The following is a 109,963-nucleotide window of genomic DNA, read 5'->3' on the forward strand; positions in this document are numbered from 1 at the left end:
GGGCGACGACGCGGTCGCCGTCGGCCCGCAGGAGGTTGTAGTCCAGCGCCACCTGCTTGGCGCCGATGCCCAGCACGCCGCCGCGATTCAGGATCACCTGGGTGGCCTTGCCGGTCTGGGAGTCGAGGATGATGTCGGCGACGTCGCCCAGCTTCTTGCCGTTCTCGCCGTAGACGTCCTTGCCCATCATCTTCTCGATGCTGGCTCCCTGCTGGGTGGCGGCACCGGCCGCACCGGCTGAGGCGACGGCCGGGCGATGGTCGCTGGCGTGACGCAGATGCTGTTCCAGCGTCGGCAGGGTCTGCTCGGCGAAGCGCTTCAGGTCGGCGTCCTTGCCGTTCTTCGCCTCGTCACGGAACAGGGCAACGGCGGTCTTGTGGGCATCGACCTGGCCCTGCATATAGGCGGAATCGAACTGCTCGCCCTTCACGCCGCGCAGCTTGTCCAGCTTCTGCTGGTGTTCGGAATCGAGCTTGGTCGGCAGCGTCATCGACTTCTTCTGCGCCATCTCCTTCATGGCGTCGGAGGTCTTGGTGTGGTCGGACACCATCTGGCTGCCGAACTGCTTGACGCTCTGGTCCTTCGCTTGGTCCTGCGCCAGCTTGCCCGCCTGGATTTCGAACATGTCGCTCATCGCCGCCTTGTTGGCGAAGGTCATGTCCTGCTGCGCCACCTGCCCCTTCTCGGTCACCTTGGCGGTCGGCGTCGGCGTCTGGGCCAGGGACAGGGCGGGGGCCGCGAACAGGACCAGGGCGGCGGTCGCGAGAAGATGATGGCGTTTCATGGAGGCGGCTCCTGCAATTTCATGGTTTTCCGGTCGCCGACAGTCCGACCTCGCGGCCGGGCCGAAGCGCCCTTCTTCGCCACCTCAACCGTCGAGCGCGGCGGTCGTTCCCTTCCACCCCGTAGACTGGTCGGCCGCCCACCCGCCCATCCCCCATCCATCCGGACCACCCCGTCCGGTTCGTCCGGGGTGCCGCGCCTGTGCACCGATTCGGCCAAGGGGGACGCGCCGGGGGTATAGCCGAATGAGCACTCGGCCTAGGCCGCGCGTCCGGGGCAAGAAGGGTGGTCTATTACCCCGGTATGGAGGCCTGCTTGCTTCGTGACGCCCGCCATGTCCTGAACGGCACGCACATCGACTGCGATCTGTGCGTGATCGGTGGCGGTGCCGCCGGCCTGACCATCGCGCGCGAACTGGCGGGCGGCAGCTTGAGCGTCGTTCTGCTGGAAGGCGGCGGGCTGGAGGTCGACGGCATCTCCCAGGCGCTGTATGCCGGCCGCAATGTCGGACTGCCCTATGAACGGCTGACCACCGCGCGCAGCCGCTATCTGGGCGGCAGCACCAATTGCTGGGGCGGCTTCTCCCGTCCGCTGGAGCCGGGCGATTTCGCCGAGCGCCCCTGGATGCCCGGCAGCGGTTGGCCGATCCCGCGCGACACGCTGATGCCCTATTACGAGCGCTCCCACGACGTGCTCGGCCTCGGCCCCTTCCAGTACGACAACGACTTCTGGATGGAACGGGTCGGCGGACCGAAAACGGCGCTGATCCCGGTGGAAAACGACGAAGGCGGCGGCGATTTCGAGAACCGCGTCGCCCAGCTCAGCCCGCCGATCCGCATGGGCGAGGCCTATCGCGCCGAGATCGGGCGGGCGGCCAACATCACCGCCTTCCTCAACGCCAACGTCACCGGCCTGGACACCAACCCGACCGCCACGGCGGTGGAACGGGTGCAGGTCCGAACGCTGGCCGGCCCCAGCTTCACCGTCGGCGCCCGGCTGTTCGTGCTGGGTTGCGGCGGGATCGAGAATGCGCGCATCCTGCTGCTGTCCAACAAGGTGCAGGCTGCGGGCCTGGGCAACGGCAACGATCTGGTCGGCCGCTATTTCGCCGACCATCCGCGCTTCAAGACCTCGCCGATCCGCCTGACCCGGCAAGGGCAGCACCGCACGCTCTACGACGTCAGCCTGTGCCTCGCCCGGCGGCGGCTGCGCCGGCCGCATCCGTCGATCGCGCTGGCCCTGTCGCCGACGGCGGAGCTTCAGGAACGGCACGGGCTGCCCAACTCCCGCACTTATCTGGTCGCCTCCTACCATTCCGGGGCGCTGGACGCCTTCAAGGCGATGCGCGACCTGCGGCTCCTGCCCTCGCGCCACAGCTGCCGCCGCTTCGGCGTGTCGGAGGACGAGGCGGCGAGCCTGCTGCGCAATGCCGGCCCCCGCATCCTGCGCAGCCTGCCGCAGCTCGCCCATGCGCTGTTCGACAGCACCATCGATCCCGGATGGCTTCCCCGCCGCTTCACCCTCGAAACGGTGCTGGAGCCGGTGCCCAACCCCGACAGCCGGGTGACGCTGGACCACGCCACCGACCCGTTCGGCTGCAACCTGCCGAAGGTGGACTGGCGCCTGACCGATCAGGACCGGCGGAGCGCCACCGAGACCCAGCGGCTGCTGCGCGACGACCTGCTGCGGCGCGGTTTGATCTCCGTCGACACGGATGCTGCGCACGAGGCGACCCATGAGGCGACGATGGCCGATGTTGGCTGGTGCTGGCACCATATGGGCACCACCCGCATGCATGAGTCGCCGCGTCACGGCGTGGTCGATCCCGATGGCCGCGTCCATGGGGTGGGCAATCTCTATGTCGCCGGCAGTTCCGTCTTCCCGACCATGGGGGCGGACCACCCGACCATGACCATCGTCGCGCTCGCCCTCAGGATGACCGACCGCGTCCTCGCCCTGCTGCAGGACGAACGGAACAGCCCGCCCGCTCCCGCGGTCGCCGCCTCGCTTTGAGCGGGGCGGCGGCATCCTATATTCCTCTCCTTCGCGGAGAGGATTTCACCATGGACCTGTTCGACGATGTTCCGGGCGCGCCGCCGGCCCCGCTTGCTGAAGGCTTGCCGCATCCCGCCGGGCCGCTGCCGGACATCGTGGCGCCGGGGCTGGACTGCCTGTTCGTCGGGTTCAATCCCGGCCTGCGGTCTGGGGCGCTCGGCCATCATTATGCCGGGCGCGGCAACCAGTTCTGGCGCCTGCTGTTCGAGGCCGGCCTGACCCCGCGCCTCTACCGGCCGGAGGAGGATGTCACCCTGCCGGCCATCGGTCTCGGCTCCACCAACCTCGTTGCCCGCGCCACCGCCAGCGCAGCGGAGCTGTCACGGGCGGAGCTGCGCGGCGGTGTGCCACGGCTGGCGCGGATCGTCGCCTTCGTCCGGCCGCGGGTGCTGGCCTATACCGGCAAGGGCGTCTATCTGGCGGCGACCGGCCTGCCCGACGCCCCCTGGGGCGTGCAGGACCGCCGCCTGTTCGACGGCGTCGCCGACGTGGTGGTGCCCTCGCCGAGCGGCCTCGCCCGCCTGCCCTTCGAGGAAAAGCTGCGCTGGTTCCGCGAGGTCCGGGTCGAGATCGGGCGGCGGCAGGGAGCGGGTCCGTAGCCTCCGCAATTCCTGGCTAGTCGGTAGAGATAACTGTCCGGACGGAGAGTCCCGGCCGGGAGCGGGGGGCCGCGGGGGGCAATCCCCCTGCCCCGGCGAATCTCCGGGAAAGGCGAGGATGCGGAATCGGCCTTGAGCCATGCTGTGCGCCGCATGACCGCCACCGACCGCCACGGCCCCCCTCACGACCCACTGCCCGCACCGGAGACCGATATGGTCGCCCGGCGGCTGCGCCGCCGCCATTGGATGGTGCTGGGGCTGGCCGTCCTGCTGCTGGCCGGGGTGCTGGGCGCCGCCTGCTACCTGACTGCGCTGACGCCCGCCCTGACGACCACCACGACGGCGACCGACACGGCCACCGAAGCAGCGGACCCCTGGGGACCGCAACTGCCCCGGCCGTCCCTCCCGGTCGTCCAGTCCCTGCGGCTCGCCCGGCTTCTGCGCCTTGAGCCGCCACGCAAAAAAGAACCGGCGGAGACTTCCGTCCCCGCCGGTCCGATGCGGGTCGATCCCGCGGTCAGGCTGCTGGTCGACCAGGGCTGGCCCGACCGCCGGCCGGCGGCGATTCCCGCAACTGACCTCGGCCCAACCGGTCCCCGCCAACTGACGGCGGAGACCAAGTCGGCCTCGCCTTAGATCGGATCGCGTAAAATCGGAATCGATTTGGAGCGTGAATCCGATCGCCAAACATAAAGCTACAGCGTCGTACGTTTCATATTAAACGCACGACGCTGTAGCCGCCCCGTCTCAGCTGACGATGCCGCCGCGGCTGAAGGGCAGGGTCTGGAGGGGCTGTCCGGTCACCGAGAAGACGGCGTTCGCCACCGCCGGTGCCACGGTCGGGACGCCGGGTTCGCCGGCGCCGGTCGGCCGTTCGTGCGACGGCACGATGTGGACCTCCACCGCCGGCATGTCCGACATCCGCATCGGCAGATAGCTGTCGAAGTTGGCCTGATCCACCTTGCCGTCGGTCATGGTGATCTCGTCGCGCAGCGCATGGCCGATGCCCCAGCCGGCGCCGCCCTCCATCTGCGCCTTGACGATGTCGGGGTTGACGACCTCGCCGCAATCGACGGCGACGACGACGCGGTCCACCTTGATCTGCCCCTTGGCGTCGACCGACACGTCGGCGACATGGGCGACATAGGTGTTGAAGCTTTCATGCACGGCGACGCCGCGGCCCTTGCCCTGCGGCAGGGGCTGGCCCCAGCCGGCCTTCTCCGCCGCCAGCTTCAGCACGCCGGCCAGACGCGGATGATCCCTCAGCATCTCCATGCGGAAGGCCACCGGGTCCTTGCCGGCCGCCTTGGCGAGGCGGTCGATCATCACCTCCTTGGCATAAGCCGTGTGGGTGTGCCCGACCGAGCGCCACCACAGCGTCGTGACCGGCGAGGCGACGGTGTGCGCGTCGACCGCGAGGTTCGCCACCGGATAGGCCATGTCCGACGCGCCCTCGACCATCGTCGCGTCGACGCCGTTCTTGACCATCACCGCCTCGAACGGCGTGCCGGCCATGAAGCTCTGGCCGACGATGCGTTGCTTCCAGCCGACCAGATCGCCCTTGGCATCGACCGCCGCCGTGATCTTGTGCAGGACCAGCGGGCGGTAACGGCCGCCCTTGATGTCGTCCTCGCGCGTCCAGACCAGATGCACCGGGGCCTTGGGATAGGCCTTGGCGATCATCACCGCCTCGGCGATGTAATCGGCGCTGGGGGTGGCGCGCCGGCCGAAGCTGCCGCCGGCCCACTGGGTCTCGATCTTCACCTGCTCCGGCTTGCAGCCCAGGATGTGGGCGGCGACCATCTGCTCGACCGTCTGGAACTGCGACCCGGCCCAGATGGTGCAGCCACCCTCCGGGTTCAGCGCCACCACGGCGTTCAGCGGCTCCATCGGCGCATGGGCGAGGTAGGGGAAGACGAACTCGCCCTCCACCACATGGCCGCCCTTGGCCTTGGCGTCGGCGATGGCCTTCTCCGCATCGCCCTTGGCGGCGGCCACGTCACCCGGCTTTTCCGCCGCCTTGCGGTAGTCGGCCAGCATGGCGTCGGTGCCGCGGGTCTCGGCCTTGGCGTCGTCCCAGGTGACCGTCAGCGCCTCGCGGCCCTTGATGGCGGCCCAGGTGTTCTTCGCGATCACCGCGACGCCGACCGGCAGGCTGACCACGTCGATGACGCCCGGCACCTTGCGGGCGGCGGCGTCATCGACGCTCTTCACCGTGCCGCCGAAGCGCGGGCTGCGGGCCAGCACCGCCGTCACCTGACCGGGGCGTCGGATGTCCATGGCGAAGATGGCGGTGCCGTTGGTCTTGCTGACATGGTCCAGACGGTGCAGGTCCGGCTTGCCGATCAGCACATAGTCCTTCTTGTCCTTCAGCTTGACCTGCTGCGGCACCGGCAGCTTCGCCGCCTCCTCCGCCAACTCGCCGAAGGTCAGGCTGCGGTTGCTGGCGGCATGGCGAACGACACCCTTCGACACCGTCACCTCGCCGGCCGGCACCTTCCAGCGGGCAGCGGCGGCGGCGACCAGCATGGCGCGGGCGGCGGCGCCGGCCATGCGCAGCTCGTCCCAGCTGTTGGCGACGGCGGTGGAGCCGCCGGTGCCCTGGACGCCGAAGAAGTGGTTGGCGTACAGCTTCTGGTCGGCCGGGGCGAAGGCGCCGCGCACCTGGGACCAGTCGGCGTCAAGCTCCTCCGCCGCGATGGTGGCAAGGCCGGTGACGATGCCCTGGCCCTTGTCCAGATGCTTGGCCAGCACGGTGACCGTGTTGTCCGGCGCGACGATGATGAAGGCGTGCGGGCGCGGGTCGGCCGGGCCGACGATCTTGGGTGCCGCTTCCGCGGCCAGCGCCGGCATCGGCAGATGCGCGCCGATGACCAGCGCGCCGGCCCCGACGCCGATGGCCTTCAGGAAGCCGCGGCGCGAAGGGGCCGACAGCGGACCGGGAGCGAAACCGGACTCCGGAAACCCGTGTTCGCCAAAACCATTTTGTGCGGCGTGGCGGATCAAATGATGCAGCATGGATCAGGCCCTCATCGTCTGGGCGGCATCCTTGATCGCCGCGCGGATGCGGACATAGGTGGCGCAGCGGCAGACATTGCCGTCCATCGCCGCGTCGATGTCCTGGTCGGTCGGGTTCTGGTTGTCGGTCAGCAGCGCGATGGCGCTCATGATCTGGCCCGACTGGCAATAGCCGCACTGGACGACGTCCAGCTTCTGCCACGCCGCCTGGACGGCCTGGGCGGCCTTGCCCTTCACACCCTCGATGGTGGTGATCTTGCTGTCCGGCGTCAGCATGCTGACCGGGGTCTGGCAGGCGCGGGTCGGCGTGCCGTCGACATGGACGGTGCAGGCGCCGCACTGGGCGATGCCGCAACCGAACTTGGTGCCGGTCATGTTCAGCTCGTCCCGCAGAACCCACAGGAGCGGCATGTCCTCCGGAACGTCGACCTGACGCTCCTCGCCGTTGACGTTGATGCGAACCATGGCTCTTGCCTCTTTCTCCCTGAACGGAACCGCCGGCTTTTTCATGACGGCGACGGGTCCCGCTGCCCGGTTGCGGGCCTTGGCTACGGATTGGGACTACGGATTGTTTTTTTGATTGTCGGCTGCTGGGTCAGCTCTGCCTCGACAGAATACACCGTCCAGTGCACAATGAAGTAGGAGGCTTTGGTTCATATCGTCATGAAAGCTATTCATAACCCTGCGCTCGACCTCAACCTCATCAAGGTGTTCGACGCGCTGCTGGAGACCCGCAACGTCTCCCGTGCGGCCGAGGCGCTGGGCGTCAGCCAGTCGGCGGTCAGCCACGCGCTGGCCCGGCTGCGCACGCTGGTCGGGGATCCGCTGTTCGTGCGCACCGGCAACAGGATGGAGCCGACGCCACGCGCCCAGCGTCTGGCGGAACCGCTGCGCGACCTGCTGGTCGGCGCCACCCGCGCCCTGTCGGCGGAGGAGGATTTCGATCCCCAGCGGGAGGAGCGGAACTTCACCATCTCCACCCCCGATTCGATGCAGGCGGTGCTGCTGACCGGCATCCTGCGCGACGCGGCGGAGGGCGATCTGCGGGTGTCGGTCTCGCTGCTCAGCCTCGATCCGGATGCCATGCTGAACGCGCTGGACGACGGCACGCTGGACCTCGCCATCGGCTATCTGCCGGAGGTGCGGCGCTGGCACGACCGGCAGGTGCTGTACCGGGAAACCCATGTCTGCCTGTTCAACCCGGCGCTGGTCCCGGTCATCCCGCCCATCGGGCTGGAGGATTACACCCGCTATCCGCACCTGATGCCGTCGCTGCGGGGCGGACTGACCAGCTTCATCGACGACGAGTTGGCGGCGCTTGGCACAAGGCGGCGCGTCGCCGCCTCCACCACCCAGTTCCTGGCGATCCCGATGATCCTGACCCAGGCGCCGATGCTGACCTCGCTGCCCGCCCGGCTGGCCCAATTGTGCGCCGATGCGCTGGGACTAGCCATCAGCCCGCTGCCCTTCGACATCGGCGACTACGAGGTGTCAATGATCTGGCACCGCCGCAACACCGGCTCCCCCTCCCATGGATGGTTGCGGCAACGAATGGCCGAGGAAGCGGCGAAACTGTAGGGCGATCGCGCGCCAGTCCAACCCCGCATACACGGAAATGCACGCAAAAAAAGAGTTTCCTGAGTGAATTTCCATTGAGCGCGCAAGGTTATCAACGCTAGATCATCATCCATACCAATAATTTCTTGCCACGCGGGTGGTTCCGCCATCCGTGGCCGCTTCTTTATACGCCCGATCCCGCGCGGCCGGTCCGCCACGGCTTCGTGCGCCCTCACGGAAAGGAATCGACATGAGTTTCCTGAACCCGGTGCGCCTCGTTTTTTCAGGGACTTTCCAGGCCGACGTCTCGACGGTGAACAACGACGTCCGCCATTACGACAGTGAAAGCTTCGAGTCCTCCTATCAGGAATTCCAACAAAAGCTGCCGAGCGGCGCCACCGTCGCCAACGGCTGGTGGAACCCGACCGGGTCCGGCGCCTTCCGCCTGATCGACTGCAAGGTGGTGGGGCTGGGCTTCGCCGACGGCAGCTTCGTCGATACGCCGGGCGCCGACGCCGCGCTGGGCATGCTGATCGGCGGGTCGACCGACCGCACCAGCGGCAAGCTTGTCGATCTCGACCCGCAGTGGCAGATGGCCTCCGCCCCCTGGGGGCTGGACGTGCGGCTGACCGACGGCAGGACGCCGGCCTTCTTCGGCGGACGCTATCAGCCGAACCCTTTCCGCGACCTGTGGTTCAACCGGAACATCAACGCCCAGTCCGACAGCGCCGCCTCCTCCACCTTCCAGTCGGTGCTGGAGAATGTTGAATGGGCCGACGAGGCGATGCTCAGCCCCTTCCTGCGGCAGCTGCGCGACGCCACCACCGGCAACATGCTGTCGATCCGGCTGGCGACCTTCGGCTACAACGGCAACGTCAAGGATCCGCGCTTCACGCTGGGCACCGTGGTGGGCACCATCGGCCCGCAGCTGGACGGCGAGCCGACCTCCTTCATCCGTGGCCGCCGCTTCATCCCCGCCAACAACATCCCCAACAGCTGGGCCGGCATCACCTATTTCTCCGGCCAGATCGACGGGCCGTCGCAGACCGCCTTCCTCGACCTTTCGAACGCCCTGCAGATCGTCGATTCCAAGGGCACGCCCAACCCCATCGGCGCCCTGACGCTGGGCATCCTGCGTGACGCCTCGATGGCGGAGAACACGCCGGTCACGCCGGACAGCTTCCTGCCCATCGCCCGCATCCCCTATGGCGATCCGGACTGGCTGGCGAAGACCGCCGGCGTCTTCGCCGCCAAGCTGACCGACGAGCAGTTCGCCCTGTCCAAGACCAACCCGCTGGCCCTGGTGACGGTGTCGGAGACCAATCCGGGCAGCACCGACCTCGACCTCGGCTATGGCATCGTCGCCATCCGCGAAGCGCAGGACGGTCTCTATGTCTGCGCCGAGCCGCTGGTCCACCGCATCGACGGCGCCGGCCGGGCGGAATCGCTGGTCTATGCCACCCGCTACGGCCAGCCGGTGCCCGGCGCTTCCATCGCCATCACCCAGATGGGCCGCATCCCCGGCCAGGGCGGCGGTTTCGGCGTCGACCAGCCGAGCGCGCCGATCCCCGACATGGGCGTGCCCGAATCGGCGGTGACCTTCACCGTCGGCGGCGCTCAGGCCACCGGCGGCACCATCACTGCCGACGAGGACGGCGTCGCCCGGATGGAGATCTCCACCCAATCGCCGGGCAACCCGCGCGGCTACATCGACGGGCAGGTCTATCTGATCGACTACCGCATTCCGGGCCAGAGCAACACGGCGCGCTCGACCTTCGATTACGTCGTCCTGCATGTCCGCGACGATTTCGACGTGCCGACCGAACCGACCTGGGACGACATCGCGCCGATCATGACGCAGTACGGCAACCTGTACCCGATCATGAGCAAGCATCTGGTCGATCTCAGCAGCGAAGCCTCCTGCGCCCGCCACGCCGACATCCTGCATCTGGCCTTCTCCCTGCCGGAGACCGACCCGAACTACATGCCGGTCACCCGCGACCTGTCAGTCTACAAGCGCGAGACCATCCTCGCCTGGCTGGCGAAGGTCCAGCGTGGCGAGACGGCGGTGCAGGCCAAGGCGCATCAGGCTTTTACCGCGGCTTCCGGCGGCGGCGCATCCGCCCCCGGCCTGCGCACCGGCCCGTCGGGCGCCGCTCCGGCCAAGGCTGCCACCGCGACGCCGGACCAGCCGACGGCGGCCGACGGCAAGACCCGCTTCGCCAAGAACTTCGCCCGCGTCTCCACGCCGTCGCGCTCCTGACACCCGATCCTAAGGGAAGGAATCAGCCATGCTGAAGCTTCAGCCGCACTTCGCCCAGGGCATCGACACCGTCCAGGTCCTGCGCAACGCCCTGCAATCCGCGGTGGAGTTCGAGCACGCCACGCTCCCCGCCTATCTGACCGCCCTCTATTCGATCAAGCCCGGCACCAACCGGGAAGCGGCGGCCATCATCGGTTCGGTTTCGGTGCAGGAAATGCTGCACATGACCATCGCCGCCAACGTCCTGAACGCGGTCGGCGGCCATCCGGTGATCGACAAGCCGGGCTTCATCCCGGTCTATCCCGGCCCGCTGCCGATGGGCATCCATGAAGGGCTGACCGTCTCGCTGGGCAAGCTGACCCGCGGCCTCGTCTACGACGTCTTCATGACCATCGAGGAGCCGGAGGTGCCGCAGGCCTTTCCGGTGAAGCAGCCGGCGCTCGCCATGTTCCAGATGAAGGCGGCGGCGGCGCGGGAGCCGGGCTTCGCCACCATCGGCGAATTCTACGCGGCGATTTCCAAGGCCATCGGCGAGTTGGGGGAGGAGATCTTCACCGGCAATCCGTCCTATCAGGTGGTGGACAACACCTGGTTCCCGCCCGACCAGCTGTTCCCGGTCACCGACGTGGCGAGCGCCCAGCGCGCCATCGAGGTGATCGTCGAACAGGGGGAGGGCACCCCCCAATCACCGCGCGAGGCGGACAACGAGGCGGCGCTGGCCCATTACTACCGTCTGGCGCAGATCGTCTACGCCCGCCGGCTGGTGAAGGACCGGGACGAGCCGCTGGGCTGGTCCTATTCCGGTGCCCCCGTCGGCCTCGACCCGGCCGGGATCTGGAACCTCTATCCCAACGCCAAGACGGTGGACTATCCGGAGGGCAGCCGCGCCCGTACGGTGTCGCAGCAGTTCAACACCACCTACACGGCGCTGCTGACCTCGCTGCACATCACCTTCAACGGCCAGCCGGAACGGCTGCGCGCCGCCATCGGCCTGATGTACGAACTGAAGCTGACCGCCGACCAGCTGGTGGCGATCCCGCTTCCCGGCACCGATTACACCGCGGCGCCGACCTTCGAGTATTCGCCGGTGAATGTGTAATCCGACGCGGAAGAAGTCCCCTCTCCCCCCTGGGGAGAGGGTTAGGGTGAGGGGGTCGCATGGCGTGGATCTCTTCGGCCGCGCCGAACCCCCTCATCCCGACCTTCTCCCCAGCGGGGAGAAGGGGTTGGGTTGCGATCCCCCCTCAATCAGCAGTCACCGACCGGATTTCGTCCTGGCTGAAGCGCTGCTGTTCCTCCATCACCATTTGGGACAGCTCGCGCTTCAGGCGGTTGAATTCCGGGGCGGAGCCGTCGCGGGGGCGCGGCATGTCGACGGCGACGTCGCGCTTGATGGTGCCCGGCCGGTAGGTCATCACGATGATGCGGTCGGCCAGATAGATGCTCTCCTCGATGGAGTGGGTGACGAACAGGATGGTCTTGCCGACCTCCTCCCAGATGCGCAGCAGCTCGTCCTGAAGCGTGCGGCGGGTCAGGGCGTCGAGCGCGCCGAACGGCTCGTCCATCAGCAGGATCGGGCTGTCGAGCGCCAGGACGCGGGCGATGGCGACGCGCTGGCGCATGCCGCCCGACAGGTCCTTGGGGAAGCGGTTGCGGAAATCCTGCAGATGCAGCTTCTGCAGCAGCCACTCCACCCGCTCGGCGATCTCGGCCTTGGACATCCCCTTGATCTCCAGGCCGAAGGCGACGTTCTGCGCCACCGTCATCCAGGGGAACAGGGCATATTCCTGGAACACCATGCCGCGGTCGGGACCGGGTTCGGTGATGGTGCGGCCATCGACGGTGACGGTGCCCTTCGTCGGCGGCTGGAACCCGGCGACGGCGTTCAGCAGCGTGGACTTGCCGCAACCCGACGGACCCAGCAGGCAGACGAACTCGCCCTTGCGGATGTCGAGGTCGATGTTCTGCAGGGCGACGATCTTCTGCGCACCCACGGCGAAGGTCTTCTCCACCCCGCGCACCTGGATCTGCACGGGCGCGGCGGCGGGAACGGGCGCGGTGTCGGCAACGGTCTTCAGCATGGACATCATCTCCAGTTCCTCCCCATCAATTCTCAAGCCCGCGGTGCCAGCGCAGCAGGTGGTTGTTCAGGCGGTTCATGCCGATGTCGATGGCGAGACCCAGCAGGCCGATGGTGAACATCCCGGCGATGATCTTGTCCGACCACATGAACTCGCGCGCTTCCAGGATGCGGAAGCCGAGGCCGGAGTTGACGGCGATCATCTCCGACACGATGACGACGATGAAGGCGGTGCCGATGCCGATCCGGGCGCCGGCCAGGATGTAGGGGGTGGCGGCCGGCAGGATGACGCGGACGAACATGGTCAACCGGCCGGCGCCCAAATTGCGGGCGGCGCGCAGATAGATGCCGTCGACATGGCGCACCCCGGCGATGGTGTTCATCAGCACCGGGAAGAAGGCGCCGATGGCGATCAGAAAGATTGCCGGCGGGTTGCCCAGCCCGAACCACAGGATCGACAGCGGGATGTAGGCGATGGGCGGGATCGGCCGCAGCACCTGCATCAGCGGATCGAACAGCGCGTAGATGCGCGGGTTGCCGCCCATGGCGAGACCCAGCGGAAGGGCCAGCCCGGCGCCGACGGCGAAGCCCAACACCACGCGGTACAGGCTGGACCAGGCGTCGAACAGCATCTCGCCCGACAGCGCCCACAGGATCCAGCTGGATTGCGCGGGATCATAGGGCTCGGTCGGCAGCAGATAGGCCCACCAGCGCTCCACCACCGCGACGGGCGACGGCAGAACCACTTGGTTGATCAGGCCGGAACTGGACAGGGCCTGCCACAGCGCGATGGCGAGGACCGGAACCAGGGCGCCGCGCGCGACGGCGGCGGGCGAGAAACGGGGCTTGGCTTGGGACATCGGGCGTCCTCCTTCCGCTGGGTGTGGCTCAGTTCGCCTTCACGGTGCCGGCATCAGCCGCCTTTGCGCCGGCCTTCGCCTTCTCCAGCAGGTCCAGCTTCACCCAATCCTCGGCCTTCGGCGGGCTGTCCATGCGGCCGACGCCGAACTTCTGCATCATGTCGGTCGTGACCTGCACGTGATGGACCGAGATGTCGTAGCTGTAGGGCGAGTTGCCGATGGCGTCCTTGAAGTCCTGGCTGCTCAGCTGGCCCTTGAACATCTTCTCGCGGACATAGCTCTCGGCCAGATCGGGGTTGGCGATGAAGGTCGCCGTCGCCTCGACGAAGCAGCGGACCAGCCGCTGGGCGACGTCCGGCTTCTTCTTGTAGAAGTCCTCGGTGACGACCAGCGAGCGCACCGGCTCGCCCAGCTCGGTGTCGTAGGGCTTGACCACCTCGACGCCGAAGCCCTTGTTGATGGCCTGGCTCGACTGCGGTTCGGACTGCGACATGGCGTCGATGCTGCCGGCGAGCAGGGCCTGATTCATGTCGGCGTAGGCCATGTAGACGATCTGCACGTCCTTGCCCGGACGGTCGGACCAGCTCAGCCCATGCTTCGCCAGCTCGGCCAGCAGGATCAGCTCCTGGGCGCCGCCGCGCGGGGTGGCGACCTTCTTGCCCTTCAGGTCGGCGATGCTCTTGATGCCGGCGTCCGGCTTGGCGACGATGCGCGCCCCGCCCTTGGCGAAGCCGGCCACCGCATAGATCGGCACGCCCGACGCGCGGCCGGCGATGGCGGCGTCGACGGCGCTGGCGGCGACGTCGATCTCGCCCGCCACGATGGCCGGCAGGATGTCGATGCCCTTGGCGAAGACCCGCTCTTCGATCTTCAGGTCGTACTTGCCGGCGATCTCCTTCATGTAGGAAACGGCACCGTAATGGGCGAATTTCAGGTTGCCGAGTCGGACCAGATCGGCGGCCGAGGCGGCCTGGGTGGCAAGCGCGGCGGCGGCGAAGGCGGTGGCGGCAAGCAGGCTCTTCCTGAGCATCTGGTCTCTCCCATGGGGCTTGGTCCGCGACCCGTCGCCGCGGTTGACCAGGGAGAGAGCAAGCGGCATGCCATAGTCAGTTCGCCGCGCAAACAGTTGAAAAGCCTGGACCCGGCCTTTCCCACCATCGGCCTTTTCGGCGGAAATCCGCCGTTCCTTCCCGCACGGTCGGCAGATTTCCGCCGATGGCGGCGCTGCGGCAGGTCGCCGCGCCGGGCGGGAGCCCCCCTTGCCGCATACGACAAGTCATCGCAGCGCAACGGAAAAGCGTGTAGAACTTGCTGCACCTGCGAACCAACGCACCGATTAACTGTAACCAGCCAATCGATAGGGACAAGAAACATGGCCGAGAGCATGGGAATCGAGACCATCGGCGTCATCGGCGCCGGACAGATGGGCAACGGCATCGCCCAGGTCTGCGCCGTCGCCGGCCTGACGGTGGTGATGACCGACATCTCCGAGGAAGCGGTGCAGCGCGGCCTGTCGACCGTCGCCGGCAGCCTCGACCGTCTGGTCAAGAAGGAGAAGATGACCGCCGCCGACCGCGAAGCGGCCCTGGCGCGCATCACCGCCACCACCGACAAGTCGAAGCTGGCGTCCTGCGATCTGGTGATCGAGGCCGCGACCGAGAACGAGGATCTGAAGGTCAAGATCCTGAAGGATCTCTGCGCGACCCTGAAGCCGGAGGCGCTGGTCGCCACCAACACCTCGTCGATCTCCATCACCAAGCTGGCGACGGCCACCGACCGTCCGGACCGCTTCATCGGCCTGCACTTCTTCAACCCGGTGCCGCTGATGGCGCTCTTGGAGATCATCCGCGGCATCCAGACCAGCGACGACACCCACGCCAAGGCGATGGCCTTCGCCAAGCGCGTCGGCAAGTCGCCGATCACCGCGAAGAACAGCCCCGGCTTCGCCGTCAACCGCATCCTCTGCCCGATGATCAACGAGGCGATCTTCGCGCTGCAGGAAGGCATCGCCACGGCCGAGGACATCGACGCCGGCATGAAGGCTGGCTGCAACCACCCGATCGGCCCGCTCGCGCTCGCCGACCTGATCGGCCTGGACACCATGCTGTCGGTGATGGAGGTCTTCTATGAAGGCTTCAACGACCCGAAGTACCGCCCGGCCCCGCTGCTGAAGGAGATGGTCGACGCCGGCTTCCTCGGCCGCAAGACCGGCCGCGGCTTCTACGACTACAGCAAGTGAGCGTTGGGGGAGGGGGGCGGCCCAGCCCCCCTCTCCAGGCCCCTTCCAAGCGCCGGCAGTGCCGCCGGCGCGTCGAAGCGGTGCGCAGAACCGTCAAAAGCGGTTCCGATGGAGCAATCACCCGGCACGTCATCTCCCTAGGATCGGTGCAGTCCAGCGCCCTTACGGAGATGCCCCATGCCGGCCCGCCTTCGCGCGGCGGCGGTCGCCCTTCTGCTGTGGATCGGTCCGGCCCATGCGGCCCAATCGACAAATCCACCGCCGCCGTTGACCAACACCCGCTTCGACGAGGATTACCGCTACCTGCTCTCGCCCCAGGCCCGCTCCGGCGCCTTCTGGGAGCGGTTCAAGGCCATCCCGGTCACCGGCGACGGCACCGGCTCGCTCTCCACCGGCCTGGAGCTTCGCCTGCGCGGCGAGGCGATCCGCAACAGCAGTTGGGGCCAGGACGAGCCGCGCAGCGATGCCTATGGCTTGTGGCGCGCCCTGCCCTACGCCGACCTGCGCGTCGGCCGGAGCCTCCGCCTGTTCGGCCAGCTCATCATGGCCGGCACGGCGGGCAAGCTGGACCCGCTCGCCCCGCCCGACGCCGACCGCATCGACCTGATGCAGGGTTTCGCCGATTTGAACGCTCCGCTGGGCGATGCCCAGGGCACGCTGCGCGTCGGCCGCCAGATGCTGGCCTATGGCTCGGAACGGCTGATCTCCATCCGCTACGGCGCCAACGTCCCGCGCGCCTTCGACGCGGTGAAGGGGATCGTCAGCGCCGGCCCCTGGCGGGTCGACGCCTTCTACGGCCGGCCGGTCCAGCCGACGCCGGAGCTGTTCGACGATGGCCGCGACGCCAAGCGCACCGCCTGGGCGCTCTACGCCACGCGGCCGCTCGACCTGGGGTGGACCGACAGCGCCGGCATCGATGCCTACTACATCGGCTACCGCAACCGCCGCGCCGGCTTCGACTCCGGGACCGGGCGCGAACTGCGTCACACCATCGGCCTGCGCAGCTTCGGCAAGGCCGCCGGCTGGGATTGGAGCTGGGAGGCGATGGGCCAGTTCGGCCGCTTCGCCAATAATTCCTCTGGGGGCGGGTCCATCCGTGCCTGGTCGCTCGCCACCGACAGCGGCTATCGCTTCACGGACCTGCCCCTGCAGCCGCGCCTCAGCCTGAAGGCCAACATCGCCAGCGGCGACGGCAATTCCCGCGACGACCGGCTGGAGACCTTCAACCCGCTGTTCCCGCGCGCAAAATATTTCGGCGAACTGACGCCGATCGGTCCCTACAACCTGATGAACCTGCACCCGTCGCTGGATTTGGCGCTGTCCGACGAGTTCAGCCTGTCCGCCTCCGCCATCGCCTATTGGCGGGAGAGCCTGGACGATGGGGTTTACGACCTGACCGGCGGGCTGCTGCGCTCCGGCGCCGCATCCCGGGCACGCTATGTCGGCACCCAGGGCGAACTGGTGCTGTCCTACAGCTCCGGCCGTTCCTTCGAGGGGCTGATCTCGTATTCGCTGTTCCGTCCCGGTCCCTTCCTGAAGGACAGCGGCCCGGCCAAGACGATCCACTTCGCCGGCATGGAAGCGGTCTTCAAATTTTAAAGACGGAGGCGCCGCGCCCGGATCGCGGTCTCGCGCGTTCAGACTATCGGGCGAACAGCGGAAACAGGACGCGGTGGAGCGGCAAATCCAGGACAGAAGACGAGGCAAGCCGTCCCTGAAGAAGGGGCGGCTGTTGCATGTCCGCTCCGGCCTGTCGCCGGAAAAGACGCTGCTGGTGCGCATCGGGATCGTCATCCTGCTGATCGCGCTGGTCATCGCGGTGTTCTGGTTCGACCGCGACGGGCTGAAGGACCAGATCGACGGCCACATCAGCTTTCCCGACATCCTCTATTTCGCCATGATCACGGTGACCACCGTCGGCTATGGCGACATCGTGCCGGTCAGCCACACCGCCCGCCTGATCGACGCCTTCGCGGTTACGCCGATCCGCATCTTCATCTGGTTCATCTTTCTCGGCACCGCCTATGAACTGGTGGTGCAGAGGATCGTGGAGGAATTCCGATTGAGCCGCATTCAGAAGCAGTTGCAAGGGCACATCGTGCTGTGCGGCTTCGGGCACAGCGGGTTCATCGCGGCGCAGGAAACGGTCGGGAAGGGCCATCCGGCCGACCACATCGTCGTCATCGACGAATCGGAGGACCGCATCCAGCTGGCGGCCGAATGCGGCTTCATCGGCCTGCTCGGCGACGCCACCAGCGAGGACACACTGACCAAGGCCTGCGTCGGCCGGGCCAAGGCGGTGATCGTCAGCACCGGGCGCGACGACACCACCATCCTGGTGGTCCTGACCGTGCGCCACCTGTCCGCCGCCACCAAGATCGTCGCCAGCATCAAGCAGGAGGAAAACATCAAGCTCGCCGACCTCAGTGGCGCCGATCTGGTGGTTTCGCCGCCGAAGATCGGCGGCTACCTGATGGCCGACGCGGTGGAGACGCGGCACGCCACCCCCTTCCTGTGCGACCTGATGTCGACCGGCGGGCAGATGGTGCTGACCGAGCGGCGGGCGGAACCGGACGAGGTCGGCCTGACCATGGCGGAGGTCACCGCCGGCATGGTGGTGCAGGTCCACAGCCACGGCCGCGACATCCCCTTCACCGAACGCAACCGCTACATCATCCAGCCCCAGGACACGCTGCTCATCATCAGCCCGCCGGGCGACAGGGGTCAGCCCTTGTAGTGCCGCCCGAAGCGGTTGTTCAGGAAGGCGTCCAACGGCACCTGTTCCTGCCGGATGAATCCCGCCTGCGGGATGGAGCCCTCGCGCAGCAGATCCAGCACGGCGCAGATGCCGGCGGCGGTGGTGACCTGGATGGCGCTCCAGGTGCGGCCGGCGATGGACTTGCTGTAGATCTTGGTGGCGAAGGTCTCCTGCCGCAATTCGCCTTCCTGCACGCCGGTGGCGGTCGCCAGCACCAGAACCACGTCCTGCAGGGTCAGCGGCACCGCGGTCTCCAGCACGTCCTTCAGCAGGTGGCGCCGCTCGCCCAGCCGCAGGTCGCGGATCAGCAGGCGGACGATGTCGCGGTGGCCCGGATAGCGAACGGTCTTGTAATCGAGGTTCCGCACCTTGCCCGCCAGCGTCTCGCACAGCGAGCCCAGGCCGCCCGAGGTGTTGAAGGCCTCGTAATCGACCCCGTCCAGCGCGAAGCGCTCGTCGCCCTCCAGCGGCATCACCTCGTGCGGACGGCCGTCGATGATGGCCTCGCACGGGTTGCAGTATTCGTTGATGAGCCCGTCGGTGCTCCAGGTCAGATTGTACTTCAGGGCGTTGGTCGGGTACTGCGGCAGGGCGCCGACCCGGAGATGCAGGTTGTGCAGTTGGTCGAAGCGGCGGGCGAGGTCATGGCCGACGATGGAGATGAAGCCCGGCGCCAGACCGCATTGCGGGATCAGCGCGGTGTTGGCGGTTTCCGCCAGCGACTTCACCTTGCGGGTGGCGGCGACATCCTCGGTCAGGTCCAGGTAATGGGCGCCGGCCGCGACGGCGGCGGTGGCGATCGCCGGGGTCAGGGTGAAGGGGCAGGCGCTCAAGACCGCATGCTGGCCGGCCATGGCGGCGCGCAGCGACTGCGGATCCTCCACATCGACGCGCATCACCCGCAGTCCGGCCCGTTCGGCGCGGTACAGCAGCGCCTCGTCCCGGTCGCCGATGGTGACGGCGAAATCGTCGGTTTCGGACAGCAGCGTGCCGATCATCGACCCGATCTTGCCGGCACCCAGAACCAGAACCTTCATCGTTGCCATTGTCTCCCGCTCCTCTGTTTCAGCCATCTGTGTTGGCGATTTGGCTCGCACACAAAAGGTGTCGGCGGATGCAGCCGGGCAGAACCGGGCAATGCGCCGGTCACGCCGGAGATTTCCGGCGAAATGACGGAGTTGCCGTTGAAATGACGGACGCGCTTTATCCCTCGCGCGGCACCGGCAGCGGCGCTAAGGTCGCAGCCGGTTTTCACGAAGCCCGGCCCGCACCCATGACCATCCGCCAACTGACCGCCCCGCACGCCGTCCTGCTGGAGGAGTCGCAGAACGGCGCTCCCCAGACCAGTGAGATGATCCGTGGCGAGCGCTTCCGCATTCTGGAGGAGCGTGACGGCTGGCTGCGGGCGGAGAACGCCTTCGACGGCCATGTCGGCTGGCTGCCGCCGGGCACCACGCATCGGGAGCCGGTGGCCCCCACCCACCGCGTGCGGGCCTTGCGCGCCGACCTGCACCCCGGACCGACGCACCGGGCGCCGCCGGTGGCGACGCTCAGCTTCGGGTCGCTGGTGACGCTGGACGGCCGGGCCGGGAATGGCTGGGTCGGCACCGACGACGGGCTTTGGCTGTTCGCAGGCTGGCTGGAGCCGCTGGACGCCGCGCCCGCGACCGACCACATCGCCACCGCCCTGCGCTTTTTGGAGACGCCCTATGTCTGGGGCGGGCGCAGCAGCTTCGGCATCGACTGTTCCGGGCTGGTGCTGACCGCCATGGCGGCGGCGGGCATCGTCTCCCACCACAGCAGCGGCATGCAGCGCAAGGACGAGCGGCTGGGAACGTGGCTCTCCGACGATGGCCGCGACGTGGAGTACCGGCGCGGCGACATCGTCTTCTTCCCCGGCCATGTCGGGCTGATGGTGGACGGGACGAACCTGCTGCACGCCACCGTCTTCACCATGTCAGTCGTGATCGAGCCGCTCGCCGAGGTCGCCAAACGCGCGGAGATCAACGGCGTCCGCCGTCCCAGCATTACGCGGGCGTAGCGCCTCTCCCACCAGCAGCAGGGTCGGCCCCTTGCCGGCGGCCACCCCCTGCTCCGCCATCTCGCCGAGCGTCGTCCAGTAGCGCTGCTCGTCGGGGCGGCAGCCGTTCTCCACCGCCAGGACCGGTGTGGTCGCGGGCAGCCCGGCCCCGGTCAGCCCTTGCCCGACGGCGCGGGCCTGCTCGCGCCCCATATAGATCGCCAGCGTGCCCTGCGGATCGGCCAACCGTGCCCAGTCGGGCTCGAACCGCTCGCCGTCGCGGCCATGGGCGGTGACGAAGGTGACGGCGCGCGACACCCCGCGCTTGGTCAGCGACAGCCCGGTCGAGGCGGCGCAACCCAGCGCCGCGGTGATGCCAGGGATGACGCGAACCGGAATGCCGAGGCTGTCGAGATGCTCGATCTCCTCGCCGGCGCGTCCGAACACCATCGGGTCGCCGCCCTTCAGCCGCACCACCCGCTTGCCGCGCCGGGCATGGAAGGCGATCAGCGCGTTGATCTCCCCCTGCGGCAGCGAATGCCGGCCGGACCGCTTGCCGACGCAGATGCGCTCGGCCTTCGGATGAGCGAGGTCGAGGATGCCGTCGCCGACCAGCGCGTCGTAGAGCACGATCTCGGCGGCGGCGAGTGCCTTGACCGCGGCGACGGTGAGCAGGTCGGGGTCGCCTGGGCCGGCGCCGACGAGGGTGACGGTGCCTCCCCCGCCATTATCGCCCTCTCCCCCCCGGGGAGAGGGTTGGGGTGAGGGGGAAAACTTTTCGGAAAGACGAGCGAACAACGAGAATGGAACGCGCAGCCAATCCCAAGAGGCTCCGCCACGCATCCCCCTCACCCCGGCCCTCTCCCCAGGGGGGGGAGGGAGGGTCTGGCCATCACGCCACTTCGCGCTGATGAGCATGACGAAGCACCTCCTTGAGTTCTGGCACGCAGGAACCACAATTCGTGCCGGCCTTCAACGCCGCACCGATCTCCGCCACGCTGGTCAGCCGCCGGTCGCGGATGGCACCGGCCAGCCGGTTGATCCCGACGCTGAAGCAGGCGCAGACGATCCGCCCTTCATCGGCCTGCGCGCCCGGCGCCCGCCCGGCGAGCAGACCGGCCCGCGCGCCGTCGTCCAGCCCGTCGGCCTCCAGCAGACCGGCCAGCCAGCCGCGCGGCGGCAGGCGCCCGTCGGCGGCAACGAACAGGCAGGCGTCCAGCCGGTCGCCAGCCATCCAGGCCATCCGCAGGCCGCCGCGCGCATGGTCGCGGAACTCCACCACCGCCTCCGCCGGGTCGAGGCCTGGCAGCCACGCCGCAAGGTCGGGAGTCGCCCCGATCCCCGCCATCTCCACCAGATGCCCGCCGGTCACAGCACGCCGCGCCCAATAGCCGCCATGGGCCGGCTCCACCGGCCGGCGGGTCAGCAGGAAGGCGGTCCAGTGCGGCCGCCAGGGTTCGACCGTCGCCGGCATCCGCTTCAGGTCCGGCTGGCCGGAGACCGGGTCCACCGCCTCGTCGTCGATCAGCCGGCCGATGACGCAGGCGCCGGTGAAGCGTTCGGTCCAGTGCATAGGCAGGAAGATGGTGCCTTCGCTTTGGGCATCGGTGACTCGGACCCGCGCCAGCGCCTCCCCCGCCGCCGTGGCGATGCGGGCCAGCCCACCATCCATCAATCCCCGCGCCGCCGCATCCGCCGGGTGGATGTCCAGCCGAGGCTCCGGCGCGTGCGCCGACAGGCGCGCCGACAGGCCGGTTCGCGTCATCGTGTGCCACTGGTCGCGCAACCGCCCGGTGTTCAGCAGCAGCGCCCCATCCGGCACGGTGCGCGGCAGCGGCTTCGCCGTGATCGGCAGCATCCGGGCGCGCCCATCCGTGGTGAAGAAGCGGCCATCGCCGAACAGCCGCGTCTGCGGCTCGCTCCCCGCACGCCAAGGCCAGGGGAAGGGCGCCAGTGCGTCGTAACCGGCATCGTCCAGCCCGCTCAAGGCCCCGATGTCGAAGGCCCGCGTCCCGCCATTCTCGAAATCCGACAGCGCCGCATGCTCGCGGAACACCGCGGCGGCGCTCTCATACGGAAAGGCCCCGGCGAAGCCCATCCGCCGCGCGACCTGCGTCACGATCCACCAGTCCGCCCGCGCCTCCCCTTCCCCATCCTTGAAGGCGCGCTGGCGCGAAATGGTGCGGTCGGAGTTGGTGACGGTGCCGTCCTTCTCGCTCCAGCCCTTGGCCGGCAGGCGGATATGGGCGAAGCGGCCGGTGTCGGTGTCGCGGATGCAGTCGGAAATCACCACCGTCTCGCATTTCGCCAGCGCACGGCGGACCCGGCCGGCGTCGGGCATGCTGACGGCGGGGTTGGTCGCCATGATCCACACCGCCTTGACCGTGCCGGCTTCGATGGCGCGGAACAGGTCGACCGCCTTCAGCCCCGGCTTGTCCGCCATCCGCGGCGCGGTCCAGAAGCGGCCGACCCGGTCCACCTCTTCCGCCGTGAAGCCCATATGCGCCGCCAGCTGGTTCGCCAGCCCGCCGACCTCGCGCCCGCCCATGGCGTTCGGCTGCCCGGTGACGGAGAAGGGACCGCAGCCCGGCCGGCCGATGCGGCCGGTCAGGAAATGCACGTTCAGGATGGTGTTGACGGTGTCGCTGCCCTGGGACGACTGGTTGACGCCTTGCGAATAGACCGTCACCACCCGGTCCGTCGCCGCGAACTCGGCATAGAAGGCGGCGACCTCCGCCTCCTCCAACCCACAGCGGCGGGCCACCGTCGCCACATCCGGCGCATCGGCGCGGGCAGCGGCCAGCGCCTCCTCCACCCCTTCGGCATGGGTGTCTACAAACCCGCCGTCGCGGTGGCCGCGGCTGTCGAGCCAGGCCAACAGCCCGTTGAACAGCACCGCGTCGGTGCCGGCCGTCAGCGCCAGATGGCGGTCGGCGGCATCGACGCAGTCGGTCCGCCGCGGATCGACCACGACGATGCGCGTGCCGCGCTCGGCCCGCGCCGCCAGCAGACGCTGGTTCAGCACCGGATGGCACCAGGCGAGGTTCGACCCCACCAGCACCACCAGATCGGCGGACTCGAAATCCTCGTAGGTCCCCGGCACCGCGTCGGCACCCAAGCCCCGTTTGTGCCCGACCACCGACGAGGCCATGCAGAGGCGCGAGTTGGTGTCGATGTTCGCCGATCCGATGAAGCCCTTCATCAGCTTGTTGGCGACGTAGTAATCCTCGGTCAGCAGCTGGCCGGAGACGTAGAAGGCGACCGAGTCCGGCCCATGCCTGGCGATGGTGTCGGAAAAGCGCCGGGCCACTTCGTCCAGCGCCTCGTCCCACGACACGCGCCGGTTCCCGATCTCGGGATGGAGCAAGCGCCCATCCGGCACCAGCGTGTCGGCCAGCGCCGATCCCTTGGAGCAGAGCCGTCCCCGGTTCGCCGGATGGTCGGCATCGCCGCGTACGGTCACGGCGCCGCCATCCACTCCGTCCGCCGCCACCCGCGCGATCACCCCACACCCGACCCCGCAATAGGGACAGGTGGTCTTCACCTCCCGTTTCGGCCCGGAGGACGGCTCCGCTCCGTCAAACATGGCCGCAAGCCTTGCGGCAGCCGCCGCGCGACAGCTTGGCCTCGCCGAGCGCGATGGCGACGCTGCGCCCCTCGACCCGAACCGGGACATGGCCGGTGCGGCCCTCGTCGGGGGCGACGGCCTCGCCGGTCGCCAGCTCGATCACCCAATTGTGCAGCGGACAGGTGACGCGGCGGCCATGGACGATGCCCTGGGACAGCGGCCCCTGCTTGTGCGGGCAGGCATCCTCCAGCGCGAAGACCTCGTCGGCAGCCGTGCGGAACAGGGCGATGTCGCCGCCGGGCGTGCGGACGACGCGCGACCCCAGCACCGGGATGTCGTCGACGCTGCCGACCTGGGTCCAGACGGTTTCCGAGATGGCGGTTTCGGGGGCGGCGTTTTCCATGATGATGCTGTCCATGATCCGTTACCCCACTTCGGCGAGCAGATTGAATTCGTGACGGTCGACGCCCTTGGCGGCGCGCTCTGCCCACGGGTCGTCCTGCGAGAAGGTCTGCGAGAACAGGAAGCGCGCGTTCAACGCCCGACGCCGCTCCGGATCATCGACCAGCGCCGCCTTGATGTGGTCCAGCCCGACCCGCTCCACCCACGGCGCGGTGCGCTCCAGATAACGGGCCTCCTCGCGGTACAGCTGCATGAAGGCGCCGGTGTATTCCAGCACCTCCTCCTCCGTCGCGACGCGGACCAGCAGGTCGCAGGCCCGGACATGCAGGCCGCCGTTGCCGCCGACATGCAGCTCGTACCCGCTGTCGATGCACACCACGCCCAGGTCCTTGATGGTCGCCTCGGCGCAGTTGCGCGGGCAACCGGAGACCGCCAGCTTGACCTTGTGCGGGGTCCAGGTGCCCCAGGTCATCCGCTCCAGCTTCACGCCCAGCCCGGTCGAGTCCTGCGTGCCGAAGCGGCACCATTCCGAGCCGACGCAGGTCTTCACCGTGCGCAGCCCCTTGGCATAGGCATGGCCCGACACCATCCCGGCGGCGTTCAGGTCTGCCCACACTGCCGGCAGATCCTCCTTTTTAACGCCGAACAGGTCGATGCGCTGGCCGCCGGTGACCTTCACGGTGGGGATGGCGAACTTGTCCACCACGTCGGCGATGGCGCGCAGCTCGGCGGCATTGGTCAGCCCGCCCCACATGCGCGGCACGACGGAATAGGTGCCGTCCTTCTGGATGTTGGCGTGGGCGCGCTCGTTGATGTAGCGCGACTGGTAGTCGTCCCGGTACTCGCCCGGCCAAGCGCACAGCAGGTAATAGTTCAGCGCCGGCCGGCACGACGCGCAGCCGTCGGGCGTCGTCCATTCCATTGCCTGGAACACCTCGGCCATGGTCTTCAGCCCGCGGTCCACGATGGCCGCGCGCACCGCGTCATGGGTGTGGTGGGTGCATTTGCACATCGGCTTGACCTTGGGCGCCGCCGTGAAGCCGTCGCCCAGCGTCACCGCCAGCAGCCGTTCCACCGTGCCGGAGCAGCCGCCGCAGGAGGCCGACGCCTTGGTGTGCGCCTTCACCTCGTCCAGGCTGGTCAGTCCCTTCTCGGTGATCGCCTTGACGATGGTGCCCTTGCACACGCCGTTGCAGCCGCAGATTTCGGCAGAGTCGGGCAGCGCGGCGATGGCGGCGTTCGGATCGCCGGCATCGGCACCGCCGAAGCCCTGCCCGAAGATCATGGTGTCGCGCTCGGCCGACACGTCGGCGCCGTCCTTAAGCAGCGAGAAGTACCAGGCGCCGTCCTTGGTGTCGCCATACAGCACCGCGCCCAGCAGCTTGCCGTCCTTCAGCACCAGCCGCTTGTAGACGCCGCGCGCCGCATCGCGGAACACGATGTCCTCCGTCCCCTCCCCGCCCGAGAAATCGCCGGCGGAGAACACGTCGACGCCGGTGACCTTCAGCTTGGTCGAGGTGACGGAGCCGGTGTAGGCGGCACCCTCCCCGCCCGCGAGGTCGTGGGCCAGCACCTTCGCCATTTCGAACAGCGGGGCGACGAGGCCCCAGGTGACGCCGCGATGCTCGACGCATTCGCCGACCGCGTAGATCGACGGGTCGCTGGTGCGCATCTGGTCGTCCACCCGGATGCCGCGTCCGCACTCCAGCCCGGCCGCCTTGCCCAGCGCCATGTTCGGGCGGATGCCCACCGCCATGACGACGATGTCGGCCGGCAGCTCGCGCCCATCCTTCAGCCGCACCGCGCTGACCCACTCGTCGCCGACGATTTCCGCCGTGTCGGCGCCGGTCAGCACTTCGATGCCGCGGCGCTCAAGCTCGCGTTGCAGCAGCATGCCGGCGGACTGGTCGAGCTGGCGCTCCATCAGCGTCGGCATCAGGTGGACGACGGTGACCTCCATCCCCTTGACCCGCAGCCCGTTGGCGGCCTCCAGCCCCAGCAGCCCGCCGCCGATCACCACGGCCCGCCCGCCCTTCGCCGCCGCCGCCAGCATGGCGTCGACATCGGCCAGATCGCGGAAGCCGATGACGCCCGGCAGGGTGGAGCCCGGCACCGGAATGATGAAGGGCATCGATCCGGTGGCGATCAGCAGCTTGTCATAGGGAACGACGCGGCCGGACTGCGACAGGACGGTCTTGGCCTCGCGGTCGATGCCCTCCACCGGTTCGCCGGTCAGGAGCGTGATGCCGTTGGCGTCATACCACTCGCGGCTGTTCAGCACGATCTGGTCGAAGGTCTTCTCCCCCGCCAGCACCGGCGACAGCATGATGCGGTTGTAGTTCGGGTGCGGCTCGGCCCCGAAGACGGTGACATCAAAGCGGCCCGGCGCCTTGGCCAGCAGCTCTTCCACCGTCTTCATGCCGGCCATGCCGTTGCCGACGACCACCAGCCGCTCCTTGGCCGGGCCGGCGTTCAGCAGGTTGGCCTCGTTAAGTTCAACGACGGGCCCGTTGTTCGATGAGAGATGCATGTCCATGGCGCGTCTGCCTCGTCAATCGTGTCCGGCCTGCCGCAAAGTCAGGCACGGGGCCAAAAAGAAAGGCGTCCGAACGGGCCGTCTCCCTTCCCCGCGAGTGGATCGCGAAGGCGGGTGCAGACCTGTTCGGACGCCGTTGTCCGGGCGGTTCGTCGTCGAACCAGAGCCAAATCCGCGCGTCGTCGCGAGGGCTTCGGCGGGTGTCGCGGGCACTGGCGACGTTGCTGGCGCCCGCTGTTGTCTCGCCAACCCCCTCGCAATCCGCGTGCCAGTCGCCGCGCCGGCAGACCGGCCCGTGAAAACTCCAGGGAATCCGCGGGGTCCTGCCCGGATCCGCGCCCAAGACCTAGGTGCCTATTTTTAGATCATCCTTAGGTACTGCACAAAGGATGACCATACAGGCTTGTGTGCGCCGCAAAAATCAGCAGGCGGCGCCGTGGCCACGTTGGGGGCTTCATACCTTCCGCCGGGTCATAGCTAGCAAAATCAACCTCCGTGGCCCGATTTCCGGCAAAACCCATCCTTTGGCATGAGGCTTGCGAAGAGGGAGGCCAGAGACGCGCCAACGACGGTGCGTGCATCCCAAGCGTCCAATGATGGGCCAGCCCCGGCAGTGTTGCCGACCCCGGTATCGACACGCTTTTCCGGTCGATCCCGCTGGACGCTTTCGACGGCCAAGGCGCGCAAGAGCCATCTGCCCGAAAAACAGCCAGTCCGGGACTTGCCCAGAAAATCGCCAAGGTTCGAGACCGGTGTCGCCCCACCCGGCCGCTGGCCCGGATTTCAGAGATGGAGCAACCGACGTGGCCCAAACCTCCCACACCGTCTCCCGCACCCTCCGCCACCTTCTCGCATCCGCCGCTGCGGTCGTCGCCCTGACCGCAGGCGTCTCTGCCCATGCCGCCCCGCTCGACGTGGAAAAGGAACAGCTGAAGCTCGGCTTCATCAAGCTGACCGACATGGCGCCGCTGGCCATCGCCGTCGAGAAGGGCTTCTTCGAAGATGAGGGCCTTTCCGTCACGCTGGAGCCGCAGGCGAACTGGAAGGTCCTGCTCGACCGCGTGATCTCCGGCGAGCTGGACGGCGCCCACATGCTGGCCGGCCAGCCGTTGGGCGCCACCATCGGCTTCGGCACCAAGGCGCACATCGTCACCGCCTTCTCCATGGACCTGAACGGCAACGGCATCACGCTGTCGAACGATGTCTGGCAGAAGATGAAGGCCAACGTGCCGAAGGGCGCGGACGGCAAGCCGGTCCACCCGATCAAGGCGGACGCGCTGAAGCCGGTGATCGCCCAGTATAAGGCGGAGGGCAAGCCCTTCAACATGGGCATGGTCTTCCCGGTCTCGACCCACAATTACGAGCTGCGCTACTGGCTGGCGTCGGGCGGGATCAACCCCGGCTTCTACAGCCCGACCGACGTGTCGGGCCAGATCGGCGCCGACGCGCTGCTCTCCGTCACCCCGCCGCCGCAGATGCCGGCGACGCTGGAAGCCGGCACCATCTACGGCTACAGCGTCGGCGAGCCGTGGAACCAGCAGGCGGTGGTCAAGGGCATCGGCGTGCCGGTCATCACCGACACCGAGATCTGGAAGAACAACCCCGAGAAGGTCTTCGGCGTCACCGACGAGTGGGCGAAGAAGAACCCCAAGACCCATCTGGCCGTCGTCAAGGCGCTGATCCGCGCCGCCCAATGGCTGGACGAGAACAACAACGCCAACCGCGCCGAAGCGGTGAAGATCCTGGCCAAGTCCGAATATGTCGGCGCCGACGCCAAGGTCATCGCTAACTCGATGACCGGCACCTTCGAGTATGAGAAGGGCGACAAGCGCGACGTTCCCGATTTCAACGTCTTCTTCCGCTACAACGCGACCTACCCCTTCTATTCCGACGCTGTCTGGTACCTGACCCAGATGCGCCGCTGGGGCCAGATCGCCGAGGCCAAGCCCGACAGCTGGTACGACCAGACCGCGCGCAACGTCTACAAGCCGGACATCTACCTGCAGGCCGCCAAGCTGCTGGTCGAGGAAGGCAAGGCGAAGGAGGCCGACTTCCCCTGGAAGAGCGACGGTTACAAGCCGGTCGACAACGGCTTCATCGACGGCATCCCGTACGACGGCCACAAGCCCAACGACTACCTCGCCAAGCAGCCCATCGGCCTGAAGGGCGACCAGAAGGTCGAAGGCGGTCAGGTGGTGGGGGGCTGAGCGCCCACAGCACTTCCACCAGCCAAATCCCCCTCTCCCCCCCGGGGAGAGGGTCGGGGTGAGGGGGATCCGCTTCGAGGATCTCTTCGGCTGCGCCGAACCCCCTCATCCTAACCTTCTCCCCAGGGGGGAGAAGGGATCCTGCCGAAGGGACACCCCGCCATGACCAGCCTGACCGACACCTCCGCCGACCTCGCCCGCGCCCAGCGCAAGGCGCGCCGCGCCCATACCCTCAACCGCATCGCCGCCGTCCTGACCACCGTCGGGCTGGGCTGGCTGGCGCCGCTGCTGCGGCTTGCCGCCGGCGAGAACCCGCGCCAGCAGGGCGTAGAGCTGTGGCGCCAGATGGGCATCCCGCTGACCGCCATCCTGCTGTTCCTCGCCGCATGGGGCTGGGCCGCCCCGCAGGTGCAGACCAGCCTGGGCGCCATCCCCGGCCCGGCCCAGGTGTGGGAGCAGGCGACGAACCTCTACGCCGACCACAAGGCCGAACGCGCCAAGGAAGCCGCCTTCTACGAGCGGCAGGCCAAGCGCAATGCCGAGATCCTGGCGAAGGACCCGAAGGCGGAGGTGAAGACCCGCCCCTATGCCGGCAAGCCGACCTACCTCGACCAGATCCTCACCAGCCTGAAGACGGTCTTCACCGGCTTCCTGCTCGGTGCCCTGGTCGCGGTGCCGTTGGGGGTGGCGAGCGGCCTGTCGCCGACCGTCAACGCCGCGATCAACCCGCTGATCCAGATTTTCAAGCCGGTGTCGCCGCTGGCCTGGCTGCCGCTGGTCACCATGGTGGTCAGCGCCACCGTGTCGGGCAGCGACCCGCTGTTCGAGAAGTCCTTCCTGACCTCCGCCATCACCGTCACGCTGTGCTCGCTGTGGCCGACCCTCATTAACACGGCGGTCGGCGTGTCCTCCATCGACCGTGACCTGATGAATGTCGGCAAGGTGCTGCAGCTGTCCGGCTTCACCATGGTGCGCCGCCTCGTGCTGCCGTCGGCCCTGCCCTACATCTTCACCGGCCTGCGCCTGTCGCTGGGCGTGGGCTGGATGGTGCTGATCGCGGCGGAGATGCTGGCCCAGAACCCCGGCCTCGGCAAGTTCGTCTGGGACGAGTTCCAGAACGGCTCCTCCAACTCGCTCGCCAAGATCATGGTCGCCGTCTTCACCATCGGCCTGATCGGCTTCCTGCTCGACCGCGTGATGCTGGCGCTCCAGTCCGCCGTCAGCCACAGCCCCGCCCGCTGACCCTTCACCAGAGGAGACGACGACCATGGCGATCCTGGACCTGAAGGGTGTGTCGAAGTCCTACGGCGGCACGACCGTGCTCCACAACATCGACCTGTCGATCGAAGAGGGCGAGTTCGTCGCCATCGTCGGCTTCTCCGGCTCCGGCAAGTCGACGCTCATCAACCTGATCGCCGGTCTGGCGATGCCGGACGCCGGCGAGGTGCTCTATCGCGGCAAGGCGGTCACTGGCCCCGGCCCGGAACGCGGTCTTGTCTTCCAGTCCTATTCGCTGATGCCCTGGCTCAGCGTGAAGGAGAATGTCGCCTTGGCGGTCGACGCCGTCCACAAGGCCAAGGGCGGCGCCGAGCGCGGCGTCCTGACCCGCCGGGCGGTGGAGACGGTCGGCCTCGGCCACGCCACCGACCGCCGGCCGAAGGAGCTGTCGGGCGGCATGCGCCAGCGCGTCGGCTTCGCCCGCGCGCTCGCAATGAGCCCGGAGATGCTGCTGCTGGACGAGCCGCTGTCGGCGCTCGACGCCCTGACCCGCGCCAAGCTGCAGGACGAGATCGAGGCGATCTGGCGCAAGGACCGCAAGACCGTCATCCTCATCACCAACGATGTGGACGAGGCGATCCTGTTGGCCGACCGCATCATCCCACTGACCCCCGGCCCGAACGCCACGCTCGGCCCCGCTTTCACCGTCGACCTGGCCCGCCCGCGCGACCGCACCGCCGTCAACCATGACGAGGACTTCAAGCGCCTGCGCGCCGAGGTCACCGCCTATCTGATGGAGGTCGGCGTCGCCCGCGGCACCGGCGGCGACGACGGGCTTGTCCTGCCGGACGTGAAGCCGATCACCGCCTCGCCCCCGCCCAAGGCCTACATCGAGGCGATGGGCGGGCGCGGGATGGAGGACCGCTATCTCGAATTCACCCGCCTGACCAAGACCTTCGCCACGCCGAAGGGTCCATTGACCGTGGTGGACGGCTTCGATCTGAAGATGCGCAAGGGCGAGTTCGTCTCGCTGATCGGCCATTCCGGCTGCGGCAAATCCACCGTGCTGTCGATGGTGGCGGGCCTCGCCGACATCACCAGCGGCGGCATCATCCTGGACGGCAAGGAGGTGGACGGCGCCGGCCCCGACCGCGCCGTGGTGTTCCAGGCCCCCAGCCTGTTCCCCTGGCTGACCGCCTACGAGAACGTCATGCTGGGCGTCGACCGCGTCTTCCCCCATGCCGGCAAGGGCGAGCGCGCCGACATCGCCCGCTACTACCTCGCCCGCGTCGGCCTGGGCGACAGCATGGACCGCAAGGCGTCGGAGCTGTCCAACGGCATGAAGCAGCGCGTCGGCATTGCCCGCGCCTTCGCCCTGTCGCCCAAGCTGCTGCTGCTCGACGAGCCCTTCGGCATGCTCGACAGCCTGACCCGCTGGGAGTTGCAGGAGGTGCTGATGGAGGTGTGGGCGCGCACCAAGGTGACGGCGGTCTGCGTCACCCACGACGTGGACGAGGCGCTGCTGCTGGCCGACCGGGTGGTGATGATGACCAACGGCCCGAATGCGAAGATCGGCCACATCCTGAAGGTGGACATCCCCCACCCGCGCACCCGTCAGGCCCTGCTGGAGCACCCGCGCTATTACGACTACCGGGAAGAGCTGCTGAACTTCCTGGAAGGCGGCCATGCCGGGGTGCCGAAAAAGGCGGCGTGACCGCTTTCACTCCCCGGAAAGCCCACCGAAGACCCATCGACAAGCTGGCCCCGCGGGACCAGCTTGTTGTCTTTCGGCATGACGGACGAGGGAGACCAAGATGAAGCGCGTGACCCTGCCGGACGGCACCGAGGTCCCGGCTCTCGGCCAGGGCACCTGGATGATGGCGGAGGGGAGCGGCGACCGCGCCGCCGAGATCGCCGCGCTGCAGGCGGGCATCGACCGCGGCATGACCCTGATCGACACCGCCGAGATGTATGGCGACGGCGCGTCGGAGGAACTGGTCGGCGTGGCCATCGCTGGCCGCCGCGACGGCCTGTTCATCGTCACCAAGGTCCTGCCCAGCAACGCGTCGCGCATCGGCACGGTCAAGGCCTGCGAGCGCAGCCTGAAGCGGCTGGGGATCGACCGCATCGACCTTTATCTGCTGCACTGGCGCGGCGGCGTGCCGCTGGAGGAGACGGTAGAGGCTTTCGAACAGCTGATTGAGGCCGGCAAGATCGCCCGCTGGGGCGTCTCCAACTTCGACGTGGACGACCTGGAGGAACTGGCGGAGATCACCGACCTGCACGGCTGCGCCGCCAATCAGGTGCTCTACAACCCCGAACACCGCGGCATCGAATACGATCTTCTGCCCTTCCAGCACACCGCGCGCATGCCGCTGATGGCCTATTCCCCCATCGGCCAGGGCGGCCGCCTGCTACGCTCCCCCGCGCTGCTGGCGGTGGCGAAACGCCACGACGCCACCCCGGCGCAGGTGGCGATTGCCTGGGCCTTGCGGCAGCAGGGGGTGATCGCGATTCCCAAGGCGGGAACCACCGCCCACGCCCTCCAGAACGCCGAAGCCGTGAAGTTGACTCTGACCGGGGAGGACATCGCGGAGATCGACAAGGCCTTCCCGCCGCCGAAGCGCAAGCAGCCGTTGGCGATGATTTGAGAGAAGCCGCCGGGAGGGTGCCAGACTTCGCGACTATCAATTCGCGACCGTCCGGCACTCTCCGCCAAGGCACGATCCGGACGTCACCGCAGCTTGAGGGTGACCATCTGGGAATCGGTGATCGAGGCAAGCTGTTCGCGTCGTTTTTCCCCGATCTGCTTGGCCTCGTTCACGGTGTTTTTAAATTTACTCTGGAAGAGCTGTTTCATCACGTCGCCCGATACCTTTTTCGGGCTTACCCCCGCAAATCCCGCCGCACCGCCCGTATAGTCGATCTTCTCCAACTTGACCCCGCCGTTTTCGGGCAAGCCGACAGCGAGTCCACCATGAAGCGCCGCTTTTGCAAGCCTTACAGCGGCTTCCGTCTTGATCACTGTGTAGTCCGAATGAGCATGAATCTTCTGCTCAAGCGGATCCGCCTTACCGAAGGGTTTGTTCCGTATGGCTTTGGAGAACTTCATTGTCTCTCTCCATGAGGTCTCTCGCTGTCGGCCAAGCCGATAACATGCGACAGCATGCTGGAGGCGAAACTGGCAAAATCGTCGTTCAGCACGTCTCTAACGTAGGCCGCATTGCCGTTTCCGTCCAGAAGCAGCACCATGGCGGGCCGCGCATGCCCGTCGTCTACCGACGAATATATGGGGATGGAAAACTGCCATGTCATTCCCCTCCACAGCTGAAGGCGGAGGCGGCGATTGGCGCCTCCTGCCAGCCGATAAGTGAAAGGCGCGGCATCGAAGGTCGGTTTCCCGGTGCAGAAGACATGCCCCGCCAGAGAGCCGTCGATTGGAACGGTCAAGGTCTCGTCGGGATAGCCGGAACGGTTATGACCATGAAGATACCGAAGGCTGCGATGGGTGCCGGGTTCGGCCATGGCAAGACACACCCGAACCTCGCCCGCATTGCCATGACCGCCCGCTTTGAGCAGATCGACGACAATCTCATGCACGTCCTGGCATGCGCTCTGTAGCAGACTGGGCCGTGTGTCCAGTTCATAGATGACGTTGGCCGACGCCCACTGATAAGCCGCGCCAACCACCTTTGCCGCCTGATCCGCCCCCAGATCGAAATCCAGGACCCTGACATCGGTCCTGATCGGCAGGACGTACAGGCCGGCCGCCGCCCTCTTGTTCAGGATTCCGGCCCCGAAGAGGGCGGCCCGCGTCGCGGCGGCAAGATTGTGGAAAGGCGTCAGCAAGGCCGTCGGCCCGCCGTCTTTCCGGCGCTCGTTCTCGACGATTTCAATCGCGATGGTATGAGCGTCGGGATCGAGAGCGCGCTCCTCGTCGAACGTCCAGGCCGGCAGGTTGCTGACCAGACCGCCATCGTAATAGGGGACGCCGGCAATGGTCTTGGGACTGAAGATGACCGGGATGGCGATGGACGCGGCAACCGCATCGGCGACCGCCACCTGCGGCGTGTGCTCCTGCGAAAACAGCGTCAGGTCGCCGCTCTCCAGGTTGGTGGCGACGATCTTCAGCGGTCGAGGCAGATCCTTGAAACAGACCCGGCCTTCGGCCCCGACGCCGCGGATCTTCCGGCGTAACGCACGATCCATGTTGATGGTGAAGGTGTCGGTTGAGCACAGCCCGGCGCATAGCCAACGAAAAACGAGGACCGCGACCGCCATCACCGCCAGCATGAACAGCGGCACGCCGAACATCGACGTAAGTCCCCAGGTCTCCCGATCCAGATGCCACCCCACCCAGGCAAAAAACAGCACGAAAAAACTCCCCAGCCCGCCGAGCAGCAGTTTCCAATGGTCCAGGCACCAGCGGAATCCGCGGATTATGCTCCAGGCGTCGCCGAAGAGTTCGGTGGCGCGGCCGAGATGCAGATCCTGCAGGATCGTATGGGAGCCATCCAGCGCGAACAGCTCCTCCGCACGATAGCCGGCGGCAACGAGCGCCGCCAGGATGGCGCCGGCCGACGTGCCCGCCACGCCCAGTATGTGCGGTTCCAGTTCTTCGATGGCATGCAAGGCGCCGACATGCACCAGCCCCTTCGCCCCACCGCCCTCGAAAACCAGAATGGCACGCTTGGACCGCATCTTCCTCGCCGCCAACACTGCTCTCCCCGCTCTACAGGCCGGCTCCGATCGGCTCAACGCTTCGACCTTCGTACAGCGTTTCCGAATTTCCGCCCAGGCAAAAAAGATGAGGTGCCGACGACTCTATCGTCTTCCGGTTGCTGGCGCCATGCCGGTCGAGACGCGGGTCCAAAATGGCGAAGGCCGCCAACCCGTTCCGGTTGGCGGCCTTCAGAATGGTGGTCCCGACTGGGATTGAACCAGTGACCCCTACGATGTCAACGTAGTGCTCTCCCGCTGAGCTACGAGACCACGGGAACCCAGAACTGTCGCTCCAGTAATGGAGCGGGCGAAGGGATTCGAACCCTCGACCCCAACCTTGGCAAGGTTGTGCTCTACCCCTGAGCTACGCCCGCAAAGTGGCGCGAGTGACGGGACTTGAACCCGCGGCCTCCGGCGTGACAGGCCGGCGCTCTAACCAACTGAGCTACACCCGCGCTGAGGAGCGGCGCCTTATACAAGGCTTCACCCCGACAGACAAGACATAAACCAAACCCAAACCTTCAGAAGTGGTGGAGCCAAGGAGGATCGAACTCCTGACCTCTACAATGCCATTGTAGCGCTCTCCCAGCTGAGCTATGGCCCCACTATACTTCTGCTACCCTTCACCAACACTTTGGGTGTTGGTGCGCTTGGAGGGAGTCGAACCCCCACGGCCTTTCAGCCACTAGGACCTGAACCTAGCGCGTCTACCAGTTCCGCCACAAGCGCTTTCCCCGCACCGCGTTGGGCGCCGCGGGGAGCGCCTATGTAGCGGGATGGACCGCCGCCCGCAAGCGGAGAATTCACTCTCCGCGAAAATTTTTCCCAAGCCCGTTCCGGCGGGCCAGAAGGGCCAGTCCAACCCCCACCGCCACGCCCGCCGCGACCCCGGCGCCGATGCGCCACGCCGCCCGGTTCACGTCGCCGAACACCGTCGCGCCGCGCAGGATCGTCTCCGCCATCGGCTCCGGCCGGTCGGGGTCGAGCAGGCGCTCGTCAACCAGCCGGCGCTCCGTCTCGTTCAGCGGCTCCGGCTCCAACGGGCGGAGCGAGCGGCCGGTAGGGCGCATCAGCCGGTCCACCATGGCGGTCAGCGATCCGGTCTCCTCCTCCGTCCGCTCCACCTCGGCCACGGCGACGCCCAGATGCTCCGCCATCAGGCGGGTGCGGACGGAGCGGATGGCGCGGCACACCTCCGGCCGCTCGCCCTGCGGGACCTCGATGGCGAGGTCGCATTCGGTGTCCAGCCCCTGGGACCGGTTGTTGATGTTGGACGACCCCACCCGCAGCAGCCGGTCGTCGACCACCAGCACCTTGGCATGGACATAGATGCCCTCTCCGCCCTCGGTCACCGGGACCAGGATGCGGAAGCGGCGGTGGGTGTCGGCCGCGCGCAGGCGCTGGAGCAGCAGCGAGCGTGCACTGCCCATCGCCTCCTCCTCGACCCAGGCGGGCGTGCGCTCGGGATTGATGACCACCACCTCCGGCCCGTCGGGTTCCGACAACCGGGCGGTGATGGCGCCAACGATCTTCTGCGAGGCGAAATACTGACTTTCCAGGTAGATGAAATCGCGCGCGGCGGCGATGGCGGCCAGATACAGCGCTTCGATCTCGCGCACGCCGCGCTTTCCCGTCTTCTGCGTTCCCTCATGGTCAGCCATCGGATCTGTCCGCGCGATGGCGACCGGGAGGTCGCGGAAGTCGGGTTCCAGATCGTCGGGCCAGAATGCCGGGACCGGCGGCGGCGGGACCAGCGTCTCCCCGGTCGCGCGTCGCCAGCGCTCGCGCGCCAGGTCACCCAACGCCCGCGCGGCCTCCCCGTCGACCGCCGTGGTCACGTCATGGAAGGGGCCGTATGGCTCGCCGCTCGGCCGCACCCGGCGGGGGTCGCCGTCGCGGTGGTCGGGCGTGTCCCAGCGGTCGGTGGTCATGTCGATGCCGCCGCAGAAGGCCAGGGCATCGTCGATGATGGCGATCTTCTGGTGGTGGCAGGCGCCCGGCGGATGGGCGGAATCCAGGCGGAAGCGCAGGCGCCGGCTGGTCATCCAGTCCAGCAGGACCAGCGGAGTCCCGCCGCGGAACGGCATCTTCAGAATCGCCAGATCCCATTTCAGCACATTGATGGTCAGTTCCGGCCGCACCCGGACGATCCAGCTCAGGAAATCGCCCAGCTCGTTCGGCACGCCCGGCATCGGGTCATCGGGCTCCAGCTTGATCCGGGTGTCGAAATCCCAGCCGATCAGCATCACGGTGTGGCGGGCATTGAGGATGGCGGCCTTGATCCGGGCGAAATAGGCGGCGGCGTCGATGATGACCGCCACCCGATCCGCTTTTTCGATCCGCCAGCAGGTCCGGCCGGGCACCAGAACCGGGCCGGCCGGAGTCTGGCCAGCCTGAAACGTGGAGTCTGGGCGGGCGGCGTCCGGCATCGCTGCCATGTCGAGCTTTCCTTCCGGCGTTGTGGAGCGGCATCGCGGGACCGGCAGCGGAACCGCTGCCATGCCCTTCGATGAACCCCGCAAGCCGGCGGACGGTTCCCCGATTCCGTTCAGTCCGCCCCGAATCGCAGCCGCATCCGATGCCGGTAGGTTTCGCCGGGGTCGAGCCGAGCCGAAGGGAAATGGCCGATGTTCGGGCTATTGGGAAACCGCTGGCTCTCCAGCGCCAGCCCGGCGAAGCGGCGATAGGGCTGCCCGCCCTTCCCCACCATTTTCTCGCTGAGATAGCCGCCGGTATAGACCTGCAGCCCCGGCTGGTCGGTCGCCAGCTCCATCCACCGGCCCGATGCCGGATGCTCCAGCATCGCCACCGGCCGCAGCTCTCCCACCGGCCCCTCCAGGCACCAGTTGTGGTCGAAGCCGAAGCCGCCAACCGCCGCCAGCGCCTCGCCCAGCTCTACCCCGCCGCGCCCCATATCACCGGGCCCCATATCGCTGCGCAGGTCGAAGGCCGTGCCGCCCACCGGCCGCACCTCCCCCGTCGGGATCAGGTCGGCGCCGACCGGCGTTGTGAAGCCGCCGCGCACCGTCAGCCGATGGTCGCGCAGATCGCCCGACGCATGACCCCCGAGGTTCCAGTAGCTGTGATGGACGAGGTTGACGACGGTCGGCCGGTCGCAGACCGCCGTCATGCGGATGTCCAGCACCCCGTCGTCGCTCAGCTGGTAGCGCGTGCTCGCCGTCAGCGTTCCGGGAAAGCCCTGGTCGCCATCCGGAGAGACCAGCGTGAAGGTAACGGCGTTCTCCGCCTCATCGACTTGTGCCGCCCAGATCCGCCGGTCGAACCCCTCCGGTCCCCCATGCAGCTGGTTCGGCGGCTCGTTGACGGCCAGCTCATGGCGCACGCCGTCCAGCGTGAAGGACGCCCCGCCGATGCGGTTGCCGTACCGGCCGCAGGTGGCGCCGAAATAGGCGTCGCTCGCCAGGTAATCGGACAACCGGTCGAAGCCCAGCACCACATCGGCGCCGGTCCCGTCGCGGTTGGGCACCATCATCCGCACCAGCCGGGCGCCGTGGGCGATCACGGTCGCCTCCAGCCCACCGGCGGACAGGATGAACCCCTCCACCGGCCGGCCTTCATACGTATCGAACAGGAAACTTTCGATGGGCATCACGCCTCCGCCGGTTCGCCGCCGCGGCCGGCCCAGACCGTCAGCAGACCCTTCTGCAACAGGATGAAGACGAACAGCAGCACGCCGATGGCGATCTTGGTCCACCAGCTGCTGAGCGTGCCGTCGAAGGTGATGTAGGTCTGGATCAGCCCCTGAATCAGCACGCCGACGAAGGTGCCGACGACATAGCCATAGCCGCCGGTCAGCTGGGTGCCGCCGATCACCACCGCGGTGATGGTGTCCAGCTCCACCCCCGTCGCCGCCAGCGAATAGCCGGCGCCGGTGTAGAGCGAGAACACGATCCCCGCCAGCCCGGCCAGCAGCCCCGACAGCGCATAGACCGCCACGGTCGTCCGCCCCACCGGCACGCCCATCAGCTCCGCCGATTGCCGGTTGCCGCCCAGCGCATAGAGGTTGGCGCCGAAACGGGTCCAGTGTGCCAGCACCACCGCCGCGACCACCACCCCCAGCATCAGCATCGCCGGCAGGCTGAGCTTGCCCCCCGCCCCGAAGCGCAGCGCGATGTCGTTCAACTCGCCATAGAGCGGATGGTTGATCGGCACCGAATCGGTGGTCAGGACGAAGCCCAGCCCACGGGCGATGAACATCCCGGCCAGCGTGACGATGAAGGGTGGCATCTGGAAGACATGGATCACCCCGCCCATCGCCGCGCCGAATCCGCCGGCGGCGATAAGCGCGACGGCGAAGGCGGCCAGCGGGTGCCAGCCGCCATGCTCGATCAGCACGGCGAGCAGCACGGTGGTGAAGCCGATCACCGCCCCCACCGACAGGTCGATCCCGCCGGACAGGATGACGAAGGTCATGCCGATCGCGGTGATGCCGAGAAAGGCGTTGTCGGTCAGAAGGTTGCCCACCACCCGCCAGGAGGCGAAGTTGGGGAACTGCGCCGCGCACATCAGGAACCCGACCACCAGCACCGCGGTGGTGACGATCAGCGGAAGGAACCGCTGGAGTGCACTGGTCATGGCTTTGCCCCTCCGCTGGTCGGCGCCACCGGCGGCTTGACCGCGCCCATCGGCCGGGCGCCCTTGGGACGCGGCAGGAACAGGGTCAGCGTCGGCGATTGCAGCAGCAGGACGACCAGCAGGACGCCCGCCTTGACGATCAGGTTGAATTCCGGCTTGAAGCCGCTCAGCAGGATGCCGGTGTTCATCGCCTGGATGATCAGCGCCCCCACCACCGACAGCACCAGCCCGAACCGCCCGCCCAGCAGCGACGTGCCGCCGACCACCACCGCCAGGATGGCGTCCAGCTCCAGCCACAGCCCGGCATTGTTGGCGTCGGCGCCGCGGATGTCGGCGGTGACGATCAGTCCGGCCACCGCGGCGCACAGCCCACACCAGACATAGACGGCGACCAGAATCACCGGCGTGTTGACGCCGGCCCCGGCGCTGGACAGCCGGTTGATGCCGACCGCCTCGATCATCAGCCCCAGCGCGGTCGCCCGCACCAGCAGCGCCGTGACCGCCAGCAGCGCGATGGTGATGACCACCGGCATCGGCACGGTCAGGAAGGACCCGCCGCCGATGAAGGCCAGCGCCGGGCTGGTGAAGGTGACGATCTGCCCCTCCGTCACCAGCTGGGCGATGCCGCGCCCGGCGACCATCAGGATCAGGGTGGCGATGATCGGCTGGATGCGCAGCACCGCCACCAGCAGCCCATTCCACAGCCCGCACAGCAGCCCGGCGGCCAGCGACGCCGCCAACACCGCCGGCAGTCCCCATCCGGCACCGGTCATTGTGGCGGCGACCGCGCCGGAGATCGCCATGACGGCGCCGACCGACAGATCGACGCCGCGCGTCGCGATGACCATGGTCATGCCGATGGCGAGCAGCGCCACCGGGGCGCCGCGGTTCACCACGTCGATCAGGCTGCCGAACAGCCGGCCGTCCTGCAGACGGATCGCGAAGAAATCGGGAAACAGCAGCCAGTTGGCCAGCAGAACGGCGACCAGCGCGCCATATTGCGGCAGGTTGCGCGCCGGACCGGGAGCGGACAGCGTCATTGCCGCACCTCCATATTGGGCGTCTCCGACGCGATGGCGGCGACGATGCGCTCCACGCTAACCTCCCCTCCCCTCAGTTCCGCGACATGGCGGCGGTCGCGCAGCACGACGACCCGGCGGCTGTAGGCGACGATCTCCTCCAACTCCGACGACACCACCAGCAGCGCCATGCCGTCGGCGCACAGCCGCTCGATCAGGCGGATGATCTCGGCATGCGCGCCCACGTCGATGCCGCGCGTCGGCTCGTCGAGGATCAGCAGCCGCGGCTCGGTCGCCAGCCAGCGCGCCAGCAGCGCCTTCTGCTGGTTGCCGCCGGACAGCAACTGAATCGGCCGCTCGGCGTCCGGCGTGCGGATGTCGAGCAGGCGGATGAAGCGGTCGGCAATCTCCTCCTGCCGACGGCGCGGGATCGGCTTCAGCCAGCCCTGCCGCGCCTGCAGCGCCAGGATGATGTTCTCCCGCACCGACAGTTCGCCGACGATGCCCTCCTTCTTGCGGTCCTCCGGACAGAAGCCGAAGCCGAGCCGCACGGCGTCGCGCGGGCCTTTCAGCCGGATCGTCCGGCCGTCCACCGTCGCCTCGCCCCGGTCGGCGCGGTCCATTCCGAAGACCAGCCGCACCGTCTCCGTCCGCCCCGATCCCAGCAATCCTGCCAGCGCCACCACCTCGCCCGGACGGATGTCGAGGTCGAACGGCTCGACACTCCGCGCCTTGCCGAATCCCTTGAAGCTGGCCAGCGGCGGACGGCTGTCCAGCTCCGCCGGGCCAAGGTCGATGCGGTGCGCCGCCGCCTCCAGCTCGCGCCCCAGCATCATGGCGACCAGATCCAGGCGCGGCAGCTCGGCCGTCCGCCGCTCCCCCACCAGCCGGCCATTGCGCAGCACGGTGATGCGGTCGCAGACCTCATAGACCTGATCGAGGAAATGGGTGACGAAGACGATGCCGATCCCGCGCGACCGCAGGGTCCGCATCACCTTGAACAGCACCGCCACCTCCTGTGCGTCCAGGCTGGCGGTCGGTTCGTCGAGGATCAGCACCTTGGCCGACATGTCGACCGCGCGGGCGATGGCGATGATCTGCTGGGTCGCCACTGAAAAGCGGCCGAGCGGCGCCGTCACGTCGATCGACAGGCCGTAGGGCATCAGGATGGCACGTGCCCGCCGCCGCATGGCGCCGCGGTCGACCAAACCCCAGCGCATCGGCTGGCGCCCCAGGAACAGGTTTTCCGCCACCGACAGGTTCGGCAGCAGGTTCACCTCCTGATAGACGGTGCCGATGTGCAGGCGCTGCGCCTCCTCCACCCCGCGCGGCGCGATCTCCCGCCCCTCGAGCGCCACGGTTCCGCCGTCGCGCTGGTAGACGCCGGTCAGCGTCTTGATGAGCGTCGATTTGCCGGCGCCGTTCTCGCCCAGCAGGGCATGGATTTCGCCATGGCGCAGGGTGAAATCGACGCCGTCGAGCGCCTGGACGCCGAGGAAGGCCTTGGACAGCCCGCGGATCGCCAGCAGCGGCGTTGAAGGAGGAGCGGTGGACGCCGTCATGACGGACCTCGCCGGAAGCGCAATGAAATGTGTGGAGAATCCCCTCTCCCCGGGGGGGAGAGGGAGATTTCACCCCCGATCAATAAGCGTCCTTGCGGCGCTCATACTCGGCCTTGGCGGTGTCGGGCGTGAACAGCTTCGATTCCGTCTGGATCCACTTCGGCGGCATCTTGCCGTCCTTCTTGTAGGCGACCAGCGCGTCGAAGGCCGGGCCGGCCATGTTCGGCGTCAGCTCCACCGTGGCGTTGGCCTCGCCTTCGGACATCGCCTTGAAGATGTCGGGCACGCCGTCGATGGACACGACCAGGATGTCCTTGCCCGGCTTCAGGCCGGCTTCCTTGATCGCCTGAATGGCGCCGACCGCCATGTCGTCGTTGTGGGCATAGACGGCGCAGATGCCCTTGCCGCCATTCTCGGCCTTGATGAAGCTTTCCATCACCTCTTTGCCCTTGGCGCGGGTGAAGTCGCCGGACTGGGTGCGGATGATCTTCATCCCCGGATTCTTGGCGACGACCTCGTCGAAGCCCTTCTTGCGGTTGATGGCGGGCGACGAGCCGACGGTGCCCTGCAGTTCCACCACCGCGCATTTGCCGCCGGTCTGCTTGGCCAGCCATTCGCCGGCCACCCGGCCCTCATGCACGGTATCGGAGGTGACGGCGGTCATGTAGAGGCTCTGGTCCTTGGTCTCGATCTGGCGGTCGAGCAGCATGACCGGGATCTTCGCCTCCTTGGCCTCCTTCAGCACCGAATCCCAGCCGGTCGCCACCACCGGCGCGATGAAGATCGCATCGACGCCCTGGGCGACGAAGGAGCGCACCGCCTTGATCTGGTTCTCCTGCTTCTGTTGGGCGTCGGAGATCTTGAGGTCGATCCCGCGCTTCTCGGCTTCAGTCTTGGCGGTCTTCGTCTCGGCCGCGCGCCAGCCCGATTCGGACCCGATCTGCGAGAAGCCGACGACCAGCTTCTTGGCATCGGCGGCCTGGACGGCGCCCAACCCGATGAACAGCGCCGCCGCGGCGGTGGCGGCGGAGATCACCCATTTCCTGGACATCCGTTTCACTCCCTGAGGTTTTTAAGGCGAGGTTTTTAAGGCGAGGTTCTGAGGCGGCGATTTTTTGCAGTGCTTGCTGGATGGCGGCAGGCGACGGGACGGGGCGCTGAATTTCCTGATCGCAGCCCGGTCCGAAATTGTTCGTCATGCCTACTTTAAGTACACAGAACCATAACTGTCCAATACGATTCTCGACCTGCATGATGCCTAAAAGAATATGGCCGGCCTAAAAATCAGGCCCAAGCTCAGGTCGAAAAAACGGCCGGGCAGCGCAGGGCCGCCCGGCCGTGAGGTGACCCTGCTCCAGTCCGGAACAGGGCCGACGCACCCGAGGGAGAGCGCGCCGGGACGCAACCGCCGCGGCGGGATGGAGAGAAACACCGCGGGCGGCGCGAAGCCGAAAGAAAGGGCCAGGACGTCAACCGGCCGGTATCAGAAGGCGAGGCCCTTAGAAAGCAAGGCCCTTAGAAAGCAAGATTGGCCTGGACCAGGAACATGTCGCCCTTGTCGCTGTTGGCGGCGACGTCGGAGCTGAGCTTGAAGTGGTTGTATTCCGGCCCGATGGCGAAGCCGGGGGCGACGACATACTTGGCGCCGACGGTGATCAGCTCGAACTTGGACCGGCCGCGCACGGTCAGGTCGCCGGCGTCCTTGGCGTTCAGGTAGCCGACGCCCAGCGTGGTGGGCCCGAAGGTGTACTGCGCGCCGACAGTCCAGACATCCTGCTTCTCGCGGCTGACGATGCCGGCGGTGCTGGACTTGGCATAGCCGCTGTCGCCCGACCAGGCATAGCTGCCGCCGACCTTCAACCCGCCATAGGCAACCGTCAGGCCGGCATGGGTGGAGGACAGATCGTCGAAGCTCGCCCCCGTGAGGCTGGAGTCCTTGGCCTTGCCGCCCAGATAGAACAGGCTGCCGTTGATCGCCACACCGCCGAAGCTGTTGGTATAGGTGCCGCCGACCTCGTAGACGTCGCGATAGGCGCCGGTGCGGTTGGCCGAGGCGAGCGCGAACTTGGAGCGGTTGACGTCGGTGCCGCTGCTGTCCGACGACGGCTGGTAGGAGGCGCCGAGCTTGAAGCCGGCGATCTCCGGCGTCCAGTAGGTGGCGCGGGTGGCGCTGTTGCCGGAGATCAGGGCGCGGATGTTGCCGATGGTGACCGGCGCGTTGGTCGCGCTGTTGCCGAGCCAGGACGGGAAGGAGCCGTCGACGCCGCCGGTGCCCCAGTCGGACGGGGCGATGATGCCGCTGTCGTCGGACGGGCCGTTTTCCACGCCCATATGCACGGTGCCGAAGCTGCCGTTGACGAACAGGAAGGCGCGGTCGTAGGTGGCGGTGCGGGCGTTGCTGGTGCCGTTCTCGGCCAGCAGGCGCAGGCGGGCGCCGTATTCCAGCCCGTTGTCGGCCTTGGCCTTCGGCGTCACCAGCAGGCGCAGGCGGTTGCGGAACTCGGTGGAGCGCAGGCCGGCGTCACGGTCCTGGTCGACATAGCCGGCCTCGAAATAGGCGTCGCCGCCGATGACCACGTCGAACTTGGACTGGGCGAAGGCCGGGCCGGCTCCCAAGACGGAGACGAGCGAAAGGGTGGCTGCGCCAAGCAGCAGAGCGGATCTCACCATCAGGGTTTCCTCTTAATGCGGTTTGTTCTTGCTTCGGTACCGTGTGCGGGAGCGATGCTTCGGCGGTGCGCGGACGCACGCCGTCCCCGGCCGCCGAATCCGGCACGCGGCCGGTTCCGACGGTTTGCCCTGCGTCAGCGCTCCCTCTGACGCAGCCGTTGCGGGTTGCTGGTGTCGGTCAGTCCTTTCCGAGCGTCCCGTCGACCCGCCGCCACAGCCCCAGCGGGTTGCCGTCGCGCAAGGCCTCCGGCAGCAGGTCGGGCGGCAGGTCCTGGTAGCAGACCGGGCGCAGGAAGCGGCGGATCGCCAGCGTGCCGACCGAGGTGCTGCGCGGGTCCGAGGTCGCCGGGAACGGGCCGCCATGCACCATCGCGTGGCAGACCTCCACCCCCGTCGGCCAGCCGTTCGCCAGGATGCGGCCGGCCTTGCGCTCCAGCGTCGGGATCAGTCCGGCCACCGCCGCCTTGTCCGCCGCGTCCATCTGCAGGGTTGCCGTCAGCTGCCCTTCCAGCTTTTCCGCCACCGCCGTCATCGCCGCCACGTCGGGGCAGCGGATCAGCAGCGAGGCGGCGCCGAACACCTCCTCCTGCAACTCGGTGTCGGCCAGGAAGGCGTCCGCCGTCGTGGTGAAGAAGGCCGCCTGCGCCTGGTTCGGGCCGCTGCAGGCCAGACCGCGCGCCAGCGTCGTCACCGCGCCGCTGCCGGCCAGCTTGGCGACGCCGGCGTCATAGGCGGCATGGATGCCCGGCGTCAGCATGGTCGAAGCCGTGCTGCCGCCGAGAGCCGCAACCGCAGCATCGACGAAGCGGTCGAGGTCCGGCCCCTCGACGCCCAGCAGGATGCCGGGGTTGGTGCAGAACTGCCCGGCGCCCATGGTCAGCGAGGCGACGAACGCCTTGCCCAGCGCCTCGGCGCGCGACGCCAGCGCCGCCGGCATCAGGAAGACCGGGTTGATGCTGCTCATCTCGGCATAGACCGGGATCGGTTCCGGCCGCCGGGACGCCACCTCCATCAGCGCCAGCCCGCCGCGGCGCGAGCCGGTGAAGCCCACCGCCTTGATGCGCGGATCGGCGACCAGCGCCGTGCCGATCTCGTTGCCGGTGCCGAACAGCAGCGAGAACACCCCCTCCGGCAGGCCGCAGGAGGCGACCGCCGCCTGGATGGCGCGGCCGACCAGTTCCGAGGTGCCGGGATGGGCGCCATGGCCCTTGACCACGACGGGACAGCCGGCGGCGAAGGCCGACGCGGTGTCCCCGCCGGCCACCGAGAAGGCGAGCGGGAAGTTCGACGCGCCGAACACCGCGACCGGCCCCAGCGGGATGTGGCGCTGGCGGATGTCGGATCGGGGCAGCGGCGTGCGCGCCGGCAGGGCCGGGTCGATGCGGGCCTCGATCCAGCTGCCCTCGCGCACCACCTGGGCGAACAGGCGGAGCTGGCCGACGGTGCGCCCGCGCTCGCCCTCCAGCCGGGCGCGCGGCAGGCCGCTCTCGGCCATGGCGCGGGTGATGAGGTCGTCGCCGATGTCGAGGATGTTCTGGGCGACCGTCTCCAGGAAGGCCGCGCGCTGCTCCAGGCCGGTCTCGCGGAAGCCGTCGAAGGCGGCCCAGGCCAGCGCGCAGGCACGCTCCACCTCGGCCGCGCCGCCGCCGCCGAAGACGGGGTCCAGCGCCTCGCCGGTGGCGGGGTCGACGGCGCGGAACCCGCCCTGGCCGCCGCGGTGGGCGCTCGCGCCGATCAGCATCTCGCCGGTGATGGTCATGTGGGGTCTTCTCCTTGGAAGCCGCTCAGCGCGCCCAGCGCAACACCAGCGGATCGAGCCGCCGCGCCGCGTCGAGCAGCCCTTCGCGGCTCATCGGATGCGGATTGGCCGTCGGGTGGCGCATCGCGTCGGACGTGATGACGCCGCCCTCCTTCATCAGGATCTTCGCGGTGGCGATGCCGCACTGGCGGTTTTCGTGGTTGATCAGCGGCAGCCAGCGCCCATAGGCCGCCACCGCCGCCTCGCGGTCGCCCGCCAGATAGGGGTCGACGATCTGCCGGATGCCGTCGGGATAGCCGCCGCCGGTCATCGCCCCCGTCGCCCCGGCGTCGAGGTCGGCCAGCAGCGTGATCGCCTCCTCGCCGTCCCAAGGGCCTTCGATGGCGTCGCCGCCCAGTTCGATCAGCGTGCGCAGCTTTGCCGCCGCCTGCGGCACCTCGATCTTGAAGTAGGAGACGTTGGCGATTTCCCGCGCCATCCGCGCCAGCAGAGGCGCGGACAGCGAGGTGCCGCTGACCGGCGCGTCCTGGATCATGATCGGGATGTCGATGGCGTCCGACACCCGCTGGAAGAACTCGACGATGCCGGCCTCCGGCACCCGGATGGTGGCGCCGTGATAGGGCGGCATCACCATCACCATGGCGGCCCCCAGATCCTGGGCGCGGCGGCTGCGGTCGGCGCAGGCGCGGGTGCTGAAATGGGTGGTGGTGACGATCACCGGCACCCGGCCGGCGACATGGGCCAGCATCGTCTCCATCAGCACCGTGCGCTCGTCGTCGGTCAGCACGAACTGTTCGGAGAAGTTGGCGAGGATGCACAGGCCGGTGGAGCCGGCGTCGATCATGAAGTCGACGCAGCGCTTCTGACCGTCGAGGTCCAGTTCTCCCGCTTCGGTGAAGATGGTGGGGACGACGGGGAAGACGCCGCGATAGGGGCGTGCGCTGGGCGGCATGGCGAAAGTATCCTCTATCGAAATCCAGTCGGCGGTCAGCGCGAGGCGGGTCCGAACCCGCAAGCCGGCAGGCCGCGCACGCCGGGGTCGCACTCGAACAGCGCGCCGGCCAGCGGTTCCTCGTCCCGGCCATGCGCCGCGGTGGTGATGAACATCCGATCCAGATCGGGACCGGCGAAGACGCAGGAGGTGACGCGGGACACCGGCAGCGCGATAACGCGATCCAGCGTCCCGTCGGGGCGGAAGCGGCTGACCCGGGCGCCGTCCCAATGGGCGATCCACAGCCCGCCCGCGGCGTCGCAGGTCATGCCGTCGGGATAGCCGTCCGCCTCGGTGAAGCGGATGTGGACGCGCTTGCCCGACAGGCTGCCGTCGGCGCCGATGTCGAAGGCGTAGACCGTCCGCGCCGCGCTGTCGGTGTGGTAGATCGTCCGCCCGTCCGGCGACAGCGCCGGCCCGTTGGCGACGGTGTAGCCCTGATCGACCCGCGTGACCGAACCGTCGCCGTCGATCCGGTAGAAGCTGCCGGCCGGCGCCTCCTCCGCATCGTCCATGCTGCCGACCCACAGCCGGCCGTCACGGTCGGCCTTGCCGTCGTTCAGGCGGTTGCCCGGCATGTCCGGCTCGATCCGCGCGATCTCCTCGGCAACCGTCGCCTGCCCCGGCTCCAGCCGCAGCCGGACCACACGGCGCGAGCGCAGCCCGGCGATGAAGCCATCGCCGTCGGCGCTCTCCACCAGCCAGCAGGCGGCATCATCCAGTTCCCAGCCCGCCTGCGAATCATCAGACAAACCGTGGCGCAGGATGCGGGAGCCCCGGATATCGACGAAATACACGGCATCCTGCCGCGGGGACCAGAGCGGACCCTCCCCCAGCAGCGCCCGAGCCTGCCAGACGCACCGCGCTTCCTGCGCCATACCGCTCGACCCCCCTCACCCTGGCGGACCGCCATTCGCCGGCGGCCTTTTCAAAATTTGTTGACGGCCCAAACGATAAGGGGCCACTTGATAATCGTCCAATATGAAGATCGGCGTTTGCGATATCAAATGTCGTATCCCGACATCCCCAATCCCGGCGCCGCTGCCCCACCGGAGGCATACCCCCTTGACCCCGCAACGCTTTTCACCGAACTGGTTCCAGAAGGCGCGGCTGAAGCTGCGCCATCTCCAGCTGTTCGCGGCGCTCGATGAACACCGCAACCTGCACCGCGCCGCCGCCAGCCTGAACATGTCGCAGCCCGCCGCCTCCAAACTGCTGGGCGATCTGGAGGAAACGCTGGGGATCGAGCTGTTCGACCGCCATGGCCGCGGCATCGAGCCGAACTGGTACGGCAGCCTCATGATCCGCCACGCCCGGATGATCCTCAGCGAGCTGCAGGAGACGGGGGAGGAGCTGAACGCCCTGCTCGCCGGCCACAGTGGCCGGGTTTCCATCGGCACGGTGATGGCCCCGGCGGTGGAACTGGTGGTCCCGGTCATCAGCAGCCTGACCCGCGAGCATCCCAATCTGAAGGTCGCGGTGGCGGTGGAGACCAGCGACGTGCTGGCCGACCGCGTTCACCAGGGAGTGATGGATTTCGCCATCGGCCGCCTGCCCGGCCATTACGACCCCACCGCCTTCGAATATCAGGAGATCAGCAGCGAGGAACTGTGCTTCATCTGCCGCGAGGGCAACCCCCTTCTGCAGCTGGGCCGTCCGCTGACCGCCGCCGACCTGTCCGATGCCACCTGGATCCTGCAGCCGGTCGGCACGCTGCTGCGCGACCGGGTGGAGGCGCTGTTCCGGGCCGAAGGCGCCCGGCTGCCGCACCGGGTGATCGAAAGCGCCTCTCCCGTCATCTCGATGGCGATGGTGGCGGAAACCGAGTCGATCACCGTCTTCGCCCGCGCGCTGGCCCAGGTGTTCTCGCCCAGCGGCTGCTGCGCCATCATGCCCTTCCACAAGCGTTTCAGCGTCGAGCCCTACGGCATCTTCTGGCTGAAGGACCGGCCGCTGTCGCCGGGCGCCCGCACCGTGCTGTCGGCGGTACGCGCGGCGTCGGAACTGAAGATGCGCCTCGTCGCCGCAGCCTCTCCCACCACTGCCGCCGCACAGTGACGACCGATACCGAAATGCATATCGATTTGCCGAATAATCATATTTGACAGTTATGGGAAAAGGGAGGATTGCTAGGGACACAAACCATCGCGTCCAACGCCATCCGCGCTACAGAACGCGGGGGCGGCGTATCGCGTGCCGTAGTAACGGGGAGGATTCCGGTCCATGTCGTCTGCCAAGCGCACTTCCTTCAGCTCCAAACTGGCCGGCCTCGCCGTCGGCCTGATCGTCGTCGCCGGCGCCGCCGTCCCGGCCACGGCCCAGGACAAGCCGACCGTCGGCATCGCCATGCCGACCAAGTCGTCGGCGCGCTGGATCGACGACGGCAACAACATGGTCAAGTATTTCCAGGAGAAGGGATACAAGACCGACCTGCAATATGCAGAGGACGACATCCCCAACCAGCTCGCCCAGATCGAGAACATGGTCACCAAGAACGACAAGGTTCTGGTGATCGCCGCCATCGACGGGACGACGCTGACCGACGTGCTGCAGAAGGCGGCGGAGCGCGGCGTGAAGGTCATCGCCTACGACCGCCTGATCCGCGGCTCGGCCAACGTCGATTACTACGCCACCTTCGACAATTTCCAGGTCGGCGTCCTCCAGGCCTCCTACATCGAGAAGGCGCTCGGGCTGAAGGACGGCAAGGGCCCGTTCAACATCGAGCTGTTCGGCGGCTCGCCCGATGACAACAACGCCTACTTCTTCTACAACGGCGCCATGTCGGTGCTGCAGCCCTACATCGACAGCGGCAAGCTGAAGGTGGGCAGCGGCCAGGTCGGCATGGACAAGGTGTCCACCCTGCGCTGGGACGGCGCGGTCGCCCAGGCCCGCATGGACAATCTGCTGAGCGCCTATTACGGCAACAAGCGGGTCGACGCCGTGCTGTCGCCCTATGACGGCCTCAGCATCGGCATCATCTCGTCGCTGAAGGGTGTGGGCTACGGTTCGGCGGCGCAGCCGATGCCGGTCGTCACCGGCCAGGACGCCGAGGTGCAGTCGGTCAAGTCGATCCTGGCGGGCGAGCAGCGCTCCACCGTCTTCAAGGACACCCGCGAACTGGCGAAGGTCACGGTGGGCATGGTCGACGACCTGCTGGCCGGCCGCACCCCGCAGGTCAACGACACCAAGACCTACGACAACGGCAAGAAAATCGTCCCCTCCTATCTGCTGAAGCCGGTGCTGGTCGACGCCACGAACTGGAAGCAGGTGCTGGTCGACGGCGGCTACTACAAGGAATCGCAGATCAAGTGAGTGAACGGCGCGGGAGCGGGGCGCCATCCGGCATCCCCTCCCGCGCCTCGCCTTGCGGAAGGTCGGGCGGTCAGAGGTTAATCCATGGACAGCATTCTTGAGATGCGCGGCATCACCAAGACGTTTCCGGGCGTCAAGGCGCTCGACAACGTCAACCTCTCGGTCCGCGAGGGGGAGATCCACGCGCTGATCGGCGAAAACGGCGCCGGAAAATCGACGCTGATGAAGGTGCTGAGCGGCGTCTACCCGCACGGCACCTACGAGGGCGAGATCCGCTTCCGCGGCCAGCCCGTCGCCTTTCGCGGCATCGCCGACAGCGAGAAGCTGGGCATCATCATCATCCACCAGGAACTGGCGCTGGTTCCGCTGCTGTCGATCACCGAGAACCTGTTTCTCGGCAACGAGCAGGCGAAACGGGGCCGGATCGACTGGGTCGCCGCCACCGCCCGCGCGCGCGAACTGCTGCGCATGGTCGGCCTGACCGATTCGCCGGAGACGCTGATCACCGACATCGGCGTCGGCAAGCAGCAGCTGGTCGAGATCGCCAAGGCCCTGTCCAAGGAGGTCAAGCTGCTGATCCTGGACGAGCCGACCGCCAGCCTGAACGAGAGCGACAGCGACGCGCTGCTGGCCCTGCTGCTGCGCTTCAAGGAACAGGGCATCTCCTCCATCCTGATCTCGCACAAGCTGAACGAGATCGCCAAGGTCGCCGACCGCGTCACCATCCTGCGCGACGGCACAACGGTGGAGACGCTGGACTGCCACGACGCGCCGATCAGCCAGGACCGCATCATCAAGGGCATGGTCGGCCGCGACCTCGCCGACCGCTATCCGCGCCGCACCAGCAACCCCGGCAACATCCTGTTCGAGGTGAAGGGCTGGAGCGCCGACCACCCCATCCATGCCGGCCGCCGCGTCGTCAAGGACATCGACCTGCATGTCCGCCGGGGCGAGGTGGTGGGCATCGCCGGGCTGATGGGCGCCGGCCGCACCGAATTCGCCATGAGCCTGTTCGGCCGCTCCTACGGCCGCAACATCCGCGGCCAGGCCTTCCTCGACGGGCGCGAGATCGACGTGTCCACGATAGCCAAGGCGATGGGCAACGGCCTCGCCTATGCCACCGAGGACCGCAAGCATTACGGCCTCGTGCTGGACAACGACATCCGCCACAACGTGACGCTGGCCAATCTGAACGGCGTCGCGAAGCGCGGCGTCATCCACCACGAGCGCGAGATCGAGGTCGCCAACGACTTCCGCCGCCGCCTGCGCATCCGCTGTTCCGACGTGTTCCAGCAGACGGTCAATCTGTCCGGCGGCAACCAGCAGAAGGTCGTGCTCAGCAAATGGCTGTTCGCCGACCCGAAGGTGCTGATCCTGGACGAGCCGACCCGCGGCATCGACGTCGGCGCCAAATATGAAATCTACACCATCGTCAACCAGCTGGTGGCCGAGGGCCGCGGCGTCATCCTGATCTCCTCGGAACTGCCGGAGCTTCTGGGTGTCGCCGACCGCATCTATGTGATGAACGAAGGCGCTTTGGTCGCCGAGATGCCGGCGGCCGAGGCCAGCCAGGAAAAGATCATGCACGCCATCATGTCGTCCGCCTCGAAAGCCACGGCGGCGCGCGCCGCCGTCGCCGCTGCCGCCTTGAACAATGGTGCTTTGGAGTCCCTGCAATGAGCGCCGAACTGAACCTGCCGGCCGCGCCGCCGCGCCAGGCCTCGATGGCCAAGTTCCTGAAGAGCCACATGCGCGATTACGGCATGCTGATCTCGCTGCTGGCGATCGTGGCGTTCTTCCAGTACATGACCAACGGCACGCTGCTGCAGCCGCTGAACCTGACCAACCTCGTGCTGCAGAACAGCTACATCGTCATCATGGCGCTGGGCATGCTGCTGGTGATCGTCGCCGGGCACATCGACCTGTCGGTGGGCTCCATCGTCGGCTTCATCGGCGCGCTGGCCGCCATCCTGATGGTGCAGTTCCACTGGCACTTCATCCCCACCGCCATCGTCAGCTTGGCGGCGGGTGCCGCCATCGGCGCCGCCCAGGGCTACTGGGTCGCGTACTTCCGCATACCGTCCTTCATCGTGACGCTGGCCGGCATGCTGGTCTTCCGCGGCCTCAGCCTCGCGCTGCTGGCCGGCCAGTCGGTCGGACCCTTCCCGGTTGAGTTCCAGCGCCTCAGCTCCGGCTTCATCCCGGACATCTTCGGCACCGAGGGCTTTCACACCACCACGATGGTGCTGTGCCTCGCCACCCCGGCGATCCTGATCGCCTTCAGCGTCGCCGCCCGCATGCGCCGCCACCGCTTCGCCATCGAACAGGAGCCGCTGGTCCTGTTCGTGCTGAAGAGCGCCGGGCTGTTCGCGGTGGTCGCCTATGTCGGCTGGCTGCTGTCCACCTACAAGGGCCTGCCGAACGTCCTCATCATCATGGCGCTGCTGATCGGCCTCTACGCCTTCGTTACCCGCGACACCACGATCGGCCGGCGCATCTATGCGTTGGGCGGCAACGAGAAGGCGGCCAAGCTGTCGGGCATCGATACCCGCCGCCTGTCCTTCTACACCTTCGTCAACATGGGCGTCCTGGCGGCACTCGCCGGCCTGATCTTCGCCGCCCGCCTCAACACCGCGACGCCGAAGGCCGGCGTGTCGTTCGAGCTGGACGTGATCGCCGCCTGCTTCATCGGCGGCGCCTCGGCCTCGGGCGGCGTCGGCCGGGTGACCGGTGCGGTGATCGGCGCCTTCATCATGGGCGTGATGAACAACGGCATGTCGATCGTCGGCATCGGCATCGACTGGCAGCAGGTGATCAAGGGTCTGGTGCTGCTCGCCGCCGTCTGCTTCGACGTCTACAACAAGGGCAAGGCCTGAGGCTTTCCGCCCCGACCGGACTTACCGCCATGACGCTCCCCACCCTCGGTCTCGTCGGCTTGGGCAAGATCGCCCGCGACCAGCACATCCCGGCGATTGCCGCCACCGGCCTGTTCGATCTCGCCGCCGTGGTCAGCCCGGACGGCGCCGGCACCGAAGGAGTTCCGACCTTCCGCTCCCAGGCGGAGATGCTGGCGGCATTGCCCCATCTCGACGCCGTGGCGCTCTGCACCCCGCCCGCCGTCCGCCACGGCCTCACGGTGGAGGCGCTCCGCGCCGGCAAGCATGTGCTGATCGAGAAGCCCCCCGCCGCCACCCTGTCGGAGCTTCACGATCTGGTGGCGGAGGCCGACATCGCCCGCCGCACCCTGTTCACCGCCTGGCATTCGCAGTTCAACCCGGCGGTGGAGGAAACCCGCCGCCGGCTGGCGGATGCCACCATCAGCAGCGTCGCCATCACCTGGAAGGAGGATGTGCGGCGCTGGCATCCGGGCCAGGACTGGATCTTCGCGGCCGGCGGATTCGGCGTCTTCGATCCCGGCATCAACGCCCTGTCGATCCTGACCGACATCCTGCCCGCCCCGGTCTTCGTCCGCGCCGCCGACCTCCATGTCCCGGCCAACCGCGACACGCCGATCGCCGCGACGTTGGAGATGGGTGCGGCCCCCGGATCCCGCATCGGCCGCGTCACCGCCGACTTCGACTTCCTCCAGCAGGGCGAGCAGACCTGGTCCATCGTCATCGAGACGGCGGACGGGCGCCTCGACCTCACCCATGGCGGCACCCGCCTGTTCGCGGACGGCGTGCCGGTGCTGGCCGAGCCCGACACCGAGTACCAGCGCATCTATCGCCACTTCCACCGGTTGATCGGCGATGGGGCGAGCGACGTCGACGGCCGTCCGCTGTCGCTGGTCGCCGACGCCTGCATGGTCGGGCGCTGGCACCGCACCGACTCCTTCGACTGGTAGAAGGCCCCGGGAGAGGGTCCGGCAACAGGGAGGTCCCGCATGTCCATCGCCACCCGTGTGCAAATCGGCACCCGCATCGGCCACCGGATCACCGCCGGCAGCGCCGGAATCCTGCTGTTCCTCGCCGCCGTCGCCGGGGTGGGCATCAACGCCCTGTCGGAGACGGAGACGGTGGTGCGCCGCAACGGCGTGCTGGCGGAGCAGGTGGTCGATCTCGGCCGCATGCAGACGCTGATGCTGGACATGCGGCTGAAGACCACAGCCTTCCTGCTGAACGGCCGCGATGAGGATGCCGACGCCGTCGCCTCCCTGTCGGCGGAGGCCGCCAACCTCGTCGCCGCCGTCGACCAGCGCCTGTCCGGCAGCGGCGACACGGCTTCTGTGCAACAGATGAAGGCGCGCGTCGCCCAATATGGCGACAGCTTCGCCGCCGTCCGCGCCGCCCACGCCCAGCGCAGCGAGGCGGTGGCCGAGGTGGCGAAATACGGGTCGAAGCTGCAGACCATGCTCAGCACCATCCTGACCAACGCCAAGGGCAGCGGCAACGTCGAGGCGCTGAACCTAGCGGCCCAGGCGGCGATGCATGTCCAGGCCGCCCGCACGGTCGCCGCCCGCTTCCAGGGGGAGGGCACCGCCGGCCTCGCCACCGCCACCCGGACGGAGCTGAAGACCGCCGCCCAGAATGGCGACACCATGGCGAAGACGCTGACCGACCCGGCCCTGCGCGGGCTGGTCGCCGCCTTCCTCAAGACGCTCGACGGCTATGCCGCCGGCTTCGACCGGCTGGTGGAGACGACGCAGCGCCGCGACGCCCTGGTGAACGACACGCTGACCCCGCTCGGCACCGCCATCGGCGAGCAGGCGCGGACCCTGACCGACCAGGGCGTCGCCGACGAACAGCAGCTGCGCGCCGACACCACTGCCGACATCGCCGGCTATCGCCGGGCGATGGCCATCGCGTCGGCCGCCGGCCTGATCCTCGGCCTTGCCGCCGCGGTGCTGATCGCCCGCAGCCTGTCGCGCCCGGTGGTCGCCATGACCGACGCCATGACCCGTCTGGCCGGCGGCGACCGCTCCGTCGCCATCCCCGGCCTCGACCGCCGCGACGAGATCGGCGGCATGGCCAAGGCGGTGCAGGTCTTCCAGGCCGGCCTGATCGAGGCCGACCGCATGGCCGCCGACAAGGCCGCCGAACATGAGGCCCGCGTCCGCCGCGGCGAACGCATCGACCGCCTGACCCAGGAGTTCGAGCGGATGGTGGAAAGCACGCTGGGCCGCGTCGCCAGCGCAGCATCCCAGTTGCAATCGACCGCCCACTCCATCCAATCGACGACCGACGAGACCAGCCGTCTGGCCGGCGACGCCGTCCGCAGTTCCGGCGAGACCACCGGCAGCGTCGAGACGGTGGCCGCCGCCGCCGAGGAACTCGCCGTCTCCATCGCCGCCATCAGCCAGCATGTCGCCCACAGCGCCCAGGTGACCGAGCAGGCGGTCGGCATCGCCCGCATCACCGACGAGACGGTGCGCAGCCTGACCGGCGTCGCCCGCCAGATCGGCGACGTGGTGCAGCTGATCGGCTCCATCGCCGCCCAGACCAACCTGCTGGCACTGAACGCCACCATCGAGGCGGCACGTGCCGGCGAGGCCGGGCGCGGCTTCGCCGTGGTGGCGAACGAGGTCAAGAGCCTCGCCGCCCAGACAGCCAAGGCGACCGAGGAGATCGAGACCCAGATCGCCGCCGTCCAGCGCGTCAGCAGCGAGGCGGCCGGCGCCATCACCGAGATCACCAAGGTGATCGGCGAGGTCAACGAGGTCTCCACCACCATCGCCAGCGCCATCGGCGAGCAGCGGGCCGCGACCCAAGAGATCAGCGGCAGCATCCAGCGCGCCGCCCGCGGCACCCAGGATGTCCGCGACAACATCACCGGCGTGACCCACGCCTTCCAGGCCACCAGCGACGCCTCGCGTCAGGTCAAATCCGCCGCCGACGGCCTGTCCGGCGAGGCCGACGACCTGCGCGGCTGCGTGTCGCGCTTCCTGGCCGACATGCGCGCAGCCTGACGCCGCCCTTACGAGACGCAACCATAACTCCGGCGCCGGGCCGTCCGGTCCGCGCCCCAACCTGAAACCGGTGTCGATATGTCCGAGACGAAGCCCCCCTTCCCCCCCAGCGCCAACGGTTCAGAGCGTCGGCTGCGGTCGCGCGCGTGGTTCGACAACCCCGCCAACCCCGACATGACCGCGCTCTATCTGGAGCGTTACCTGAACTTCGGCCTGACGCGGGAGGAGCTGCAGTCGGGCGCGCCGATCATCGGCATCGCCCAGACCGGGTCCGACCTCAGCCCCTGCAACCGCCACCATCTGGTTCTGGCCGAACGGCTGCGCGAAGGCATCCGCACCGCCGGCGGCATCGCCATCGAGTTTCCCGTCCACCCGATCCAGGAAACCGGCAAGCGGCCGACCGCCTCCATCGACCGCAACTTGGCATATCTCGGCCTGGTCGAGGTTCTGCACGGCTATCCGCTCGACGGCGTGGTGCTGACCATCGGCTGCGACAAGACCACGCCGGCCTGCCTGATGGCGGCGGCCACCGTCAACATCCCGGCCATCGCCCTGTCGGTCGGCCCGATGCTGAACGGCTGGTTCCGCGGCGAGCGCACCGGGTCGGGCACCATCGTGTGGAAGGCCCGCCAGATGATGGCGGCCGGCGAGATCGACTATCAGGGCTTCATCGAGCTGGTGGCCTCCTCGGCTCCCTCGACCGGCTACTGCAACACGATGGGCACCGCCTCCACCATGAATTCGCTGGCGGAGGTGCTGGGCATGCAGCTTCCCGGCTCCGCCGCCATCCCCGCGCCCTACCGCGAGCGCCAGCAGGCCGCCTACGAGACCGGCAAGCGCATCGTCGAGATGGTGCGCCAGGACATCAAGCCGTCGGACATCCTGACCCGCGACGCCTTCCTGAACGCCATCGTCGTCAACTCCGCCATCGGCGGCTCGACCAACGCGCCGATCCACATCAACGCCATCGCCAAGCACATCGGCGTGCCGCTGACGGTGGACGACTGGCAGACCCATGGCCTGGACATTCCGCTGCTGGTCAACCTCCAGCCCGCCGGCGAATATCTGGGCGAGGACTTCCACCGCGCCGGCGGCGTGCCGGCCGTCGTCGCCCAGCTGATGACCAAGGGCCTGATCCGCGAGGACGCCCCCAACGTCAACGGCCGCACCATCGGCGAAAACTGCCGTAACACCGAGATCCTCGACACCCGCGTCATCCACCCGATCGACGACCCGCTGAAGATCAACGCCGGCTTCGTCGTTCTGCGCGGCAACCTGTTCAACGCCGCCATCATGAAGACCAGCGTGATCTCCGACGAGTTCCGCGAGCGCTACCTTTCCAACCCGAAGGACCCGGAAGCCTTCGAAGCCAAGGTCGTCGTCTTCGACGGTCCGGAGGACTACCACCACCGCATCGACGACCCGTCGCTGGGCATCGACGCCTACACCATCCTGGTCATCCGCGGCGCCGGCCCAATCGGCTACCCCGGCGCCGCGGAGGTGGTGAACATGCGTCCCCCCGCCGACCTCATCAAGCAGGGCATCCATTCCCTGCCCTGCATCGGCGACGGCCGCCAGTCCGGCACGTCGGGCTCGCCCTCCATCCTCAATGCCTCGCCGGAGGCGGCGGCCGGCGGCAACCTCGGTCTGCTGCGCACCGGCGACCGCGTACGGATAGACCTGCGCCGCGGCAGCGCCGACATCCTGATCTCGGAAGCCGAACTGGCCGACCGCAAGGCCACCCTGGAGGCCGCCGGCGGCTACCCCGCCCCGCCGTCGCAGACGCCGTGGCAGGAAATCCAGCGCGGCATCGTCGACCAGCTGGACGAAGGCATGGTCCTGAAGCCGGCGGTCAAATACCAGCGCGTGGCGCAGACGATGGGGATCCCGCGCGACAATCATTGACAGAGCATCGGGGGCGCAAACGTGCGCCCCCTCCCCGCCTCTGCCCCCACGCATCCCAGCAATGCCCCACCATTTCGTGTGACTTTTCACGCGCGCCCTTGACGTACGCCTCCCTTTGCCCACATAAGCCTTCACGAAACATTCGATCCCAGCCGTCCGACGGCCGCCGCCAAGGCGCCTCCGGCCGGGTCCTCCCACCCCCGAGATCCGCATCGACGAGCGATGCACGCCCGTCCGGCAGCGTCGAATGCCGGCTTATGTGAGACGTACGACAGAGGCATGACGTTTGATTCAAAGCGGCGCCGGATGGCGCCGAACAACCGCGCACGCAACCGCAACCCGCGTCCGCGTGACGACTTCGACGGCTCCCGCCCGGCGACCATTCCGGTCCATGGCGGCGGCCCCACCGGCCCGGTTCCGGGCAAGGACGAGATCCTGTTCCTTCCGCTGGGCGGCTGTTCCCGCATCGGCATGAACATGGCGCTCTACGGTCACGCCGGCAAATGGCTGATCGTCGACGCCGGCGTCGCCTTCATGGGCGACGAGGCGCCGGGCATCGACAGCCTGATGGCCGATCCGGCCTTCATCGAAGAGCGGATGCAGGACGTCGTCGGCCTGGTGGTGACCCATGCGCACGAGGACCATATCGGCGCGATCCACCATCTGTGGCCGCGCCTGCGCTGCCCGATCTATGCCAGCCCCTTCGCCTCCCATATCATCCGGGACCGACTGAAGGAAAAGGGCGCCCACCGCGCCGCAAAGGTGCAGACCTTCGAGATCGGCGACACGCTGAACATCGGTCCCTTCCGGATCGAGACCATCGCCGTCACCCATTCGATCCCCGAACCGATGTCGCTGGCGATCCGCACGGCGGCCGGCACGGTCCTGCACACGGGCGATTGGAAGTTCGATCCCAACCCGCTGGTCGGCCGCAGCACCGATTTCGCAGCACTCAAGCGCCTGGGCGACGAAGGGCTGCTCGCCATGATGTGCGACAGCACCAACGCCGACGTGCCCGGCTCCACCGGGTCCGAGGCCGACGCCCGCGCCGGCCTGATCGGCGCCTTCGCTGGCCGTTCCGGCGCCATCGCGGTGACCGGCTTCGCCTCCAACGTCGCCCGCATGACCGCGGTGGCGGAAGCGGCGGCGGCGGTCGGGCGCAAGGTGGTTCTGGTCGGCCGCTCCATGCTGCGCATGGAAAAGGCGGCGCAGGCCTGCGGCTATCTCGACCATGTGCCGGACTTCATGGATGTCCGCGAGGCCTCCTGGACCCCGCGCGACCACCTCGTGTTCCTGTGCACCGGCAGCCAGGGCGAAGAACGGGCGGCGCTCAGCCGTCTGGCCCGCAACGAGCACCGCGAGCTGTGGCTGGAAGAGGGCGACACCGTCATCTTCTCCGCCCGCGCCATCCCCGGCAACGAGGAGGCTCTGGCCGAAATCCACGAGCATCTGCGCGGCATGGGCGTTGAGATCGTCACCCCGGCCGATGCGCCGGTCCATGTCTCCGGCCACCCGAAGCGCGACGACCTCGCCCGCATGTATGGTCTGGTCCGCCCGCGCTTCGCCGTGCCGGTCCATGGCACCATCGAGCATATGGAAGCCCACGCCCGCCTCGCCCGTTCCTGCGGCGTCGAACGCGCCCTGGTTCCGGAAGACGGCGACATCCTGCGCATCGCCAAGGAAGGCACCCGCGTCATCGGCCGCATCGAGCCGAAGCGCCTCGCCAACACCGGGCGTGACCTGATCCCCTGGATCCCGCCGGTGGCGGTGGATGCGGAGGAAGAGCGCGTCGCGGCCTGACCGCAACCCGCCTTCCCTTTCCAGACGGACAAAAGCGAACGGGCCATGTGGAGTGTTCCACATGGCCCGTTCGCTTTTTACGATACCCGAACCGTCATTCGGCCGGGGTGGCGACCATCGGAACCTCGATGGCGCGGGCCTGCAGCAGTTCCTTCCACTTCCGGAACGCGGCGATCAGGATGATGAAGCCCAGCACCAGCATGATGATCGAGATGCCGGCGTTGAAGGGGTTGTAGCCCTTGGCCGCCTTGTTCAGATAGACGTTGGCGATCATCCAGTAGCCGGCGACGTTCACCGTGACGAACAGGTAGGCCAGCGGGACCAGGCAGGTCAGCATGTAGATCCGCTTCTGGGCCAGCCGCAGGATGATGGTGGCGCCGATGATGAGGCCGACCGAAGCCATCAGCTGGTTCGACACGCCGAACAGGGCCCAGACCGAGTTGATGTCGCCCGAGGTCAGCAGATACCCCCAGGCCACGCAGGCGATGACGCTGGCGATGATCGAACCGGGGACCCAGTCCAGCCGCTTCATCGGGGCATAGATGTCGCCCAGCAGGTCCTGGATCAGGTAACGGGCAACGCGGGTGCCGCTGTCCACGGCGGTCAGGATGAACACCGCCTCGAACATCACGACGAACTGGAAGAAGTAGGAGGCGAGGCTGTTGAACCACGGAACGCGGGTGAAGATCTCGGTCATGCCGACCGCCAGGGTCACCGCACCGCCGGTCCGGCCATAGAGGTCGAGACCGATCTCATTGCTCAGCCGCGGCAGGTCCACGACATTCATGCCCAGGGCCTTGAAGGCGGCCGGCGCGGAGTTGATGGCGAAGTAATCGGCCGGATGCAGCGAGGTCGCGGCGATCAGCGCCATGACGCCGACCAGGCATTCCGCCAGCATGCCGCCGAAGGCCACCGGACGGATGTCGCTCCACTTGTCGATCAGCTTGGGCGTGGTGCCCGACCCGATGAAGGCATGGAAGCCGGAAATGGCGCCGCAGGCGATGGTGATCGAGATGAAGGGCCAGACCGGGCCGTTCAGCACCGGGCCGCCGCCATGGATGAAGTCGGTCAGGGCGGGGAAGCGGATTTCCGGGTTGATGAAGACGACGCCGACGACCAGCGCGCCGAACACGCCGACCTTCATGAAGCTGGACAGGTAACCGCGCGGGGTCAGCAGCAGCCACACCGGAAGCGCGGTGGCGAAGAAGGCATAGACCGGCAGGATGACGGCGACCGTCTCGGCGTGCAGCGTCAGCCACTCGCCCAGCAGAGTGCCCTGGATGTAGGGGCCGGCGAAGACCGAGGCGGCGATGGCGGCGATGCCGACCTGGGTGGCGCCCTTGGACGAGCCGGTGATCTTCTCGTAGAGGCCCAGCGCGATGGCGATCGGGATCGTCATGAACACCGCGAAAGCGCCCCAGGCGTTGCGTTCCAGCGCATGGACGACGACCATCGACAGGCCGGCCATGGTGATGGTGATGATGAACAGCATCGCCAGACCGGTGCACCAGCCGGCGACCGGGCCGAGTTCGGCCTTGGCGACCTCCGACAGCGACTGTCCCTTGTGCTTCATCGAGGCGAACAGCACGACGGTGTCGTGCACCGCGCCGCCGATGACGCAGCCGATCAGCAGCCACAGGAAGCTCGGCAGATAGCCGAACTGGGCGGCCAGCACCGGGCCGACCAGCGGGCCGGCGGCGGCGATGGCGGCGAAATGCTGCCCGGCATTCACCCACTTCTTGGTGGGCACATAGTTTCGGCCGTCCGCCAGCATGTGGGACGGGGTGACTTCCGAATCGTCGGCACGGAGAACCTTGCGCACGAAGAACACGCCGTAGAAGCGGTAGCAGAGCGCAAGAATGCAGAGTGTCGCGATCACAAAGGTTAGGGCGTGATCCATGACGGCTCTCCTGAGAAAGGATATGCCGCCGGTGTACGCCCGCCGCGGAGCCCCGTGTGGTGGAATGCCGCGAGCGGCAGCCGGGAGGTGCTGAGCGGCAGCCGGCAGGGGGCGAGCGGCGGCGCTCAAGCCTCCGGATGCGCCTGCCCGAACGGTCGGGAGTCGCGCCCGCCCCGCCCACGCTCACTTGCCGCCGGTGACGTCCAGGAAGGTGCCGGTGATGAAGGAGGCCTCGGCGCTCGCCAGCCACAGGATCGCCCGCGCGACCTCCTCGGGCTGGCCGCCCCGTCCCATCGGGATCGACTCCTTGACGCGATCCACCCGCCCCGGCTCCCCGCCGCTCGCATGCATGTCGGTGTAGATGTGTCCGGGGCGGATGCAGTTGACGCGGATGCCGTCCCGCGCGACCTCCTTGGCGAAGCCGATGGTGAAGGTCTCCAGGGCGCCCTTGGAGGCGGCATAGTCGACATATTCGTTCGGGCTGCCGAGCCGGGCCGATGCCGACGAGATGTTGATGACCACGCCGCCCCGCCCGTCGTGGCGATGCGACATGCGCTTGGCCGCCTGCTGCGCGCAGAGGATCGGGCCGATCGCGTTGACCGCGAAGATGCGCTGCATCCGCTCGAAGCCGAGTTCCTCGGTCCGGCACTGCCGCGCGAGCACCGCGGCGTTGTTGACCAGCACGTCGATCCGGCCGAACTCGCGGTCGATCGCCTCGAACAGTGCCGCGACCTGCGCCGGATCCGCGCTGTCGGCGCGCATCGCCAACCCCCGGCGCCCCAGGGCTTCGACATCCGCCACCACGGCACGGGCGGCGGTCTCGTCGGAAACGAAGCTGATCGCGACATCATAGCCCTGGGCGGCGGCAAGCCTTGCGGTCGCGGCGCCGACGCCACGCCCGCCACCCGTTATCAGTATCAGCGGTGCTTGAGAGTCGATGGTCATTGAAACGATCTCCATGTGGTGGCTGGACGGTCACGCGGAACGCGGAAGGCCGGGCTTCCCATGCGGTTCCGCGGCGGCGGCGCCCAGATGGGGCCTCAGCATCAGGACGAGCGGAACGATCAGGGCGGCGGTTGCCGCCGAGGCCAGCACGCCGGTCGTCTGGCTGCTGTGGTCGGCGATTGCGCCGTAGAGGATCGGGGCCAGACCGCCGGACCCGATGACGCTGGTGTAGAAGACCGCGAAGGCCCGGCCGGTATCACCGTTGGAAAGCTCCGGCACGGTGCCGTAGAGCACCGAGGAGGTGCCGTTGAGCACGATGCCGAGCAGCGGCAGCAGGACAAGCGTCGGCGTCAGCGAGGTGAGCAGCGTCGCCGCGATCAGCACGGCCGTGGCGGCTTCGGTCACCATGACGCTGCCGACGACCCCCAGCCGCTCCCCGAGCAGGCCGCAGGTCGCCTTTCCCAGCGCACCGCCGATGAACAGCAGGGCAAGGGCCAGTCCGACCGTCGCCGAATCCCCGCCCTGGCCCTGGATGAGGAAGGGCAGGAAGAGCAGATAGCCCATGCGGGTCGCGGTATCGAGCGCGCCGATCACCGTCAGGATGCCGAAGCCGCCGCGGCCTTGGCCCGAAGCCGTCCCCGTCTTTGCGGCCCTGGCGATGGGAGCTGCCGGCGCCAGCGGCAGCAGGGCGATCGACAGGACGAGTCCGATCGCCGCCATCAGCCCCAGCACCGGCTGCCAGCCCAAGGTCGGCAACAGCACCGCGACGAGCGCCGGCAGCGCCGCTTTGCCGAGATCGCCTGAAAAATTGTAGATGCCGAGCGGATGCCGCGATGCCGCACCGTAGCTGACGGTGACGAGCATCGAGCCGCAGGGGTGCTGGATGCTCGATCCGATGCCGGCAACGACGAGGCCAACGCACAGACCCGGCAAGCCGAACGGCAATGCCATGATCAGCAAGCCCGTCGCCGCGAGGACGGTCGACAGGATCAGCGCCGCCCGCGGCGACAGGCCGCGAAGGGCCCGGTCAGCCGGGATTTGCAGTCCTCCCATCGTCCCTGAGTAAAGGGCGCGGATGATTGCAAGCATCGCATAGGAAAGGCCGAACTGCGCCTGCCATATCGGCAGGAAGACATAGAGGGCATCGGTGTACCCGTCATGCACCGCATGGGCAAGACACGCGCCCGTCAGGCTTTTCTTCTTCTCTGTCCACCAATGTTGCGGATTCATCTTCAATGGCTTTCCCGGAGGGGCGACAGGCATTGCCCGGCTGGTCTCAATGGGAAGGCAAGCTATACGTGTGAGATTTCAGCGACTAGTATGCTTTGAATCACGGGTACCGTTCGTTTTTCTCACGGATTGCCCTCGCGGATCGCCCTTAAGGACTGCCCATGCGCCGCCTTCCTCCCCTGAACGCCCTGCGCATCTTCGAGGTCGCGGCCCGAACCGGCAGCTATGCCGAAGCCGGGGCCGAACTCGGCCTCACCCATGGCGCGGTTAGCCGGCAGATCGCTGCGCTCGAAGGCTGGCTCGGGCAGAGGCTCTTCGTGAAGGATGGGCGCCGCATGGTCGCGACGCCGATGGCGAGGATCTTCGCCGCCGAGGTCGGCCTTTCCTTCGACCGGTTGGCCGTCGCGGCGGAAGCCTGCGGCCGGCCCGACGCGCGCCGCATCCTGCGGGTCAGTGCCCCGACCAGCTTCGCGATGCGCTGGCTGATCCCGCGGCTCGGCCGTTACCATGCCGACCATCCACAGGTCGAGGTGGTGGTTACGACGGTTTCGACCGTGCTTGAGGAACTGCGCGGCGGCGTCGACGTGGCGATCCGGCGCGGCGCCGCGCGGGAGCATGTGTGGCCTCAGCATCGCGTCGTTCCGGTGCTGGACGATGTGGATACGCTGATCATGAGCCCGGCCCTGTTCGCGCGACGGCCGATCATGAGCCCCGCCGACATCGAGGGACATACCCTGCTCGCGAGCGAAACCCGTGCCGGCGATTGGGCGAATTGGCTTGAGGCGGCAGGACTCCAGCATCTTGCCGGGCATCCCCGCCAGATATTCGATCACTTCTTCGTAACCCGTCAGGCGGTGGAGGATGGGCTTGGCATCGGGATCGGCCCGTTGCCGATGCTGGACATCGACGTCGCCAGCGGAAGGCTGATGACCCCGCTGCCGGAAATCCGGGTGCCGAGGACGGGGTACGTGGCCCTTGTTCCACGTCACGCCGATGCCGGGAACCTGGTTGCCGGCTTCGTCGACTGGCTTGTCGGGGAGGCGCGGGTGCCGCGCTGACGGGCCGGGCATCGGACCGCTCAAGCCCCGGAATGCGCCGCTCGGACCGCCAAACCGCCGCTCGCCGGAAACCGGCCCGGCGCGTGCGGGAAGGGCGCTATCGTGGGACGTCCCACAACGCCGGCCCCCGCCAGAGATCTCCGATGAACAGCTCCTGCCCCCGCACGCCCCTGCGCAAGGTCCTCGCCAACCTGCGTCGCCTGTTCAACGACGATTCCTATGACCGCTACCGCGAAGCCCAGGCCCGCCTCGCCCCGGAGCAGGAGCCGCTCGACGAGCGGTCCTTCAAGGCGCGGCAGATCCTGATGACTCTGGGACGCGGCTGCTGCGGCCGCTAACCCCCTCCCCCACCCCAGGTCCCGCCTCCGGGCTCAGCCCCGGCATCCGCGCCCGGCTGCCGCTGCGTTCCGAATAGGCGCGGGTCAGTTCCGCCCCGAACAGGAAGATCACCGCCGAATAATAGACCCACAGCAGGATCAGCACGAAGGACCCCGCCGCGCCATAGACCGTCACCACGCCGCTGGTGGCGATGTAGAAGCCGATCAGGAACTTGCCGACCGCGAACAGGAAGGCGTTCGCCGCCGCTCCCAGCCACACGTCGGTCCAGCGGATGTAGGCGTCGGGCAGGATGCGGTAGATAAGCGCGAACAGCCCGGTCAGCACCGTCCAGGATGTCACCATATCGACCAGCCACAACAGCGACGGCATCGCCGGCAGATAGTCGGTGGCCCAGCGGCCGGCAGCCGCCAGCGCGGCGCTGACCACCAGCGACACGATCAGCAGGAAGCCGATGGCGCCGATCAGCGCCAGCGCCTTCAGCCGGACACGCACCAGCCAAGTGATGGTCGATTCCTGCGGCGCCGCCACCCGCCAGATGCGGTTCAGCGCGGTCTGCAGCTCGACGAAGACGGTGGTGGCGCCAACCAGAATGGTGACGATGCCGATGATGCTGGCGACGATCCCGGTCTCCCGCGCGCCGGCCCGCGCGATCAGATCCTGCAGGGTCTGCCCGGCGTCGCGCCCGACCAGCGCGGTCAGTTGCTCGATCAAGGCGCCGCGCGCCGCTTCGTCACCGAACACCAGCCCGGCCAGCGCGATCACCAGGATCGCCAGCGGCGCCAGCGAGAAAATGGTGTAGAAGGCGATGGACGCCGCCATGCTCATCGCGTCGTCGTTCATCCAGCCATAGGCCGCATCGACCACGATCCCCCACCATCGCCGCACGCTGCCCATCGCCGACCTCCCGTCCCGAACCATCCCTGGGGTAACAGCGATGGCGGCCATTCGGTCATGGCGAGAGCCCTGCGGAACCGATCCGTGATAGGAACAATGCGTCGGAGAGCGTTTCACCACGCTCCATGCAATCCAAAACAGGAGACGCGCCCGGTGTCGCAGAAGGTGATCGGCCTGATCGGGGGCATGAGCTGGGAAAGCTCGGCCGAATATTACCGCATCGTCAACGAAGGCGTCCGCGACCGGCTGGGCGGGCTGCGCTCGGCCCGCTGCCTGATGTGGTCCTTCGATTTCGCGGAGGTCGAGGCGTTGCAGCATGCCGGCCGCTGGGACGACGCCACCGCCCTGATGATCGATGCCGCCCGCCGGCTGGAGCGCGGCGGCGCCGATTTCCTGCTGATCTGCACCAACACCATGCACCGCATGGCGGCCGAGGTGCAGGCTGCCGTCGCCATCCCGCTGCTGCACATCGCCGACCCCACGGCGGAGCGCATCCGCGCCGCCGGCCACCGCCGCGTCGGGCTGCTCGGCACCGCCTTCACCATGGAACAGGACTTCTACAAGGGCCGGCTGGCCGACCGCCACGGTCTGGAGGTGCTGATCCCCGACGACGCCGACCGCGCCACCGTCCACCGCATCATCTACGAGGAACTGGTCCAGGGCCGGGTCGAGGCGGCTTCCCGCCAGGCCTACCGCGAGGTCATCGCCCGGCTGGTGGAGCGCGGGGCGGAGGCGGTCATCCTCGGCTGCACCGAGATCATGCTGCTGGTGAAGCCGGAGGACAGCGCGGTTCCCCTGTTCGACACCACCGCCATCCATGCCGAAGCGGCGGTGGAACTGGCAATCGCCGGCTTCACCCCATCCCCAGCCGTTCCTTGAGCGCGCCCAGGAAGCGCCTGCTGACCGGCACCGCATGCCCGCCGGTGGTCTGGATTTCGGCCAGCCCGCCGTCGACGAAGCGGATTTCCCGGATGCGGTCCGTATTGACCAGATGCTGGCGGTGGCAGCGGAACAGCGGGCTCTTTTCCTGGATGGTGTGAAGCGTCAGCTCGGTAAAGCGCTCCTGCCCGTCCTCCCCCACCACATAGACGCCGGCGGGGCGCGAGACGACATACTCGACATCGGCCAGCTTCATCAGCGTGATGCGGTTGACCCCGGTGCAGGGGATGTGGCGCAGTTCCGCCGCCCCCGGCAGAACGCCGACCTCCTGCGGGGCGCGCTGCCGGCGCAGGCGCTGCAGGGTCTTCTCCAGCCGCGCCGGATCGGCCGGCTTCAGCAGATAGTCGAAGGCGTGTTCCTCGAACGCCTGGACGGCATACTCGTCATGCGCGGTCAGGAAGACGATGCGCGGCATCCTTTCAGGGTCGAGCATGCCCAGCATCTCCAGCCCGCTGACCCGCGGCATCTGGATGTCGAGGAAGACCACGTCGGGCGCCTGCCGGTTGATGGCGCCGATCGCCTCGATGGCGTTGGCGCATTCGCCGACGATGCGGACGTCGGCAGCCTCCTCCAGCATGCGGCGCAGTTCCTCCCGCGCCAGCGGTTCGTCATCAACGATCAGGACATTCATGGCGGCCGTCATGCGGGCACGGTTTCCTCAAGAGGCAGGTGCAAAGTGACGCGGGTGAAGGCATCGGGCTCGCAGGCGACCGAAACGCCGTAATCCTCACCGTAGCGGTTGCGGATGCGGCGGTCGACGATGGTCATCCCCAGCCCGTCGCCGCCCGGCTTCGCCTCGTACAGCCCGGCATTGTCCTCCACCGACAGCAGCAGGTCGCCGCCCTCCCGCCGGGCCGCGATGCGCACGCGCCCGTCGCCCAGAAGCTGCGCCGTGCCGTGCTTGATCGCGTTCTCCACCAGCGGCTGGAGCGAGAAGGCCGGCAGCCGGGCGTGGCGCAGGTCCTCCGGCACTTCGATCTCCACCGCCAGCCGGCCGGTGAAGCGCGCCAGCTCGATCTGCAGATAGGCGCTGACATGTTCGACCTCGTCGGCCAGCGTCGCCATCTGGCTGGGGCGCTTCAGGTTCTTGCGGAAGAAGGTCGACAGGTTCTGCACCAGCTGCCGCGCCCGCTCCGGATCGTTGCGGATGACGGCGGAGATGGTGTTCAGCGCGTTGAACAGGAAATGCGGGTTCACCTGCGCATGCAGCAGCTTGATCTCCGACTGCGCCAGCAGCGCCTTCTGCTGTTCGTAGCGGCCCGCCAGGATCTGGTTGGACAGCAGCCGCGCCACGCCCTCCCCCAACGTGCGGTTGATGGTGGAGAAGATCTTGGTGCGCGGCTCGTACAGCTTGATGGTGCCGATCACCCTGCCCTCCTCGCCCACCAGCGGGATGACCAGCGCCGCCCCCAGCCGGCAGGTCGGGCTGATCGAGCAGCGATAGGCCACCTCGTTGCCGTCGGCATAGATCACCTGATTGCTGGCGATGGCCTGATGGGTCTGCGGCGAACTGATCGGCGTGCCGGGCAGATGGTGGTCGTCGCCGATGCCGATGAAAGCCAGCAGCTTGTCCCGGTCGGTGATGGCGACGGCGCCGACGCCGGTCTCCTCATAGATGATGCGGGCGACCCGCGTGCTGTTCTCGCTGTTGAAGCCGCCGCGCAGCACACCGTCGCAGCGCGCGGCGATCTTCAGCGCCTTGGCGGAAAAGGCGCTGGACTGCTTCTCGTCCAGCACGCGGCGCTCCAGCAGGATGCGCATGAACAGTGCCGCGCCCAGCGTGTTGGCGACGATCATCGGGGCGGCCACCACCTCCACCAGATGCATCGCCGCCTCGAACGGCCGGGCCACCGCCAGGATGATCAGCATCTGCACCACCTCCGCCACGAAGGTGACGGCGCCGACCCGCAGCGGGTTGAACAGCGGCTCGATCCGACCCTGCCGCACCATATGGCGGTGGACCAGCCCGCCGATCAGCCCCTCCGCCATGGTGGAGATGGCGCAGGCCAGCGCCGACATGCCGCCCAGCGAATAGCGGTGCAGACCGCCGGTCAGCCCGACCGCCAGCCCCACCGACGGCCCGCCGAAGATGCCGCCCAGCACCGCCCCGATGGCGCGGGTGTTGGCGATGCTGTCGTCGATGTGCAGGCCGAAATAGGTCCCCATGATGCAGAAGATCGAGAAGATCGCGTAACAGGCCAGCTTGTGCGGCCAGCGCACCGTCACATGGGTCAGCGGCAGGAACAGTGGCGTGCGGCTCAGCAGATAGGCGATCACCAGATAGACGCACATCTGCTGAAGCAGCGAGAGGATCAGGGTGAAGGGCTCGACTGGCATGGCGTTAATCCCGACAGCGGCCTGACGATACCGGCGCCGCTCGCCGCCATCCTACACCGGCCGGGCGCCCCCGCCGATGGGACATCCTTGCATCCCTACCCTGGCAGCAACCCCGGCGCGGGCGCTCAGCGCCGCCGCGGCGCCGGGTGCAGCAACGCCATTTCCGGCGTCACCGATTGCCGCATCGCCGCATCCCACTCGCTCATGGTGACGAAGCGCAACCCCCGCCTCTTCCCCTCCTCCAGGATCGCCGGCAGCGCCGCGACGGTTGACGCCTTGGTGCTGTGCATCAGCACGACGGCGCCGGGCACCAGCCGTTCGGTCACCCGGTGGCGGATCACGTCGGGGCCGCTGTCCTTCCAGTCCTGGCTGTCGGCGGTCCACAGCACCGTCGCCATGCCATGCCGGCGCGCCAGCGCCGCCAGCGCCTCGTCCACATCGCCGAAGGGCGGCCGGAACCATGTCGCCGTCACCCCGACCGACGCCAGCGCCTTTTCCGCCTGCGCCAGGTTCCACTCGCGCTGGACCGGCGGCAGGTCCGTGGTCATCGGATGGGTCTCGGTGTGGCTGCCGACCTCGTTGCCCGACGCCGCGACCAGCCGGGCGATGTCATGATGCGCCGGGATCTTGGCGCCGATGTAGAAGAAGGTCGCCTTCGCCCCATGCGCCCGCAGGATGTCGAGGATGCGCGGATCATTGGCATCCGGCCCGTCGTCGATGGTCAGCGCCACCACCCGCGCCTGCGGCAGGGTCCGGTCCACCTGATCGAGGTCGAGGTCCGATCCGGGGATCAGATGCTCCGTCACGAAGGGAGCGGCGCCATGGGTGGCGGCATAGCTGCGCTGCCCGGCCATGGCCGAAACGGGCAGGGCGAGCAGGGCGGCCGCCAGCGGCAGGACGGCACGGCGGAACAGGGTCATCATCGCGGGCGCACATGGGAAAAGCCGGAGCCGCACCCCTCCCTTCGAAAGGGGTAGGGCGCGGCAGAAGGCCGAGCATTGCTCCCGCCGCGGACGGCGGACAAGCGATATCTTGGGGACCCTGGCCGGCGCTCCCCTTACGCCCCGAAGCGGCCCTTGTTCGCCTCGCGCAGCAGGTTCTTCTGCACCTTGCCCATGGCGTTGCGCGGCAGCTCGTCGACGAAGGCCACCGCCTTCGGCACCTTGAAGTTTGCCAGCTGCTCCCTGCAGGCGCCGACCACCGCCGCCTCATCGACCGCAGCGCCCGGACGGCGCAGAACCACCGCCATCACCGCCTCGCCGAAATCCGGGTGGGGGATGCCGATCACCGCCGATTCCACCACGCCGTCGATACCGTCGATCACCGTCTCCACCTCCTTGGGGTAGACGTTGAAGCCGCCGGAGATCACCAGATCCTTGGCGCGGCCGATGATGTGGACATAGCCGCGCTCGTCGATCCGGCCGACATCGCCGGTGATGAACCAGCCACCGGGGCGGATCTCCTGCGCCGTCTTCTCCGGCATGCGCCAATAGCCGGAAAATACGTTCGGCCCCTTCACCTCCAGCACGCCGATCCCGCCCTCCGCGACCGGCTCCCCCGTCTTCTCGTCGGCGACCCGCACCGACACCTCGGGCAGCGGGAAGCCGACGGTGCCGGGGATGCGGTCGCCGTCCAGCGGGTTGGAGGTCAGCATGCCGGTCTCCGTCATGCCGTAGCGTTCCAGAATGGCGTGGCCGGTGCGCTCCCTGAACTCCCGATGGGTGTCGGCCAGCAGCGGGGCGGAGCCGGAGATGAACAGCCGCATATGCGCCGCCGCCTCCGGCGTCAGGCGCGGGTCGGCCAGCAGGCGGGTGTAGAAGGTCGGCACCCCCATCATCACGGTGGCCCGCGGCAGCAGGCGGAACACGGCATCGGGATCGAACTTGCCCAGGAACAGCATGCCGGTACCGTTCATCAGCACGCAGTTGGTGGCGACGAACAGGCCATGGGTGTGGAAGATCGGCAGGGCGTGCAGCAGCACGTCGTCCGGCCGGAAGCCCCAGATGCGGTGCAGGGTGGCGGCGTTGGACGACAGGTTGCGGTGGCTCATCATCGCCCCCTTCGACCGCCCGGTGGTACCGGAGGTGTAGAGGATCGCCGCCAGATCGTCCGCCGCGCACGCCACCGTGTCGAACTCCGGATCGAGCCCCGCCGCCCGGTCGGCCAAGCTGCCGTCGCCGCCGGTGCCCAGCGTCAGCAGATTGCCCACCCCGGCGCCCTTCGCGGTGTCGGCCAACGCCGCCTCGTTGCCCGGCGGGCAGACGAAGACCTTCGGCTCGGCATCGCCCAGGAAATAGCCGACCTCCGCCTTGGTATAGGCGGTGTTCAGCGGCAGATAGGCGGCACCGGCCCGCAGGCAGGCGAGATAGAGGAACACCGCCTCCGCCGACTTCTCCACCTGCACCGCCACCCGGTCGCCCTTGGCGACGCCCAGCTCCGCCAGCAGCCGGGCATAACGGCCGCTGATCTCCATCAGATCGCGATAGCTGTAGCGGCGGCCGGACTCCAGCTCGATGAAGCTGCTGTCGGCATCGGCGGGAAAGCACGCGGCGGCGATGTCGAAGAAGTTGTCGCTCATTCTGGTCGGACCCCTGCGGAACGGATCACCCATCATACACAGCGATGGGGTAGGGGAGCAGCGTAACGCGGGGATTGTGGGACGTCCCACATCCGCGCCTCCGGACCGCCGTCGCGAATATCAACCAATTTTCTCAACCTTAGAAGCGCTCCATCATCACCAACTCTCCGATCAACAAAAATTGTGTGCCGTCATGATTATTTCCGGTGGAAACCTTTGAAGTGCTCGCGTAAGCACGAGTCATTATGCGGGAAAATCAAACAACGGACACAACTTCCCGCGCCAAAAAATGTCCACCCCGCCCCGGCAGCGCCGCCGGACGAACCAGGAGACGGAGCGAATGACGGCCGAAGACCCCAACAAGAGTCCCCCCTGCTTCGACTGCGCGACCAACGCCACCCAGCGGCTGGACGAGATGTTCATCGCCATGGGCCAGATGAAGCGCATCGCGCTGGGCCAGAAGCCGGCGGAGCGCGCGGTGTTCCGCAAACTGCACGGGGCCGCCCACGGCCGTCTGGTGATGCACCCCGACCGGCCGGAGGCGCTGCGCAAAGTCGGCGTCTTCGCCAAGGATCAGCTGCCGGCCTGGGTCCGTTTTTCCAGCGACACCGGCCCGACCTCTCCGGATCTGGGCTCGACGCTCGGCATCGGGCTGAAGGTCTGGGGCGTCGACGGGGTCAACGCGCTGGGCGAGACGGGCGACGTCGCCGACTTCATCATGCAGAACTTTCCCATCTTCTTCGTCGATAACGCGGAGGAGATGTGCGAATTCACCTATGCCGGCACGGTCCTAAAGGACTATCCTGGCTATCTCGCCAAGCACCCGAAGACCAACGGCATCCTCGACGCCATGTCGGCTCAGGTCAACGGCAGCGTTCTGACCACCCAATATTGGGCGATCCTGCCCTTCGCCTTCGGCCCCGACCATTACGCCAAATACTCGCTGGTGCCGGAAACGCCGCCGCCCGGCCATCCGGCGGTCAACGTGCCGACCGACGACAAGAACTATCTCGCCACCGACCTTGCCAACCGGCTGCTGGAGGACGAATACCGCTTCACCTTCATGGTACAGGTGGTGCCGAAAAGCGCCGGCTATCCGCTGGACAAGGCGACGGAGGAATGGCCGACCGACCAGTATCCCTACCAGCCGGTGGCGACGCTGGTCCTGCCCAAACAGGATGTCTGCGCCCGCGGCCAGGGTGATTACGGGCAGGAACTGGCCTTCAACATCTGGCGCACGCCGGTGGAGCAGGCGCCGCAGGGCAGCATCGCCGCGGTGCGCAAGGTCGTCTACAACCACGGCGCCGACGTCCGCCATCAGGCCAACGGCCAGCCGCTGCAGCAGCCGACGCAGCCGCGCACCCAGGCGCCGCCGCTCCCCAAGGACGACTGCATTGTCAAGGCGGTGATCTACCCGCCCATCGGCGTCGCCCGCATCGGCAACGCGCCGGAGGGCTATGTCGTCGGCCCCGAGGTGCCGAACCCGAAGCCGCTGATGGCCGGCGACGACCCGGCGCGGAATCCCTACCGTGACGCCGAGGGCCGGCTTCTGCCGCAGGCGGCGCGCTTCCGCATCTATGGCGTCAACGCCATGGGCCGGATCGTCCGTGAACTGACCGCCGCCGACAGCGGTGCCGACATCACTTGGAAGGTCCACCTCGCCAACAAGAAGTCGGCTTGGTACGGCTTCCAGCTGGCGCTCGACATTCCGGAAGCGGCCTCCGCCGACCCGACGACGCTGCGCAACCCGACCGTCGCCGACCGTCAGGCGCTGGTGCTGGATGCCGGGGAAGAGAAGATCCATGCCGGCCATGGCAAGCAGAGCCGCAAGCTGGTCGCCGGAAAGTTCATGCACCAGGGCGAGCCGGTCTATCTCGGCCGCATGTGGTGCGAGGAGGGCGACCACCGCCTGCTGGTCACCGGCGGGCGCGGCTTCTCCTCCTCCTACAACGGCACCAAGGCGATCACCTTCGGCAACAACGAGGGCTGGCACGACGACACCTCCGACGGCCCGGTCGATGCCGTCGTCAAGCTGAACGGCATGGAGCTGCCGGTCACCCCTGCCTGGATCGTGGTCGCCCCGCCCAACTACGGACCGCAGCGCAAGTCGGTGCGCACCATGTGGGACCTGATGCGCGACGTGGCGATCCAGGCCGGCACGTTGCCCAAGCCGGCCCGCCCGTCCTTCACCCACGACATCTATCCGGTGTTCGAGCGGATGACCGGGCTGCAATGGGTCAATGCCGGCTTCGCCGCCGGGTTCGGCTGGAACTCCGCCAACGACTTCACCAAGCCGGAGTGGATCGCGCGGCTCAGCGACCGCAGCCTCGCCAACCAGGAAACCCGGCGGGTGCTGAAGAACTCCTTCCGCCACGACGCGGTCGACAGCTGGTCGCCGACGCCCTGGCCCTGGGTCTATGGCGACGCGATGAACATCCCGCCGGCCCAGACGCCGCGCCAATACACCTCGCTGACCCAGACCCAGCTGGAGTTCCTCGACCAGTGGGTGGCCGGCGATTTCGATGACGATTGGGGCAAGGTCCCGGTCTACACCGACTTCGATCAGGTGCCGCTGGAAGAACAGGGCGACGTGCTGACCCGCGCAGCGATGGACTTCTGCCTCGCCGACGCCTTCCATCCCGGCTGCGAGATGACCTGGCCGGTGCGCGCCGCCACCATGTATATGGAGCCGTTCCGCTTCGCCCATGCGCCCAAGGGCTGGGTCGAGCCGGGGCTGGGCGCCATCCTGTCCAGCGACACGGTGACCATCCCCAATGGCCCGCTCTATGGCCAGCTTCCCGGCGGCATCACCCGCTGGATGGCGGTGCCGTGGCAGACTGACACCGGCAGCTGCCGCTCCGGCTACGATCCCACCTACGACCCCAACGTCCCGACCTTCTGGCCGGCCCGCGTGCCCAACGAAGTGCTGACCCGCGAGAACTACCGGATCGTGATGGACGCCGCCCAGCCCGCCCAGGTGCGTCTGGCCGCCTTTGCCAACCGCGCCGCCTGGGTGGCGCCGCTGGGCACCACCAGCTACACCGACCAGATCAACAACATGATCCATCACTTCGACCATCTCGGCGTGGTCGAGGTCAATCCCGGCCCGACCGATCCGGAAGGCACCAGACTGTTCCCACCGCTGATCGAGGTGGAGGACCAGCACATCCCGATCCCCGACGTGGACGATACGGTCGACACCAAGGCGGTTCGGGCCGCCCACCGCACGATGTCCGGCAAGGCGCCGGCCCCGTCGGGTGGTGGTGCCGGGCTGCGGGCGACCCAGCCGGTCGACCTCAGCCGGATCGACAAGGTCCGCCGCTTCCCGCGCGGGCTGCGGTGACGACACCCGTCGAGGCGGATGCGGTCGTGGTCGGGGCAGGCCCCGCCGGGACCGCCTTCGCCCTCAACCTCGCGCCGCTGCACCGGGTGCTGGTGCTGGATCGGCGGGCAGGCCCCGCCGTCCGCATCGGCGAATCGCTGGCCCCGGCGGCGCGCCGCCTGCTGGCCGACATGGGTCTGTGGGACGCCTTCCTCGCCGAGGGCCATTCCCCCTGCCATGGCGGCCGGTCGGTCTGGGGCGGGCCGCTGCCGGTCGAGGCCGACAGTCTGCGCGACCTCGACGGGCCGGGATGGCATCTCGACCGTGGCCGTTTCGACGGCTGGCTGCGCCGGGTGGCCGCCTCACGCGGCGCCGCCCTGCTGGTCCCTGCCCAGCCGCTGTCGGTGGACAGGGCAGGGCAGGGCTGGCTGCTGGAGGTCGAGACCGCCGGCCGCCGCATTCCCGTCCATGCCCGCCTGCTGGTCGATGCCGGCGGGCGCGGTTCGCCGCTCGCCAAACGCTTCGGCGCCCGGCGGGCGGTCTCGGACCGGCTGGTCTGCGGCTGGGTCCATGGCATTGATGCCCCCGGCCGGCAGTCTGGCCTGACCTGGATCGAGGCGGAGCCGGACGGCTGGTGGTACAGCGCCCCATTGCCCGAAGGCCGCCGGGTGGTGGCCTTCCACACCGACGCCGACCTGCCCGCAGCGGCGGATGCCCGCGACACGGCATCGCTGCTGCGCCGATTGTCCACCTGTTCCGTCCTTTCGGACTCGTTGCGCGCCTGCGGCTTCGAAGCGGACGGGCAGGGGGAGGGGAGGGGCGGTTTCTGCGCCGCCCATAGCAGCAGCCTGTCACCGGCGTCGGGCGAGGGTTGGCTGGCGGTCGGCGACGCCGCGCTGGGCTTCGACCCGCTGTCGTCGCAGGGCATCTTCAACGCGCTCTACACCGGCTTGGCCGCCGCCGAAGCCGCCGACCGCCACCTTTCCGGCGATCCCACGGCACTGTCCAACTATGCCGCCGGCCTGACACCGATCCGCGAGGCCTACCGCGCCCATCTGCGGGCTTGGTACGGCCTGGAACGCCGCTGGCAAGACCGTCCATTCTGGAGCCGGCGCCTCTCCAACCCCCTCTCCCCCCTGGGGAGAGGGACGTGATTGTGTACAGACCGGTAACATAGGTAACGGATTAGACCGTGCAGATGGGTGACAGGTCAGAGTGTCAGCGAACCATGAATGGAGACGCTGATGCCATGGGAAGAGACCTGCACCATGGACGAGCGACTGAAGTTTGTTTCGGCGTGCCTGAGTGGCGAGCAGCCGATGTCGTGGCTATGCGAGCGTTTCGGAATCAGCCGGAAAACCGGTTACAAGTGGCTTGATCGGTATCGGACGAGCGGTCCCGCCGGATTGGTTGACCAATCTCGCGCGCGGATCGAGCCCTCGCAGATGGCGGCGGAGGTTCGAGAAGCGATCCTTGCGTTGCGAGTGGAGAAGCCGCATTGGGGCCCGCTGAAGCTGCGGGCGAAGCTGTGCGAACGTGAGCCTGGGACCATGTGGCCGGCGGCCAGCAGCATCGGCGCCCTGCTGCGCCGTACGGGGCTGAGCCAGCCACGGCGCGGGCGTCGGCGGACCCCGCCCTACCAGCAGCCGCTCGCCCACGCCCAGGCTGCCAATGATGTGTGGTGTGCCGATTACAAGGGCTGGGTCCGCAGCCGGGATGGTCAACGATGCGATCCGCTGACGGTGAGCGACGCCTACAGCCGGTTTCTTCTGGCGGCCGATCTGGTTCCTCGGCTGGACAGCGCCAGTGCCCGCCCGATCTTCGAGCGCCTGTTCGGTGAGTATGGGCTTCCGGCGGCGATCCGCTCGGACAACGGCGTCCCCTTCGCCAGCACCGGGGTGGCCGGTCTGTCGGAACTGTCGGTCTGGTGGTTGAAGCTGGGCATCCGGCCGGAGCGGATCACACCCGGAAAGCCCCAGCAGAATGGCCGCCACGAACGGATGCACCGGACCTTGCATGCCGAAGCGATGGCGTCGCCCAGCGCCGATGCCCGGGAGCAACAGCAGCGTCTCGACGCCTTCCGTGCCGAGTTCAACCATGAGCGCCCGCATGAGGCACTCGGCCAGCGTCAGCCCGCCCGCTTCTACAGCGCTTCAAACAGACACTATGATGGATGCCTCGCAGAACCGGTCTACAGCCAGGAACAAGCCTGCCGTCGCGTCCGCACCAATGGTGACATCAAATGGGCCGGCGGCTTCGTCTTCATCGGCGAGGTGCTGATCGGCGAACCTGTCGCCGTCTCCGAAACCGACCAGGGCTACATGGCCGTCTATTACTTCGACCTCCTGCTCGGATACATCGACAAAGGAGCGAGAACAATCCGGAGCCCTGAGCGGTGGCATGCCACCGCTCAGGGCTGAATGTGTCACCCATCTGGACGGTCTATTCCGTTACCTATCTGCACGTTGCACAATTGTGGGACGTCCCACATCGCCCGCTACCGTCCACCCCCAATCTCCCGCACCAGATCGACCAGCGCCCGTAGCCCCGGCGGCAGATGGCGCCGGCCCGAATAATAAAGACACAAGCCCGGAAACGGCTGGGTCCACGCATCCAGCACGCGCAGCAGGCGGCCGGCGGCGATGTCCTCGGCGACATGCCACTCCGCCAGATAGCCCACCCCCATCCCCGCCCGCACGGCGTCGAGCATCAGGTCCGGATCGTCCAGGATCAGCGGCCCGCTGCCGTCGATGGCGACCGTCTCGCCATGCCGCTCGAATTCCCAGCGGTAAAGGGCGCCGCTCGGCAGGCGGCTGCGGATGCAGCGGTGCGCGGCGAGGTCGGCCGGCGTGACCGGCAGGGAACGGCCGGCGAAATACTCCGGCGTGCCGACCACCGCGAAGCGCAGCTCGGGGCCGAGCGGGATGGCGATCATGTCCTGCGGCACCTGCTCCGCCAGCCGCACCCCGGCATCGAATCCCTCCAGCACGATGTCAACCAGCTTGCCTTCGGTGACGATGTCCACCGTCATCGCGGGATAACGGCGCAGATACTCCAGGATGACCGGTTTCATGATCATCCGCGCGGCGCCGGCCGAACTGTTGATGCGCAGCGTCCCCGTCGGCACCGCCCGATGGTCGCCCAACCGGTCGAACGCGGCGCGGATGTCGCGCAGGGCAGGGGCGGTGTCGGCGACGAACTGCTCCCCCGCCTGGGTCAGCGCGACGCTGCGCGTCGTCCGGTGGAACAGCCGCACCCCCAGCCGCTCCTCCAGCGCCGCGATGGCGTGGCTGAGCGCCGAGCGGGACATCCCCAGTTCGGCCGCCGCGGCCCGGAAGCCGCGATGACGGGCGACCGCCTGCACGGCCTCAAGCTCCGCCAGTCCAGTGAGCACCATTGTCCCGATCCGTTCACCGATTCATGCGGGATTGTCCATCTTATCACCCGACAGACCGCATGCCACCTGGATGGGCAGCCAACGGCCAATCCGGGAGACCACCATGCACACCATCGACACCATCTATATCGACGGCCGCTTCGTCACCCCGCACGGCACGGAGCTGTTCGACCTGCACGATCCGGCGACCGGCGCCGTCACCGGCCGCGTCCGCCTTGCCGACGAGGAGGATGTCCGCGCCGCCATCGCCGCAGCCAAGCGCGCCTTGCCCGCCTTCTCCCGCACCGGCAAGGCGGAGCGGATCGCCATGCTGCACCGGCTGGCCGATGCCGTCGCCGCCCGGCGCGACGACCTTCTCGACGCCGTGATCGGGGAATATGGCGCTCCGGCTTCGCGCGCCGCCTTTATGGTCGATCATCCGGTGAACGCCTTCCGCGAGACCGCTGCGCTGCTCGCCGACTATCCCTTCCTCCGCCGGATGGGCACGGCCGAGGTCAGCATGGAGCCGCTCGGCGTCGCCGGGCTCATCACGCCGTGGAACAGCAACGCCGGCTTCATCTGCGGCAAGCTCGCCACCGCCATCGCCGCCGGCTGCACCACGGTGATCAAGCCCAGCGAGATGAGCGCCCGCCAGACCCAGATCGTGACCGAGGCGCTGCATGCCGCCGGCTTGGCCCCCGGCCTGTTCAACATCGTCACCGGCCGTGGCGACCGGGTGGGGGCGACGATTTCCAGCCACCCCGATGTCGCCAAGATCTCCTTCACCGGCTTCACCGCCACCGGCAAGGCGATTCTGCGCTCCGCCGCCGACACGCTGAAGCGGGTGACGCTGGAGTTGGGCGGAAAGTCGCCGACGATCATCCTCGACGACGCCGACCTGTCCCAGGCGATCCCGCTGGCGATCAACGCCGCTTTCATGAACAGCGGCCAGGCCTGCATCGCCGGCACCCGCCTGCTCGCCCCGCGCAGCCGCCTCGCCGAGATCGAGGCACGAGCCAGATCGGCGGTCGAGGCGGTGCGCGCCGGCGATCCCCGCGATCCGGCGACCATTGTCGGCCCGATGGTCAGCCGTACCCAGTGGGAACGGGTGCAGCGCTACATCCGCATCGGGGTGGAGGAGGGCGCCGTCCTGCTGGCCGGCGGAGAAGGCCGACCGGACGGGCAACCGGAATTTTCCGGGGGCTGGTTCGTGCGGCCGACCCTGTTCACCGCCGTCCGCAACGACATGACCATCGCGCGCGAGGAGATCTTCGGCCCCGTCCTCTCCATCCTCCCCTATGAGGATGAGGAGGAGGCGATCGCCATCGCCAACGACACCGTCTACGGCCTTCAGGCCTATGTGCTGTCGGGCGACACCGCCCGCGCCCGCCGCGTGGCTGACCGCATCGTCGCCGGCCGCGTGCTGATCAACAGCCTGACCCACGACCCGAAGGCGCCGTTCGGCGGCTTCAAGCAGTCCGGCATCGGCCGCGAATATGGCAGCTTCGGCCTGGACGCCTTCCTGGAACCCAAGGCGCTGCTGGGGGAGGGCGTCTAGGCGCCCGCTTCCCCCTCCAAGATCGCGTCGATCTCCGCCCGCAGCCGCATCAGCCGGTCGCGGTTGTCGGGGTCGAGGTAGCGGCACCGTTCGCGCACCACGGCCACGTCGCGGAGGATGCGCTTCACGCTGGCCTGCAGGGTCCGCATCGCTTCCTTGGCATCCGGCTCCTGGGGCGGCTCCGGCGGCGAAGCGTCTTCCGCAGCGCCGCCATTGGCATGCTCGCGCTTGGCCTGCCGCACCGCCTTGACGCTCGCCCCCTCCTTGGCGCGTTCCCACAGCCGGGCGTGCAGTTCGGCCGGGGCGGCGGCGATCTCGATCATCACGGAACGGGAGACATGGGCGAAGCGCGTCGCATATTCCTCCCGCATCTCGGCCGGCAGGCCCATGATCGCCAGCAGCTTGGTCACGTCGGTGCGGTCGCGCCCGACCACGGCGGCCAGCTCGTCATGGGTGTAGCCGTGCTTGTCGATCAGCCGGGCCAGCGCCGCCGCATATTCCACCGCGTTCAGGTCGACGCGCTGGACATTGTCGATCAGCCCGATCTCGTCCGGATCGCCGGAGGTCAGGATGGCGAAGACCGTCTTGCGGCCCAGCATCTCGTGCGCGCGCACCCGGCGCTCGCCGCCGATCAGCAGATACTCCCCCTGGGGCAGGGGGCGGACCAGGATCGGGTTCTGCAACCCGTGCCGCTCGATGGACGATGCCAGGCTGCGCAGTTCCGCCTCGTCGAAATGGCGACGCGGCTGGTCCGGATTGCGGTGGACGCGGGCGAGGTCAAGCTCCACCACATGCGGGAAGCCGGCCGAGGTGCCGAACAGCCGGTCGCTGCCCACCGTCAGCCCGCCCGCCATGGCGCCCGCCGGCTCCGCCGCGGTGCCCAGCAGTTCGCGGGTCTTGCGTTCGAACTTACGCGACATGCGGCATCTCCCGGTTCTGGGCATAGGCGCGGATCTGGCGCGCCACCTCGCGGAAGGTTTCGGCCCCCGGCGCCTTCGGATCGCCGGCCAGCGTGATCATGCCGGCGGCGGCGGCCTTGCCATAGACGGTGGCGCGCGGGATGGGGGCGAAGACCGGCACCTGACCGGCGTAGGATTCCATCAGCTCCTGCAGGGTGGCGCGGTCCTGGGTCAGCCGGTCGTTGTACATGGTCGGGATGATGCCGGCGATGCGCAAGGACGGGTTCACCCGGCGGCGGATGCGGCCGATGGTGTCGACCAGCCGCTTGACGCCCAGCAGGGCCAGCGCCTCCGTCTGCACCGGCACCACCACCAGCTCCGCCGCCGACAGCGCGTTGGCGGTGACCAGCCCCAGGTTGGGGGCGCAGTCCATCACCACGAAATCATAGACGTGGCGCACCTCGTCCAGCTTCTCCCGCAGGATCAGCCCGCCGGTGGAATCGGCCGCCAGCTCCACGTCGGCATCGGCCAGCGACAGTCCGGCCGGGACCAGATCCAGCCCGCGCTCCGCCGTCGGCATGATGACCGAGGTCAGCGGCTCTTCCGAGCGCAGCACATAATAAAGTGTCTTGCGCTGCTGCTCCAAAGCGACGATGGCGGCGTTGCCGATGCCGACATGGACGGTGGCGTTGCTCTGCGAATCGCAGTCGATCAGCAGCACCCGCGCCCCGCCTTCCGTCAGGGCATAGGCGAGGTTGACGGCGGTGGCGGTCTTGCCGACGCCGCCCTTCTGGTTGGCGACCGCCAGATAGGTTGCGGAGCGGGGCCGCTCGTCCGCCTTGTGGCGGGTCAGGAAATCGACCAGTTGCTGCGGGATGCGCTCCGCCCCGCTTTCCCAGCGGCTGATCCGCGCCTTGGTATAGCTGCGGCCGAGCTGCGCGTTCAGCCACTCGGCGAACTGCGTCTGATTCTCGCCGCGGCGCTCGCGCAGTTGGCGCATGTCGTCGCCCCCGCCCCCACCCCTCGTCGACAGCATTCCGGTCATTCCCCTTCAACTCCGGCGGCCCACAGATGCGGCCGCGCGGAGTCTGAGCAAGTTGCCGGAACTTTGTCAATGGAGCCCGCGCGGAGTTGCCACAACAACCCTGCCGCCCTCAGTCGGGTCGTGGTCGCGGTTCCCGTCCGCCGCCCGCACTTCGGTGAAGACACGGCGGATTTCCGGGAACCGCTCCTTCACCCGCCGTTCGGCGCGGGCCAGTGCCCGCTCCACCTCCCCGCCGCTGACCTCGTCCCGCACATCCAGGCTGACGGTCACGATCACCACCTGCGGGCCGAGATGGATGGTGAGCACCTCGTTCACCCGGTCGACGGCAGCATCCTCCATCAGCAGGGCGCGTACCCCGCGCACGAGGTCGGGGCGGGCGGACTCGCCGATCAGCAGGCTCTTCGTCTCATAGGCGAGAAAGGCGGCGGTGATTGCCAGAACCAGACCGATCAGGACCGATCCGATGCCGTCCCACACCGGCTGGTCCAGAGCCAGGTCGGCCGACAGGCAGGCGGCGGCGATGAGCAGCCCGACCAGGGCTGCCGAATCCTCGAACAGCACGATGAAGACGGTGGGGTCCTTGCTGGCATGGACGGTCTCGAACACGCCGGCCTCGCCCCGGCTGGCGTTGAAGGCGCGCAGGGCCACCATCCAGCTGATCCCCTCCATCACCAAGGCGACACCCAGCACGACGAAGTTGATCCAGGGCGATTCCACCGGCTGCGGGTGCAGGATCTTCTCCACCCCTTCATAGATGGAGACCACCGCGCCGCCGGCGAAGATCACCAGCGCCACGACGAAGGTCCAGAAATACAGCTCGCGCGCGTAGCCGAAGGGATGGCGCTCGTCGGGCGCCTTCTTCGACCGCTTCAGCCCGACCAGCATCAGCGCCTCGTTCCCGGTATCGACCAGGGAATGGACCGCCTCGCTCAGCATGGACGAGCTGCCGGTGACGACCGCCGCGACGAATTTGGTGACGGTGATCGCCAGATTGGATGCGATGGCGGCGAAGACGACTTTCCCCGACTCCCCTTCTTCTGCCCCGCCCGCCGACGCCGTCATCGCGTTCCGCGCCATATCGCCCCCTTCCCCCGGCCAAACCCACGGACAAGACAACTCTGCTGCCGCCGGCCGGTTCCCAGGCCGCCGACCGCCTGAACCTTGGTGACGCCCCGACGGCGATATGGGCCGCCCGGATTTGAACTTTGGTGACGCCCCCGGCCGAACCGACTCGGCAAGACTCCTGAACTTTGGTGACGCCGGGCAGTTCAGCGGCGGTTCTGGGGTTTGAACTTTGGTGACGCCACCGGCCCCGAATCGACTCGACCGGCCGTTTGAACTTTGGTGACGCCCGGACAGTGCGGACCGGTGATAGGTGACCGGACGAGCCTCCGCTCAGGTCGGCGTCCTTCCCGCGAAGGCGGAAATCCAGCCAATTCAGCGACTTATTCGGGACATCTCCCCAATCCCCGCCTTCGTGGGGATGACGGAGGGCCGACAACTCTCCTGGCGGGCCGTGCGATGCCGGTAACGGCACGGCTCCAATCCGCTGGAATCCTTGAACTTTGGTGACGCTCCGCAGGCGCCGCCACCCGAATCCAACCCCGAATCGACAGGTCCGACGTCACCAAGGTTCAAACTGCCAAGCGATCGGCAGACCCGATTCGTCCACAGCCACGCGGTTTTTCCCCATGAACTTTGGTGACGCCATCCTTGAACTGTGGTGACGCGACTCGGACTTATCCCCTGAACCTTGGTGACGAATCTAATAGTTGGTTCCAAATAGCTTCCAATTAGCCTGCGTCACCAAGGTTCAAATTGCCTTTGGCGCGATCCGGGGTGTTGTATCTGGCAGGTTCGGTCACCGGACGGTCACATGACCCTTGGCAAGTGCGCCGTCACGGAACCAAAAGCGGGAGGTCGGCATGGGCAGCATTCATCGTTTGATCGAGACTCACGGACGCGACGGCGCACTGGCCCTCGTTTCGGACGAGGAACGGCCCCTGATCGACATCGCCGCCGCGGTCCAGGCGGCGGAAAACGGCAAGCTCGGCATCACCTATGCCGGATTCTGCCAGACGGCACTGCCCCACCGCCAGCTTCCCGACGACCAGCATTGGGAACGGCCGGGCCACAAGGTGAAGCTGGTGATCCAGCCCGGCGTGATCGAGGACCGCAACGGCGTCACCCGCCGAATCGGCGTCCCCTATGGCAGCCGGGCGCGCATGATCCTGCTCTATTTGCAGACCCGCGCCATCCAGACCGGCAATCCGGAGGTGGAACTGGGCGGTTCCATGCATGACTGGCTGAAACGCATGGACATTCCGATCTGCGGCAAGGCCTATCGCGACGTGGAAGATCAGGCGGCCCGCCTCTCCGCCTGTCATCTGACCTTCTTCACCGACGCCGACGGCGGCCGGCGGCAGAGCAAAGAATCGATCGTCGCCGACGCCATCCAGCTGCGCCGTCCCGACGACCGCCAGGGAACCCTGTTCACCGAGACGGTGCGGCTCAGCGACAGCTTCTTCAAGGCCCTTCGCGAGCATCCGGTCCCGGTGGCGGAAGAGGCGCTGAAGGCGATCAGCGGCAAGTCAATGGCGCTCGACGTCTATATCTGGCTGGCCTACCGCCTGCATTCGCTGGACAAGCCGACGCCGATCACCTGGGCGGCCCTGCACGGCCAGTTCGGCGCCGGCTACGCCCTGGTCCGTCAGTTCAAGACCAAGTTCATCCCGAATCTGAAATACGCCATGGCCGCCTATCCGGACGCCCGGGTCGAGGAAGCCGCCGAGGGCCTGATCCTCTACCCGTCGCGACCGCCGATCAACGAGCGGGTGATGGCGCGCATCGCCTGACGTCCTGTGGACTCCCGGCGCTGAACTTTGGTGACGCTGGTCCCGCCGATTCCTGAACTCTGGTGACGCTGTGCATCGCAGACCGGCAGTCACGAAAAGCGTTCTATCACCAGATCCAGCAGGGCGCGCAGGCGGGCCAGCCGGCGGAGATCCTGGTGATAGCCGACCCAGACATCGCGTCCGGGCGGCGGCTCGCCAAGGTCGATGACCTGCAACCGGTCCAGGGCATCGCCGATCGGGCGCGGCAGAACCGCCAATCCGACGCCGAACGCGGCCATGGCGGCCTGGACGTCACGGTTGTTGCTGCGAAACGCGATGCGGGCATTGGGCAGCATCCGCCGCAGCCATTCCACATCGGGCATGCCGCCGAAGGCGGTGTCCATCGTGACCAGCGCGCAGCCGGTGCCGTCACCGACCTTCGGCGGCGGGCTGCCGACGATCCCATACAGGGCGTAGTCGATCCGGGTCAGCTTGCGCTGCACCACTTCCGGCTCGTCGAACGGACGGATGCGGAACACGAGGTCGGCCTCCCGCCTGGACAGGCTCAGCAACCGCGCTTCGGTCAGCAATTCCACCGTCACACCGGTGTGGCGCCGCGTGAACTCGTGGAGGACCGGGGTCAGCATGTGAAGGCCGAACCAGTCGGAGGACGACAGCCGCAGGCTGCCCTCCAGCCGTCCGCCTTTGCCGGCCAGTTCGCGCTCCAGCGCAAGGCTTTCCTCTTCCATGCGCTCGGCATGGCGCAGCACGGCCGCCCCTTCGTCGGTCAGCACGAAACCGTCGCTGGTTCGCTGGAACAGCGTGTGCCCCACCGCCTCTTCCAGCGCGCGCAGACGCCGCCCCATGGTCGGCTGGGTCTGTCCGATCCGCCGTGCCGCCGCGCCGAGCGTGCCCTCGCGGGCGATCGCCAGGAATATCCGAAGGTCGCTCCACTCCATGCCGGATCATACATAAATGAATGGAGTTCAAACAGTATCGTTGTTTTTCAAACAACCGCGTTAGGGACATCCTTCGGGACGTCACCACGATGCACCCCAACGAGGAGCAAGACCATGTCCCAGGATCCGAACAACACGATGCGCGCGCTGGTGCTGGACGCGTATGACGCCCCGTTCCGGCTGACCGAGGTGGCGCGGCCGGTGGCCGGTCCCGGTCAGGTGCTGGTCCGCATCGCCGCCAGCGGCGTCAACCCGCTGGACACCAAGATCCGGGCCGGCGCCGCCGCCCACGCGAAACATCCGCTGCCCGCCATTCTCGGCATCGATCTGGCGGGCGAGGTCGTCGCCGTCGGTCCCGGCGTCACCGCCTTCCGGCCCGGCGATCAGGTCTATGGCATGACCGGCGGCGTCGGTGGCCGGCAGGGCTCGCTGGCGGAATACGCCGCGGTCCAGGCCGACCTGCTCGCGCACAAGCCGGCGAACCTGACGATGCGCGAAGCCGCCGCGCTGCCGCTGATCACCATCACCGCCTGGGAAGGGCTGGTCGACCGCGCCAATGTGCAACCCGGACAGACGGTTCTGGTCCAGGGCGGCGCCGGTGGCGTGGGCCATGTGGCGGTGCAGATCGCCCGTGCCTTCGGCGCGGCCGTCTGGGCGACCGAGTCCGCGGGAAAGTTGGCGCTCGTCGAACGGCTGGGCGCCACCGCCATCGATTACCGGGCCGAGACGGTCGAAGCCTATGTCGCCCGCCACACCGGGGGCCATGGCTTCGATCTGGTCTATGACACCGCCGGCGGGCCGGTGCTCGATGCCTCGTTCCAGGCGGTGCGGCGTTTCGGCCATGTGGTCAGCTGCCTGGGCTGGGGGACGCATGCGCTGGCGCCGCTGTCGTTCCGTGCCGCGACCTATTCCGGCGTCTTCACCCTGCTGCCCATGCTGACGGGGGAAGGAATGGCGAACCATGGCGAAATCCTGCGCCGCGCCGCCGCCCTGGTCGAAGCCGGCAAGCTGCTGCCCCGTCTCGATCCGCGGCGCTTCCCGCTGGAGCAGGCCGACGAAGCGCACACGGCCGTGACCGACGGCAGTGCCGGCGGCAAGATCGTCGTCGACATCGCGTTCTGACCGTACCGATCTTCACTCCGGGCGGACGTCACCAAAGTTCAAGGAAAATCGTTGGTGACAGCGGACCTGCGGCGACGATTTTCCCATAGCCGCTTATCCGCCCGCCCTCTCCGTGGTAGGACTATGAACCTATAATCGGCCACGGAGGGTGCACCATGTTCAGCCAGTCGCGGATCTCCGGCTCCAGCCGGTTTTGGTCGGGATGCCAACGGGTTGCCGGCCGCGTCATCCACCTGTTCAGCCCGGATGGAACAGGTGAACAGCTCCCAGGATCCTGTTTCACGGTGTTTCAAACGTCCCATTCCCCCTCCGCCCCGGGGAAGGCAAAGGGAGGGGACTCGCCTTCCGAAGCGTTACGCCCGACCCGCCGCCACGTCGCGCAGATAGCCGCGCGGCAGGGCGTCGTTCAGCCCATCGACTCCGGTCTGCACCGCACGCGCCAGGGCGGTGCGGGCCAGCACCACCAGCAGGTCGGTCTGGGTGATCATGCCCAGCACCCGGCGGTTCTGGTCGACGATCACCACGTCATGGGTGCGGCCGTCGGACAGGCGGCCGAGCAGGCGGAAGACCGGCGTGTCGGGCAGTTCGGTCGCCGCCGGCGCCATCACGGCGGCGACGCGCGATCCGTGATGGACGGCGTCGCCATGCGACAGCTGCTCGTGCCCGACGATGCCGACCACCATGTTCTGCCCATCCACCACCGGCAGCGTGCGGAAGCCATGCTCCAGCAGCCTAGCGCGCGCCACCTGCGGGTGGGTGTCCGGCGTCACCGTGACCACGTCGCGCGACATGATCTCCCGGCAGGTGATGTCGGCATGCAGCCGCTCCAGCGCGTGCAGCTCGGCATTGACCAGCAGGGCGCCCAGGTCGTCGCGGCTGACGTCCAGCGTCTCGGCCAGCGTGCGCAGCGCAACATCGACGTCGCCTTGGGTCAGGCCGGGCCGCAGCTGCGCCGGCGGATCGTTGGTGCGGTGGGTGTTGACCGCCTTGTGCGGATAGCGGTGGCCGGACAGCCGGTGGAACATCAGCCCGGCGGTCAGCAGCAGGATGGAATTCACCGCTACGGGGAAGAAGGCGAACTTGATCCCCATCTCGGTCACCGCCGGGCCGCCCAGCACCGCGGTCAACGCGGCGGCGCCGCCGGGCGGATGCAGGCAGCGGGTCAGCGACATGGTGGCGATGGCCAGCGCCACTGCGGCGGCCCCGGCCAGCATCGGGTCGGGGATGACGCTGGCGACCAGCACGCCGACAATGGCCGACAGCGTGTTGCCGCCGATGATCGACCAGGGCTGGGCCAGCGGACTGGCCGGCACGGCGAACAGCAGCACCGCCGACGCCCCCATCGGCGCCACCAGCACCGGCGCGCTGGACATGAAGGTCAGCATGTTGCGGCAGAGCAGCCCGGTCGCGGCGATGCCCAGCAGCGCGCCGCAGCAGGCGATCATCCGGTCGCGCAGCGTGGCGCCGGGCAGGATCGGCCGGAACACCAACTCACCCAATCCCGCCAGACGGTTCCGCAAGGCGGCAAGCTTTCCCCTGGTCATACGGTCCCCATTCCTCGGTCTAAACTGCTGATCACCCATTCGGCACTTTGCCCATTTCGGCGGCAAAGTCCGCCGACCCTAAAACCTCAACAGAACTTGAGGTCAAGCGGAAAAGCCGTCAGACTGGCGGGACGGTGGGTTGCAGGAATGGGGAGGGGCCGCAATGCTGTCGCCGGAGGAGTACGACAAGGAGCTGACGGTGGGGGAGGTGGCGCGCCGCTCCGGCGTGGCGGTTTCGACCATCCATTTCTACGAGGCGCAGGGGCTGATCCGCAGCTGGCGCAATCCCGGCAACCAGCGCCGCTTTTCCCGCGACGTGCTGCGGCGGGTGGCGGTGATCAAGGTGGCGCAACGGCTCGGCATCTCGCTCGCCTCCATCGCCGACGCGCTGAACGCCCTGCCGCAGGACCGCTCCCCCACCACCGCCGACTGGCGCCGCATGTCGGAACGCTGGCGGACGGAGCTGGACGACCGCATCGCCAAGCTGACCAAGCTGCGCGACAATCTGGACGGCTGCATCGGCTGCGGCTGCCTGTCGATCCGCGAATGCCCCCTGCGCAACCCGTGGGACGAGCTTGGCGATGGCGGCGCCGGCCCGCGGCTGCTCGACCCGGCCTGACCTTGGGTCCGCCTGACCTTGGGCTTGTCCCACATTAAAATTGCGGCCCATACGAAAATAAGGGGTGAAGACGGCGCGGCGATGGTCCATGGAAACGGCCGTCGAAAGAGCCATCCGTCACCTCAAAGGATCCACAGGGTGATCGTCGCCAATCCGCCCCGTTCCGCCGCACCGCTCCGTCGTCTGGCTGCCTGCCTGTCGCTTGCCGCCGCTTTTCTGGCTTCGGCCCCCGCCGCCGCTCTGACCCCGCCGGATACGGCGGCCAGGCAGGCCTATCTGGTCGATCTGACCAGCGGTGAGGTGCTGCTGGACAAGGACGGCGAGACCCGCATGGCGCCGTCGTCGATGACCAAAATGATGACGGCCTATCTCACCTACGACGCCCTGGTCCATGGCCGGACGACGCTGGACACCGGCTTCCCGGTCAGCCAGACCGCCTGGAAGATGGGCGGCTCGCGCATGTTCCTGAAGCTGGGCAGTCAGGTGCGGGTGGAGGATCTGCTGCGCGGGCTGCTGGTCGACAGCGGCAACGACGCCGCCGTGGCGTTGGCCGAGGGGCTGGCCGGCAGCGAGTCGGCCTTCGCCGCGCTGATGAACGCCAAGGCGCGCGAGCTGGGAATGACCGACACCCACTTCATGAACGCCAGCGGCTGGCCGGATCCGGGCCACTACACCACCGCCCGCGATCTGGCGACCCTCGCCACCCACCTGATCCGCGACTTCCCGCAATTCTACCATTACGAGTCGGAACGGACCTTCACCTGGAACGGCATCCGGCAGGGCAACCGCAATCCGCTGCTCTACCACCCCGTCAGCGTCGACGGCATCAAGACCGGCCACACCGAGGTCGGCGGCTACGGCCTGACCGCCTCGGGCGAGCGCAACGGGCGCCGTCTGGTGTTGGTGGTCAACGGCCTGACCAGCGCGCAGGCCCGCAACGACGAGCCGACGCGGCTGCTCGACTGGGCCTGGAACAGCTTCAAGCTCTACCCCCTGCTGCACAAGGGCGAGCTGGTCGAGCAGGCGCCGGTGTGGATGGGGGCGGAGGACAGCGTGCCGGTGACGGTCGCCGACGACGTGACGGTGACCATGGCGCCGGCCGACCGCAACAGCCTGCATGTCGTCGCCACCCTGGCCGAGCCGCTGCCCAGCCCGGTCCACCGCGGCGATGTCGTCGGCAAGCTCCGCATCGACTATGACGGCGCCGTCCGCCGGACGGTGGATCTGGTCGCCGGCGCCGACGTCCCGGCCTCCAGCGGCCTCACCGCTCTCGGCCAGCGGCTGGGGCACCTGCTGCCGTGAGGTGCCTTGCGGGGCCGGCGTGAAGGCCGGGCCCCGCGCACACTCTCTCAATCCACCTTCAGCGTGATGGTGCCCATGGTGCCGTAGCGGGCGACCGACCGGCTGCCCGGCTCGACGAAGACGGTGCCGGTGCAGGATCCGGTGGTCACCACTTCGCCCGCATGCAGGCCGCCGAAGCTGCGGGTGCCGACATTGGCCATCCACACCAGCAGCCGGACCGGATCGCCGGCGCTGTTGCCGCCGACGACATCGACCTTGGTCTCGCCATCGACCTCCAGCGTCACCGTTTCCTTCAGCGGGTCGAGCGAGCGCCAGTCGGCGATGGCCGGCCCGACGATCAGGGCGCCGTGGTTGAACTGGTCGGCCATGTGGCTCAGCCGGTCCTGGCTGCCGAACCCGGCGAAGCGGGTGTCGACGATCTCCCAGGCGGGATGGACCGAGGCGACGGCGTCCAGAACCTCTTCCCGGCTATAGGGCTGCTCGCGTACCGGCAGATCGCGGGCGAAGCGGTAGGCGATCTCCGCCTCCACCCCGATGACCTGGAACAGATTGGCCGGCAGGTGATCGGTGCCCTCGAAGACGGTGGCGGCATTGATCGGCGCGCGGAAGGGCTCGGCGTCCGGCGTGGCGGCGCCGACCTTCCAGGCGGTGACGGGCCCCAGGCGGCGGGCGACGGCATCCTGGATCTCATAGGCTTCCGCTTCGGTCGCGGGGCGGTTGTCCAGCCCGGTCAGCCACTGGCGGGTCTCGCGCGCGGCGATCAGGGCCTCGACGGTATCGGTCATGACAGGTCTCTGTGGTGGAGGGAAGGGGAGGGGGCGCCGCCCAGGGAGTCGCTGGGGGCGCCGCAGGATTGGCGGACCACGAGCCGGCTGGGCAGGATGATCCGCTCGGGCGGGCCTTGCGGGTCTGCGATGCGGCGCAGCAGCAGGCGGGCGGCTTCCTGCCCGATCTGCCTTGCGGAGGTGGCGACGGTGGTCAGCGCCGGCCGGCTGAGCGCGGCCTCCGGCACGTCGTCGAAGCCGGTGACGGCCAGATCGCGCCCGGCCCTGAGACCGCGCGCCTCCAGCCCCAGCATCAGCCCGAGCGCCACCACGTCGTTGTAGCACAGCGCCGCCGTCGGGGCCGCCGTCTGGGCCTGCGGCCGATTCAGCAGATGATCAGCCATCTCAGCACCCGACCGCCGGGTCAGCGGGCAGCGCAGCACCAGATCGTCGGCCAGCCCGTGCCGCCGCATCGCCGCGGTGAAGCCGGCATGCCGCGCCGCGTAGGCCGAATGGTCCAGTGTCCCGCCGACGAAGGCGATCCGCCGGTGACCCAGCGAGATGAGATGCTCGGTCACCGTTTCCATGCCCGCCTGGTAATCCACGCCGGCATAGTCGCGTTCCTGATCCGAGACGAAGCGCAGAGCCTGCACGCAGGGCAGCCGCCAGCGGTCCAGCCGGTCGAGCAGCTCTGGTTGCGTGCCGGCGGCGGGGCAGAGGATCACCCCGTCGACATTGTGCTCCCGCATCCGCTGCAGGAAACGGTCCTGGCGCTCCGGCTGCTCGGCGGTGTTGGCGATGAAGGCGACGAAGCCTTCGGTGTCCAGCACGTCGTCCACCCCCGCCGTCAACTCGGCATAGAAGGGGTTGTTCAGTTCGCAGACCAGCAGCCCGACCGTGTGGGTGCGGGCGGCGCGCAGATTGGCGGCGCCGCGGTTGTAGATGTAGCCCAGCGCCACCATGGCGGCCTGGACCCGCTCGCGCGTTTCCGCCGCCACCAGAGGACTGCCGCGCAGCACCAGCGACACCGTCGAGCGCGACACTCCGGCATGGCCGGCGACCTCCGTCAGGGTGACGCTTTCAGGCTTGCTGCCGGCAGGTTTGCTGCTGGCCGGCTTGCTGCTGCCCGGTTTGCTGCTATCGCGCGGCTTGGCCACGGCGGCGGTGCCTCACACCACGGCGGTCGGCAGCGGCCGGCCGGCGAAGAAGGCTTCCAGATTGTCCAGCACCAGCTGGCCCATCGCCATGCGCGTCTCCACCGTGGCGCTGGCCTGATGCGGCTGGAGGACGACGTTGTCGAGGCCGTAGAAGCCCTCCGGCACGTTCGGCTCGTCGGCGAAGACGTCCAGTGCGGCGCCGCCGATCCGCCCCTCGGTCAAGGCGGCCAGCAGCTCCGGCTCGTCCACCACGCTGCCGCGGGCGACGTTGACCAGCAGCCCGTCCGGCCCCAGCGCGTCGAGCACGGCGCGGCCGACCATGTTGCGGGCGTCCGCCCCGGCCGAGGCGGCGACGATCAGGATGTCGCTCTCCCGCGCCAGTTCGACCGGCGATGCGACGAAGCGGTAGGACACGCCGTCGCGCGGCTTGCGGTTGGTGTAGGCGATGGTCATGCCGAAGGCCTCGGCGCGCCTGGCGATGGCCTCGCCGATGCGGCCCAGCCCCAGCACGCCCAGCCGCTTGCCGCTGACCTTGCGGGCGAGCGGCAGCTTGCCCTTCGGCCACTGCCCGGCGCGGACGAAGCGGTCGCCCACCATCATCCGGCGCGAGGCGGCGATCATCAGCCCGATGGCGAGGTCGGCGACGTCGTCGGTCAGCACGTCCGGCGTGTTGGTTACGCGCACGCCGCGGCCGCGGGCATGCTCCAGATCGACCGCGTCGGTGCCGACGCCGTTGATGGCGATGATCCCGACATTGGGCAGCGCCTCGACCACCGCCTTCTTCACGCCGGTCCCGCCGCCGGTGACGACGGCGCGCACCCGGTCGGCGACCTCGGCGATCAGGCGGTCGCGGTCAGGTGCGGCGGACAGGCGGTGGACGGTGTAGGCCGCATCCAGCGCCTGCTCGATGGCGGGCATCATGGGTTCGACCAACAGGATTTCGGGCTTCATCGCAATTCGTCCTTGGTGGAGGAAAATTCCTCAGTGGGCCAAAATCTGGCCGAGGAAGCTTCGGGTCCGCTCCGATTTCGGATCGGTGAAGAACGCCTCCGGCGTGTTCTGCTCGACGATCTCGCCGCGGTCCATGAAGATCACGCGGTGGGCCACCGACTTGGCGAACCCCATCTCGTGCGTCACGCACAGCATGGTCATGCCGTCTTCGGCCAATCCGATCATGGTGTCCAGCACCTCCTTCACCATCTCCGGATCCAGCGCGGAGGTCGGCTCGTCGAACAGCATCACCTTCGGGTTCATGCACAGCGACCGCGCTATGGCGACGCGCTGCTGCTGGCCGCCCGACAGCTGGCCCGGATATTTGTCGGCCTGTTCGGGGATGCGGACCCGCTCCAGATAGCGGATGGCGGTGGCCTTCGCTTCGGCCTTGGTCGTGCCGCGCACCTTCATCGGCGCCAGCATGCAGTTCTCCAGCACGGTCAGGTGCGGGAACAGGTTGAAGCTCTGGAACACCATGCCGACTTCGCGGCGGACGGTGTCGAGCTGGCGGTGATGCGGTCCAAGCTCGACCCCGTTGACGGTGATCCGGCCCTTCTGGTGGCGTTCCAACTGGTTGATGCAGCGGATCAGGGTCGATTTGCCCGAACCGGACGGGCCGCAGATGACGATGCGCTCACCCCGGTGGACCTCCAGGTCGATGTCCTTCAGCACCTGGAAATGATCGTACCATTTCTGGACGCCTTCCATGCGGATGACGACATCCGCACTCATCGCAGGCGCGACGCCGTCGCGCGTCGGCTCAGACGCCATTGTCATGGTCGTAACCTCCACCGGGGATTGCGCTTCGTTCGACTTAGGACTTGCTGGCGGTGACCGCCGCCGGCAGGTCGGTGCCCAGCCACTTCTGATGGATGGCGTTCAGCTCGCCGTTCTTCTTCACTGTGTCGAGGAAGCCGTTGACCCATCCCATCAGCTTGTCCTGGCCCTGGCGAAGGGCGATGCCCTGCACCTGGCTCTTCAGGACGAACTTCATCTCGTAATTGGCCTGGGGCGCCATCGTCTTGATCTGCTGCGCCACCACGTTGCTGACGCCCAGCGCATCGACCTGGCCGGACAGCAGGGCCTGCACGGCGCTGGCGTCGTCGTCGAAGCGCATGATGCGGGCATCCTTCGGCGCCACCGCGCTCAGCGACTGGTCCTGCGTGCTGGCGCGGGCGACGCCGACGCTCTTGCCCGACAGATCCTCCGCCTTCTTGACCGGCGACTTCTGCGGGGCGAGCAGCCCGATCTCGATCGCCGCATAGGGCTCGGAGAAGGCGACCTGCTTCGCGCGTTCCGGCGTGACGCCGAGCGAGGCGACCAGCACGTCGACCTTGCCGGTCAGCAGGTAGGGGATGCGGTTCGGCCCGGTCACCGGCACAATGTCGACCGGCACGCCCATGTGCTTGGCCATCAGCTTGGCGACGTCGGCGTCGTAACCGTCGGGCTTGCCCGCGCTGTCGGTGATGCCGAAGGGAGGGAAATCGACCAGCATGCCGATGGTCAGCTTGCCCTTGCCCTTGATCTCCTCGACGCTCTGGGCGTGCGCCGTGGCGGTCAGGCCGACTGCGGCGGTCAAGAGAGCGCCGGCGACGACGAGACGGCGGGTGACGGTGAAGGCCATGGGTGTTTCCTCCGAGTGCGAGTGTTTTTAAGGATTTAACGGGAAGGCGCGGCGTAGCGGGCTTCCAGACGCTGACTCAACAGCGACAGCGGCCAGCACAGCGCGAAATAGATCGCGGCGACGATGCTGAAGACCAGGAAGGGCTGGAAGGTGGCGTTGTTGACGATCTGCCCGGCGCGGGTCAGCTCGACGAAGCCGATGATGGCGGCCAGCGAGGTGCCCTTGATGACCTGGACCAGATATCCCACGGTCGGCGGCACCGCGACCTTCACCGCCTGCGGCAGGACCACATAGCGCATCAGGCCGGGATAGCGCAGGCCGAGCGACCGCGCCGCCTCCCACTGGCCGCGCGGCACCGACTGGATGCAGCCGCGCCAGATCTCGCCCAGGAAGGCGCTGGTGTTCAGCGTCAGCCCGACCGCCGCGGCGACCCACGGGCTCATGTCGATGCCGATCACGGTGGCGCCGAAGAAGACCAGGAACAACTGCATCAGCAGCGGCGTGCCCTGGAAGACCTGGATGTAGCCGGTCGCCAGCAAGCGTAGCGGCTTCACGTCGGACGTGCGGCCCAGCGCCACGAACAGCCCGACGATGCCGCCGCCGATGAAGGCTATGACCGACAGCATCAGCGTCCATTGCACGGCGCTGAGCAGGAACAGGAATTCGTTGTATCCAAAGGCGCGGATCATCGGTCAGTCCCCTTCAGCGCCGGTCGCCCTTAGCGACGATCAATGGTATAGGCGAAGGCCAGCCGGTAGATGCCGGCGAACAGCGCCGAGAACATCAGCGCCAACACCAGATAGATGCCGGTCACCACGATGTAGATCTCGAAGCTGCGGAAGGTCTGCGACTGGATGTTGTTGGCGACCGACGTCAGCTCGTCGGCAGAGATGGCGGACACCACGCTGGAGCTGAGCATCAGCAGGATGAACTGGCTGGTCAGCGCCGGATAGACCGTGCGCAGCGCCGGCTTCAGCACGACGTAGCGGAAGACCTGCAGCGGCCGCAGGCCCAACGCCAGCCCGGCCTCGATCTGGCCCTTGTGGATGGATTCGATGCCGGCGCGGATGATCTCGGTGGCATAGGCGCCGACATTGACGACCATCGCGATCAGCGCCGCCACGTCCGGCGACAGCCTGAGGCCGATGCTCGGCAGCCCGAAGAAGATCAGGAAGATCTGCACCAGGAAGGGCGTGTTGCGGATCACCTCGATATAGGCGTTGATCAGCCAGCGCACCGGCTTCGGCCCGGAGGTCTTGCCGAGGGCGCAGGCGATGGCGATCACCAGGCCGATGGCCATGGCGCCGAACGACAGCCTGACCGTCAGCCAGGCGCCGTCGAGCAGGTAATCCCACGACGCGAACACCGCGTCGAATTGAAAATCGTAGGTCACGGGCGTTCCTCCGCATCCGCGTCGCGCCGCCCTTCAAGGCCGGCGTCGCGCGGATTGCCTTTGTCCGCTTGGGCTGTCGTCCGGGAAAGCCTCACCCGGATCGCCGGGACGCCGCGACGACGACGGTCCCGCTCTCTCAGTGTTCGTACACGGTAATTGGATCGATCCAAAAGCGCAACGGGAAATGAGGAGTGTCGTGATAATTCGTGTTCCAGACATTTGATTGGGTCCCGCATGTGCGGAAACCTTCCAGCGGCGCAGGGCGTTTCACCGGAACGCCGCCCAAACGCCACCCTCGAGGAGCCCTCGGACATGACCGCAGGAACCAGCGCCGTCAGGAGCACCGCCGCGGTGAGCAGCCTCGTCCCCGCCCGGATGGACCGGCTGCCCTGGGCGCGCTTCCACTGGATGGTGGTGGTCGGGCTGGGCGTCAGCTGGATCCTGGACGGCATCGAAATCCAGCTGATCTCCGCCTCCGGCTACAAGGAAAGCTTGGGCATGTCGAGCGCGGAGGTCGGGTTCGCCGGCACCATCTATCTGATGGGGCAGGTGGTGGGCGCGCTGGTCTTCGGCCGGCTGACCGACCGCTGGGGGCGCAAGAAGCTGTTCATCACCACGCTGGCGCTCTACCTGATCGCGTCGGGTATCGCCGGCTTCGCCTGGACGCCCTGGTTCCTCTATGTCTGGCGCTTCATCGCCGGAATGGGCATCGGCGGTGAATATGCCGCCGTCAACTCCGCCATCGACGAACTGATCCCCGCGCGCTTCCGCGGCCGGGTCGACATCGCCGTCAACGGCACCTATTGGGGCGGGGCGATGATCGGCGCGGTCGGCAGCGTCTTTCTGCTCGACCATTCGCTGGTCCCGGAAAATCTCGGCTGGCGCATCGCCTTCTTCATCGGCCCGCTGTTGGGCCTCATCATCATCTACCTGCGCCGGCACATCCCGGAAAGCCCGCGCTGGATGGTTACCCACGGCATGGAGGACGAGGCGGAGCGCATCGTCGACGACATAGAGGCCAGCGTGCGCGCGCAGGGCAAGGCGCTGGCCCCGGTCGATCCCAAACGTGCCATGCACATCATTCCGGAAGACCATGTGTCCTGGGCACAGCTGGTCGACGTGTTCTTCCGGCAATACCCGTCGCGCACCTTCCTGGGCGTGACGATGATGGTGACGCAGTCCTTCCTCTATAATGCGATCTTCTTCACCTATGCGTTGGTGCTGCAGAACTTCTATCACCTCGATCCGTCGCGGACGGCGGTCTATTTCTTCCCCTTCGCCGCCGGCAACCTGATCGGGCCGCTGCTGCTGGGGCCGCTGTTCGACACGGTGGGGCGGCGGCGGATGATCTTCGGCACCTATCTGCTGGCGGGCGTGGTGCTGCTGGTCTCGGCCTTCCTGTTCCGGCAGGGGGTGCTGACGGCGAACACGCACACGATCTTCTGGTGCGTCTCCTTCTTCTTCGCGTCGGCCGGCGCCTCGTCCGCCTATCTGACGGTCAGCGAGATCTTCCCGCTGGAGGTCCGGGCGCAGGCGATCTCCTACTTCTTCGCCATCGCCCAGGTGGTCGGCTCCACCGGGCCGCTGCTGTTCGGCTGGCTTGTGGGGGAGGGGGCGGAGCGCGACCCGCTGTTCTGGGGCTATGTGGTCGGATCGGTGGTGATGATCTTCGGCGGGGTGGTCGCCCTGGTCTATGGCGTCGACGCCGAAGGCAAGGGGCTGGAGGACATCGCCGAACCGCTGACCAAGGCCGACCGCCACCGTGGGGTAGGGGAGGCGGCGGCGGAGACGATCTGACGGCGCTGAGCGGTCATTCCAGCCAGTTTTCGACGGAAAGGCCGCGAACGCGCTGGAATTCCCGCATGTTCGCCGTCACCAGGATGGTGTCGAGCGCGCGGGCATGAGCGGCGATCAACAGATCGTTGCCGCCGATGGGATGGCCGGCAGCCTCCAGTTCAGCCCGAATGCTGCCATACTCGGCATCGGCTGGCAGGTCGAAGGGAAGCACGGCCACATCGGACAGCAGATCTTCGACCCGCCTGGACAGCTTCGCCGACGCCTTCTTGGCTGCACCGTACCGCAGTTCCGCCGCCACCACGATGCTGGTGCAGATCGCATCCTCCCCGACACGCCGCACATGCCCGGCCACCTTGCCGGATGGGTTCCTGACAAGGTCGCTCATCGCGTTGGTGTCGAGCATGTAAAGCATCAAAAGATGTCCTTTGGGGCGACAGGCTTGTCCTCGATCTCCGGGAATTCCTCATCCAGCGGTTCCCAGCTTTCAAGCAGCGCCAGAAGCCCCTTCTTGCGAACCGGTTCGATGATCAGCCGATCCCCGTCGCGGCTGATGAACACCGACTCTCCGGGGAGTTCGAACTCCACCGGAATGCGGACGGCCTGGCTGCGGTTATTGCGGAACAGGCGGGCTTCCTTGCGCTGTGGCGCTGCCGGCTGCGGCATGTCACGACCCTCCTTGTATATGCCAGATACATATGCCAATAACATATGTCATGGAGGGGGCAGGGTCAATCGCGTGTCGTCTCCGGCGCGCGGGCGCCGTTCAGGAACAGCCGCACCGCCTGCCGCACATAGCGGTCGAGGTCGGGGATGGCGGGCGCGCTCTGCGGCAGGATCAGGCGGCGGATCACCAGATTGCCGGTGACCATGCCGAGGAAGGCCTGTGCCGCGGCGGCCGGATCGTCGATGCGCAGGTCACCGCGGTCGGACAGCCGCCGCAGATACTCGGCCAGACGGACGATGGCATTCTCCGGCCCGATGCGGAAGAAGGCCTCGGCGATGTCGGGCACGCGGTCGCCCTCGGCGATCAGGATGCGGACGGTGGCCGTGGTCTCCTCGTTCAGCAGCGCCTTGACCAGATGCAGGGCGAAGGCGGTCAGCCCGGCTTCCGGCGTCACGCGCTCGTCGCCTTGCGCGGGGGCGAGGCCGGAGAGGATCATGGCGTTATCCTCCTCCATGATGGCGCGGAACAGCCCCTCCTTGTCGCCGAAATGCTCGTACAGCGTGGCGCGGGACCCGCCGGCGACGGCGATGATGTCGCTCAGCGTCGTCTTCTCGAACCCCTTTTCGATGAACAGCCGCCGGGCTGCCGTCAGGATCGCCTGCCGGCGCGCCATGCCGCGCGGACCGCAGGTGGCCGGTCCGCAGATGGCCGTTCCGTTGGCGGGTGAGTCCGGCGCGGTATCGGTCCGCGCCTTATGGCTGCTGGTCATCGTGCATTCCCTTCCGGTGCCGCGGCCGGATTGTTTTTGATTCCGCACCTTTCCAGGGGGCCCCCTGCCGCACATCTCTGTCGGACATCTGAGGATCCCTCTTGCGCGGTGCAGCATTCTGACTGTATCGTCTGGTACACTGTACTGTATGAGACAGTACTAAGCAACGGGGATGTGCCGGACCGCCTGACCCCGCAACGTAGCAGGGAGACGGATCCGCCGACGCGCGGCGCCGAGACGAGGTAGATAGATGTCCAAATCCAAGCCATTCATGACGCTGGCCGCGGCGGCCTGCCTGATCGCGCTGCTCGCCGGCTGCAACCAGCAGAAGCAGGCTGCCGGCCAGCCCCAGGGTGCGGGCGGCCCGCCCGAGGTCTCTGTCGCCACCATCGAACCTCAGCGCCTGACCGTGACCACCGAGCTTCCGGGCCGCACCGCCGCCTACCGGATCGCCGAAATCCGGCCGCAGGTCAGCGGCATCGTGCTGAAGCGCCTGTTCCGCGAGGGCAGCGAGGTGAAGGCTGGCGACCAGCTCTATCAGATCGACCCCGCCACCTACGAGGCGTCGCTGGCGAGCGCCCAGGCCGATGTCCAGAAGGCGGAGGCGAACCTGCAGGCCGCCCGCAACAAGGCGTCGCGCTACGGCGATCTGGTGAAGAACAGCGTGGTCAGCAAGCAGGACTTCGACGACGTCCAGGCCTCGCTGAAGCAGAACGAGGCGCAGGTCGCCGCCGCCAAGGCCGCCTATAACCTCGCCAGCATCAACCTGAACTACACCAAGGTGTTCGCCCCCATCTCCGGCCGCATCGGCAAGTCGGCGGTGACGGAGGGCGCGCTGGTCACCGCCAATCAGGCGACGGCCTTGGCCACTATCCAGCAGTTCGACCCGATCTATGTCGACGTGACGCAGACCGCCTCGCAGCTGATGAAGCTGCGCGAGGATATGGCGACCGGCCGCATCCGCCCGGCCGAGCCCGGCAAGATTCCGGTGACGCTGTTCCTGAACAGCAACGGCAGCGGCGACGACACCGCCTATCCGGCGAAGGGCGAGCTGCAATTCTCCGACGTGACGGTGGATGCCGGCACCAGTTCGGTCCAGCTGCGCGCGGTCTTCCCCAACCCGAACAAGGACCTGCTGCCCGGCCTGTTCGTCCGCGCCCGCGTCGAGCAGGGGGTGGCCGAGAACGCCATCACCGTGCCGCAGGCCGCTGTCGCCCGCGGGCCGGACGGCTCCGCCCGCGTCTGGGTGGTGGGGGCCGACAACAAGGCGAACCCGCGCACCATCAAGACCGAACGCGCGGTCGGCAATGTCTGGCTGGTGTCGGACGGGCTGGCCGTCGGCGAACGCGTGGTGGTCGAGGGCCTGCAGAAGGTCAAGCCGGGTGCCGAGGTGAAGCCGGTGCCCGCCCAGAACGCCCTCGCATCGTTGCCGGAAAAGGCCGCTTCGGCCCGCTGATCCCAGGATCCCGTCCGCAGGATACCGTCACATGTCAAAATTCTTCATCGACCGACCGGTCTTCGCCTGGGTCATCGCCATCGTCATCATGATGGCGGGCGCGCTGGCGATCCTGCGGCTGCCCGTCGAGCAATATCCGAAGATCGCGCCGCCGACGGTGTCGATCACCGCAAGCTATCCCGGCGCCTCGGCCAAGACGCTGGAGGACACGGTCACCCAGGTCATCGAGCAGAAGATGACCGGGCTCGACCATTTCCGCTACATGTCCTCCAACAGCGACTCCTCCGGCAACGTCACCATCACCCTGACCTTCGAGCCGGAGGCCAACCCCGACATCGCCCAGGTCCAGGTCCAGAACAAGCTGCAGCTGGCGACGCCGCTGCTGCCGCAGGAGGTCCAGCAGCGCGGCATCCAGGTGTCGAAGGCCGGCAACGACTTCCTGCTGGTGGTCGGTTTCGTGTCCAGCGACGGGCGTCTCAGCCAGGGCGACATCGCCGACTACGTCACCTCCAACCTCCAGGACACGCTGAGCCGCGTCGAAGGCGTGGGCGACATCACCGTCTTCGGGCCGCAGCATGCCATGCGCATCTGGCTGGACCCCGATGCGCTGAACAACTTCGCGCTGACCACCACCGATGTCTCCAACGCGATCAAGACCCAGAACGCCCAGGTCTCCGCCGGCCAGCTCGGCGGCGCCCCGGCCGTGCAGGGCCAGCAGATCAACGCCACCATCACCGCCCAGTCCCGCCTGCAGACGCCGGAGCAGTTCGGCGCCATCCTGCTGCGCGTGAACCCCGACGGGTCGCAGGTGCGGCTGCGCGACGTGGCGCGGATCGAGATCGGGTCGGAGACCTACGAGATCAACGCCGCCTACAACGGCAAGCCGGCGGCCGGCGTCGGCATCAAGCTGGCGACCGGGGCCAATGCCCTGAACACCGCCGCCGCGGTCAAGGCGCGGGTGGCCGAACTGCAGCCCTTCTTCCCGGCCGGCATCGAGGTCATCTACCCCTACGACACGACGCCCTTCGTCCAGCTGTCGATCCACGAGGTGATCAAGACCCTGTTCGAGGCGATCGTCCTCGTCTTCGTCGTGATGTACCTGTTCCTGCAGAATTTCCGCGCGACGCTGATCCCGACCATCGCAGTGCCGGTGGTGCTGCTCGGCACCTTCGGGGTGCTGTCGGCCTTCGGCTTCTCCATCAACGTGCTGACGATGTTCGGCATGGTGCTGGCGATCGGCCTGCTGGTGGACGACGCCATCGTCGTGGTCGAGAATGTCGAGCGCGTGATGAGCGAGGAGGGGCTTTCCCCGCGCGAGGCGACGCGCAAGTCGATGGACCAGATCACCGGCGCGCTGGTCGGCATCGCCCTGGTTCTGTCGGCGGTGTTCGTGCCGATGGCCTTCTTCGGCGGGTCGGCCGGCGCTATCTACCGCCAATTCTCGTTGACGATCGTCTCGGCGATGGCGCTGTCGGTGCTGGTCGCCCTGGTGCTGACGCCGGCGCTCTGCGCCACCATCCTGAAGCCGGTCACGGCTGGCCATGGCCACGCCCGCGGCGGCTTCTTCGGCCTGTTCAACCGCGGCTTCGACGCCGGCAGCCGGGTCTATGTCCGCGGCGTGCGCGGGGCGGTGAACCGGCTGGGCCGCTATTTCATCGCCTATCTGCTGATCCTCGGCGGGCTGGGCTACCTGTTCCTGCAGATGCCGTCCTCCTTCCTGCCGACGGAGGACCGCGGCCAGCTGTTCGTGCTGTGGTCGGCGCCGCCGAACGCCAGCTCCCAGCGCACCGCCGAGACCGCCAAGGCCGTCACCGCCTATTTCCTGGAACAGGAGAAGGACAGTGTCGAAGGCCTGTTCACCATCGTCGGCTTCAACTTCTCCGGTCGCGGCCAGAATGCCGGCATGGCCTTCGTCCGGCTGAAGGACTGGAGCGAGCGCACCCTGCCGTCGCAGAAGCCGCAGGCCATCGCCGGCCGGGTGATGGGGGCGATGTCGAAGCTGAAGGACGCGGTCGTCTTCTCCTTCCTGCCGCCGTCGGTTCCGGGCCTCGGCAACGCCACCGGCTTCGACCTTCAATTGGTCGACCGTGGCGGGCTGGGTCATGACCGGCTGATGCAGGCGCGCAACCAGCTGCTCGGCATGGCGGCGCAGAACCCCAAGCTGGTCGGCGTCCGCCCCAACGGGCTGGAGGACACGCCGCAGTTCAAGCTGGACATCGACCGCGAGAAGGCGAGCGCGCTCGGCCTGTCGCTCAGCGACATCAACACGACGCTGTCGGCGGCCTGGGGCTCGTCCTACGTCAACGACTTCATCGACCAGGGCCGGGTGAAGAAGGTCTATCTCCAGGCCGACGCGCCCTACCGCATGCAGCCCAGCGACATCGACCGTTGGTACGTGCGCAATGCCAGCGGCCAGATGGTCCCCTTCTCCGCCTTCACCACGGCGCAGTGGATCTACGGCTCGCCCAAGCTGGAGCGCTACAACGGCTCCTCGTCGCTGAACATCCAGGGATCGGCCGCACCGGGCATCAGCTCGGGCGAGGCGATGGCCGAGATGGAGGCGATGATGCAGAAGCTGCCGCAGGGCATCGGCTACGAGTGGACCGGGCTTTCCTACGAGGAGCGGCTCAGCGGCTCGCAGGCGCCGGCGCTCTACGCCCTGTCGATGATCATCGTCTTCCTCTGCCTGGCGGCGCTCTATGAAAGCTGGTCGGTGCCGGTGTCGGTCATCATGGTGGTGCCGCTGGGCGTCATCGGCGCCGTCGTCGCGGCGACGCTGCGCGGCCTGCCGAGCGACGTCTATTTCCAGGTCGGCCTGCTGACCACCATCGGCCTGTCGGCGAAGAACGCCATCCTGATCGTGGAGTTCGCCAAGGCGCTGTACGACCAGGGCATGGAGCTGAAGGAGGCGGCGGCGGAAGCCTGCCGTCAGCGCCTGCGCCCGATCATCATGACCTCGATGGCCTTCATCCTCGGCGTGCTGCCGCTGGCGATCAGCACCGGCGCCGGGTCGGAGAGCCAGAACGCCATCGGCGTCGGCGTGATGGGCGGCATGATCTCCGCCACCGTGCTGGCGGTTCTGTTCGTGCCGGTCTTCTTCGTCGCCGTCTACCGCCTGTTCGTCCGCCGCCGCCCCGGCCACGGCGCCATGCCGCAGCCGGCGGCGGGGGATTGAAGTCACCGCTCCCCCTCTCCCCCCCGGGGAGAGGGGATCTCCACACCCACCCGGCTCGCATCGGTCAGCAGCGTGTCCAGCACCTCGACCAGACGGTCGATGCGGTAGGGTTTCGGCAGCACCATCACCCCGGTGGCGCGGGCGACATCCTCGCTGTAGCCGGTCGCCAGCACGACGGGCAGGTCCGGCCGGAGCCGTTGCGCGGTGCGGGCCAGATCGACGCCGCTCATGGTGCCGGGCATCACCACATCGCTGAACAGCAGATCGAAACCGCCGGCCTCCAGCAGGGGCAGCGCCTCGTCGGCGGTGGCAGTGCGGGTGATGGTGAAGCCGGCATCCTCCAATGCCGTCGCGACGGTCAGCGCCACGATGGGGTCGTCCTCCACCACCAGCACATGGCCGCCGACGCGGGTGGCGCCGGTCTCCGCCATCGCCGGTTCGGCCGCCGTCGCCGGAGCGGTGCCGGAACGGCGGATCAGCAGGCCGATGGTGGTGCCGCGCCCCTCCTCGCTCTCGATCCAGGCGGTTCCGCCGAAATGGCGGGCGAAGCCGTAGACCTGCGACAGGCCCAGTCCGCTGCCCTTGCCGATCTCCTTGGTGGTGAAGAAGGGATCGAAGGCGCGGGCCCGCACCTCGGCCGGCATGCCTGTGCCGGTGTCGCTCACCGTCAGCTGCACGAACTCACCCGACAGCCCGTCGCGAACTCCCTGGGCCGCCCCGGCGTCGCCATGCGCCAGGGTCACGTTGGTCGCCCGGATCGTCAGGGCGCCGCCGTCGGGCATCGCATCCCGCGCATTGACCACGAGGTTCAGCAGGGCCAGTTCCAACTGGGTCGCATCGACCTCCACCGGCCACAGCCCGGTGGAGAAGTCGATCTCCAGCCGGATGTCGGCGCGCAGCGCGCGGTTCAGCAGCTCCGACATGCCCAGCACGCGGTCGCGCAGATCGACCGTCTCGGGCCGCAGCGCCTGCCGGCGGGCGAAGGCCATCAGCTGCTGCACCAGCTTGGCGCCGCGGTCCACCGCCTGCCGCCCGGCATCGACCAGCGGCTGGATGCGCGTGCCCTCCGCCCGCTTCTCGATCATGTGCAGGCAGCCGGACAGCGCCTGCAGCAGGTTGTTGAAGTCGTGGGCGACGCCGCCGGTCATCTGGCCCAGCGCTTCCGTCTTCTGCGTCTGCAGCAGGGCCACCTGGACGCGCTCGCGCTCCGCCACCTCCTCGGCGACGCGGGCCTCCAGCGTGGCGTTGAGCTGCTGCAGCTCCTCCTCCGCCCGCTTGGCCTCGGTGACGTCGCTGCCTTCCACGAACAGGCCGCTGACGCGGCCGTCCTCATCCCGGATCGGCTGATAGACGAAGGTCAGGAAGCGTTCCTCCAGCGGTTCGCCCGGCCGTCGCTGGAAACTGATCGGCATGTTGCGCCCGACGAAGGTCTCGCCGCTGGCATAGACCCGGTCGAGCAGTTCGAAGAAGCCCTGGCCCTCCACTTCCGGCAGCGCCTCGCGCGCCGGGCGGTCCACCAGGTCCTGGCGGCCGACCAACTGCATGTAGGTGTCGTTCGCCAGTTCGAAGACATGGTCCGGCCCGCGCAGCACGCACATGAAGCCCGGCGCCTGCCGGAACAGGGTGCGCAGCCGTTCCCCCTCCGCCGCCAGCCGGGAGTTGGCCGCCTCGACCGCGGCGCGTTCGCGCATCAGCGCCTTGTTGGCGGCGCGCAAGGCCGCTTCGGCGAGCGCGCGTTCCACCGCAGCCCAGGTCCGCTCCGCCACATCCTCCGCCAGGGCGGCGTCGGTGTCGGTCCAATGGCGCGCCTTGGTTTCGTGCAGATAGAGGATCGCCGTCAGCTGTCCCGCCTTCAGCAGCGGCACCACCAGCAGGGAGCGCGCACCGATGCCGGCGAAGGCCGCCGCCGGCCCGCCACCACCGGTGTGGGGATTGGAGATGCGCGGATCGGTGGCGATGTCGTCCACGCGCAGCGTGTATCCCGCCCGCAGTTCCGCGATCAGCGCCGGGCCGAAGCTGTCGAGCAGCCGGGACTCGCCGGCGAGGCTCGCCACCCCGCTGTCGCTCCAGTCGCGCTCGACCGAGATCAGGCTGCCGGTCGGATCGGTCCGGCCATAGCCCGCCCGTGCTACCCCCAGATGGCGGCCGATCGCCTCGGCGGCGGCGGCGGTGATGCCGACCGGGTCGTTCAGCCCGCGCAGCCGCTCCGCCAGATCGAGCTGGAAGGTCAGCCGCCGCTCGGCCAGCACACGGGCGGTGTTCTCGGTGCAGGCGCAGAACATGCCGGCGACGCGGTCGGTCTCGTCGCGCACCGGGCTGTAGGAGAAGGTGAAATAGGTCTCTTCGCGGTAGCCGTGCCGCTGCATCACCAGCAGCCGGTCCTCGTGATAGGTCGCCTCGCCGGCGAGCGCCCGCACCACCAGGGGGGACAGGTCGGGCCAGATGTCGGCCCACACCTCGGCGAAGGGGCGGCCCAGCGCCTCCGGCTTGTCGCCCAGGATCGGGCGGTAGCTGTCGTTGTAGAGGAAGGTCAGCTGCGGCCCCCAGACCGCGAACATCGGAAAGCTGGAGGTCAGCATCAGGTTGACGATGGTGCGCAGCGACTGCGGCCAGTCCTCTGCCGGGCCGAGCGGTGTGGCCGACCAGTCCATCGCCCGCATCCGCCGGCCCATATCCCCGCCGCCGGTGAAGACGTCCGGGCCGCCATGGACGGGGCCGACAGGTGCCGGACTGCCATGAGCCGGACTGCCGGCCCCCCCGGCTTGCCGCAGCCTTGCGGCATCCTGCCAGACCGGATCGGTCATCATGCGACGAACACCGCAGCCGCGGGTTTGCGTCGTCGATGCGCGGCAGTTCGGGAAAAGATGGAGCTTTTCATGCAGATCATGGCGCGAGAATAGGCAATCGCAAGATGTGTGGCAATCAGCGGCCGCTAGCCATTTGGGAGTAGTTTTCTTAATTCGTCATGCCGGCGCGACCTTCGCACCTGTGCCGATGTTGTCGAGATCATCACATCTGCAAACCGCTTCTTGTCCTGTCCGGGATATCGGATGGGCAGCCGTTCATTCTGTACCGCTTTTTGGCCGTACCGCTTTTTTGGAGAACGCCCGTGGGTCCGTTCCATTTGTCCGCGGTTCTGCTGACCTTGGCGGCCACCTTCGGCTTCATCAATCACAAGTGGCTGAAGCTGCCCAGCACCATCGCGCTGTTCTTCGAAGGGCTGGCGCTGGCGCTGCTGGTGAGCGGCGTGGATGCGATCACCGCCAGCCTGGGCGTCGGAACGCCCCGCTGTTCCTTCTGGTGGGGCTGGAGGCGCGGTGGTCGTCACCTGGACGGGGCCGGCCCTCCTCCTGGCCGCCGGGCCGGTCGTGCCGCTGACCCTGTTCGTCCGGCCGCTCAGCCTGACGCCCGCCCTGCTGATGCATATGGGGCATAGCGGCAAATCCAACGCACCGGTCATCCTGACCTGGGCCGGCTTGCGGGGCGGCATCGCGGTGACGCTGACCGATCCGCCGACGCAGGGCAGCCTCGCAGGGGGTGGCGTGGAACTGGCGCCGCTCCGACCACACCTTGAATGGCAACAGTTGGCCGCCAGCCGGCCCCCATTATGGACCGCGCCATGATCCCCTTTTCCGTTCTCGACCTCAGCCCGATCGTCCAGGGGGCGACCGCCGCCGACAGCTTTCGCAATACCCTCGACCTCGCCCGCCATGCCGAGCGTTTGGGGTACAATCGCTATTGGCTGGCCGAGCATCACAACATGCCGGGCATCGCCAGTGCGGCCACCGCCGTGGTGATCGCCCATGTCGCCGCCGGCACCTCGACCATCCGGGTCGGATCGGGCGGGGTGATGCTGCCCAACCACGCACCGCTGATGGTGGCGGAGCAGTTCGGCACGCTGGAATCCCTCTATCCCGGCCGCATCGATCTGGGGCTGGGCCGCGCGCCCGGTACAGACATGATGACGGCGCGGGCTTTGCGCCGCGACATGACCGACAGCGGCGACCGCTTCCCGCAGGATGTCGTCGAACTGCAGATGTATTTCGAGGAGCCGGAGCCCAATCAGCGCATCCGTGCCGTGCCGGGTGCCGGGCTGAAGGTGCCCTTGTGGCTGTTGGGCTCCAGCCTGTTCAGCGCGCAGCTGGCGGCGATGCTGGGACTGCCGTTCGCCTTCGCCTCCCACTTCGCGCCGGATATGCTGATGGAGGCGCTGGCGATCTACCGCGCCCGCTTCGAGCCGTCGGCGACCCTGTCCAAGCCGCATGCCATGGTCGCCGCCAACCTGTTCGCCGCCGATACGGAGGTCGAGGCCCGGCGCATCTTCTCCTCAGCCCAGCAGCAATTCGCCAATCTCCGCCGCGGTACGCCGGGGAAGCTGCCGCCGCCGGTCGACGACATCGACTCCTGGTGGAGCAGCCCGGTCGAGAAGATGATGGTGGACCGCGCTCTCGGCACCATGGCGGCGGTGGGCACGCCGGATCAGGTGGCGGCCAAGCTGTCGGAAATCATCCGCACCACCCAGGCGGACGAACTGATCCTGGCCGGTCAGATCTATGACCACGCCGCCCGCCTGCGCTCCTTCCAGATCGGGGCCGAACTGCGCGAGCGGATCGGGTGAAAACCGGCTTGGGATGAAAAATGCGGCGGCGGCGAAAAAAGCCCTTGCGCGGCATCGGCCAGCCGGCCTATACACCGCCTCCCGCGACGCAGCACGGCCCACAAGGCAGTGACGCTTCAAAGGAAACAGCGGTCCGAACAAGTAAGTGTCGAGCGCCTCGAAAAAAAGAGGTTGACAACGAAAGTAAAGGCCACTAAATAAGCCGAACAAGACGCGGTGATCCAAAACGGAGCGCCGCTGAAATGTTCGGAAGCGACGCGTCTCAGCGTTGTGGGTTCTTTGACAAGTACATACCGTGTTGTGAGAAGGGATGCGCAGGCGGCGGCAGTTGGTAGCCGTTGCGGCCTTG

The 109,963-nt window shown here is 67.9% G+C and carries 87 protein-coding genes and 5 tRNA genes (1 of these 92 running past the window's edge); 38 read left to right on the top strand and 54 right to left on the bottom strand.

The genetic code is table 11. From position 1 onward, the window contains the following. On the bottom strand, positions 1–784 hold the 5' portion of the coding sequence (locus FZ938_RS27185; protein ID WP_149201398.1) for a DUF4142 domain-containing protein. 170 nt of this gene lie to the left of the window's left edge; only the first 784 of its 954 coding nucleotides appear in the window; it begins with the start codon at positions 782–784; its stop codon lies off the left edge, out of view. A 314-nt stretch (positions 785–1,098) separates the two neighbouring features. Here FZ938_RS27185 and FZ938_RS27190 point away from each other — a divergent pair, with 314 nt between their 5' ends. The 3 genes from FZ938_RS27190 (at position 1,099) to FZ938_RS27200 (ending at position 4,073) form a co-directional block, all read left to right on the top strand. Continuing rightward, positions 1,099–2,796, top strand: a complete 1,698-nt coding sequence (locus FZ938_RS27190; protein ID WP_149201399.1) for a GMC oxidoreductase — start codon at positions 1,099–1,101, stop codon at positions 2,794–2,796. Between the two features lie 50 nt (positions 2,797–2,846). After that, complete coding sequence (locus FZ938_RS27195) at positions 2,847–3,437, top strand: mismatch-specific DNA-glycosylase (RefSeq protein ID WP_149201400.1); 591 nt, start codon at positions 2,847–2,849, stop codon at positions 3,435–3,437. A gap of 132 nt (positions 3,438–3,569) precedes the next feature. Continuing rightward, positions 3,570–4,073 carry a hypothetical protein gene (locus FZ938_RS27200; RefSeq protein WP_246457991.1) on the top strand — a complete coding sequence of 168 codons (504 nt, stop codon included), beginning with the start codon at positions 3,570–3,572 and terminating at the stop codon, positions 4,071–4,073. Positions 4,074–4,184: 111 nt separating this feature from the next. Here the strand turns inward: FZ938_RS27200 and FZ938_RS27205 are convergent, their stop codons facing one another. Continuing rightward, positions 4,185–6,455, bottom strand: coding sequence for a xanthine dehydrogenase family protein molybdopterin-binding subunit (locus FZ938_RS27205; RefSeq protein WP_174757423.1), 2,271 nt, complete (start codon positions 6,453–6,455; stop codon positions 4,185–4,187). 3 nt (positions 6,456–6,458) lie between these two features. After that, a complete protein-coding gene (locus FZ938_RS27210; protein ID WP_149201401.1) occupies positions 6,459–6,920 on the bottom strand; it encodes a (2Fe-2S)-binding protein in 462 nt (153 codons plus the stop codon). 198 nt (positions 6,921–7,118) lie between these two features. Between FZ938_RS27210 and FZ938_RS27215 the strand changes: the two genes are divergently transcribed. From FZ938_RS27215 to FZ938_RS27225, 3 genes are all read left to right on the top strand, one after another. Further along, a complete protein-coding gene (locus FZ938_RS27215; protein ID WP_149201402.1) occupies positions 7,119–8,033 on the top strand; it encodes a LysR family transcriptional regulator in 915 nt (304 codons plus the stop codon). 229 nt (positions 8,034–8,262) lie between these two features. After that, positions 8,263–10,275 carry a hypothetical protein gene (locus FZ938_RS27220; protein ID WP_149201403.1) on the top strand — a complete coding sequence of 671 codons (2,013 nt, stop codon included), beginning with the start codon at positions 8,263–8,265 and terminating at the stop codon, positions 10,273–10,275. Between the two features lie 28 nt (positions 10,276–10,303). Beyond that, complete coding sequence (locus FZ938_RS27225; RefSeq protein ID WP_149201404.1) at positions 10,304–11,374, top strand: ferritin-like domain-containing protein; 1,071 nt, start codon at positions 10,304–10,306, stop codon at positions 11,372–11,374. 145 nt (positions 11,375–11,519) lie between these two features. Here FZ938_RS27225 and FZ938_RS27235 read toward each other — a convergent pair whose 3' ends face one another. The 3 genes from FZ938_RS27235 to FZ938_RS27245 are packed head-to-tail and all read right to left on the bottom strand — an operon-like array spanning position 11,520 to position 14,245. Then, positions 11,520–12,356, bottom strand: coding sequence for an ABC transporter ATP-binding protein (locus FZ938_RS27235; RefSeq protein WP_149201405.1), 837 nt, complete (start codon positions 12,354–12,356; stop codon positions 11,520–11,522). A 25-nt stretch (positions 12,357–12,381) separates the two neighbouring features. Beyond that, positions 12,382–13,215: an ABC transporter permease gene (locus FZ938_RS27240; protein WP_136702400.1), complete on the bottom strand. Its 834-nt coding sequence runs from the start codon at positions 13,213–13,215 to the stop codon at positions 12,382–12,384. Positions 13,216–13,243: 28 nt separating this feature from the next. Further along, complete coding sequence (locus FZ938_RS27245; protein ID WP_149201406.1) at positions 13,244–14,245, bottom strand: ABC transporter substrate-binding protein; 1,002 nt, start codon at positions 14,243–14,245, stop codon at positions 13,244–13,246. A gap of 342 nt (positions 14,246–14,587) precedes the next feature. On the opposite strand from FZ938_RS27245, the gene FZ938_RS27250 reads away from it, so the two are divergent. The 3 genes from FZ938_RS27250 (at position 14,588) to FZ938_RS27260 (ending at position 18,191) form a co-directional block, all read left to right on the top strand. Continuing rightward, entirely contained in the window at positions 14,588–15,454 is an 867-nt protein-coding gene (locus tag FZ938_RS27250; RefSeq protein ID WP_174757427.1) for a 3-hydroxybutyryl-CoA dehydrogenase, read from the top strand. Between the two features lie 177 nt (positions 15,455–15,631). Then, positions 15,632–17,053 (top strand): alginate export family protein, encoded by a 1,422-nt coding sequence (locus tag FZ938_RS27255; RefSeq protein ID WP_149201407.1) that lies wholly within the window; start codon positions 15,632–15,634, stop codon positions 17,051–17,053. A 73-nt stretch (positions 17,054–17,126) separates the two neighbouring features. Then, complete coding sequence (locus FZ938_RS27260) at positions 17,127–18,191, top strand: potassium channel family protein (RefSeq protein ID WP_149201408.1); 1,065 nt, start codon at positions 17,127–17,129, stop codon at positions 18,189–18,191. Here FZ938_RS27260 and FZ938_RS27265 read toward each other — a convergent pair. Then, positions 18,179–19,258, bottom strand: a complete 1,080-nt coding sequence (locus FZ938_RS27265) for a saccharopine dehydrogenase family protein (RefSeq protein WP_149201409.1) — start codon at positions 19,256–19,258, stop codon at positions 18,179–18,181. The genes FZ938_RS27260 and FZ938_RS27265 overlap by 13 nt on opposite strands. A 143-nt stretch (positions 19,259–19,401) precedes the next feature. Here FZ938_RS27265 and FZ938_RS27270 point away from each other — a divergent pair, with 143 nt between their 5' ends. After that, on the top strand, positions 19,402–20,253 hold the full coding sequence (locus FZ938_RS27270; RefSeq protein WP_246457993.1) for a C40 family peptidase: 852 nt from the start codon (positions 19,402–19,404) through the stop codon (positions 20,251–20,253). Here the strand turns inward: FZ938_RS27270 and cobA are convergent. The 4 genes from cobA to nirB all read right to left on the bottom strand — a co-directional run bounded on the left by cobA (position 20,170) and on the right by nirB (position 26,732). After that, entirely contained in the window at positions 20,170–21,030 is an 861-nt protein-coding gene (gene cobA, locus FZ938_RS27275; protein WP_149201410.1) for a uroporphyrinogen-III C-methyltransferase, read from the bottom strand. The two genes, FZ938_RS27270 and cobA, sit on opposite strands and share 84 nt — an antisense overlap. A 94-nt stretch (positions 21,031–21,124) precedes the next feature. Beyond that, positions 21,125–23,818, bottom strand: a complete 2,694-nt coding sequence (locus FZ938_RS27280; protein ID WP_149201411.1) for a nitrate reductase — start codon at positions 23,816–23,818, stop codon at positions 21,125–21,127. Beyond that, positions 23,811–24,218: a nitrite reductase small subunit NirD gene (gene nirD, locus FZ938_RS27285; RefSeq protein WP_149201412.1), complete on the bottom strand. Its 408-nt coding sequence runs from the start codon at positions 24,216–24,218 to the stop codon at positions 23,811–23,813. Before nirD ends, FZ938_RS27280 begins: the two co-directional genes overlap by 8 nt. Positions 24,219–24,224: 6 nt before the next feature. Next, positions 24,225–26,732 (bottom strand): nitrite reductase large subunit NirB, encoded by a 2,508-nt coding sequence (nirB, locus tag FZ938_RS27290; RefSeq protein WP_149201480.1) that lies wholly within the window; start codon positions 26,730–26,732, stop codon positions 24,225–24,227. Positions 26,733–27,541: 809 nt separating this feature from the next. On the opposite strand from nirB, the gene FZ938_RS27295 reads away from it, so the two are divergent. The 4 genes from FZ938_RS27295 (at position 27,542) to FZ938_RS27310 (ending at position 32,814) form a co-directional block, all read left to right on the top strand. After that, positions 27,542–28,945, top strand: coding sequence for a CmpA/NrtA family ABC transporter substrate-binding protein (locus FZ938_RS27295; protein WP_149201413.1), 1,404 nt, complete (start codon positions 27,542–27,544; stop codon positions 28,943–28,945). Between the two features lie 162 nt (positions 28,946–29,107). Next, positions 29,108–30,187: an ABC transporter permease gene (locus FZ938_RS27300; RefSeq protein ID WP_149201414.1), complete on the top strand. Its 1,080-nt coding sequence runs from the start codon at positions 29,108–29,110 to the stop codon at positions 30,185–30,187. Positions 30,188–30,212: 25 nt separating this feature from the next. Then, entirely contained in the window at positions 30,213–31,877 is a 1,665-nt protein-coding gene (locus tag FZ938_RS27305; protein ID WP_149201415.1) for an ABC transporter ATP-binding protein, read from the top strand. A gap of 100 nt (positions 31,878–31,977) precedes the next feature. Further along, a complete protein-coding gene (locus FZ938_RS27310; RefSeq protein ID WP_149201416.1) occupies positions 31,978–32,814 on the top strand; it encodes an aldo/keto reductase in 837 nt (278 codons plus the stop codon). 83 nt (positions 32,815–32,897) lie between these two features. Here the strand turns inward: FZ938_RS27310 and FZ938_RS27315 are convergent, their stop codons facing one another. The 17 genes from FZ938_RS27315 to FZ938_RS27395 all read right to left on the bottom strand — a co-directional run bounded on the left by FZ938_RS27315 (position 32,898) and on the right by FZ938_RS27395 (position 48,360). Further along, positions 32,898–33,275 carry a hypothetical protein gene (locus FZ938_RS27315; protein WP_149201417.1) on the bottom strand — a complete coding sequence of 126 codons (378 nt, stop codon included), beginning with the start codon at positions 33,273–33,275 and terminating at the stop codon, positions 32,898–32,900. Further along, positions 33,272–34,864, bottom strand: a complete 1,593-nt coding sequence (locus tag FZ938_RS27320; RefSeq protein WP_149201418.1) for a patatin-like phospholipase family protein — start codon at positions 34,862–34,864, stop codon at positions 33,272–33,274. The genes FZ938_RS27315 and FZ938_RS27320 overlap by 4 nt, the downstream gene beginning before the upstream one ends. Before the next feature lie 216 nt (positions 34,865–35,080). Next, positions 35,081–35,155: transfer RNA gene (locus tag FZ938_RS27325), tRNA-Val, on the bottom strand. A 29-nt stretch (positions 35,156–35,184) separates the two neighbouring features. Next, positions 35,185–35,259 (bottom strand) — tRNA-Gly (locus FZ938_RS27330). Positions 35,260–35,263: 4 nt separating this feature from the next. Beyond that, positions 35,264–35,340 (bottom strand) — tRNA-Asp (locus FZ938_RS27335). Positions 35,341–35,413: 73 nt separating this feature from the next. Continuing rightward, a tRNA-Ala gene (locus tag FZ938_RS27340) sits at positions 35,414–35,489 on the bottom strand. 38 nt (positions 35,490–35,527) lie between these two features. Then, positions 35,528–35,614 (bottom strand) — tRNA-Leu (locus FZ938_RS27345). A gap of 74 nt (positions 35,615–35,688) precedes the next feature. Then, positions 35,689–37,323: a phospholipase D-like domain-containing protein gene (locus FZ938_RS27350; protein ID WP_211101176.1), complete on the bottom strand. Its 1,635-nt coding sequence runs from the start codon at positions 37,321–37,323 to the stop codon at positions 35,689–35,691. A 110-nt stretch (positions 37,324–37,433) separates the two neighbouring features. Further along, positions 37,434–38,495 (bottom strand): aldose epimerase family protein, encoded by a 1,062-nt coding sequence (locus FZ938_RS27355; protein WP_149201419.1) that lies wholly within the window; start codon positions 38,493–38,495, stop codon positions 37,434–37,436. Beyond that, complete coding sequence (yjfF, locus tag FZ938_RS27360) at positions 38,495–39,481, bottom strand: galactofuranose ABC transporter, permease protein YjfF (RefSeq protein WP_149201420.1); 987 nt, start codon at positions 39,479–39,481, stop codon at positions 38,495–38,497. The genes FZ938_RS27355 and yjfF overlap by 1 nt, the downstream gene beginning before the upstream one ends. After that, positions 39,478–40,521 carry an ABC transporter permease gene (locus FZ938_RS27365; protein WP_149201421.1) on the bottom strand — a complete coding sequence of 348 codons (1,044 nt, stop codon included), beginning with the start codon at positions 40,519–40,521 and terminating at the stop codon, positions 39,478–39,480. Before FZ938_RS27365 ends, yjfF begins: the two co-directional genes overlap by 4 nt. Then, positions 40,518–42,062 (bottom strand): galactofuranose ABC transporter, ATP-binding protein YtfR, encoded by a 1,545-nt coding sequence (gene ytfR, locus FZ938_RS27370; RefSeq protein ID WP_149201422.1) that lies wholly within the window; start codon positions 42,060–42,062, stop codon positions 40,518–40,520. Before ytfR ends, FZ938_RS27365 begins: the two co-directional genes overlap by 4 nt. 79 nt (positions 42,063–42,141) lie before the next feature. Continuing rightward, positions 42,142–43,113, bottom strand: a complete 972-nt coding sequence (ytfQ, locus tag FZ938_RS27375; RefSeq protein ID WP_149201423.1) for a galactofuranose ABC transporter, galactofuranose-binding protein YtfQ — start codon at positions 43,111–43,113, stop codon at positions 42,142–42,144. Between the two features lie 464 nt (positions 43,114–43,577). After that, positions 43,578–44,732, bottom strand: coding sequence for a porin (locus FZ938_RS27380; protein ID WP_149201424.1), 1,155 nt, complete (start codon positions 44,730–44,732; stop codon positions 43,578–43,580). A gap of 178 nt (positions 44,733–44,910) precedes the next feature. Then, complete coding sequence (locus tag FZ938_RS27385) at positions 44,911–46,491, bottom strand: aldehyde dehydrogenase (NADP(+)) (protein WP_149201425.1); 1,581 nt, start codon at positions 46,489–46,491, stop codon at positions 44,911–44,913. A gap of 25 nt (positions 46,492–46,516) precedes the next feature. Then, positions 46,517–47,443, bottom strand: coding sequence for a dihydrodipicolinate synthase family protein (locus FZ938_RS27390; RefSeq protein ID WP_149201426.1), 927 nt, complete (start codon positions 47,441–47,443; stop codon positions 46,517–46,519). Between the two features lie 35 nt (positions 47,444–47,478). After that, positions 47,479–48,360, bottom strand: coding sequence for an SMP-30/gluconolactonase/LRE family protein (locus tag FZ938_RS27395; protein ID WP_149201427.1), 882 nt, complete (start codon positions 48,358–48,360; stop codon positions 47,479–47,481). 187 nt (positions 48,361–48,547) lie between these two features. On the opposite strand from FZ938_RS27395, the gene FZ938_RS27400 reads away from it, so the two are divergent. From FZ938_RS27400 to FZ938_RS27435, 8 genes are all read left to right on the top strand, one after another. After that, complete coding sequence (locus FZ938_RS27400; protein ID WP_149201428.1) at positions 48,548–49,540, top strand: LysR family transcriptional regulator; 993 nt, start codon at positions 48,548–48,550, stop codon at positions 49,538–49,540. Between the two features lie 165 nt (positions 49,541–49,705). Continuing rightward, positions 49,706–50,794, top strand: a complete 1,089-nt coding sequence (gene chvE / locus FZ938_RS27405) for a multiple monosaccharide ABC transporter substrate-binding protein (protein ID WP_149201429.1) — start codon at positions 49,706–49,708, stop codon at positions 50,792–50,794. An 84-nt stretch (positions 50,795–50,878) separates the two neighbouring features. After that, positions 50,879–52,474: a multiple monosaccharide ABC transporter ATP-binding protein gene (mmsA, locus tag FZ938_RS27410; RefSeq protein WP_149201430.1), complete on the top strand. Its 1,596-nt coding sequence runs from the start codon at positions 50,879–50,881 to the stop codon at positions 52,472–52,474. Beyond that, complete coding sequence (mmsB, locus tag FZ938_RS27415) at positions 52,471–53,670, top strand: multiple monosaccharide ABC transporter permease (protein WP_149201431.1); 1,200 nt, start codon at positions 52,471–52,473, stop codon at positions 53,668–53,670. Before mmsA ends, mmsB begins: the two co-directional genes overlap by 4 nt. A 29-nt stretch (positions 53,671–53,699) precedes the next feature. After that, on the top strand, positions 53,700–54,638 hold the full coding sequence (locus FZ938_RS27420; protein WP_149201432.1) for a Gfo/Idh/MocA family protein: 939 nt from the start codon (positions 53,700–53,702) through the stop codon (positions 54,636–54,638). Positions 54,639–54,677: 39 nt separating this feature from the next. Beyond that, complete coding sequence (locus FZ938_RS31430; protein ID WP_149201433.1) at positions 54,678–56,699, top strand: methyl-accepting chemotaxis protein; 2,022 nt, start codon at positions 54,678–54,680, stop codon at positions 56,697–56,699. Positions 56,700–56,777: 78 nt separating this feature from the next. Next, entirely contained in the window at positions 56,778–58,604 is a 1,827-nt protein-coding gene (locus FZ938_RS27430) for an IlvD/Edd family dehydratase (RefSeq protein ID WP_149201434.1), read from the top strand. 279 nt (positions 58,605–58,883) lie between these two features. Next, positions 58,884–60,404, top strand: a complete 1,521-nt coding sequence (locus FZ938_RS27435; RefSeq protein ID WP_246457938.1) for a ribonuclease J — start codon at positions 58,884–58,886, stop codon at positions 60,402–60,404. 94 nt (positions 60,405–60,498) lie between these two features. On the opposite strand, the gene FZ938_RS27440 is transcribed toward FZ938_RS27435, so the two are convergent. The 3 genes from FZ938_RS27440 to FZ938_RS27450 form a co-directional block, all read right to left on the bottom strand. Beyond that, on the bottom strand, positions 60,499–62,304 hold the full coding sequence (locus FZ938_RS27440; protein ID WP_149201435.1) for a carbon starvation CstA family protein: 1,806 nt from the start codon (positions 62,302–62,304) through the stop codon (positions 60,499–60,501). A 183-nt stretch (positions 62,305–62,487) separates the two neighbouring features. Then, positions 62,488–63,249, bottom strand: a complete 762-nt coding sequence (locus FZ938_RS27445; protein ID WP_149201436.1) for an SDR family oxidoreductase — start codon at positions 63,247–63,249, stop codon at positions 62,488–62,490. Between the two features lie 30 nt (positions 63,250–63,279). Beyond that, positions 63,280–64,479 (bottom strand): MFS transporter, encoded by a 1,200-nt coding sequence (locus tag FZ938_RS27450; protein ID WP_211101181.1) that lies wholly within the window; start codon positions 64,477–64,479, stop codon positions 63,280–63,282. Between the two features lie 161 nt (positions 64,480–64,640). Here FZ938_RS27450 and FZ938_RS27455 point away from each other — a divergent pair, with 161 nt between their 5' ends. Then, positions 64,641–65,537 carry a LysR substrate-binding domain-containing protein gene (locus FZ938_RS27455; RefSeq protein WP_149201438.1) on the top strand — a complete coding sequence of 299 codons (897 nt, stop codon included), beginning with the start codon at positions 64,641–64,643 and terminating at the stop codon, positions 65,535–65,537. 143 nt (positions 65,538–65,680) lie between these two features. After that, a complete protein-coding gene (locus FZ938_RS27460; protein WP_149201439.1) occupies positions 65,681–65,875 on the top strand; it encodes a YbdD/YjiX family protein in 195 nt (64 codons plus the stop codon). On the opposite strand, the gene FZ938_RS27465 is transcribed toward FZ938_RS27460, so the two are convergent. Next, positions 65,823–66,770 (bottom strand): YihY/virulence factor BrkB family protein, encoded by a 948-nt coding sequence (locus tag FZ938_RS27465; protein WP_149201440.1) that lies wholly within the window; start codon positions 66,768–66,770, stop codon positions 65,823–65,825. The genes FZ938_RS27460 and FZ938_RS27465 overlap by 53 nt on opposite strands. Before the next feature lie 153 nt (positions 66,771–66,923). On the opposite strand from FZ938_RS27465, the gene FZ938_RS27470 reads away from it, so the two are divergent. Further along, positions 66,924–67,649 (top strand): aspartate/glutamate racemase family protein, encoded by a 726-nt coding sequence (locus FZ938_RS27470; RefSeq protein ID WP_246799120.1) that lies wholly within the window; start codon positions 66,924–66,926, stop codon positions 67,647–67,649. Here the strand turns inward: FZ938_RS27470 and btsR are convergent. The 4 genes from btsR to FZ938_RS27490 form a co-directional block, all read right to left on the bottom strand. Beyond that, positions 67,624–68,340 carry a two-component system response regulator BtsR gene (gene btsR, locus FZ938_RS27475; protein ID WP_149201483.1) on the bottom strand — a complete coding sequence of 239 codons (717 nt, stop codon included), beginning with the start codon at positions 68,338–68,340 and terminating at the stop codon, positions 67,624–67,626. The two genes, FZ938_RS27470 and btsR, sit on opposite strands and share 26 nt — an antisense overlap. 8 nt (positions 68,341–68,348) lie before the next feature. Next, the gene (locus tag FZ938_RS27480; RefSeq protein WP_149201442.1) at positions 68,349–70,046 is read right to left on the bottom strand and encodes a sensor histidine kinase; all 1,698 of its coding nucleotides are present in this window, start codon (positions 70,044–70,046) and stop codon (positions 68,349–68,351) included. Positions 70,047–70,171: 125 nt separating this feature from the next. Continuing rightward, positions 70,172–70,969: a polysaccharide deacetylase family protein gene (locus FZ938_RS27485; RefSeq protein WP_149201443.1), complete on the bottom strand. Its 798-nt coding sequence runs from the start codon at positions 70,967–70,969 to the stop codon at positions 70,172–70,174. A 134-nt stretch (positions 70,970–71,103) separates the two neighbouring features. Then, complete coding sequence (locus tag FZ938_RS27490) at positions 71,104–72,624, bottom strand: malonate--CoA ligase (RefSeq protein WP_149201444.1); 1,521 nt, start codon at positions 72,622–72,624, stop codon at positions 71,104–71,106. A gap of 340 nt (positions 72,625–72,964) precedes the next feature. On the opposite strand from FZ938_RS27490, the gene FZ938_RS27495 reads away from it, so the two are divergent. The 3 genes from FZ938_RS27495 to FZ938_RS27505 all read left to right on the top strand — a co-directional run bounded on the left by FZ938_RS27495 (position 72,965) and on the right by FZ938_RS27505 (position 78,366). After that, on the top strand, positions 72,965–75,967 hold the full coding sequence (locus FZ938_RS27495) for a LodA/GoxA family CTQ-dependent oxidase (RefSeq protein ID WP_149201445.1): 3,003 nt from the start codon (positions 72,965–72,967) through the stop codon (positions 75,965–75,967). Beyond that, positions 75,964–77,100, top strand: coding sequence for an NAD(P)/FAD-dependent oxidoreductase (locus FZ938_RS27500; RefSeq protein ID WP_149201446.1), 1,137 nt, complete (start codon positions 75,964–75,966; stop codon positions 77,098–77,100). The genes FZ938_RS27495 and FZ938_RS27500 overlap by 4 nt, the downstream gene beginning before the upstream one ends. Before the next feature lie 90 nt (positions 77,101–77,190). Then, positions 77,191–78,366, top strand: coding sequence for an integrase core domain-containing protein (locus FZ938_RS27505; RefSeq protein WP_149201484.1), 1,176 nt, complete (start codon positions 77,191–77,193; stop codon positions 78,364–78,366). A 77-nt stretch (positions 78,367–78,443) separates the two neighbouring features. On the opposite strand, the gene FZ938_RS27510 is transcribed toward FZ938_RS27505, so the two are convergent. Then, positions 78,444–79,343, bottom strand: a complete 900-nt coding sequence (locus FZ938_RS27510; RefSeq protein WP_149201447.1) for a LysR family transcriptional regulator — start codon at positions 79,341–79,343, stop codon at positions 78,444–78,446. Positions 79,344–79,446: 103 nt separating this feature from the next. Between FZ938_RS27510 and FZ938_RS27515 the strand changes: the two genes are divergently transcribed. Continuing rightward, on the top strand, positions 79,447–80,880 hold the full coding sequence (locus FZ938_RS27515; RefSeq protein WP_149201448.1) for an aldehyde dehydrogenase family protein: 1,434 nt from the start codon (positions 79,447–79,449) through the stop codon (positions 80,878–80,880). Here the strand turns inward: FZ938_RS27515 and FZ938_RS27520 are convergent. The 3 genes from FZ938_RS27520 to FZ938_RS27530 form a co-directional block, all read right to left on the bottom strand. After that, entirely contained in the window at positions 80,877–81,800 is a 924-nt protein-coding gene (locus FZ938_RS27520) for a ParB/RepB/Spo0J family partition protein (protein ID WP_149201449.1), read from the bottom strand. The genes FZ938_RS27515 and FZ938_RS27520 overlap by 4 nt on opposite strands. Continuing rightward, entirely contained in the window at positions 81,790–82,824 is a 1,035-nt protein-coding gene (locus tag FZ938_RS27525; protein ID WP_246457940.1) for an AAA family ATPase, read from the bottom strand. Before FZ938_RS27525 ends, FZ938_RS27520 begins: the two co-directional genes overlap by 11 nt. Positions 82,825–82,890: 66 nt before the next feature. Continuing rightward, on the bottom strand, positions 82,891–83,901 hold the full coding sequence (locus FZ938_RS27530) for a cation diffusion facilitator family transporter (protein WP_149201450.1): 1,011 nt from the start codon (positions 83,899–83,901) through the stop codon (positions 82,891–82,893). Between the two features lie 848 nt (positions 83,902–84,749). Between FZ938_RS27530 and FZ938_RS27535 the strand changes: the two genes are divergently transcribed. Further along, positions 84,750–85,679 (top strand): replication protein RepA, encoded by a 930-nt coding sequence (locus FZ938_RS27535; protein ID WP_109074722.1) that lies wholly within the window; start codon positions 84,750–84,752, stop codon positions 85,677–85,679. Positions 85,680–85,768: 89 nt separating this feature from the next. On the opposite strand, the gene FZ938_RS27540 is transcribed toward FZ938_RS27535, so the two are convergent. Further along, positions 85,769–86,617 carry a LysR family transcriptional regulator gene (locus FZ938_RS27540; RefSeq protein ID WP_149201451.1) on the bottom strand — a complete coding sequence of 283 codons (849 nt, stop codon included), beginning with the start codon at positions 86,615–86,617 and terminating at the stop codon, positions 85,769–85,771. A gap of 114 nt (positions 86,618–86,731) precedes the next feature. On the opposite strand from FZ938_RS27540, the gene FZ938_RS27545 reads away from it, so the two are divergent. Then, on the top strand, positions 86,732–87,739 hold the full coding sequence (locus tag FZ938_RS27545; RefSeq protein ID WP_149201452.1) for a zinc-dependent alcohol dehydrogenase family protein: 1,008 nt from the start codon (positions 86,732–86,734) through the stop codon (positions 87,737–87,739). A 353-nt stretch (positions 87,740–88,092) separates the two neighbouring features. Here the strand turns inward: FZ938_RS27545 and FZ938_RS27550 are convergent, their stop codons facing one another. Continuing rightward, positions 88,093–89,283 (bottom strand): HPP family protein, encoded by a 1,191-nt coding sequence (locus FZ938_RS27550; protein WP_149201453.1) that lies wholly within the window; start codon positions 89,281–89,283, stop codon positions 88,093–88,095. Between the two features lie 163 nt (positions 89,284–89,446). Between FZ938_RS27550 and soxR the strand changes: the two genes are divergently transcribed. Together soxR and FZ938_RS27560 are read left to right on the top strand one after the other, a co-directional pair. Continuing rightward, positions 89,447–89,902 carry a redox-sensitive transcriptional activator SoxR gene (gene soxR / locus FZ938_RS27555; RefSeq protein WP_149201454.1) on the top strand — a complete coding sequence of 152 codons (456 nt, stop codon included), beginning with the start codon at positions 89,447–89,449 and terminating at the stop codon, positions 89,900–89,902. A 138-nt stretch (positions 89,903–90,040) separates the two neighbouring features. Beyond that, complete coding sequence (locus FZ938_RS27560) at positions 90,041–91,204, top strand: D-alanyl-D-alanine carboxypeptidase family protein (RefSeq protein WP_174757430.1); 1,164 nt, start codon at positions 90,041–90,043, stop codon at positions 91,202–91,204. A 47-nt stretch (positions 91,205–91,251) separates the two neighbouring features. Here FZ938_RS27560 and FZ938_RS27565 read toward each other — a convergent pair whose 3' ends face one another. Genes FZ938_RS27565 through FZ938_RS27595 form a run of 7 tightly spaced genes read right to left on the bottom strand, consistent with a single transcriptional unit; the run spans position 91,252 to position 97,135 of the window. Further along, entirely contained in the window at positions 91,252–91,989 is a 738-nt protein-coding gene (locus FZ938_RS27565) for a 2-keto-4-pentenoate hydratase (RefSeq protein WP_149201456.1), read from the bottom strand. Beyond that, positions 91,986–93,125 carry a LacI family DNA-binding transcriptional regulator gene (locus tag FZ938_RS27570; RefSeq protein ID WP_149201457.1) on the bottom strand — a complete coding sequence of 380 codons (1,140 nt, stop codon included), beginning with the start codon at positions 93,123–93,125 and terminating at the stop codon, positions 91,986–91,988. The genes FZ938_RS27565 and FZ938_RS27570 overlap by 4 nt, the downstream gene beginning before the upstream one ends. Positions 93,126–93,137: 12 nt before the next feature. Further along, on the bottom strand, positions 93,138–94,076 hold the full coding sequence (locus FZ938_RS27575) for a 2-hydroxyacid dehydrogenase (RefSeq protein WP_149201458.1): 939 nt from the start codon (positions 94,074–94,076) through the stop codon (positions 93,138–93,140). A gap of 30 nt (positions 94,077–94,106) precedes the next feature. Continuing rightward, positions 94,107–94,895 (bottom strand): amino acid ABC transporter ATP-binding protein, encoded by a 789-nt coding sequence (locus FZ938_RS27580; protein ID WP_281399738.1) that lies wholly within the window; start codon positions 94,893–94,895, stop codon positions 94,107–94,109. Between the two features lie 37 nt (positions 94,896–94,932). Next, on the bottom strand, positions 94,933–95,742 hold the full coding sequence (locus tag FZ938_RS27585) for a transporter substrate-binding domain-containing protein (RefSeq protein WP_149201459.1): 810 nt from the start codon (positions 95,740–95,742) through the stop codon (positions 94,933–94,935). Between the two features lie 35 nt (positions 95,743–95,777). After that, positions 95,778–96,431, bottom strand: coding sequence for an amino acid ABC transporter permease (locus FZ938_RS27590; protein WP_149201460.1), 654 nt, complete (start codon positions 96,429–96,431; stop codon positions 95,778–95,780). Between the two features lie 29 nt (positions 96,432–96,460). After that, positions 96,461–97,135, bottom strand: coding sequence for an amino acid ABC transporter permease (locus FZ938_RS27595; RefSeq protein ID WP_149201461.1), 675 nt, complete (start codon positions 97,133–97,135; stop codon positions 96,461–96,463). Between the two features lie 312 nt (positions 97,136–97,447). On the opposite strand from FZ938_RS27595, the gene FZ938_RS27605 reads away from it, so the two are divergent. Next, the gene (locus FZ938_RS27605) at positions 97,448–98,932 is read left to right on the top strand and encodes an MFS transporter (protein ID WP_149201462.1); all 1,485 of its coding nucleotides are present in this window, start codon (positions 97,448–97,450) and stop codon (positions 98,930–98,932) included. Positions 98,933–98,945: 13 nt separating this feature from the next. Here the strand turns inward: FZ938_RS27605 and FZ938_RS27610 are convergent, their stop codons facing one another. From FZ938_RS27610 to FZ938_RS27620, 3 genes are all read right to left on the bottom strand, one after another. After that, positions 98,946–99,344 carry a type II toxin-antitoxin system VapC family toxin gene (locus FZ938_RS27610; protein ID WP_149201463.1) on the bottom strand — a complete coding sequence of 133 codons (399 nt, stop codon included), beginning with the start codon at positions 99,342–99,344 and terminating at the stop codon, positions 98,946–98,948. Next, positions 99,344–99,595, bottom strand: a complete 252-nt coding sequence (locus FZ938_RS27615) for an antitoxin (protein WP_149201464.1) — start codon at positions 99,593–99,595, stop codon at positions 99,344–99,346. The genes FZ938_RS27610 and FZ938_RS27615 overlap by 1 nt, the downstream gene beginning before the upstream one ends. Positions 99,596–99,660: 65 nt before the next feature. Then, positions 99,661–100,365: a TetR/AcrR family transcriptional regulator gene (locus FZ938_RS27620; RefSeq protein WP_149201465.1), complete on the bottom strand. Its 705-nt coding sequence runs from the start codon at positions 100,363–100,365 to the stop codon at positions 99,661–99,663. A 250-nt stretch (positions 100,366–100,615) separates the two neighbouring features. Between FZ938_RS27620 and FZ938_RS27625 the strand changes: the two genes are divergently transcribed. Further along, positions 100,616–101,821 (top strand): efflux RND transporter periplasmic adaptor subunit, encoded by a 1,206-nt coding sequence (locus FZ938_RS27625; protein ID WP_149201466.1) that lies wholly within the window; start codon positions 100,616–100,618, stop codon positions 101,819–101,821. A gap of 31 nt (positions 101,822–101,852) precedes the next feature. Next, positions 101,853–104,996 (top strand): efflux RND transporter permease subunit, encoded by a 3,144-nt coding sequence (locus tag FZ938_RS27630; RefSeq protein ID WP_149201467.1) that lies wholly within the window; start codon positions 101,853–101,855, stop codon positions 104,994–104,996. 2 nt (positions 104,997–104,998) lie between these two features. Here the strand turns inward: FZ938_RS27630 and FZ938_RS27635 are convergent, their stop codons facing one another. Both FZ938_RS27635 and FZ938_RS30870 read right to left on the bottom strand, forming a co-directional pair. After that, entirely contained in the window at positions 104,999–107,803 is a 2,805-nt protein-coding gene (locus tag FZ938_RS27635; RefSeq protein WP_149201468.1) for a PAS domain-containing protein, read from the bottom strand. 125 nt (positions 107,804–107,928) lie between these two features. Continuing rightward, positions 107,929–108,324: a hypothetical protein gene (locus tag FZ938_RS30870; RefSeq protein WP_211101178.1), complete on the bottom strand. Its 396-nt coding sequence runs from the start codon at positions 108,322–108,324 to the stop codon at positions 107,929–107,931. On the opposite strand from FZ938_RS30870, the gene FZ938_RS27640 reads away from it, so the two are divergent. Further along, a complete protein-coding gene (locus FZ938_RS27640) occupies positions 108,314–108,619 on the top strand; it encodes a hypothetical protein (RefSeq protein ID WP_149201469.1) in 306 nt (101 codons plus the stop codon). The two genes, FZ938_RS30870 and FZ938_RS27640, sit on opposite strands and share 11 nt — an antisense overlap. Then, entirely contained in the window at positions 108,616–109,614 is a 999-nt protein-coding gene (locus tag FZ938_RS27645; protein ID WP_149201470.1) for an LLM class flavin-dependent oxidoreductase, read from the top strand. The genes FZ938_RS27640 and FZ938_RS27645 overlap by 4 nt, the downstream gene beginning before the upstream one ends. Positions 109,615–109,963: the final 349 nt, after the last annotated feature.

The organism is Azospirillum oryzae, assembly GCF_008364795.1.
GTDB classification, from domain to species: Bacteria; Pseudomonadota; Alphaproteobacteria; order Azospirillales; family Azospirillaceae; genus Azospirillum; species Azospirillum oryzae.

What these genes read in the sequence shown, in the direction of transcription:
- FZ938_RS27195 (WP_149201400.1), top strand. Translation starts at nt 2,847, where the DNA reads ATGGACCTGTTCGACGATGTTCCGGGCGCGCCGCCGGCCCCGCTTGCT.
- FZ938_RS27205 (WP_174757423.1), bottom strand. Translation starts at nt 6,455, where the DNA reads ATGCTGCATCATTTGATCCGCCACGCCGCACAAAATGGTTTTGGCGAA.
- FZ938_RS27210 (WP_149201401.1), bottom strand. Translation starts at nt 6,920, where the DNA reads ATGGTTCGCATCAACGTCAACGGCGAGGAGCGTCAGGTCGACGTTCCG.
- FZ938_RS27215 (WP_149201402.1), top strand. Translation starts at nt 7,119, where the DNA reads ATGAAAGCTATTCATAACCCTGCGCTCGACCTCAACCTCATCAAGGTG.
- FZ938_RS27220 (WP_149201403.1), top strand. Translation starts at nt 8,263, where the DNA reads ATGAGTTTCCTGAACCCGGTGCGCCTCGTTTTTTCAGGGACTTTCCAG.
- FZ938_RS27225 (WP_149201404.1), top strand. Translation starts at nt 10,304, where the DNA reads ATGCTGAAGCTTCAGCCGCACTTCGCCCAGGGCATCGACACCGTCCAG.
- FZ938_RS27235 (WP_149201405.1), bottom strand. Translation starts at nt 12,356, where the DNA reads ATGCTGAAGACCGTTGCCGACACCGCGCCCGTTCCCGCCGCCGCGCCC.
- FZ938_RS27240 (WP_136702400.1), bottom strand. Translation starts at nt 13,215, where the DNA reads ATGTCCCAAGCCAAGCCCCGTTTCTCGCCCGCCGCCGTCGCGCGCGGC.
- FZ938_RS27245 (WP_149201406.1), bottom strand. Translation starts at nt 14,245, where the DNA reads ATGCTCAGGAAGAGCCTGCTTGCCGCCACCGCCTTCGCCGCCGCCGCG.
- FZ938_RS27250 (WP_174757427.1), top strand. Translation starts at nt 14,588, where the DNA reads ATGGCCGAGAGCATGGGAATCGAGACCATCGGCGTCATCGGCGCCGGA.
- FZ938_RS27255 (WP_149201407.1), top strand. Translation starts at nt 15,632, where the DNA reads ATGCCGGCCCGCCTTCGCGCGGCGGCGGTCGCCCTTCTGCTGTGGATC.
- FZ938_RS27265 (WP_149201409.1), bottom strand. Translation starts at nt 19,258, where the DNA reads ATGGCAACGATGAAGGTTCTGGTTCTGGGTGCCGGCAAGATCGGGTCG.
- FZ938_RS27270 (WP_246457993.1), top strand. Translation starts at nt 19,402, where the DNA reads ATGACGGACGCGCTTTATCCCTCGCGCGGCACCGGCAGCGGCGCTAAG.
- FZ938_RS27280 (WP_149201411.1), bottom strand. Translation starts at nt 23,818, where the DNA reads ATGTTTGACGGAGCGGAGCCGTCCTCCGGGCCGAAACGGGAGGTGAAG.
- nirD (WP_149201412.1), bottom strand. Translation starts at nt 24,218, where the DNA reads ATGGACAGCATCATCATGGAAAACGCCGCCCCCGAAACCGCCATCTCG.
- nirB (WP_149201480.1), bottom strand. Translation starts at nt 26,732, where the DNA reads ATGCATCTCTCATCGAACAACGGGCCCGTCGTTGAACTTAACGAGGCC.
- FZ938_RS27300 (WP_149201414.1), top strand. Translation starts at nt 29,108, where the DNA reads ATGACCAGCCTGACCGACACCTCCGCCGACCTCGCCCGCGCCCAGCGC.
- FZ938_RS27305 (WP_149201415.1), top strand. Translation starts at nt 30,213, where the DNA reads ATGGCGATCCTGGACCTGAAGGGTGTGTCGAAGTCCTACGGCGGCACG.
- FZ938_RS27310 (WP_149201416.1), top strand. Translation starts at nt 31,978, where the DNA reads ATGAAGCGCGTGACCCTGCCGGACGGCACCGAGGTCCCGGCTCTCGGC.
- FZ938_RS27315 (WP_149201417.1), bottom strand. Translation starts at nt 33,275, where the DNA reads ATGAAGTTCTCCAAAGCCATACGGAACAAACCCTTCGGTAAGGCGGAT.
- FZ938_RS27320 (WP_149201418.1), bottom strand. Translation starts at nt 34,864, where the DNA reads ATGCGGTCCAAGCGTGCCATTCTGGTTTTCGAGGGCGGTGGGGCGAAG.
- FZ938_RS27350 (WP_211101176.1), bottom strand. Translation starts at nt 37,323, where the DNA reads ATGGCAGCGATGCCGGACGCCGCCCGCCCAGACTCCACGTTTCAGGCT.
- FZ938_RS27355 (WP_149201419.1), bottom strand. Translation starts at nt 38,495, where the DNA reads ATGCCCATCGAAAGTTTCCTGTTCGATACGTATGAAGGCCGGCCGGTG.
- yjfF (WP_149201420.1), bottom strand. Translation starts at nt 39,481, where the DNA reads ATGACCAGTGCACTCCAGCGGTTCCTTCCGCTGATCGTCACCACCGCG.
- FZ938_RS27365 (WP_149201421.1), bottom strand. Translation starts at nt 40,521, where the DNA reads ATGACGCTGTCCGCTCCCGGTCCGGCGCGCAACCTGCCGCAATATGGC.
- ytfR (WP_149201422.1), bottom strand. Translation starts at nt 42,062, where the DNA reads ATGACGGCGTCCACCGCTCCTCCTTCAACGCCGCTGCTGGCGATCCGC.
- ytfQ (WP_149201423.1), bottom strand. Translation starts at nt 43,113, where the DNA reads ATGTCCAGGAAATGGGTGATCTCCGCCGCCACCGCCGCGGCGGCGCTG.
- FZ938_RS27380 (WP_149201424.1), bottom strand. Translation starts at nt 44,732, where the DNA reads ATGGTGAGATCCGCTCTGCTGCTTGGCGCAGCCACCCTTTCGCTCGTC.
- FZ938_RS27385 (WP_149201425.1), bottom strand. Translation starts at nt 46,491, where the DNA reads ATGACCATCACCGGCGAGATGCTGATCGGCGCGAGCGCCCACCGCGGC.
- FZ938_RS27390 (WP_149201426.1), bottom strand. Translation starts at nt 47,443, where the DNA reads ATGCCGCCCAGCGCACGCCCCTATCGCGGCGTCTTCCCCGTCGTCCCC.
- FZ938_RS27395 (WP_149201427.1), bottom strand. Translation starts at nt 48,360, where the DNA reads ATGGCGCAGGAAGCGCGGTGCGTCTGGCAGGCTCGGGCGCTGCTGGGG.
- chvE (WP_149201429.1), top strand. Translation starts at nt 49,706, where the DNA reads ATGTCGTCTGCCAAGCGCACTTCCTTCAGCTCCAAACTGGCCGGCCTC.
- mmsA (WP_149201430.1), top strand. Translation starts at nt 50,879, where the DNA reads ATGGACAGCATTCTTGAGATGCGCGGCATCACCAAGACGTTTCCGGGC.
- mmsB (WP_149201431.1), top strand. Translation starts at nt 52,471, where the DNA reads ATGAGCGCCGAACTGAACCTGCCGGCCGCGCCGCCGCGCCAGGCCTCG.
- FZ938_RS27420 (WP_149201432.1), top strand. Translation starts at nt 53,700, where the DNA reads ATGACGCTCCCCACCCTCGGTCTCGTCGGCTTGGGCAAGATCGCCCGC.
- FZ938_RS31430 (WP_149201433.1), top strand. Translation starts at nt 54,678, where the DNA reads ATGTCCATCGCCACCCGTGTGCAAATCGGCACCCGCATCGGCCACCGG.
- FZ938_RS27430 (WP_149201434.1), top strand. Translation starts at nt 56,778, where the DNA reads ATGTCCGAGACGAAGCCCCCCTTCCCCCCCAGCGCCAACGGTTCAGAG.
- FZ938_RS27435 (WP_246457938.1), top strand. Translation starts at nt 58,884, where the DNA reads ATGACGTTTGATTCAAAGCGGCGCCGGATGGCGCCGAACAACCGCGCA.
- FZ938_RS27440 (WP_149201435.1), bottom strand. Translation starts at nt 62,304, where the DNA reads ATGGATCACGCCCTAACCTTTGTGATCGCGACACTCTGCATTCTTGCG.
- FZ938_RS27445 (WP_149201436.1), bottom strand. Translation starts at nt 63,249, where the DNA reads ATGACCATCGACTCTCAAGCACCGCTGATACTGATAACGGGTGGCGGG.
- FZ938_RS27450 (WP_211101181.1), bottom strand. Translation starts at nt 64,479, where the DNA reads ATGAATCCGCAACATTGGTGGACAGAGAAGAAGAAAAGCCTGACGGGC.
- FZ938_RS27455 (WP_149201438.1), top strand. Translation starts at nt 64,641, where the DNA reads ATGCGCCGCCTTCCTCCCCTGAACGCCCTGCGCATCTTCGAGGTCGCG.
- FZ938_RS27460 (WP_149201439.1), top strand. Translation starts at nt 65,681, where the DNA reads ATGAACAGCTCCTGCCCCCGCACGCCCCTGCGCAAGGTCCTCGCCAAC.
- FZ938_RS27465 (WP_149201440.1), bottom strand. Translation starts at nt 66,770, where the DNA reads ATGGGCAGCGTGCGGCGATGGTGGGGGATCGTGGTCGATGCGGCCTAT.
- btsR (WP_149201483.1), bottom strand. Translation starts at nt 68,340, where the DNA reads ATGAATGTCCTGATCGTTGATGACGAACCGCTGGCGCGGGAGGAACTG.
- FZ938_RS27480 (WP_149201442.1), bottom strand. Translation starts at nt 70,046, where the DNA reads ATGCCAGTCGAGCCCTTCACCCTGATCCTCTCGCTGCTTCAGCAGATG.
- FZ938_RS27485 (WP_149201443.1), bottom strand. Translation starts at nt 70,969, where the DNA reads ATGATGACCCTGTTCCGCCGTGCCGTCCTGCCGCTGGCGGCCGCCCTG.
- FZ938_RS27490 (WP_149201444.1), bottom strand. Translation starts at nt 72,624, where the DNA reads ATGAGCGACAACTTCTTCGACATCGCCGCCGCGTGCTTTCCCGCCGAT.
- FZ938_RS27495 (WP_149201445.1), top strand. Translation starts at nt 72,965, where the DNA reads ATGACGGCCGAAGACCCCAACAAGAGTCCCCCCTGCTTCGACTGCGCG.
- FZ938_RS27505 (WP_149201484.1), top strand. Translation starts at nt 77,191, where the DNA reads ATGCCATGGGAAGAGACCTGCACCATGGACGAGCGACTGAAGTTTGTT.
- FZ938_RS27510 (WP_149201447.1), bottom strand. Translation starts at nt 79,343, where the DNA reads ATGGTGCTCACTGGACTGGCGGAGCTTGAGGCCGTGCAGGCGGTCGCC.
- FZ938_RS27515 (WP_149201448.1), top strand. Translation starts at nt 79,447, where the DNA reads ATGCACACCATCGACACCATCTATATCGACGGCCGCTTCGTCACCCCG.
- FZ938_RS27520 (WP_149201449.1), bottom strand. Translation starts at nt 81,800, where the DNA reads ATGTCGCGTAAGTTCGAACGCAAGACCCGCGAACTGCTGGGCACCGCG.
- FZ938_RS27525 (WP_246457940.1), bottom strand. Translation starts at nt 82,824, where the DNA reads ATGACCGGAATGCTGTCGACGAGGGGTGGGGGCGGGGGCGACGACATG.
- FZ938_RS27530 (WP_149201450.1), bottom strand. Translation starts at nt 83,901, where the DNA reads ATGGCGCGGAACGCGATGACGGCGTCGGCGGGCGGGGCAGAAGAAGGG.
- FZ938_RS27535 (WP_109074722.1), top strand. Translation starts at nt 84,750, where the DNA reads ATGGGCAGCATTCATCGTTTGATCGAGACTCACGGACGCGACGGCGCA.
- FZ938_RS27540 (WP_149201451.1), bottom strand. Translation starts at nt 86,617, where the DNA reads ATGGAGTGGAGCGACCTTCGGATATTCCTGGCGATCGCCCGCGAGGGC.
- FZ938_RS27545 (WP_149201452.1), top strand. Translation starts at nt 86,732, where the DNA reads ATGTCCCAGGATCCGAACAACACGATGCGCGCGCTGGTGCTGGACGCG.
- FZ938_RS27550 (WP_149201453.1), bottom strand. Translation starts at nt 89,283, where the DNA reads ATGACCAGGGGAAAGCTTGCCGCCTTGCGGAACCGTCTGGCGGGATTG.
- soxR (WP_149201454.1), top strand. Translation starts at nt 89,447, where the DNA reads ATGCTGTCGCCGGAGGAGTACGACAAGGAGCTGACGGTGGGGGAGGTG.
- FZ938_RS27565 (WP_149201456.1), bottom strand. Translation starts at nt 91,989, where the DNA reads ATGACCGATACCGTCGAGGCCCTGATCGCCGCGCGCGAGACCCGCCAG.
- FZ938_RS27575 (WP_149201458.1), bottom strand. Translation starts at nt 94,076, where the DNA reads ATGAAGCCCGAAATCCTGTTGGTCGAACCCATGATGCCCGCCATCGAG.
- FZ938_RS27580 (WP_281399738.1), bottom strand. Translation starts at nt 94,895, where the DNA reads ATGACAATGGCGTCTGAGCCGACGCGCGACGGCGTCGCGCCTGCGATG.
- FZ938_RS27585 (WP_149201459.1), bottom strand. Translation starts at nt 95,742, where the DNA reads ATGGCCTTCACCGTCACCCGCCGTCTCGTCGTCGCCGGCGCTCTCTTG.
- FZ938_RS27590 (WP_149201460.1), bottom strand. Translation starts at nt 96,431, where the DNA reads ATGATCCGCGCCTTTGGATACAACGAATTCCTGTTCCTGCTCAGCGCC.
- FZ938_RS27605 (WP_149201462.1), top strand. Translation starts at nt 97,448, where the DNA reads ATGACCGCAGGAACCAGCGCCGTCAGGAGCACCGCCGCGGTGAGCAGC.
- FZ938_RS27610 (WP_149201463.1), bottom strand. Translation starts at nt 99,344, where the DNA reads ATGCTTTACATGCTCGACACCAACGCGATGAGCGACCTTGTCAGGAAC.
- FZ938_RS27615 (WP_149201464.1), bottom strand. Translation starts at nt 99,595, where the DNA reads ATGCCGCAGCCGGCAGCGCCACAGCGCAAGGAAGCCCGCCTGTTCCGC.
- FZ938_RS27620 (WP_149201465.1), bottom strand. Translation starts at nt 100,365, where the DNA reads ATGACCAGCAGCCATAAGGCGCGGACCGATACCGCGCCGGACTCACCC.
- FZ938_RS27625 (WP_149201466.1), top strand. Translation starts at nt 100,616, where the DNA reads ATGTCCAAATCCAAGCCATTCATGACGCTGGCCGCGGCGGCCTGCCTG.
- FZ938_RS27630 (WP_149201467.1), top strand. Translation starts at nt 101,853, where the DNA reads ATGTCAAAATTCTTCATCGACCGACCGGTCTTCGCCTGGGTCATCGCC.
- FZ938_RS27635 (WP_149201468.1), bottom strand. Translation starts at nt 107,803, where the DNA reads ATGATGACCGATCCGGTCTGGCAGGATGCCGCAAGGCTGCGGCAAGCC.
- FZ938_RS27645 (WP_149201470.1), top strand. Translation starts at nt 108,616, where the DNA reads ATGATCCCCTTTTCCGTTCTCGACCTCAGCCCGATCGTCCAGGGGGCG.